The organism is Roseateles sp. UC29_93 (genome assembly GCF_042695725.1).
Classification (GTDB): domain Bacteria; phylum Pseudomonadota; class Gammaproteobacteria; order Burkholderiales; family Burkholderiaceae_C; genus Roseateles; species Roseateles noduli_A.
In genome coordinates, this window is the sequence record NZ_CP170545.1 from 4,698,192 (window position 1) to 4,807,485 (window position 109,294).

102 protein-coding genes and 11 pseudogenes (2 of these 113 only partly in view) are annotated in these 109,294 nt (G+C 70.0%); 47 read left to right on the forward strand and 66 right to left on the reverse strand.

All coding sequences use genetic code 11. From position 1 onward, the window contains the following. The 3 genes and pseudogenes from ACFJIX_RS21875 to ACFJIX_RS21885 form a co-directional block, all read right to left on the reverse strand. Positions 1 to 478, reverse strand: a pseudogene (locus ACFJIX_RS21875) (triple tyrosine motif-containing protein); its annotated part reaches 1,490 nt to the left of the window's first position; the annotation flags it as partial. A 103-nt stretch (positions 479 to 581) separates the two neighbouring features. After that, a pseudogene (locus tag ACFJIX_RS21880) lies at positions 582 to 1,610 on the reverse strand (two-component regulator propeller domain-containing protein); the annotation flags it as partial. Between the two features lie 148 nt (positions 1,611 to 1,758). Beyond that, the gene (locus ACFJIX_RS21885) at positions 1,759 to 2,109 is read right to left on the reverse strand and encodes a hypothetical protein (RefSeq protein ID WP_377154817.1); all 351 of its coding nucleotides are present in this window, start codon (positions 2,107 to 2,109) and stop codon (positions 1,759 to 1,761) included. Between the two features lie 40 nt (positions 2,110 to 2,149). Between ACFJIX_RS21885 and ACFJIX_RS21890 the strand changes: the two genes are divergently transcribed. Then, complete coding sequence (locus ACFJIX_RS21890; RefSeq protein WP_377154818.1) at positions 2,150 to 3,355, forward strand: NHL repeat-containing protein; 1,206 nt, start codon at positions 2,150 to 2,152, stop codon at positions 3,353 to 3,355. Between the two features lie 156 nt (positions 3,356 to 3,511). Here ACFJIX_RS21890 and ACFJIX_RS21895 read toward each other — a convergent pair. Together ACFJIX_RS21895 and ACFJIX_RS21900 are read right to left on the reverse strand one after the other, a co-directional pair. Continuing rightward, positions 3,512 to 4,912: pseudogene (locus ACFJIX_RS21895) on the reverse strand (FAD-binding oxidoreductase); the annotation flags it as partial. Then, positions 4,909 to 5,409 carry a DUF2069 domain-containing protein gene (locus ACFJIX_RS21900; RefSeq protein WP_377154819.1) on the reverse strand — a complete coding sequence of 167 codons (501 nt, stop codon included), beginning with the start codon at positions 5,407 to 5,409 and terminating at the stop codon, positions 4,909 to 4,911. The gene ACFJIX_RS21900 and the pseudogene ACFJIX_RS21895, both read right to left, overlap by 4 nt. A 19-nt stretch (positions 5,410 to 5,428) precedes the next feature. On the opposite strand from ACFJIX_RS21900, the gene ACFJIX_RS21905 reads away from it, so the two are divergent. Further along, positions 5,429 to 6,757 (forward strand): YihY family inner membrane protein, encoded by a 1,329-nt coding sequence (locus tag ACFJIX_RS21905; RefSeq protein WP_377154820.1) that lies wholly within the window; start codon positions 5,429 to 5,431, stop codon positions 6,755 to 6,757. Here the strand turns inward: ACFJIX_RS21905 and ACFJIX_RS21910 are convergent. Beyond that, entirely contained in the window at positions 6,741 to 7,061 is a 321-nt protein-coding gene (locus ACFJIX_RS21910; protein WP_377154821.1) for a hypothetical protein, read from the reverse strand. The two genes, ACFJIX_RS21905 and ACFJIX_RS21910, sit on opposite strands and share 17 nt — an antisense overlap. Before the next feature lie 189 nt (positions 7,062 to 7,250). Between ACFJIX_RS21910 and ACFJIX_RS21915 the strand changes: the two genes are divergently transcribed. Both ACFJIX_RS21915 and ACFJIX_RS21920 read left to right on the forward strand, forming a co-directional pair. After that, a complete protein-coding gene (locus ACFJIX_RS21915; protein WP_377154822.1) occupies positions 7,251 to 7,484 on the forward strand; it encodes a plasmid stability protein in 234 nt (77 codons plus the stop codon). Continuing rightward, positions 7,481 to 7,906 carry a type II toxin-antitoxin system VapC family toxin gene (locus tag ACFJIX_RS21920; protein ID WP_377154823.1) on the forward strand — a complete coding sequence of 142 codons (426 nt, stop codon included), beginning with the start codon at positions 7,481 to 7,483 and terminating at the stop codon, positions 7,904 to 7,906. Before ACFJIX_RS21915 ends, ACFJIX_RS21920 begins: the two co-directional genes overlap by 4 nt. A 22-nt stretch (positions 7,907 to 7,928) precedes the next feature. On the opposite strand, the gene ACFJIX_RS21925 is transcribed toward ACFJIX_RS21920, so the two are convergent. Next, complete coding sequence (locus ACFJIX_RS21925) at positions 7,929 to 8,507, reverse strand: helix-turn-helix domain-containing protein (protein ID WP_377154824.1); 579 nt, start codon at positions 8,505 to 8,507, stop codon at positions 7,929 to 7,931. A gap of 177 nt (positions 8,508 to 8,684) precedes the next feature. Between ACFJIX_RS21925 and kbl the strand changes: the two genes are divergently transcribed. The 3 genes from kbl to ACFJIX_RS21940 are packed head-to-tail and all read left to right on the forward strand — an operon-like array spanning position 8,685 to position 11,651. Then, positions 8,685 to 9,902 carry a glycine C-acetyltransferase gene (gene kbl / locus ACFJIX_RS21930; protein ID WP_377154825.1) on the forward strand — a complete coding sequence of 406 codons (1,218 nt, stop codon included), beginning with the start codon at positions 8,685 to 8,687 and terminating at the stop codon, positions 9,900 to 9,902. A 24-nt stretch (positions 9,903 to 9,926) separates the two neighbouring features. Further along, positions 9,927 to 10,895 (forward strand): NAD-dependent epimerase/dehydratase family protein, encoded by a 969-nt coding sequence (locus tag ACFJIX_RS21935; protein WP_377154826.1) that lies wholly within the window; start codon positions 9,927 to 9,929, stop codon positions 10,893 to 10,895. A 60-nt stretch (positions 10,896 to 10,955) separates the two neighbouring features. Then, a complete protein-coding gene (locus ACFJIX_RS21940; RefSeq protein WP_377154827.1) occupies positions 10,956 to 11,651 on the forward strand; it encodes a hypothetical protein in 696 nt (231 codons plus the stop codon). Between the two features lie 2 nt (positions 11,652 to 11,653). On the opposite strand, the gene ACFJIX_RS21945 is transcribed toward ACFJIX_RS21940, so the two are convergent. After that, positions 11,654 to 12,637, reverse strand: a complete 984-nt coding sequence (locus ACFJIX_RS21945; protein WP_377154828.1) for a LysR family transcriptional regulator — start codon at positions 12,635 to 12,637, stop codon at positions 11,654 to 11,656. A 106-nt stretch (positions 12,638 to 12,743) separates the two neighbouring features. Here ACFJIX_RS21945 and ACFJIX_RS21950 point away from each other — a divergent pair, with 106 nt between their 5' ends. Further along, positions 12,744 to 13,676 (forward strand): NADP-dependent oxidoreductase, encoded by a 933-nt coding sequence (locus ACFJIX_RS21950; protein WP_377154829.1) that lies wholly within the window; start codon positions 12,744 to 12,746, stop codon positions 13,674 to 13,676. A 66-nt stretch (positions 13,677 to 13,742) separates the two neighbouring features. Then, complete coding sequence (locus ACFJIX_RS21955) at positions 13,743 to 14,612, forward strand: SDR family oxidoreductase (protein WP_377154830.1); 870 nt, start codon at positions 13,743 to 13,745, stop codon at positions 14,610 to 14,612. A 33-nt stretch (positions 14,613 to 14,645) separates the two neighbouring features. Here the strand turns inward: ACFJIX_RS21955 and ACFJIX_RS21960 are convergent, their stop codons facing one another. From ACFJIX_RS21960 to ACFJIX_RS21975, 4 genes and pseudogenes are all read right to left on the reverse strand, one after another. Next, positions 14,646 to 15,728, reverse strand: coding sequence for a hypothetical protein (locus ACFJIX_RS21960; RefSeq protein ID WP_377154831.1), 1,083 nt, complete (start codon positions 15,726 to 15,728; stop codon positions 14,646 to 14,648). Between the two features lie 137 nt (positions 15,729 to 15,865). Then, positions 15,866 to 16,226, reverse strand: a pseudogene (locus ACFJIX_RS21965) (Mpo1-like protein). Between the two features lie 63 nt (positions 16,227 to 16,289). Next, positions 16,290 to 17,129: an alpha/beta fold hydrolase gene (locus ACFJIX_RS21970; RefSeq protein ID WP_377154832.1), complete on the reverse strand. Its 840-nt coding sequence runs from the start codon at positions 17,127 to 17,129 to the stop codon at positions 16,290 to 16,292. Beyond that, positions 17,126 to 18,439: an O-acetylhomoserine aminocarboxypropyltransferase gene (locus ACFJIX_RS21975; RefSeq protein WP_377154833.1), complete on the reverse strand. Its 1,314-nt coding sequence runs from the start codon at positions 18,437 to 18,439 to the stop codon at positions 17,126 to 17,128. Before ACFJIX_RS21975 ends, ACFJIX_RS21970 begins: the two co-directional genes overlap by 4 nt. Positions 18,440 to 18,528: 89 nt before the next feature. On the opposite strand from ACFJIX_RS21975, the gene ACFJIX_RS21980 reads away from it, so the two are divergent. Continuing rightward, on the forward strand, positions 18,529 to 18,984 hold the full coding sequence (locus ACFJIX_RS21980) for a CBS domain-containing protein (protein WP_377154834.1): 456 nt from the start codon (positions 18,529 to 18,531) through the stop codon (positions 18,982 to 18,984). Between the two features lie 86 nt (positions 18,985 to 19,070). Here ACFJIX_RS21980 and ACFJIX_RS21985 read toward each other — a convergent pair whose 3' ends face one another. Next, positions 19,071 to 19,412, reverse strand: a complete 342-nt coding sequence (locus ACFJIX_RS21985; RefSeq protein ID WP_067272510.1) for a PRC-barrel domain-containing protein — start codon at positions 19,410 to 19,412, stop codon at positions 19,071 to 19,073. Between the two features lie 143 nt (positions 19,413 to 19,555). On the opposite strand from ACFJIX_RS21985, the gene ACFJIX_RS21990 reads away from it, so the two are divergent. The 7 genes from ACFJIX_RS21990 (at position 19,556) to ACFJIX_RS22020 (ending at position 25,952) form a co-directional block, all read left to right on the forward strand. Next, a complete protein-coding gene (locus tag ACFJIX_RS21990) occupies positions 19,556 to 20,470 on the forward strand; it encodes a YihY/virulence factor BrkB family protein (protein ID WP_377154835.1) in 915 nt (304 codons plus the stop codon). Between the two features lie 87 nt (positions 20,471 to 20,557). Continuing rightward, entirely contained in the window at positions 20,558 to 20,872 is a 315-nt protein-coding gene (locus ACFJIX_RS21995; protein ID WP_377154836.1) for a hypothetical protein, read from the forward strand. Further along, positions 20,859 to 21,617, forward strand: coding sequence for a glycosyltransferase family 9 protein (locus ACFJIX_RS22000; RefSeq protein WP_377154837.1), 759 nt, complete (start codon positions 20,859 to 20,861; stop codon positions 21,615 to 21,617). Before ACFJIX_RS21995 ends, ACFJIX_RS22000 begins: the two co-directional genes overlap by 14 nt. Positions 21,618 to 21,706: 89 nt before the next feature. Next, on the forward strand, positions 21,707 to 22,393 hold the full coding sequence (locus ACFJIX_RS22005; protein WP_377154838.1) for a hypothetical protein: 687 nt from the start codon (positions 21,707 to 21,709) through the stop codon (positions 22,391 to 22,393). Positions 22,394 to 22,570: 177 nt separating this feature from the next. Further along, on the forward strand, positions 22,571 to 22,918 hold the full coding sequence (locus ACFJIX_RS22010) for a hypothetical protein (RefSeq protein WP_377154839.1): 348 nt from the start codon (positions 22,571 to 22,573) through the stop codon (positions 22,916 to 22,918). 280 nt (positions 22,919 to 23,198) lie between these two features. Continuing rightward, on the forward strand, positions 23,199 to 24,662 hold the full coding sequence (locus ACFJIX_RS22015) for a sigma-54-dependent transcriptional regulator (RefSeq protein ID WP_377154840.1): 1,464 nt from the start codon (positions 23,199 to 23,201) through the stop codon (positions 24,660 to 24,662). Between the two features lie 99 nt (positions 24,663 to 24,761). Further along, entirely contained in the window at positions 24,762 to 25,952 is a 1,191-nt protein-coding gene (locus tag ACFJIX_RS22020; protein WP_377154841.1) for a DNA topoisomerase IB, read from the forward strand. A gap of 61 nt (positions 25,953 to 26,013) precedes the next feature. On the opposite strand, the pseudogene ACFJIX_RS22025 reads toward ACFJIX_RS22020, so the two are convergent. Both ACFJIX_RS22025 and ACFJIX_RS22030 read right to left on the reverse strand, forming a co-directional pair. Beyond that, positions 26,014 to 26,553 (reverse strand): annotated as a pseudogene (locus ACFJIX_RS22025) (D-glycero-alpha-D-manno-heptose-1,7-bisphosphate 7-phosphatase); the annotation flags it as partial. Positions 26,554 to 26,575: 22 nt separating this feature from the next. After that, a complete protein-coding gene (locus ACFJIX_RS22030) occupies positions 26,576 to 27,109 on the reverse strand; it encodes a response regulator (protein WP_377154842.1) in 534 nt (177 codons plus the stop codon). A gap of 304 nt (positions 27,110 to 27,413) precedes the next feature. Between ACFJIX_RS22030 and ACFJIX_RS22035 the strand changes: the two genes are divergently transcribed. From ACFJIX_RS22035 to ACFJIX_RS22050, 4 genes are all read left to right on the forward strand, one after another. Next, positions 27,414 to 27,920 (forward strand): hypothetical protein, encoded by a 507-nt coding sequence (locus ACFJIX_RS22035; RefSeq protein WP_377154843.1) that lies wholly within the window; start codon positions 27,414 to 27,416, stop codon positions 27,918 to 27,920. Positions 27,921 to 28,025: 105 nt separating this feature from the next. Further along, positions 28,026 to 28,406: a YqjD family protein gene (locus tag ACFJIX_RS22040; protein WP_377154844.1), complete on the forward strand. Its 381-nt coding sequence runs from the start codon at positions 28,026 to 28,028 to the stop codon at positions 28,404 to 28,406. 13 nt (positions 28,407 to 28,419) lie between these two features. Then, positions 28,420 to 29,004: a hypothetical protein gene (locus tag ACFJIX_RS22045; protein WP_377154845.1), complete on the forward strand. Its 585-nt coding sequence runs from the start codon at positions 28,420 to 28,422 to the stop codon at positions 29,002 to 29,004. Further along, positions 28,979 to 29,533, forward strand: a complete 555-nt coding sequence (locus tag ACFJIX_RS22050) for a hypothetical protein (protein ID WP_377154846.1) — start codon at positions 28,979 to 28,981, stop codon at positions 29,531 to 29,533. Before ACFJIX_RS22045 ends, ACFJIX_RS22050 begins: the two co-directional genes overlap by 26 nt. 77 nt (positions 29,534 to 29,610) lie before the next feature. Here the strand turns inward: ACFJIX_RS22050 and ACFJIX_RS22055 are convergent, their stop codons facing one another. The 3 genes from ACFJIX_RS22055 to ACFJIX_RS22065 all read right to left on the reverse strand — a co-directional run bounded on the left by ACFJIX_RS22055 (position 29,611) and on the right by ACFJIX_RS22065 (position 33,880). Then, positions 29,611 to 30,069 (reverse strand): PA2169 family four-helix-bundle protein, encoded by a 459-nt coding sequence (locus tag ACFJIX_RS22055; RefSeq protein ID WP_377154847.1) that lies wholly within the window; start codon positions 30,067 to 30,069, stop codon positions 29,611 to 29,613. Positions 30,070 to 30,116: 47 nt separating this feature from the next. Continuing rightward, the gene (locus ACFJIX_RS22060) at positions 30,117 to 32,519 is read right to left on the reverse strand and encodes an ATP-binding protein (RefSeq protein WP_377154848.1); all 2,403 of its coding nucleotides are present in this window, start codon (positions 32,517 to 32,519) and stop codon (positions 30,117 to 30,119) included. A 107-nt stretch (positions 32,520 to 32,626) separates the two neighbouring features. Next, on the reverse strand, positions 32,627 to 33,880 hold the full coding sequence (locus ACFJIX_RS22065; protein ID WP_377154849.1) for an AI-2E family transporter: 1,254 nt from the start codon (positions 33,878 to 33,880) through the stop codon (positions 32,627 to 32,629). Positions 33,881 to 34,532: 652 nt separating this feature from the next. On the opposite strand from ACFJIX_RS22065, the gene rpoN reads away from it, so the two are divergent. Beyond that, positions 34,533 to 35,936: an RNA polymerase factor sigma-54 gene (rpoN, locus tag ACFJIX_RS22070; protein WP_377154850.1), complete on the forward strand. Its 1,404-nt coding sequence runs from the start codon at positions 34,533 to 34,535 to the stop codon at positions 35,934 to 35,936. 762 nt (positions 35,937 to 36,698) lie between these two features. On the opposite strand, the gene ACFJIX_RS22075 is transcribed toward rpoN, so the two are convergent. Next, positions 36,699 to 37,001: a hypothetical protein gene (locus ACFJIX_RS22075; protein ID WP_377154851.1), complete on the reverse strand. Its 303-nt coding sequence runs from the start codon at positions 36,999 to 37,001 to the stop codon at positions 36,699 to 36,701. Positions 37,002 to 37,178: 177 nt separating this feature from the next. Here ACFJIX_RS22075 and ACFJIX_RS22080 point away from each other — a divergent pair, with 177 nt between their 5' ends. Further along, entirely contained in the window at positions 37,179 to 38,300 is a 1,122-nt protein-coding gene (locus ACFJIX_RS22080; RefSeq protein ID WP_377154852.1) for a mechanosensitive ion channel family protein, read from the forward strand. 234 nt (positions 38,301 to 38,534) lie between these two features. Here the strand turns inward: ACFJIX_RS22080 and otsB are convergent, their stop codons facing one another. The 4 genes from otsB to ACFJIX_RS22100 form a co-directional block, all read right to left on the reverse strand. Beyond that, positions 38,535 to 39,335, reverse strand: coding sequence for a trehalose-phosphatase (gene otsB / locus ACFJIX_RS22085; protein WP_377154853.1), 801 nt, complete (start codon positions 39,333 to 39,335; stop codon positions 38,535 to 38,537). After that, on the reverse strand, positions 39,332 to 41,620 hold the full coding sequence (locus ACFJIX_RS22090) for a trehalose-6-phosphate synthase (protein WP_377154854.1): 2,289 nt from the start codon (positions 41,618 to 41,620) through the stop codon (positions 39,332 to 39,334). The genes otsB and ACFJIX_RS22090 overlap by 4 nt, the downstream gene beginning before the upstream one ends. Further along, positions 41,617 to 42,201: a hypothetical protein gene (locus ACFJIX_RS22095; RefSeq protein WP_377154855.1), complete on the reverse strand. Its 585-nt coding sequence runs from the start codon at positions 42,199 to 42,201 to the stop codon at positions 41,617 to 41,619. Before ACFJIX_RS22095 ends, ACFJIX_RS22090 begins: the two co-directional genes overlap by 4 nt. Before the next feature lie 103 nt (positions 42,202 to 42,304). Further along, positions 42,305 to 42,517: a hypothetical protein gene (locus ACFJIX_RS22100; protein ID WP_377154856.1), complete on the reverse strand. Its 213-nt coding sequence runs from the start codon at positions 42,515 to 42,517 to the stop codon at positions 42,305 to 42,307. 313 nt (positions 42,518 to 42,830) lie between these two features. Between ACFJIX_RS22100 and ACFJIX_RS22105 the strand changes: the two genes are divergently transcribed. Both ACFJIX_RS22105 and ACFJIX_RS22110 read left to right on the forward strand, forming a co-directional pair. After that, positions 42,831 to 43,076, forward strand: coding sequence for a hypothetical protein (locus ACFJIX_RS22105; protein WP_377154857.1), 246 nt, complete (start codon positions 42,831 to 42,833; stop codon positions 43,074 to 43,076). Then, the gene (locus ACFJIX_RS22110) at positions 43,073 to 43,636 is read left to right on the forward strand and encodes a hemerythrin domain-containing protein (RefSeq protein WP_377154858.1); all 564 of its coding nucleotides are present in this window, start codon (positions 43,073 to 43,075) and stop codon (positions 43,634 to 43,636) included. The genes ACFJIX_RS22105 and ACFJIX_RS22110 overlap by 4 nt, the downstream gene beginning before the upstream one ends. On the opposite strand, the gene ACFJIX_RS22115 is transcribed toward ACFJIX_RS22110, so the two are convergent. The 6 genes from ACFJIX_RS22115 to ACFJIX_RS22140 all read right to left on the reverse strand — a co-directional run bounded on the left by ACFJIX_RS22115 (position 43,593) and on the right by ACFJIX_RS22140 (position 49,450). Continuing rightward, positions 43,593 to 45,113 carry a type II toxin-antitoxin system HipA family toxin gene (locus ACFJIX_RS22115; RefSeq protein ID WP_377154859.1) on the reverse strand — a complete coding sequence of 507 codons (1,521 nt, stop codon included), beginning with the start codon at positions 45,111 to 45,113 and terminating at the stop codon, positions 43,593 to 43,595. The genes ACFJIX_RS22110 and ACFJIX_RS22115 overlap by 44 nt on opposite strands. Further along, on the reverse strand, positions 45,110 to 45,436 hold the full coding sequence (locus ACFJIX_RS22120; protein WP_377154860.1) for a helix-turn-helix domain-containing protein: 327 nt from the start codon (positions 45,434 to 45,436) through the stop codon (positions 45,110 to 45,112). The genes ACFJIX_RS22115 and ACFJIX_RS22120 overlap by 4 nt, the downstream gene beginning before the upstream one ends. 121 nt (positions 45,437 to 45,557) lie before the next feature. Next, positions 45,558 to 46,067, reverse strand: coding sequence for a hypothetical protein (locus ACFJIX_RS22125; protein WP_377154861.1), 510 nt, complete (start codon positions 46,065 to 46,067; stop codon positions 45,558 to 45,560). Positions 46,068 to 46,203: 136 nt separating this feature from the next. Then, positions 46,204 to 47,673: a PQQ-dependent sugar dehydrogenase gene (locus ACFJIX_RS22130; protein ID WP_377154862.1), complete on the reverse strand. Its 1,470-nt coding sequence runs from the start codon at positions 47,671 to 47,673 to the stop codon at positions 46,204 to 46,206. Between the two features lie 123 nt (positions 47,674 to 47,796). Further along, complete coding sequence (locus ACFJIX_RS22135; RefSeq protein ID WP_377154863.1) at positions 47,797 to 48,651, reverse strand: hypothetical protein; 855 nt, start codon at positions 48,649 to 48,651, stop codon at positions 47,797 to 47,799. A gap of 403 nt (positions 48,652 to 49,054) precedes the next feature. Then, the gene (locus tag ACFJIX_RS22140; RefSeq protein WP_377154864.1) at positions 49,055 to 49,450 is read right to left on the reverse strand and encodes a hypothetical protein; all 396 of its coding nucleotides are present in this window, start codon (positions 49,448 to 49,450) and stop codon (positions 49,055 to 49,057) included. On the opposite strand from ACFJIX_RS22140, the pseudogene ACFJIX_RS22145 reads away from it, so the two are divergent. Then, positions 49,383 to 49,637 (forward strand): annotated as a pseudogene (locus tag ACFJIX_RS22145) (TonB-dependent receptor plug domain-containing protein); the annotation flags it as partial. The gene ACFJIX_RS22140 and the pseudogene ACFJIX_RS22145 sit on opposite strands and share 68 nt — an antisense overlap. A gap of 35 nt (positions 49,638 to 49,672) precedes the next feature. On the opposite strand, the gene ACFJIX_RS22150 reads toward ACFJIX_RS22145, so the two are convergent. Then, positions 49,673 to 49,840: a hypothetical protein gene (locus tag ACFJIX_RS22150; protein ID WP_377154865.1), complete on the reverse strand. Its 168-nt coding sequence runs from the start codon at positions 49,838 to 49,840 to the stop codon at positions 49,673 to 49,675. An 86-nt stretch (positions 49,841 to 49,926) separates the two neighbouring features. On the opposite strand from ACFJIX_RS22150, the gene ACFJIX_RS22155 reads away from it, so the two are divergent. Further along, positions 49,927 to 51,354: a TonB-dependent receptor family protein gene (locus ACFJIX_RS22155; protein WP_377154866.1), complete on the forward strand. Its 1,428-nt coding sequence runs from the start codon at positions 49,927 to 49,929 to the stop codon at positions 51,352 to 51,354. Here ACFJIX_RS22155 and ACFJIX_RS22160 read toward each other — a convergent pair. The 10 genes and pseudogenes from ACFJIX_RS22160 to ACFJIX_RS22205 form a co-directional block, all read right to left on the reverse strand. Next, positions 51,300 to 52,850, reverse strand: a complete 1,551-nt coding sequence (locus ACFJIX_RS22160) for a hypothetical protein (protein ID WP_377154867.1) — start codon at positions 52,848 to 52,850, stop codon at positions 51,300 to 51,302. The two genes, ACFJIX_RS22155 and ACFJIX_RS22160, sit on opposite strands and share 55 nt — an antisense overlap. Before the next feature lie 106 nt (positions 52,851 to 52,956). Continuing rightward, a complete protein-coding gene (locus tag ACFJIX_RS22165) occupies positions 52,957 to 54,510 on the reverse strand; it encodes a hypothetical protein (protein ID WP_377154868.1) in 1,554 nt (517 codons plus the stop codon). 5 nt (positions 54,511 to 54,515) lie between these two features. Next, positions 54,516 to 54,938, reverse strand: a complete 423-nt coding sequence (locus ACFJIX_RS22170) for a hypothetical protein (protein ID WP_377154869.1) — start codon at positions 54,936 to 54,938, stop codon at positions 54,516 to 54,518. 166 nt (positions 54,939 to 55,104) lie between these two features. Next, positions 55,105 to 56,634 carry a hypothetical protein gene (locus ACFJIX_RS22175; RefSeq protein ID WP_377154870.1) on the reverse strand — a complete coding sequence of 510 codons (1,530 nt, stop codon included), beginning with the start codon at positions 56,632 to 56,634 and terminating at the stop codon, positions 55,105 to 55,107. A 180-nt stretch (positions 56,635 to 56,814) separates the two neighbouring features. Next, the gene (locus tag ACFJIX_RS22180) at positions 56,815 to 58,806 is read right to left on the reverse strand and encodes a response regulator (RefSeq protein WP_377154871.1); all 1,992 of its coding nucleotides are present in this window, start codon (positions 58,804 to 58,806) and stop codon (positions 56,815 to 56,817) included. Further along, complete coding sequence (locus ACFJIX_RS22185; RefSeq protein WP_377154872.1) at positions 58,803 to 59,747, reverse strand: sensor histidine kinase; 945 nt, start codon at positions 59,745 to 59,747, stop codon at positions 58,803 to 58,805. The genes ACFJIX_RS22180 and ACFJIX_RS22185 overlap by 4 nt, the downstream gene beginning before the upstream one ends. Beyond that, a complete protein-coding gene (locus ACFJIX_RS22190; RefSeq protein ID WP_377154873.1) occupies positions 59,744 to 60,907 on the reverse strand; it encodes an ATP-binding protein in 1,164 nt (387 codons plus the stop codon). The genes ACFJIX_RS22185 and ACFJIX_RS22190 overlap by 4 nt, the downstream gene beginning before the upstream one ends. A gap of 2 nt (positions 60,908 to 60,909) precedes the next feature. Beyond that, positions 60,910 to 61,320 (reverse strand): anti-sigma regulatory factor, encoded by a 411-nt coding sequence (locus ACFJIX_RS22195; protein ID WP_377154874.1) that lies wholly within the window; start codon positions 61,318 to 61,320, stop codon positions 60,910 to 60,912. Between the two features lie 104 nt (positions 61,321 to 61,424). Next, positions 61,425 to 61,781: pseudogene (locus tag ACFJIX_RS22200) on the reverse strand (STAS domain-containing protein); the annotation flags it as partial. Then, complete coding sequence (locus tag ACFJIX_RS22205; RefSeq protein WP_377154875.1) at positions 61,778 to 62,659, reverse strand: STAS domain-containing protein; 882 nt, start codon at positions 62,657 to 62,659, stop codon at positions 61,778 to 61,780. The gene ACFJIX_RS22205 and the pseudogene ACFJIX_RS22200, both read right to left, overlap by 4 nt. Positions 62,660 to 62,903: 244 nt before the next feature. Between ACFJIX_RS22205 and ACFJIX_RS22210 the strand changes: the two genes are divergently transcribed. The 5 genes from ACFJIX_RS22210 (at position 62,904) to ACFJIX_RS22230 (ending at position 69,971) form a co-directional block, all read left to right on the forward strand. Next, a complete protein-coding gene (locus ACFJIX_RS22210; RefSeq protein WP_377154876.1) occupies positions 62,904 to 64,001 on the forward strand; it encodes a response regulator in 1,098 nt (365 codons plus the stop codon). A 150-nt stretch (positions 64,002 to 64,151) separates the two neighbouring features. Next, entirely contained in the window at positions 64,152 to 64,961 is an 810-nt protein-coding gene (locus tag ACFJIX_RS22215) for a beta/gamma crystallin-related protein (protein ID WP_377154877.1), read from the forward strand. A 106-nt stretch (positions 64,962 to 65,067) separates the two neighbouring features. Next, a complete protein-coding gene (locus ACFJIX_RS22220) occupies positions 65,068 to 68,667 on the forward strand; it encodes a response regulator (protein ID WP_377154878.1) in 3,600 nt (1,199 codons plus the stop codon). Between the two features lie 13 nt (positions 68,668 to 68,680). Beyond that, the gene (locus ACFJIX_RS22225; protein ID WP_377154879.1) at positions 68,681 to 69,511 is read left to right on the forward strand and encodes a CheR family methyltransferase; all 831 of its coding nucleotides are present in this window, start codon (positions 68,681 to 68,683) and stop codon (positions 69,509 to 69,511) included. A gap of 64 nt (positions 69,512 to 69,575) precedes the next feature. Further along, entirely contained in the window at positions 69,576 to 69,971 is a 396-nt protein-coding gene (locus ACFJIX_RS22230; RefSeq protein WP_377154880.1) for a hypothetical protein, read from the forward strand. 105 nt (positions 69,972 to 70,076) lie between these two features. Here the strand turns inward: ACFJIX_RS22230 and ACFJIX_RS22235 are convergent, their stop codons facing one another. After that, entirely contained in the window at positions 70,077 to 70,388 is a 312-nt protein-coding gene (locus tag ACFJIX_RS22235; RefSeq protein ID WP_377154881.1) for a hypothetical protein, read from the reverse strand. 397 nt (positions 70,389 to 70,785) lie between these two features. On the opposite strand from ACFJIX_RS22235, the gene pepA reads away from it, so the two are divergent. Further along, the gene (gene pepA, locus ACFJIX_RS22240) at positions 70,786 to 71,577 is read left to right on the forward strand and encodes a flocculation-associated PEP-CTERM protein PepA (RefSeq protein WP_377154882.1); all 792 of its coding nucleotides are present in this window, start codon (positions 70,786 to 70,788) and stop codon (positions 71,575 to 71,577) included. 207 nt (positions 71,578 to 71,784) lie between these two features. Here the strand turns inward: pepA and ACFJIX_RS22245 are convergent, their stop codons facing one another. Further along, positions 71,785 to 72,576 carry a Crp/Fnr family transcriptional regulator gene (locus ACFJIX_RS22245; protein ID WP_377154883.1) on the reverse strand — a complete coding sequence of 264 codons (792 nt, stop codon included), beginning with the start codon at positions 72,574 to 72,576 and terminating at the stop codon, positions 71,785 to 71,787. Positions 72,577 to 72,884: 308 nt separating this feature from the next. Here ACFJIX_RS22245 and ACFJIX_RS22250 point away from each other — a divergent pair, with 308 nt between their 5' ends. After that, a complete protein-coding gene (locus ACFJIX_RS22250; protein ID WP_377154884.1) occupies positions 72,885 to 73,880 on the forward strand; it encodes a DUF4886 domain-containing protein in 996 nt (331 codons plus the stop codon). Here ACFJIX_RS22250 and ACFJIX_RS22255 read toward each other — a convergent pair. The 3 genes from ACFJIX_RS22255 to ACFJIX_RS22265 form a co-directional block, all read right to left on the reverse strand. After that, complete coding sequence (locus ACFJIX_RS22255) at positions 73,853 to 74,545, reverse strand: heavy metal response regulator transcription factor (protein WP_377154885.1); 693 nt, start codon at positions 74,543 to 74,545, stop codon at positions 73,853 to 73,855. The two genes, ACFJIX_RS22250 and ACFJIX_RS22255, sit on opposite strands and share 28 nt — an antisense overlap. Positions 74,546 to 74,614: 69 nt before the next feature. After that, the gene (locus ACFJIX_RS22260; protein ID WP_377154886.1) at positions 74,615 to 74,953 is read right to left on the reverse strand and encodes a hypothetical protein; all 339 of its coding nucleotides are present in this window, start codon (positions 74,951 to 74,953) and stop codon (positions 74,615 to 74,617) included. 207 nt (positions 74,954 to 75,160) lie between these two features. Next, positions 75,161 to 75,385, reverse strand: a complete 225-nt coding sequence (locus ACFJIX_RS22265; protein WP_377154887.1) for a hypothetical protein — start codon at positions 75,383 to 75,385, stop codon at positions 75,161 to 75,163. Between the two features lie 32 nt (positions 75,386 to 75,417). Here ACFJIX_RS22265 and ACFJIX_RS22270 point away from each other — a divergent pair, with 32 nt between their 5' ends. The 4 genes from ACFJIX_RS22270 to ACFJIX_RS22285 all read left to right on the forward strand — a co-directional run bounded on the left by ACFJIX_RS22270 (position 75,418) and on the right by ACFJIX_RS22285 (position 79,782). Beyond that, positions 75,418 to 76,902 (forward strand): ATP-binding protein, encoded by a 1,485-nt coding sequence (locus ACFJIX_RS22270; RefSeq protein WP_377154888.1) that lies wholly within the window; start codon positions 75,418 to 75,420, stop codon positions 76,900 to 76,902. 138 nt (positions 76,903 to 77,040) lie between these two features. Further along, positions 77,041 to 77,868 carry a hypothetical protein gene (locus tag ACFJIX_RS22275; protein WP_377154889.1) on the forward strand — a complete coding sequence of 276 codons (828 nt, stop codon included), beginning with the start codon at positions 77,041 to 77,043 and terminating at the stop codon, positions 77,866 to 77,868. A 118-nt stretch (positions 77,869 to 77,986) separates the two neighbouring features. Further along, on the forward strand, positions 77,987 to 78,877 hold the full coding sequence (locus tag ACFJIX_RS22280; RefSeq protein WP_377154890.1) for a hypothetical protein: 891 nt from the start codon (positions 77,987 to 77,989) through the stop codon (positions 78,875 to 78,877). Positions 78,878 to 78,972: 95 nt separating this feature from the next. Continuing rightward, complete coding sequence (locus ACFJIX_RS22285; RefSeq protein WP_377154891.1) at positions 78,973 to 79,782, forward strand: hypothetical protein; 810 nt, start codon at positions 78,973 to 78,975, stop codon at positions 79,780 to 79,782. Here the strand turns inward: ACFJIX_RS22285 and paoC are convergent. From paoC to ACFJIX_RS22355, 14 genes and pseudogenes are all read right to left on the reverse strand, one after another. Next, positions 79,757 to 81,971 (reverse strand): annotated as a pseudogene (gene paoC, locus ACFJIX_RS22290) (aldehyde oxidoreductase molybdenum-binding subunit PaoC). The gene ACFJIX_RS22285 and the pseudogene paoC overlap by 26 nt on opposite strands. Beyond that, positions 81,968 to 82,933 (reverse strand): FAD binding domain-containing protein, encoded by a 966-nt coding sequence (locus ACFJIX_RS22295; RefSeq protein WP_377154892.1) that lies wholly within the window; start codon positions 82,931 to 82,933, stop codon positions 81,968 to 81,970. The pseudogene paoC and the gene ACFJIX_RS22295 overlap by 4 nt, the downstream one beginning before the upstream one ends. Further along, complete coding sequence (gene paoA, locus ACFJIX_RS22300) at positions 82,930 to 83,694, reverse strand: aldehyde dehydrogenase iron-sulfur subunit PaoA (protein WP_377154893.1); 765 nt, start codon at positions 83,692 to 83,694, stop codon at positions 82,930 to 82,932. The genes ACFJIX_RS22295 and paoA overlap by 4 nt, the downstream gene beginning before the upstream one ends. 96 nt (positions 83,695 to 83,790) lie before the next feature. Next, a complete protein-coding gene (locus tag ACFJIX_RS22305; protein ID WP_377154894.1) occupies positions 83,791 to 83,973 on the reverse strand; it encodes a DUF3606 domain-containing protein in 183 nt (60 codons plus the stop codon). Between the two features lie 81 nt (positions 83,974 to 84,054). Beyond that, positions 84,055 to 86,328, reverse strand: a complete 2,274-nt coding sequence (locus tag ACFJIX_RS22310) for a diguanylate cyclase domain-containing protein (protein ID WP_377154895.1) — start codon at positions 86,326 to 86,328, stop codon at positions 84,055 to 84,057. A 52-nt stretch (positions 86,329 to 86,380) separates the two neighbouring features. Beyond that, positions 86,381 to 87,338: pseudogene (locus ACFJIX_RS22315) on the reverse strand (Gfo/Idh/MocA family oxidoreductase). Positions 87,339 to 87,349: 11 nt separating this feature from the next. Continuing rightward, positions 87,350 to 88,226: pseudogene (locus ACFJIX_RS22320) on the reverse strand (class III extradiol dioxygenase subunit beta). Further along, a complete protein-coding gene (gene ligA, locus ACFJIX_RS22325) occupies positions 88,223 to 88,621 on the reverse strand; it encodes a protocatechuate 4,5-dioxygenase subunit alpha (RefSeq protein WP_377154896.1) in 399 nt (132 codons plus the stop codon). The pseudogene ACFJIX_RS22320 and the gene ligA overlap by 4 nt, the downstream one beginning before the upstream one ends. 11 nt (positions 88,622 to 88,632) lie before the next feature. Then, entirely contained in the window at positions 88,633 to 89,568 is a 936-nt protein-coding gene (locus ACFJIX_RS22330) for an amidohydrolase family protein (protein ID WP_377154897.1), read from the reverse strand. A gap of 10 nt (positions 89,569 to 89,578) precedes the next feature. Then, complete coding sequence (locus tag ACFJIX_RS22335) at positions 89,579 to 90,523, reverse strand: DUF1932 domain-containing protein (RefSeq protein ID WP_377154898.1); 945 nt, start codon at positions 90,521 to 90,523, stop codon at positions 89,579 to 89,581. 1 nt (position 90,524) lies between these two features. Next, positions 90,525 to 91,490, reverse strand: coding sequence for a Bug family tripartite tricarboxylate transporter substrate binding protein (locus tag ACFJIX_RS22340; protein WP_377161885.1), 966 nt, complete (start codon positions 91,488 to 91,490; stop codon positions 90,525 to 90,527). A 282-nt stretch (positions 91,491 to 91,772) separates the two neighbouring features. Then, positions 91,773 to 92,456, reverse strand: a complete 684-nt coding sequence (ligK, locus tag ACFJIX_RS22345) for a 4-carboxy-4-hydroxy-2-oxoadipate aldolase/oxaloacetate decarboxylase (RefSeq protein WP_377154899.1) — start codon at positions 92,454 to 92,456, stop codon at positions 91,773 to 91,775. 99 nt (positions 92,457 to 92,555) lie between these two features. Next, positions 92,556 to 92,795, reverse strand: coding sequence for a substrate-binding domain-containing protein (locus ACFJIX_RS22350; RefSeq protein ID WP_377161887.1), 240 nt, complete (start codon positions 92,793 to 92,795; stop codon positions 92,556 to 92,558). Positions 92,796 to 92,916: 121 nt separating this feature from the next. Further along, positions 92,917 to 93,222 (reverse strand): annotated as a pseudogene (locus tag ACFJIX_RS22355) (substrate-binding domain-containing protein); the annotation flags it as partial. Positions 93,223 to 93,446: 224 nt separating this feature from the next. Between ACFJIX_RS22355 and ACFJIX_RS22360 the strand changes: the two are divergent. Continuing rightward, positions 93,447 to 94,196, forward strand: coding sequence for a LysR family transcriptional regulator (locus ACFJIX_RS22360; protein ID WP_377154900.1), 750 nt, complete (start codon positions 93,447 to 93,449; stop codon positions 94,194 to 94,196). Beyond that, a complete protein-coding gene (locus tag ACFJIX_RS22365; protein WP_377161889.1) occupies positions 94,090 to 94,344 on the forward strand; it encodes a LysR substrate-binding domain-containing protein in 255 nt (84 codons plus the stop codon). Before ACFJIX_RS22360 ends, ACFJIX_RS22365 begins: the two co-directional genes overlap by 107 nt. A 35-nt stretch (positions 94,345 to 94,379) precedes the next feature. Here ACFJIX_RS22365 and ACFJIX_RS22370 read toward each other — a convergent pair whose 3' ends face one another. From ACFJIX_RS22370 to ACFJIX_RS22385, 4 genes are all read right to left on the reverse strand, one after another. Continuing rightward, positions 94,380 to 94,769, reverse strand: coding sequence for a GNAT family N-acetyltransferase (locus ACFJIX_RS22370; RefSeq protein WP_377154901.1), 390 nt, complete (start codon positions 94,767 to 94,769; stop codon positions 94,380 to 94,382). 104 nt (positions 94,770 to 94,873) lie between these two features. After that, complete coding sequence (locus tag ACFJIX_RS22375) at positions 94,874 to 95,134, reverse strand: DUF1778 domain-containing protein (protein ID WP_377154902.1); 261 nt, start codon at positions 95,132 to 95,134, stop codon at positions 94,874 to 94,876. 254 nt (positions 95,135 to 95,388) lie between these two features. Next, entirely contained in the window at positions 95,389 to 96,972 is a 1,584-nt protein-coding gene (locus ACFJIX_RS22380) for a RecQ family ATP-dependent DNA helicase (RefSeq protein WP_377161892.1), read from the reverse strand. An 8-nt stretch (positions 96,973 to 96,980) separates the two neighbouring features. Then, positions 96,981 to 97,199 carry a DEAD/DEAH box helicase gene (locus tag ACFJIX_RS22385; RefSeq protein ID WP_377154903.1) on the reverse strand — a complete coding sequence of 73 codons (219 nt, stop codon included), beginning with the start codon at positions 97,197 to 97,199 and terminating at the stop codon, positions 96,981 to 96,983. Positions 97,200 to 97,492: 293 nt separating this feature from the next. Here ACFJIX_RS22385 and ACFJIX_RS22390 point away from each other — a divergent pair, with 293 nt between their 5' ends. Further along, positions 97,493 to 97,648: a DUF3309 family protein gene (locus ACFJIX_RS22390; protein WP_377154904.1), complete on the forward strand. Its 156-nt coding sequence runs from the start codon at positions 97,493 to 97,495 to the stop codon at positions 97,646 to 97,648. Positions 97,649 to 97,738: 90 nt separating this feature from the next. Here ACFJIX_RS22390 and ACFJIX_RS22395 read toward each other — a convergent pair whose 3' ends face one another. Both ACFJIX_RS22395 and ACFJIX_RS22400 read right to left on the reverse strand, forming a co-directional pair. Next, positions 97,739 to 99,061, reverse strand: coding sequence for a 3-oxoacyl-ACP reductase (locus tag ACFJIX_RS22395; protein WP_377154905.1), 1,323 nt, complete (start codon positions 99,059 to 99,061; stop codon positions 97,739 to 97,741). Positions 99,062 to 99,152: 91 nt separating this feature from the next. Further along, positions 99,153 to 100,034 carry a histidine kinase dimerization/phospho-acceptor domain-containing protein gene (locus ACFJIX_RS22400; protein WP_377154906.1) on the reverse strand — a complete coding sequence of 294 codons (882 nt, stop codon included), beginning with the start codon at positions 100,032 to 100,034 and terminating at the stop codon, positions 99,153 to 99,155. Between the two features lie 137 nt (positions 100,035 to 100,171). Here ACFJIX_RS22400 and ACFJIX_RS22405 point away from each other — a divergent pair, with 137 nt between their 5' ends. Then, entirely contained in the window at positions 100,172 to 100,618 is a 447-nt protein-coding gene (locus ACFJIX_RS22405) for a DUF4148 domain-containing protein (RefSeq protein WP_377154907.1), read from the forward strand. Between the two features lie 221 nt (positions 100,619 to 100,839). On the opposite strand, the gene ACFJIX_RS22410 is transcribed toward ACFJIX_RS22405, so the two are convergent. Further along, positions 100,840 to 101,967 (reverse strand): alpha/beta fold hydrolase, encoded by a 1,128-nt coding sequence (locus ACFJIX_RS22410; RefSeq protein ID WP_377154908.1) that lies wholly within the window; start codon positions 101,965 to 101,967, stop codon positions 100,840 to 100,842. Between the two features lie 243 nt (positions 101,968 to 102,210). On the opposite strand from ACFJIX_RS22410, the gene ACFJIX_RS22415 reads away from it, so the two are divergent. The 5 genes from ACFJIX_RS22415 to ACFJIX_RS22435 all read left to right on the forward strand — a co-directional run. Next, complete coding sequence (locus ACFJIX_RS22415; protein WP_377154909.1) at positions 102,211 to 103,320, forward strand: hypothetical protein; 1,110 nt, start codon at positions 102,211 to 102,213, stop codon at positions 103,318 to 103,320. A gap of 78 nt (positions 103,321 to 103,398) precedes the next feature. Beyond that, complete coding sequence (locus ACFJIX_RS22420; RefSeq protein ID WP_377154910.1) at positions 103,399 to 103,827, forward strand: hypothetical protein; 429 nt, start codon at positions 103,399 to 103,401, stop codon at positions 103,825 to 103,827. Between the two features lie 230 nt (positions 103,828 to 104,057). Then, entirely contained in the window at positions 104,058 to 105,386 is a 1,329-nt protein-coding gene (locus ACFJIX_RS22425) for a TolC family protein (RefSeq protein WP_377154911.1), read from the forward strand. 8 nt (positions 105,387 to 105,394) lie between these two features. Further along, positions 105,395 to 106,729 (forward strand): efflux RND transporter periplasmic adaptor subunit, encoded by a 1,335-nt coding sequence (locus tag ACFJIX_RS22430; protein WP_377154912.1) that lies wholly within the window; start codon positions 105,395 to 105,397, stop codon positions 106,727 to 106,729. Between the two features lie 10 nt (positions 106,730 to 106,739). Continuing rightward, positions 106,740 to 109,294 carry the 5' portion of an efflux RND transporter permease subunit gene (locus ACFJIX_RS22435; protein ID WP_377154913.1) on the forward strand. Its footprint extends 631 nt past the window's final position, so only the first 2,555 of its 3,186 coding nucleotides appear in the window; it begins with the start codon at positions 106,740 to 106,742; its stop codon lies off the right edge, out of view.

The following is a 109,294-nucleotide window of genomic DNA, read 5'->3' on the forward strand; positions in this document are numbered from 1 at the left end:
AGCCGTCGGCCGACGACAGCGCCGTCGTCTTGCCGGCCTCGTGCCGCAGCACGCTGCCGTCGTTGTAGCCGATCCAGACGCGGCCGCGATCGTCCGTGCCGATGGCGTCGGGCCCCTTGAGCGGGAACCCCTCGCTGCCGGACAGTCGCGTGACGCGCCCATCGGCGTAGCGCATCAACCCGTAGCGATGCGCGTTGAACCAGAGCGCGCCAGTCGTGTCCTCGGTGATCTCGAACACCGGGACGGTCCACGGCTGCCCGTCGGGCGTGGGCACCTGGACGAAGCCGGTCCCTTCCTGCCGCCACAGCCCGGTGCGGCCGCCGACCCAGAGCCGCTGCCGGCTGTCGACGAACACGGCGGTGAAGGTTTCCATCCGAGGGTCGGTGGGCATCTTTTCCGGCGTCGATTGTCCGGGCGCCAACTGCTGGATGGAGTTCCCGGAGGCGATCCAGACGCGCCCCTGCGCGTCCGCCGTCATCGCGATGCTGGCGCTGCGGTCGGGCAGCTCGACGCGGTCGACCGCCGCGCCGCGGGAAGCGGTCCAGCCCGCCGTTGGTGCCGACCCAGATCGCGCCGTCGCGGTCCTGGAAGACGCGGGTCACGAGTTCGCCGGACAGCCCCTTGTCGGTGCCCAGGTACTGATGCGCCGCCGGCGCGGAGGCCGCCGCGCCCTCGATCGCCAGACGATTGAGCCCGTCCTTCGCGCCGAACCAGAGCTTGCCGTTGCGGTCGAACGCGGGCACGAAGAAGCTTTTCGGCACGGCGACCGGTGGCGCGGCGGGGTCGGTCGACTCGCCGGGCAGCGGCAGAGGCCGCAGACCCCCGACAGCAGGCGACATGTCGTTGGCCCAGGCGCGGCCGCCGCCGATCACGAGCTGCGACTGGCCGAGCGCCGGCACATCGACGACGGTGAAGCGCACGGCGCCTGCCGGTTTCACGAAGATGGCGCGGTCGGTGACGACCCAGATGTTGTTGCTGCTGTCCACCGCGACGTTGAGCGTCGGCGGAGGATGGCCGCTGGCGTCGACGTAGCCGGATTCCGGTCCGACGGGGATCCAGGCGTCGCGCTGGCGCTTCAGCAGCGCGCGACCGGTGGCGACCCAGAGCGTGCCGTCGCGTTCGGCGGCGAAGGCCCGCGTCGAGTAGGAGAAATGCCCCCCGGCCGGATCGACGTGGAGGACGCGGCCCTGGCGCACCAGCGCGGCGCCGCCGTCGAGCAGGCCGACCCACAGCGCGTTGTCTTTCGTCGCGAAGAGCGACAACACCTGCCGGCTCGGCAGCGATTCACCGGCGAGGGCGTCGAAGCGCTCGAAGCGCACGCCATCGAAGCGGAACAGTCCGGTGCCGGTGCCCAGCCACAGGTAGCCGTCGGTGGTCTGCGCGATCGCCATCACCGGACCCGGCATGCCGTCCTTGAGCGTCCAGGTCGTGTGCTGCAGGTGCGCGAGGGGCTGCTCGGACGGCGTCGCGGACTGCGCGTGCGCGGCAGGCGTCAGCAGCACGGTCAGCGCATGCCCGGCGGCCAGCCCGAGCAGATGAAGACGGATCAGTCGTGAAGGGGGCGGGGGCGTCGGAAGGGGCATCGAGGACAGGCGGGCGCGGAAGCGCATGGATTGTGCCTGCGGGGTGGCGGTGCCGAAGTTCTCACACTTTTCCTGTTCAGTTTTGGCAACCAAAACATCCGTCTCGCGAACTCTCTGTGCGCCAGTGAGACTTAGGCAGCTCCTAGCAACTTTGGAGCAACGCGATGCATTCGATTCAAGTCAAGGCGCCGCGGCGAGCGGCACTGAATACCGTGAAAGCGGCGGTGTCGATCTGTCTATCGGTGAGCTTGGCGGCTTGCGGCGGCGGCGGCGAGCCTGTTGACCCGGCGTCTCCTCCCGTGGGCACCGATCCGACGACTCCGACGACTCCGACGACACCGACCACGCCGACCACGCCGACGACGCCAACGACGCCGACGACGCCAACGACGCCAACGACGCCGACGACACCGACGACACCGACGACGCCGACCACGCCGACCACGCCGACCACGCCGACGACACCGACGACGCCGACCACGCCGACGACACCGACGACACCGACCACGCCGACCACGCCGACCACGCCGGTTCCGGATCCTGCCCGCCCCATTGGCGGAAACGTGATGGGTCTGGATGCTGGCAACGACTTGATTCTGAGCAAGAACGGTAGCGAAGACCTGCGCGTGCAAGGCAACGGTGCCTTCAGCTTCGCAACGCCGGTCGCCAATGGCGCAACCTATACCGTCACTGTCAAGGCGCAACCGCTGTGGCAGAACTGCGCCGTCACCAACGGCAGCGGCAGCGCGACCTCCCCGGTGAGCAACGTGACCGTCGTGTGCACCGCAGCGCAGGCGAACGTCACGACGTTTGCGGGCTCAGGGGCGAATGGTTCCGCCAATGGCAATGGCGTCAATGCACAGTTCTCTGCGCCAGGCAGCGTGACCGTGGACCGTCTGGGAGTCCTCTATGTGCAGGATGGCCAACAGATCCGCAAGATCACAACCGCAGGCGACGTCACGACGCTGGCGGGCTCGGCGACGTCGGGTTCGGCCAATGGCAATGGTGTCAATGCAACATTCACCAATCCAGCAGGCGTGGCCGTCGACGGCAACGGGAATGTCTATGTGGCGGATTCGAACAACAACCTGATCCGCAAGATCACGCCCGCAGGCGATGTCACGACCTTGGCAGGCTCGTTGGCAAGTGGCGCGACCGATGGCAATGGCGCCGCTGCGCGCTTCAGCGCTCCGTTTGGCGTGGGCGTGGACGGTAGCGGGAACGTCTACGTGGCGGATACGAGCAACAACCTGATCCGCAAGATCACACCCGCAGGCGATGTCACGACGCTGGCAGGCTCCGGAGCGCAGGGCGCGGACAACGGCTTTGGCGTGTTGGCCAAGTTCACGCTGCCGGTGGGCGTGGGCGTGGACAGTGTCGGGAATGTCTATGTGGCGGATACGACTAACCACCTGATCCGCAAGATCACGCCCGCAGGCGATGTCACGACGCTGGCGGGTTCGGGGCAAGCGGGCGCCGCCAACGGCAATGGCCTCAGTGCCGCATTCAACTATCCAGCTGGCGTGGCCGTGGACCGGGGTGGGAACGTCTATGTGGCGGATTCGGGAAACAACCTGATCCGCAGGATCACTCCGGCGGGCGATGTCACGACGCTGGCGGGCTCCGGGGCGAGCGGATCGGTCAACGGCATTGGCGCCAATTCGTCATTCCGTCAGCCGGAAGGCGTGGCCGTGGACAGCGACGGGAACGTCTATGTGGCGGATCAGAACAACAACCTGATCCGCAAGATCAGCCCTGTTCGCACGCCGTGATCCGTCGCGACCGGCGGTGCGCCGGTGCGAGGTGCCAGGTCTTGACGTGCCCCGGGGCCGCTGACCGATCCTGACCGTCGACCCTCGCCGATCAAGGACGCCCGATGCCGTGCATCGGGCGTTTGCACTGGCGGGTCCGCTGCTCAGACCACCCGACCCCGGATTGAGCAGGCCGCGCGGATCCAGCGCCTGCTTGATCTGCCGCATCAGCTGCATCGCCACCGGGCTCTTGCGTTGCGCCAGTTCCTCGCGCTTGAGCTGCCCGATGCCGTGTTCGGCGGAGATGGAGCCGCCGTGCGCCGTCACCTGGTCGTAGACAAGCGCGTTGACCCCGGCCTCGTGCTCGCGCAGGAAGTCGGCGGGCGCGACCCCCTCCGGCGCCTGGACGTTGTAGTGCAGGTTGCCGTCGCCCAAGTGGCCGAAGTCCACCAGCCGCGAGCCTGGGAAATGCTCCGCCAGCTGCGCGTCGCAGCGCTCGACGAAGGCCGGGATGCGCGACACCGGCAGCGCGATGTCGTGCTTGATGTTCAGGCCTTCCTCGCTCTGCGCCAGCGGGATGGACTCGCGCAGGTGCCACATCGCCTGGCTCTGCGACAGGCTCTCGGCCACCGCCGCGTCGTCGATCGCGCCGCGCTCCAGGGCTTCCTCGAGCAGGCCCTCGAACTGCGTGCGGGCGTGGTCCTCGCCTTCACTGTCCGACAGCTCCAGCAGCACCGTCCACGGCCGCGGACCGAGCGGCTGCGTCAGCTGCGGGAAATGCTTGCCGACCAGCGCCAGCGACAGCGCGTTCATGACCTCGAAACCGGTCAGCGCCGCGCCGCAGCGCGATCGCGCCAGGTCCAGCAGCGTCACGGCGTCGCCCAGCGTGTCGCAGGCGGCCAGCGCCGTCATCCGCGCGCGCGGCAGCGGATGCAGCTTCAGCGTCGCCGCGGTGATCACGCCCAGCGTGCCCTCGGAGCCGATGAACAGGTCGCGCAGGTCGTAGCCGGTGTTGTCCTTGCGCAGCCCGGACAGCCCGTCCCAGACCGTGCCGTCGGCGGTCACGACCTCCAGGCCCAGGCACAGCTCGCGCGCGTTGCCGTAGCGCAGCACCTGCGTGCCCCCGGCGTTGGTCGCGAGGTTGCCGCCGATGGTGCAGCTGCCCTCGGCCGCGAGGCTCAGCGGGAACAGCCAGCCCGCGTCGCGCGCGGCCTGCTGCACGTTCTGCAGCACGCAGCCGGCCTCGACGGTCATCGTCAGGTTGGACGGATCGATCTGGCGGACACGGTTCAGACGCTGCAGGCTGAGCAGCAGTTGCGCGCCCGAGTCGTCGGGAACGCCGCCTCCGACCAGTCCGGTGTTGCCGCCTTGCGGCACCAGCGCCACGCCGTGCTCGCGGGCGAGCGTCACGACCGCGGCGACCTGCGCCGTGTCCGCCGGTCTCACCACCGCGAGCGCACGCCCCACATAGCGCTTGCGCCAGTCGCGTTCGTAGCCGGAGAGATCGTGCTCCGCGGGCAGCAGGACGTGCGCCTCGCCCAGCGCCGCGCGCAGCGCATCGATCAGTGCGGCACTCATGCGGCGTCCTTCGCGCTGCCCTTCGCGGCGGCGTCCTGTCGCGACGCGTCGACTGCCCCGGCGGCATCCGGCCGGGCTTCAGCCAGCCGCGCCTCGGCCAGCCGCTGCCGGATCTGCGCGGCGCAGGCGACGAAGATCGTCACCGACAACACGACCTCGACCCACGCGAGCGCCATGCCGACGCCGCCCTCGGACGTGCCGCGCACCAGCCCTTCGGTCACGTAGAGCCAGATCATCAGGCTGAGCCAGCGATAGGTGTACATGCGGTAGCGCCACAGGCCGGGCAGCGGCAGCAGCAGCGGCAGCGCCTTGATCGCGAGCGTGCCGCGCCCGGTCGGCGCGAGCCAGAGCTCCCACGCCAGGCACACCAGCGCCAGCGCCAGCGTGGCGAAGAACGCGAGCTGCCGGCTGCCGCGTTCGCGCGCGGTCGGGGCCGAGCGGGACGTCGGCGAGGCGGGCGCGGCGCTCATCGAAGGGGCGGCATCGAGGCTTGACATGGCTGGCATCATAGCCAGCATGATCAGTGAAGTTCAGGCGCAGACGCAGAGCTGGCGCGAGGGAATCCGGGAGCTCGGACGGGAGCTGTTGACGTGGCCGTATGCGCGCACGCTGCGCCTGTTCGTGCAGCGTTTCCGCGAGGAACGCCTGGGCCTCACGGCCGGCAGCCTGACCTTCACGACGCTGATCTCGCTGGTGCCGCTGCTGACCGTCGCGCTGGCGCTGTTCACCGCGTTCCCGATGTTCTCCAGCTTCCAGTCCGCGCTGGAGAAGTACTTCCTCAAGTCGCTGATCCCCGACAACATCGCGCGCCCGGTGCTGATGTCGCTGACGCAGTTCGCGGCGAAGGCGAACCGGCTTGGCGTCGTCGGCCTGATCGTGCTGGCGGTGACGGCGCTGTCGCTGATGCTCACGATCGACCGCACGCTCAACCAGATCTGGCGCGTGCAGCGGCCGCGGCCGATCGCGCAGCGCGTGCTCGTGTACTGGGCGGCGCTGACGCTGGGCCCGTTGCTGCTGGGCGGCAGCCTCACGGTCACCAGCCTGCTGGTCTCGGCCGGCCGCGACCTCGTCGACAACCTGCCGCGCGGGCTGGTGGTGCTGCTCAACAGCGTGGACCTGCTGGTGCTCTGGGCCGCCATCGCGGGGCTTTTCCACTATGTGCCCAACACCGACGTGCGCTGGCGCCACGCCCTGACCGGCGCGGCCTTCGTCGCCGTGGCCTTCCACCTGGCCAAGCTGGCGCTGGCCTGGTACGTGAAGCAGGTGCCGACCTATTCGACGCTCTACGGCGCGTTCGCGGCCGTGCCCATCTTCCTGATCTGGATCTATGTCGGCTGGTCGATCGTGCTGCTCGGCGCGATCCTGGCGGCCAACGCGCCGGCCCTGGCCGGCGGCGTCAGCGTGCGCGGCAACAAGCCGGGCATGCAGATGGCGCTGGCGCTGGACGTGATCGGCGAGCTCGACGCGGCGCGCGCCGGCGGGGAGTCCGGCCTGTCGATGCTCGGCCTGTCGCAGCGCATGTCGGTCGACCCGCTGCAACTGGAACCTGTGATCCAGCACCTGCAGAAGCTGGACTGGATCGGGCGCCTGGAAGAGGAGGGCGCGCAGCGCCTGGTGCTGCTCTGCGAGCCGTCCTCGACGATCGCCGAGCCCCTCATCCGGACGCTGCTGGCGGACCGGCAGCCGGGCCTGTCGGCGCTGTGGGAGCAGGCCGGCTGGGAACAGACGACCGTGGGCGTGCTGATCGGGCGCGGCTCACCCGCCGGGTCCGGCGGGGCGGCAGGGCTCGCGACGCCCTTGACGCCCGCGGCGTCCTCGACCGCGTCCGCTACCGCAGCCACGTGACGGCCGCGCCGCCGATCACCGCCAGCAGGGCCACCACGGAAAAGATCGCCCGCCGGTAGGGCGGCTTGGGTCGCGTCGCGCCCGTCGGTTTCATGCCGTACTTCGGCGTGGCGCCGAGCGGCAGCGCGGCCTTGTCGATCAAGGGCGTGGAGCGATGCTCGCGCGCTCTCTGCTCGGCGACGCGCAGACGCGCGGATCCATCCAGCAGCTGGAGCTGCTTCGCCTGGGTTTCGGTATCGATCGTGGCCGGTTGGGTCGGGGTGGGGATGTGGGGGTGCTTGTCTGAAAACGAGCGTTGCTGCATGTGGACTGCCTTGACTGCAATACGCTCCCTCGCCTCCGCGAATGCGGCCCATTGTGACGACGCTGACGCAGGGGTCAAGTAACAGGGGGTTGATTCTGCCGTTCGCAAGGCGTCCGGGAAGGGGTCTTGTGGGGGGACGAGTCTGATTGAGGCTAGACTTGATAGCAATCTCTCATCGGAGTGATATCAATGGCAGCGGTGACGATCAGGAATCTTTCGGATGTCGCCCATGAGGCGCTCAAGCGTCGTGCTGCGCGTCATGGACGAAGCACTGAGGCTGAGATTCGCCAGATCCTGGAGGATGCGGCAGCTCCCGCGGAAGGGCTGGGCACGGCGCTGGCGCGCATCGGTCAGCGGATGGGGCAACCCGGTTTGAAGCTTCCACGGCGCACGACGAAAGTGACGCCGGCTGAGTTCGAATGATCCTGCTTGACACCAATGTCGTGTCCGAACCGCTCAAGCCGCGGCCAAGCGCGGCGGTGTTGGGGTGGTTGAACGCTCAGGATCCTTGGGATCTTCATATTTCCACCATCACCGTGGCCGAGTTGTTCGCGGGCGTGGAGGTCTTGCCCAAGGGGAATCGCCGCTCAGGGCTGCAGCGTCTCATTGAGCGCGAGCTGCTTCCGCTCTTCGAGGGTCGTATCCTGCCGTTCGATGAAAGTGCCGCACGAGAGTTCGGCAAGATCGTTGGGCTTGGAAAGGCAAAAGGACGACCGGTGAAGTTTGACGATGGCGCCATTGCAGCGATTGCAAAGGCCAATCGCATGACCGTGTCGACTCGCAACATCAAACATTTCGAGACGACTGGGGTCCACGTTGTGGATCCATGGCTCTGGACGTCCTGACGACGAGCCCAGACCCGTTGCGTCAGGCGTGCAGCACGACCAGCAGCGCCGTCGCCGCTTTCTTCGACAGGTTGCGGATCGCGTGCGCGCCGTCGACCGCATAACGCGCGGTCTCGCCGGTCTTGACCATCTGGCGGCTGCCGCCGGCCGTCACCTCGAGTTCGCCACCCAGCACGCTCAGGTGCTCGCGGGAGCCCGGCTCATGCGCTGCGGACTCCAGTGCGCCGCCCGGTTGCACGGTCAGTTCGTACCACTCGAAGTTGCCGGCCAGGTCGATGGGACCGAGGATCCGCAGCCGGCACAGGCCGTCGGGGCTCGACAGCCCGGGCGTCCCGTGCGACGCGACGATCTCGATCGGCGGCGCGGCGGGTCTTTCGCCGCCCAGCAGCTCGGACAACTCCACCCGCAGCGCATTGGCCAGCCGCCACACCACGGCCACCGTGGGATCGGCCTGGTTGCGCTCGATCTGCGAGAGCATCGACTTGGACACGCCCGCTCTTCGCGAGAGTTCGTCCAGCGACAGGCCCTGCGATTGCCGCAGCGTCTGCAAGGTCGCACCGACGCGCGGTGGTTCCAGTTTCTCGGAAGGGGTGGCGGACATCGGCGGCTTGGGCAAAAGGGCGGCGAGCGTTCGGGACATTCAGGGAAACGGGGGAACTCGGGTAGCGTTCCGGGAAGCGTCGACGCCTTGACCGGCTGCGGTGCTTCCTTGATACTGCACGGCTGTTCGATATAACGAACACGTTCGATTTAACGGATTGTGCCGCAGGAGCACCGCATGACCAACATCGTCCCCCCGTCCACCGACGACTTCTATCGCCACCTGCAGAACGAGCTGCAAGGCATCCGCGACGCCGGCCTCTACAAGAGCGAGCGCATCATCACGGGCCCGCAGGGCGCGATCGTGAGGACGAACGACGGTCGCGAGGTGCTCAACCTGTGCGCCAACAACTACCTGGGCCTGTCCTCGCATCCGAAGGTCGTGGAAGCCGCGCATGAGGCGCTGCGCACGCACGGCTACGGGCTGTCGTCGGTGCGCTTCATCTGCGGGACGCAGGACATCCACAAGGAACTCGAGCAGCGCCTGGCGCGTTTCCTCGGCACCGAGGACACCATCCTGTACGCGGCCGCCTTCGACGCCAACGGCGGTCTGTTCGAGCCGCTGCTGGGCGAGCAGGACGCGATCATCAGCGACGAGCTGAACCACGCCTCCATCATCGACGGCATCCGCCTGTGCAAGGCCAAGCGCTTCCGCTACAAGCACAACGACATGGCCGACCTGGAGGCCCAGCTGACGGCCGCGCGCGCCGCCGGCGCCCGCCACGTCATGGTCTTCACCGACGGCGTGTTCTCGATGGACGGCACGATCGCGCAGCTCGACAAGATCCGCGAGATCACCAACCGCTTCGGCGCGCTGCTCGCGATCGACGAGTGCCACGCCAGCGGCTTCATGGGCAAGACCGGTCGCGGCACGCATGAACACCGCGGCGTGTTCGGCAAGGTCGACATCATCACCGGCACCCTGGGCAAGGCGCTGGGCGGCGCGTCCGGCGGTTTCACGACCGGCCGCAAGGAAGTGATCGAGCTGCTGCGCCAGCGTTCGCGTCCCTACCTGTTCTCCAACACCGTGGCGCCGAGCATCGTCGGCGCATCGATCGCCGTGCTGGACCTGCTGGAAGGCAGCACCGCGCTGCGCGACAAGCTCGAGGCCAACACGACCTACTTCCGCGAGGCGATCCAGCAGGCCGGTTTCCAGATCAAGCCGGGCACGCATCCGATCGTGCCGGTGATGCTGTTCGACGCGGTCAAGGCGCAGCAGCTGAGCGCGCGCCTGCTGGAGCTGGGCGTCTACGCGGTCGGCTTCTTCTACCCGGTGGTCCCGAAGGAGCAGGCCAGAGTGAGAGTGCAGATCTCCGCCGTGCATGAGCGCGAGCATCTGGAGCAGGCGGTGGCCGCGTTCGCGCAGGCGGGCCGCGAGCTGGGCCTGGTGAAGTAAGAAGCAGCGTTAGAAGAAGATCCCATGACGACGAAGATCCTGTTGATCGGCGCGAACGGCCAGATCGGTTCCGAACTGGCGGTGGAGCTCGCGAAACGCCACGGCAACGCCAACGTGATCACCAGCGACGTGGCGCCGCAAGGCCGCGTGCCGCAGCTGACGCACGAGATGCTGGACGTGACGGACGCGGCCGCGCTGGCGGCGGTGGTCAAGCGCCACGGCATCACGCAGGTCTACCACCTGGCGGCGGCCCTGTCGGCCACCGGCGAGAAGCACCCGATGTGGGCCTGGGACCTGAACATGAAGGGCCTGCTCAACGTGCTGGAGCTGGCGCGCACGGTGAAGCTGGAGCGCGTGTTCTGGCCGAGCTCGATCGCGGCCTTCGGCCCGCAGACGCCCAAGCGCGACACGCCGCAGACGACGGTGATGGACCCGACGACGATCTACGGCATCTCCAAGCTGGCGGGCGAGGGCTGGTGCCGCTGGTACCACGCCAACCACGGCGTGGACGTGCGCAGCCTGCGCTACCCGGGCCTGATCAGCTGGAAGACGCCCCCGGGCGGCGGCACGACCGACTACGCGGTCGAGATCTTTCACGAGGCGCTCAAGCACGGCCGCTACACCTGCTTCCTGAAGGAAGACCAGGCGCTGCCGATGATGTACATGCCCGACGCGCTGCGCGCGACGCTGGAGCTGATGGAAGCGCCGGCGGAGCGCATCACCGAATGGGGCAGCTACAACCTGGCGGGCGTGAGCTTCACGCCGGAGCAGATCGCCGCGTCCATCCGCCGGAAGATCGCGGGCTTCGAGATCGACTACGCGCCGGACTTCCGCCAGAACATCGCGGCGAGCTGGCCGCAGTCCATCGACGACTCGGTCGCGCAACGCGACTGGGGCTGGAAGCTCGGCTACGACCTGGACGCGATGGCGGATGACATGCTGGCGTCGCTGCAGGCGCAGGCGGAGCAGGCTCCGCCGTCGGCGCAAGGCTGAGCGGTCAGGCGGACAAGGACGTAGAGTTCGGGGCTGATTCCTTCAGTCCAGTTCATCCAAGTGTCCCGACTCACCGCTGAATTCCAACGTCTCTACGCCGCCGGTCCTGACGGATCGGTGCTCGCGCTCGTGCTCGACGTCGGGCGCCCCTCGGATCGGGACCTGCTCGGCGCCGTCTGGCGCGGTGTGCAGCTCGATCTCTCGCTGCCCGCGCCGGGCATCGCCATCGCGGGGGAGAACAGCTATCAGCTGTGGTTCTCGCTGCAGCAGGGCTGTTCACCGGACGAGGCGAGGGCGTTCTTCGACGGATTGACGTCGCGCTATCTCAGCGACGTCGCCGCGCCGCGCATCCGATGCCTGACGGAGCCTCCGGCGGTGCCGGCCGAGGTCAAGGAAGGCCAATGGTCCGCGTTCGTCGCGCCGGACCTGGCGCCGGTGTTCGTCGAGGCGACCTGGCTCGACATCCCGCCGGGCGTCGAAGGGCAGGCGGACCTGCTGAAGACGTTGAAGAGCATCACCCCGCAGGAGTGGGCGGTGGCGATGGGGCAGCTCGCGCCGACGCTCCCGCAAGACCTGGCACCGGCAACCGCGTCGTCGACGCCGGACGCCTCCGGCCCAGCGTCTTCTTACGCGCTCGCCACCGGCTTCAGCGATCCCCGCGCATTCCTGCTGCAGGTGATGAACGATGCGACCGTACCGATGGCGCTGAGGATCGAGGCGGCGAAGGCGTTGTTGCCTGTCATGGCGACGCCCTGACTTCAGCCGGTCAAGGTCAGCACGCCCTCCGGATACCTGGCGCACATGAAGTCCACAAACGCCTTGACCTTGGGACTCGCGAGCCGGCGCGAGGTGTGCAGCACCCACAGCTCGACCTCCTTGCCGCTCACTGCGCCCCATTGGACGAGTTCGCCGCGCGTGAGCTGGCTCCAGACGATGGATTGAGGCAGCAACGCGACGCCCGCGCCTGCGAGCGTGGCGTCTCTCACCATCAGCATCGACGACAGCCGCAGCACCGGTCTTGGTGCGAGCCTCAGCGCGCCGCCGTCGAGTTCCCAGACCTCGCCCTCCCGGGTCGCGCTGACCACCGCGGGCACCTCCACTGCGGGCACCTCCACCGCGGGCACCTCCACCACGGTTTCGCTCGAAACTGCCTCGCCCGAAGGCGCCTTGCCTGCGGCGGATCTGCGAGAGACCGTCTTGCCTGAGATGGGCCTGCTGGATGCAGGCATCGCGAACGACGGCGCCGCGACGACCACCAGCCGGTCCTTCGCGAAGCAGCGTCCCACGAGCGCGGTGTCCATGCGCGGGTTGGGCCGGATCGCCACGTCGAATCGTTCATCGACGAGGTTCACCACCCGGTCCTCACCGACGACCTCGACGGTCACGCCGGGGTGGAGCGCGCGGAACTCGGCACTCAGGCGTCCCATCGCGAGCTGCGAGAACAGCAGCGGCGCGGCGACGCGCAATTGCCCGCGCACCTGATCCGCGCCTTCGCGCGTGGACGCGAAGGCATCGGCCACCTCGTTCATCGGACCTTCCGTCCGGCTGAGCAAAGCCTGACCCGCTTCCGTCAGCTCCAGACCCTTCGCGCTGCGCTCGATGAGGCGCACGCCGAGCTGCTCCTCCAGATCCGCGACGCGACGCGACAGGGTCGCCTTCGAGCGCCGGCTGGCACGGCTCGCCCGCCCGAAGCCGCCATGCGTCGCGACCAGATTGAAGTCCGCCAGTGCGTTCAGGTCCATGTGTTCCACCAGTGAGACAGACAGTATTGATTTTGGCGTCTGTGTTTATCGAATGCAACGGCCTATCGTTCATCCATCGCAACCCACCGATGGAAGGAACTGAACCATGACCACCGTGCAAGCCCTGACCCTGAATGCCTACGGCGGCGCCGAGGCCACCACGATGTCCACGATCGCCGCCCCGGTCGCGCAGGCCGGCCAAGTGCTGGTGCGCGTTCGGGCCGCCGGCCTCAACGCCCTCGACTGGAAGGTGCGCGAGGGCTACGTCCGCGACGCCTTTCCGATCGCCTTGCCGGCGGTGCTTGGCATCGAGCTGGCCGGCGTTGTCGAGGCCGTCGGCCCCGGCGTGTCGCGCTTCCAGGTCGGCGACCGTGTGATGGGGCCGCTCGGCGCTCTGGGCGCCTACGCCGAACTGGTCGCCGTGAACGAGGCGAATCTGGCGCCGACGCCCGAAGCGCTCGATGACCTGACCGCCGCGTCGCTGCCCGTCGCCGTTCTGGCCGCCTGGCAGAGCCTGCACTTCGCCGGCCCCCTCTGGCCGTCCCAACGCGTGCTGGTGCATGGCGCGGCCGGTGGACTGGGCCGCTTCGCAGTCCAGTTCGCGAAGCGCGCCGGCGCTCATGTCATCGCGACCGCCGCCAGCGACGACATCGACGCGGTCCGCGCGCTCGGCGCTGACCAGGTCATCGACTACCGGACGGAGCGCTTCGAATCGGTGGTGCGCGACATCGACCTGGTGCTCGACTACGTCGGCGGCGACGTGCTCGACCGCACGTGGCAGGTCTTGTCCCGCAACGGTGTCGTCGTCGGCACCTCGTCGCCCGGGATCCTGGCCAGCACGCCGTCAGGCCTGCGAGGCCTGTGGTTCGTCATGAAGCCCGACGCGGCGCTGCTGGGGCACGTCGCGCAGCAGGTCGCCAGGGGCGAGCTGCAGGCCCGCGTCGGCGAGGTCGTGCCCTTCACGGCGCTGCCCGCCGCCATCGAGCGCCACCGCAATGGCGCCATCCACGGCAAGGCCGTCGTCGACTTCGGCGCCTGATCGATTCCCCGTCACCCCGTTCTCCCGTTCCCTTTCACCACCCACCATCCCCACAAGGAGTCCCCCATGAGCATCCTCGTCACCGGTGCCAGCGGCACCATCGGTTCCCTCGTCGTCCAAGGTCTCGCGCGCGAAGGCGCTTCCGTCAAGGCGCTGGTCCGCAAGTCGGGCAGGGCGCAGTTGCCGGACGGCGTCACCGAGGTCGTCGCCGACATGTCCGACATCCCGTCGATGCGCCACGCGCTGTCGGGCGTGCGCACGCTGTTCCTGCTCAACGCGGTCACGCCGGACGAAGTCACGCAAGGCCTGCAGACGCTGAGCCTGGCGCGAGAGGCCGGCATCGAGCGCATCGTCTACCTGTCCGTGATCCACGCGGACCGGTTCACCGACGTGCCGCACTTCACCGGCAAGCACACGGTGGAGCGGATGATCGAGAGCCTGGACCTGCCCGTGACGGTGCTGCGCCCGGCCTACTTCATGCAGAACGATCAGCAGGTGCAATCGGTGATCGAAGGCTACGGCGTCTATCCGATGCCCATCGGCACCGCGGGTGTGGCGATGATCGACACGCGCGATCTGGCGGATGTCGCCGTCGCGGAACTGCTGCGCCGTGATGCAGCGCCCGGACCGCTGCCGCGTGTGGTGCTCGACGTCGTCGGCCCGGAGGAACTGTCGGGCGCCTCGGCCGCCGAAGCCTGGAGCCGCGTGCTGCAGCGTGAGATCCGCTACGGCGGCGATGACCTCGCGGCCTTCGAGGCCCAACTGGCCAACGCGGCGCCGTCCTGGATGGCCTACGACATGCGGTTGATGATGGCCCGCATCCAGCAGCACGGCATGACGCCGGCCGCCGGCACCGTCCAGCGCCTGGAGACCCTGCTGGGTCGACCGTTGCGGCGCTACGAGGCACTGATCGGAGAACTCGCTGGCGCGGCGTGACGCCAGCGCGCAGGGAATCCAGGCAGGTCGTCGTCAAGACGACTCGCCGGGTTCCTGTAGCCAGCGACGGAGGCAACTCGGGGCGTTGATGCCATATCGCTTGGCGACCGCTTCCACATCTTCTCCCGCCTTGACGGCCTCCCCGGCAGGACCCTGGCAGGCCAACTCCTGCAATCGGAAGTGGTAGCTGACGCTGCTGAAGCCATGGCGGAGGAAGACATCCACCACCCTCTCGCCCGCCAGGACGGCCTGGCTGGCTGGCCCATCGAAAACCATCTGGTCCAACCTGCGGATGGCACCTTCACTGAAATAAAATTGATATCCCCTGCGCTTGTTACTGAAGAAACTGCCGGACTGATACACCTCCTGAATGGGTTGCCCCGCCAGCGCGGCGGCCCCGGCAGGTCCGTCGACGGATCGATGCGCCAGATAGTCGTAGCCCATCCTGTCCAGATCGAACGCGCTGGCGGTCTCGGAGACTGAAGCGCCAGCGCCCACGAGTGCGCTTGCCTCCTTGTGAGCGACGGTCCATGCCAATCGCTTCATCTCCCGAGGCGACGACAGTTGGAAGGCGGCGGCGACCGCCTCCTCGCTTTCTCCTGCTTCCACCGCGGACCAGGCGCTGTCATGACATGCCAGTCTCAACTTCAGGGCCAATGGGGGCTGGTCCGCGATGTGAGGCAAGGAGGCGACGACAGCGTAAAAGTCGGCGACGCGGTCGGACCGTCGCACCGCAGGCAATTCGCGGAGGCGCGTCGCCCACTGCTGCAGGGCGTCGACCTGATGCGCGGGCCGCAAACCCTGGATCGATGAGGTCAACACGGCGAGGTCGGTGGAGCGTTCGCACGCTTTTCTCACAGCGTCGAGCGTGCGCGCCTGGTTCAGCTGGTAGGCGAAGGACGCGGCGATGTGTCTGGAACCTGTGCGGGTGAGTGCGACAAGATCCTTTGCGCCGAGATGGCTGCCGATCCTTTCGAGCAACTCCGGGGGCAACTCGGCCAAAGAGCGCTCGGTACCAGAGGCCGCATCCTGCGCCGCTGTCTCCGTGGCGGCATGAACTTCAGCAAACGCACTCAATCCTTGCGCCGCGCCGTCGTGCGCGTTCGTCGTCTTCATCATTGGCCTGTCCTGGTTGACCTCGATTTGAACCTCCACTCGCGACACGGCGAATGGAAGGGTCCTTTGTCAACCAAGTCCAGCGTGGGTTCGGGTGCCTGGGACGATCCGGAACGAGGCGGTGTCCGGCCCCCCCATCAGAACCGGATCTTCCCGATCCAGATGTCCTTGTACATGACCCAATCGCCCATGAAGCTGTACAGCGGCCGCTTGAACGACGCGGGGCCGGTTCTTCTCGAACCCGAAGTGCCCGATCCACGCGAACGCGTAGCCGCACAGCAGGCCGATGAGCACGAAGCTCCACGTCTGCGTCGCCAGCGCGTAAGCCAGGCACAGCAGCCCCAGCGTCGAGCCGACGAAGTGCAGCCGCCGGCAGGTCCGGTTGCGGTGCTCGCCGAGGTAGAACGGATAGAACTCGGCGAAGCTGCGCATCTCCTTCACGCGGTCGGCGTTCGGGTCCGAATCCTGGGGCGCGTGGGGCAGGGGGCTGGTGCTCATGGTCGTCTCCTGGCGCGGCCCTCGCGGGCCGTCTGCTTGGCTGAGGTCGTCACCGTACGGCGCTCAGACCAGCGCCGCCTTCAATGCATTCAACATCCCCTCCGGCGCCTCGGTCATCAGTGAATGCCCGGCCGGCAAGGTCTGCACGCGCGCGCCGAGCATCTCGGCCAGCTGCTTTGCCGCCTTCGGCGGCGTCATCGCGTCTTTCGCGCCAAGGATCATCTCCGACCGGATGCCGGCCGCGGTCACTTGCGCGACAGCCTCCGGCGCGCGCTGGTAGCGATCGCAGACCAGGAAGTCGTGCTCGAAGAGATTGCCGTGCTCGCCGTAGCCGTCCTGCATGCGCTCCATGAGCGCCAGGTTGCCGCCGTGCATCCACGCGCCCGGTCCGGGATAAGAGGGCTTGCCCGCCGTCGTCGAGTGCGAGAACGCGTTGACCATCGCCATCGCCGCCCGCGGCCGTTCGCGCGAGGTGCTCAGCAGCGCGTCCGAGACCTTCATCGGCCACGCGGTGCCGACCATCACCAGCCGCGACACGCGCGCCGGGCGCCGTGCCGCGGCTTCGAGCGCGATCAGCGAGCCCATCGAGTGACCGACCAGCGACACCGTGCCGTTCGCGCCCGGCGCGCCGGCGCCGGCGGCGTCGAGCACCTCGTTGATCCAGTCACCGAGCGCCTCCACATCGCCCAGCGCGGGGCCTTCGCTGCGGCCGTGCCCGGGCAGGTCGACCGCCAGCACGCCGTGGCCGTGGTGGGCGAAGTGGCGCGCCAGCAGCGTCCACACGCTGTGGTCGTGCAGCGCGCCGTGGATGAACACGACACACGGCAGGGTCGCGTCGAAGCGCTTGCCGCCGGTGTACGCATAGGCCGACCGGCCTTGGACCTTGAGCTTCTTCGCACTCATTTCGACGCCACCTTCAACGCGGTTTTCAGATCGGCGATCAGGTCGTCGGGATCTTCCAGTCCGATGGATAGGCGGATCGTCCCGGCCCGGATGCCCGACGCCGCGAGCGCCGCGTCGTCCATCCGGAAATGCGTCGTCGACGCAGGATGGATGACCAGCGAGCGGGCATCGCCGACATTCGCCAGATGCGAGAACAGCCGCAGCGATTCGATGAAGCGCCGGCCCGGCTCGCGTCCGCCCTTCAAGTCGAAGCTGAAGACCGCGCCGCTCCCCTTGGGCAGCAGCTTCTGCGCCAGCGCGTGATCGCGATGCGAAACCAGTCCGGGGTAGTTCACGCGCTCGACGATGTCCTGGGTCTCGAGGAACTCCGCGATCTTCTGCGCATTGCTCACATGGCGCTGCATCCGCAGCGGCAGTGTCTCGATACCCTGCAGGATCAGCCAGGCGGTGTGCGGGCTCATGCAGGCGCCGAAGTCGCGCAGGCCCTCGCGACGCGCGCGCAGCAGGAAGGCGCCGACGGTGCTTTCCTCCGAGAACACCATGCCGTGGAAGCCGTCGTACGGCTCGCAGAGTTCGGCGAAACGGCGACGCTCGCCGCTTGCCGCATGGGCACGGTCCCAGTCGAAGCGCCCGCCGTCGACCAGCAGTCCGCCCACGACGGTCCCGTGCCCGCACAGGAACTTGGTGGCCGAGTGGTAGACGAGGTCCGCCCCCAGCGCGATCGGCTGCTGCAGATACGGCGTCGCGAAGGTCGCGTCGACCAGCAGCGGCCGGTGCGCCTCGTGCGCGATCTGCGCGATCGACGGGATGTCCAGCACGTCGAGGCCGGGATTGCCGAGGCTCTCGCCCAGCAGCAGTTTCGTCTGCGGTCGGATCGCCGCGCGCCAGGCGTCCAGGTCGCCGGGCCGCACGAAGGTCGTCTCGATGCCGAAGCGCTTCAGCGTGTAGTGCAGCAGGTTGTGGGAACCGCCGTACAGCGCGCTCGACGCCACGATGTGGTCGCCGGCCGCCGCGATCGTCGCGATCGCGAGGTGCAGGGCCGCCTGGCCGCTGGCGGTGGCCAGGCCGCCGATGCCGCCGTCGAGCGCGGCGATGCGTTCCTCCAGCACGGCCGTCGTCGGGTTCGACAGCCGCGAGTACACGTGCCCGCTGCGTTCCATGTTGAACAGGCCCGCGGCCTGCTCGGCACTCTCGAACACGAACGAGGTCGTCAGATGCAGCGGTACGGCGCGGGCGCCGGTGGTGGGGTCGGGCGCGGCCCCGGCGTGTAGCGCCAAGGTATCAAAGCCCGGGTCGGATGGACCTGACATGGGTGTCTCCTGCTTGTTATGGTGTCCAGTCGTGTCTGGCGCCGGGCATTGTGTGCTATGTTGCCAGTCAAGCTTTTTCTCCCACGTCCATGAAAGTCTCCGACATCCTGCGCGTCAAGGGCAGCACGCTCTTCACCGTCTCTCCCGACACCCCGCTGGCCCAGGCCGCGGAGACCATGGCCGAGCGCGACATCGGGTCGCTGGTGGTGATGGAGTTCGGCGATCTGGTCGGCATGCTGACCTTCCGCGAGGTCATCCAGGCGGTGGTCGGCAACGGCGGCAGCGTCGGGACCCGGCTGGTGCGCAGCGTCATGGACGACGCGCCGCTGACCTGCACGCCCGAGACCGAGATCGACGAAGTCCGCCGCATGATGCTCGGCCGTCACGCGCGCTACATGCCGGTGCTCAACGGCCGGCAGCTGATGGGTGTGATCTCGTTCTACGACGTGGCCAAGACGGTCGTCGACGCGCAGGACTTCGAGAACCGCATGCTCAAGGCCTACATCCGCGACTGGCCGGCCGAGGACGGCGCCACCGCCGCCTGATCGCCCGCTCCATTGAAAACGCCCCGGAGTTCCGGGGCGTTCTTCATTGCAGGTTGGATTTCAACGCTCGATGACGACCTTCGTCGTCACATCCATGCCACGCCGTAGTAGTCGTAGACCTTGCGGCCGTACTCGTCGGAATACTCGGGGCGGTCGGTCTGCGCGTAGCGCGGCGCCTTCTCAAGCTGGTCTTCGCGCAGCGGCACGACGTAGCCATCCAGGCTGGTGTCGTACTTCAGCATGTTCCACGGGATCGGATACCGGTCGGTGCCGATGCCCAGGAAGCCGCCGAACTCCAGCGCCGCATAACGGACCAGACCCGAGCGCTTGTCGATCACGAGGTTGTCGATCGAGCCGAGCTTGTCGCCGTTGCCGTTGTAGACCTTGGTGCCTTCGACGCGATCCGAGGCGATGGTGGTGCTTGCCATGAGGGGTCTCCTGGTGGTTGGGATAAGACCTTCGAGGCAATCGCCGTGCCGGTGCCTGCGGGAATTTCTCTTGCCTCGACAAAGAAAATCCTTCCCGCCCTCAATGCCGCCCTCAATGCCGCGCTCCGCCGCGGCCGCCCCGCATGCCCAAGCTGCCCCACGCCGTCCAGGAAGCCATCGACATCGTCAGCGAAGCCGCGCAAAGCTGGAGCGACGACAACGCGCCCAGCATGGGCGCGGCGCTCGCGTACTACACGCTGTTCTCGATCGCGCCGCTGCTGCTGATCGTCATCAGCGTGGCGGGCCTGGTGTTCGGCGAGCAGGCCGCGCGCGGCGAGGTCATGGAACAGCTTTCCGGACTGCTCGGGACCGACGGCGCCGCGGCGGTCGAGGATCTGCTCAAGCGCGTGAACCGGCCGGAGGAGGGTGGTTGGGCCGCCGCGATCGGCACGATCGTGCTGCTGGTGGGGGCGACCTCCGTCTTCGCCGAACTGCAGAACTCGCTCAACCGGATCTGGAAGGCGCCCACCGTGCGCAGCGGGCCGGTGTGGCAGGGGCTGGTCACGTTGCTGCGCAAGCGTCTGCTGTCGCTGGGCCTCATCCTCGGCCTGGGCTTCCTGTCGATGGTCTCGATGGTGGCCAGCGCCGCGCTCGCCGCGATCAGCAAATGGTGGACGCCGTGGCTGGGCACCGAGTTCGTCCTGCTCGCGCAGATCCTGAACGGGACGCTCGCCTATGCGCTGATCACGGTGATGTTCGCCGTCATCTACAAGTGGGTGCCGGACGTCCCCGTGCGCTGGCGCGACGTCTGGGTCGGCGCGCTGATCACGTCGGCGCTCTTCAGCCTCGGCAAGACGCTGATCGGGCTGTACATCGGCCGCAGCGGCGTGAGCTCGGCCTACGGCGCCGCGGCCTCGCTGGTGGTCATGATGCTGTGGGTCTACTACTCGACCCAGGTCTTCCTGATGGGCGCCGAACTGAGCTGGGCGTTCGCCAAACGCCACAGCCTGCGGGAGCAGGCCGCCGAGACGGCCACGCGCACGCTGGCGCCGGGCTGACGCGCGCCCGGCGAGAGCACGCGATCACCCGCCAACCCGCGCCGATCCTCGCTCTGCGTCCGGCACGTCGCTTGCCACGTCGACGGGATGATCGCGACGTCCCTCGAACAGCGCGCCCGCCCGCCGACCGCTCCGGAGTCGGGCGACGCGGGCGTGCTCGCGCTGGACGCGCTGCCGGTCGACGCGCACACGCAGGCCGAGGAGCGTCACCGCCGATGGTGCAACGTGCGTCGCGTGCTGCTGGTCCGCCTGGACGGCGTGGCGGGCGTGCTGGCCTCCACCGCGTCCTTCGCGGCGGTGCACGAGACGATGCCGTGGACGCAGTCGACGCTGCTTGCCGCGCCTGAGGCGCTGGCGTTCGCGGCCGGATCTGCAGGCGGTGGACGAGGTGGTCACCTTTAACGCGCCCTGGACTGCCAGCGGCACTGCCGCGCTGAACGCGGAGCCGTCGACGATGCGCGGCGACGCCGAGATGCACCTGGTGCGCAAGCTGCGCCGCAGCCACTTCGATGCGGCCGTGCTGTTCTCGCCGTCGTCGCAGAGCGCGTTGCCGGCGGCCCTGCTGTGCCGCATGGCAGGCATCCCCTTGACGCTGGCCCATGTCCGCGAGCCCGCGCATGGCCTGCTCAGCGACGAACTGCTGGACGACACGGCCGCCGACGACGACACCCGCCGTCAGCTCGCCCTGGTGGCGCACGTCGGCATGCGCACCGCCGACGAGCGTCCCCGCCTGCGGCTGCTGCCCAAGGACACCCACCAGATGCGGAACGCCTTGCAGCAAGCGGGATTGCGCTTCGGTCAGCGCTACGTCCTGGTGTGCCCGGGCGGGGGCGGCGCGCGCCACTGCCAGCCCGCGGCATTCGCGGCGGCGGCCGACGTGCTGCTCGACGCCTGGGCGGACGACACGGCGGTCGTGCTGTGCGCGTTGCCCGGCGAAGAAGCGGCCCTCGCCGAACTGCGCGCGACGATGCCGCAGCGGGGCCACGTCTTGCTGCCGACCGTGTCGATCGGGGAACTGGCCGCGCTGGCGGCCGGCGCCCGCGTGGTCGTGGCCACGGACGACCTGCCGCTGACGGTGGCCGCCGCGGCGCGGGTGCCCGCCGTGCTGCCCGGTGAGGCCTTGCGACGCGAGATGAACTTTTCCTGAACCGCTGAGGGTTCGGCAGCGACACATCGCGATCGAGCCCTGATCGAGCCCCGATCGAGGGGCGGCGCCACTTCAGCGAAAGGAATTCCATGTACAACCATTTCGGATCGACTTCGGCATCGTCGCGGGCGTTCCCCGGCGGCGCAGATGAGTCGATGTTTCCCTCCTCGATCCAGATCACCGAGCTGCCCGATGACGCCGAGGTGGACGACGGCAAGGACGCGGTCGACAAGGACAGCCCTGACGTGAAAGCCTTCCTCAGCGAACTGAAGGCGAAGCAGCACAAGGAGCAGGCTCGCCTGTTGGCCGGATTCCGCCGGCAGATTGCCGGACAGCAGGAGCCCTCCACGCAGCCCACTCTGCAGCCGACTCTGCAGAACGAGGCCCGGCACGAGTTGCTGCAGGCCCAGAAGCAACTGCGAGCGGCCCAGCAACAGCTGAAGCAGGCCTACCGGCAGGTGCATCAATTGCAGCGATCGTTGTCGCCCTGGTCTGTGCCGGACCCGTTTGCCGCGTCCGGTCCATGGGCCATGCCGAATCAGTGGGCCATGCCGAACCGATGGACGCGCTTCGATCCTTACGGCTGCAGCTCATTCGGTCCCAGGTTCCACCCCCCGTACGCCCCGCCGTTTGCGTCGATCTGCTCGCCTTATGGCATGAGCTTCGCGGACCGCTGCGCGTTTTCGCCCTTCGATGCATGCGGTGCCTTCGGATCGACGCTCCAGGCCGGACTGGCCGGCCTGATCGGTTTCGAATTGGGTGCGGCGCTGTTCTGACCGCCTGACCTCCCGTGGGACCGCCCGCATGCCGCATGTCGCGGCAACGAAATCGTCACAGGACGTTCGTGCGGGCACGGTGCTTGCCTCTCCTGCGAGCCGCGCGTGGACGCTCGGCGACCGCGCGGACCGGACGGATGCCCGACTGCGCTCCCGTTTCCATCACAGGAGGTTTTCATGCACCTGCACAAGCTTGCTCGGGCGATTCCGCTGACGTTGGCCGCGACCGTGGCCCACGCGGAGAGCTCCGGCAGTTTCCTGGAGGGTGCCAGGCTCGCGGCGCTGGTCCGTCCGGAGGCCGCGGCCCCGGCGAACGGCCCGTCCCGCCACGCTCCCGCCGGTGTCCGTCCCGCCCCGCAGGGTCAGACGCCGTCGCCGAGCACCTCTGCGTCTCCGAGCCCGTCCTCCGTCATCGACGCCGACAGCGAGTCTTCCGGCGCGTCGTTCGAGATCCGCAACTTCCTCACCCTGGTCGTCGCCTTGGCCTTGGTGGGATGGGTCCAGCGCCGCCGTCGGGATGCCTGAGTTCCCCGTCGATTTCAGCGGTCCCGCAGACCGCTTGCCGGCACCGGCGTGGTTCTCGGACCGCGGCCGGTGTCGTTTTGTGGGGCGTGTTGTTCGTATGCCGTTTGCGTGCGGACGCTCATCGACCAGCGCTCACCGGAATATTTTTCAAATCGAATCGCCAAGGGGCTGGCAAGCGGGCCGCTTGCTGCAAGAATGAGTTAGATGAGTTCGGTTGACCTAGTTCACGAAAGTCCCGCCTCAAAAGAAGTGACCACCCCCCATAACGAAGGATGTACCGGTGACCCATGCGTTGATCGTGGATGACGATATCGATTCCGTCGCCACCCTGCAGGAACTGATCGCGAGCGAGAAATTCACCGTGTCGGTGGCCCATACCTTGCGCGATGCCCGGCGGCACATTGCGCTGCAGCAGCCCGACGTGGTGCTGCTGGATCTGCAACTCCCCGACGGCAACGGCATGGAGCTGTTCCAGGATCCTCAGTTGGTGGCCAACTCCGAGGTGGTGCTGATCACCGGTCACGCCAGCCTGGACACCTCGATCCAGGCGCTGCGCCTGGGCGCGGCCGACTACCTGGTCAAGCCGATCAACATCAAGCAGCTGCAGGGCGTGCTGTCGCGGGTGATGAAGCCCGCCGCGCTGCAGGCCGAGGTCTCCGAGCTGAACGCCAACCTGGCCAACACCGGTCACTTCGGGCTGCTGTGGGGCCGCACCCAGCCGATGCAGCGGATCTACGAACAGATCTCGCGCGTGGCGGGGACCAGCGTGTCGGTCTTCATCAACGGCGAGAGCGGCACCGGCAAGGAGCTGGTCGCGCAGACGGTCCATGACCTGAGCCGCCGCCGCAAGAAGCCGTTCCTGGCCGTCAACTGCGGCGCCATCTCGCCCAACCTGATCGAGAGCGAGATCTTCGGCCACGAGAAGGGCGCCTTCACCGGCGCGGACAAGCAGCACGAGGGCTTCTTCGAACGCGCCAGCGGCGGCACGCTGTTCCTCGACGAGCTGACCGAGATGCCGATGGAGCTGCAGGTCAAGCTGCTGCGCGTGCTCGAGACCGGGCGCTTCATGCGCGTGGGCTCGACGACGACGCTCGATGCCGACGTGCGGGTCATCGCCGCGTCCAACCGCCCGCTGCTGCAGGCGGTGCAGGCGGGCAAGCTGCGCGAGGACCTGCTGTATCGCCTCAACGTGTTCCCGATCGAGATGCCGCCGCTGCGCGACCGCCTCGATGACGTGCCGCTGCTGGCCGACCATTTCCTGCGCCAGATCGCGGCGAAGGAAGGCAAGAACAAGCGCTTCACGGCGAAGGCGCTGGCGCAGCTCCAGACCTACCACTGGCCCGGCAACGTGCGCGAGCTGCGCAACGCGGTCCAGCGCGCGTATGTGATGGCGGTGGCCGATGTCGTCGACGAGCAGTGGCTGCCCAAGGGCGAAGGCGCCGATCCGCAGTCCACGGCTGCGTCGGCCGCGGCGGTCACCAGCCTCGGCGGGGGCGTCCCGGCAGCCGCGCCGGCGCCGGCCTTCGTGACGGCGGCGGAAACCTCCGGTCCGTCGATCACGATGCCGCTCGGCAGCTCGATGGCGCAGGTGGAGAAGGCCTTCATCCTGGCCACGCTCCAGCACTACAAGCACCACAAGGAACAGACCGCGGCCGTGCTGGGCATCAGCCTCAAGACGCTCTACAACCGCTTGAAGGAATACGCTGCCGAAGACGCTGCGGCGGCGGACAAGGCCGAGCAGTAAGCCTTTCCTCGGATCCCCTCTCCCGCTTGCGGGAGAGGGCCGGGTGAGGGCCAGCGGTGCTGGCATGCGGCCTGCCTTGGGAAAGGCAGGAGGACTCGTATGTCGTTGCGTTGGGTATCCGATTGCGAACCCGGTCTGCGCCGCAAGCGCGCGGCCAAGGGCTTCCGTTATGTCGATGCCGCCGGGCGGCCGGTGCGCGACGCATCGACCCTGAAGCGCATCCGCGCATTGGCGATTCCGCCCGCCTACGAGGACGTGTGGATCTGCACTCGCGACGACGGCCATATCCAGGCCACGGCGCGCGACGCGCGCGGTCGCAAGCAGTACCGCTATCACGCCGACTGGATGGCCCTGCGCGGCGAGAACAAGTTCAGCCTGCTGCTGGACTTCGGCCAGCGCCTGCCCCGCCTGCGCAGGCAGGTGCAGCGTCGGCTGCGCCCGGACGGTGTCGATCGCAGCCTCGACCGCGAACGGGTCATCGCGGCGCTGGTGCGGCTGCTCGATCGCACCTGGATGCGCATCGGCCATCGCGAGTACGCGCGCAGCAACGGCTCCTACGGCCTCAGTACCTTGTTGTGCCGGCATGTGAAGGTGAAGGGCGACGCGCTGCTGTTGAGCTTCCCCGGCAAGAGCGGCGTGCGTCACCAGCTTGCCGTGCGCGACGACCGCGTCGCGGCCCTCGTGCGCCGTTGCCGCGATCTGCCCGGGCAGGAGCTGTTCGGCTACGAGGACGAGGCGGGTGAGCCCCATCGCATCGATGCCTCCGACGTCAACGACTGGCTCGCCACCGCCGGCGGTCCGACCTGCAGCGCCAAGGTCTTCCGCACCTGGCACGCGAGCGTGCTGGCGCTGGACCTGTTGTCGGACCACGCCCGCGCCGGCACCGCGCCGGTCGACGCACTGAAGCAGACGGTGAAGGAGGTGGCCGCACGGCTGGGCAACACCGTGGCGGTCTGCCGCAAGTCCTACATCCACCCGGCGGTGCTGGCATGGGGGCAGTCCGACCGTCTGGCGACCTTGCCGTCGCAGCGCTGGATCGGCAATCCGCCGGCGGTGACCGGCCTGAGCGTCGCGGAGCGGCGGCTCATGGGGCTGCTCCGGACGCAGCCTCGCGTGGAGGTCGCTACGCCTGCGCCTGCGCCTGAACCTGTGAAGCCTTCGGCGAGGAAGTCGACGCCCCGTTCGCCGGGCTCAGCGGGGCGTCGAGCGCCTCGTCCGTCAGCGCCGTCGACGTCGCGGCCGACGCCGCCTCGCGCAGCAGGTGCTCGGCCAGCGACGGCCAGTCGCTGAAGACGCCCGCCGGCTCGCGCAGCGGGGAGCGCCGCCAGACGGTCTCGCCGCCGGTGTCCAGCAGCAGCCCGGTGGCACCGGCGCGATGACCCGCCTCGACGTCGTCGAGCAGGTCACCCACCATCCACGAGCGACCCAGATCGAGGCCGTGCGCCCGCGCCGCGCGCGTCAGCATGCCGGGCGCGGGCTTGCGGCACAGGCAGGCCGGACGGCCCTGCGCATCGGGCGCGTGCGGGCAGACCGCAACGTCGTCGAGCGCCACGCCGAATTCGTCTTTCAGTCGGCGCAGCAGGGCGCCCTGCAGATGCGCGAACTGGACACGGGTGAACGCGCCGCGCGCGATGCCGCTTTCGTTGGTGACCAGCACCAGCGCCAGCCCCGCGGCGCTCAGCCGCGCGAGCGCCTCGCCCGCGCCGGGCATCAGCCGCAGACGCGAAGGATCGTGGATGGCTGCGTCGTCGGGTTCGACCAGCGTGCCGTCCTTGTCGAGAAAGACCGCCGGGCGCAGCGATCCCGGCAAAGGGCCATCGGGCCGCTGGCGGGAGAAATCCAGGTCGTGGAGGGAGAGGGTGGCGAGGGGAGCGTCGAGCCAGGCGGTCACAGGGGCAGCCTCCGCGACGCGCTCAGCGCACCCAACCGTAGTCGGTCTGGCGCGGCGCCAGCGACTGTTTGTGCCGGGCCATCAGGCCCGGCTCCCGTCTGGCACTGTCGGCGGCCGGATCGATCATGACGCCGGTCTGCAGTCCATCGGCGGGCGCGGCAATCGCATCGGCGGGTCGCAAGCCGCGTGGCGGCGGCAGCAGTTCGGCCAGGCGGGCCAGCGTCCTGCGCACATCCAGCGGCTTGGCCCACAGCTCGAGGAAGCCGCAGCCGAGGGCGTCGAAATCGGAATCGGCCGTCACCGCGATCGCCGGCACCTGCGCCCAACCGCGCCGCATGCGCAGCAGCTTCAGCAGGTCCGACCCGTGGCAGTCGGGCAGGTGGAGATCGACCAGCAGCAGCGACGGCTGCAGCTGCGCGCTCAGGCGCCAGGCGGGCATGCCGGCCTCGGCGACGTGCAGGCGCAGGTCGCGGCGCTGCTCGAACATCGCCTCCATCACGATGACATTGAGAGGGCTGTCTTCGACGTACAGCACCGACGTAAGGCCGTCGTTCATCGTTTCGCTCCTTCCCTGTTCGAATACGGTTGGTCGCGAGAGAGGGCAATCGCCGTGCCTGAATGTCTCCCCAACCCTGGGGATTCCATGCGGGGGCACCGGGCCTGCACCGGGTGGATATCGACGCTTCCCGGAGGCAGTAGGCTCGTCCGGTGTAACCGGTCGATGATCCATCCGTCAATCTCGGTGACACGTTGAGTAGGCCTTCTTTTTTCTCCGGTTCGCCTGCGGGAAAGGCGCTGCTTGCAATGGGTATGAGGCTTGCCTTGCCGGGAAGACTCACGCCTCACTTCAAGGAGCTTCCATGGCCACCAGCCTCCGACCCGGCGCCGCCGACAAGCCCGATGACGACGAGCGCCCCACCAGTTTCGGCGTGTACAAGCCGGTGGATCACCTGGTGATCAGCTTTCCCGGCGCGGCCGATGCCGGCCAGGCGCGCGCGGCGCTGAGTGCGCACGGCATCGCCGACGCCGACCTGCATGCGATCACCGACCGCGAGATGATCGAGCTGGTCGAACGCGACCTGAAACGCGCCAGTCCGCTGGCCGCGATCGGGCAGGAGATCAACCTGCTGCGCAGCCAGGGCGAACTGGCCGAGCGGGGCTACCACTTCCTCGTCGTCAAGGCCAGGGACGATGCGCAGGCGCGCGAGATCGCCGAGATCGCGCGCCGCAACCACGCCGAGCGCGCGCAGTACTACGGCCACTTCATCATCGAGGAGATGCTGGAACCCGAGGGCGGCCGACCGCAGGTGTCCGAGTCGCCGCACCGCGGGCTGGACACGCATCCCAAGCCGCCGCTGCCGCGCTGAGCCGGTCTTTCCCCCGGTCGCGCCGTCGAGGCACGCCGCTTGCCATCTCGCTCTCCACCGATCCATGCCCTTGCTGCCACTGCGCACCACGAAAGGAAACTTCCCATGAGCACCACGCCCAACAACGAGAAGAGCGACAAGACCGTGCCGTTCACGACGGCCGAAGATGCCGCCAAGCTGGCCAACGGCACGGGATCGTCGAGCGCCACGCCGTCGAGCACCGCAGCCGCCGATCTGGTGAGCCGCGTCGCCGACAAGGCGCACGCGACGATCGACCGCCTCGCGACCACCGCCGCGCCGAAGGCGCAGCAATTGCAGAAAAGCCTGGAGGACACGAACGAACTGCTGCACGAGCGCGCCGAGCGCCTGCGCACGACCGGCAACGAGTGGTGCGACAGCCTGCGCTCGAACGTGCGCGAACATCCGCTGATGGCCGTCGGCACCGCGCTGGCGGTCGGCCTGCTGATCGCGCGTCTGACGCGCTGATCGCGGCGCGCTCATGAGCGACGTGCCGCACGCCTCGCCGTCCTTCCCGCCCCCGTTCCCGCCGCCACCACCACCACCACCGCCGCTGTCCGAGGGGCCCCGAGGGGCCTCCGGCACGGCGGGTGCTGCGGGCGCACCGGGTGCATCAGGCCCGACGGGCGGGCCTTCGCCTTCGGGCGGGGTCCCGCCCACCGGTGCCGGCTGGTTCGGCGATCTGCAGGGCATGGCCCGCGCGGCGCGCGGCATGTTGTCCGGGCGACTGCTGCTGCTGGCGCTGGAGCTGCGGCGCGCCAGGCACGGTCTGGTCAGTCTGGCAATTCTCGGCGTCGTTGCCGCGATCGCCGGCGCCACGGCCTGGCTGGCGCTGTGGGCCTTGCTCGTCGCGTTGGCCGTGCACTTCGGGCTGAGTTGGCCGTGGGCCTTCGCCGGCGTGCTGGTCATCAACCTGCTGCTGCTGGTGTGGGTCGTCGCCGCGATGAAGGCGCTGACGCCGATGCTGGCGCTGCCGGCGTCCCGCCGCCAGTTCCACTGGCTGTTCAACGATCCGATGGATCCCGAGGAACCGAGCCCCGATGCCAGCCACCCCAGACCGTCCTGACCCCCGTCGCATCCCGGACGTCCCCGATCACGGGGGCGAACCGGCGTCGATAGAGGAACTCACGCTGCGCATCGAGATGGCGGAACTCCGCGTCGTGCGTCGCGACCTGGAGTTCCGGCTGCACTGGGATTCATTGCAGCATCGCGGCAAGGCCGTGATGACGCCGGGCCGCTGGCTGCTGCCGGCGCTGGGCACCGGCGCGAGCTGGATCTTCTGGCGCCTGGTGCGCGGCAAGCGGCGTCGGCACGACCGGCAGCGCGCCGACGATCCGCGCGCCCACGCCTTCCAGGCGCCGCGCGAAGCCCGGGGCGCTCACGCCGAGTCGGGCGCCGAACGCCCGGAACTCGGCACGCTGCAGTTGCTCACCGTGCTCTGGGGACTGGTGCCGACGCGCCTGCGCGGCCAGGTCGGTCCCGAAGTCGCGCAGCTGCTGATGGGTGTGCTGGCGGGCTTCCTGCAGGGCCGCAAGAAGCAGCGCGAAGAGACTCGAGAACAGACCCGCGCGGAGACACGAGAAGCCGCGCGTTAGAACGTTAGAACGAAGCCCGATGAAACGGAAAAGCGCGCCCGAGGGCGCGCTTTGCGTTGGTGGGAATCGAGACCGCCTTACACCTTCTCGGCATTGCGCGCCTGGTCGCGCAGCAGCTTGATCTGATCGTGGTTGCGCAGCGTCCCGGCCAGTTGGCGCTGGACGACTTCCAGCACGCCGGCGGGCAGGTCCTTCTGCGCCGCCTTGCGGTAACGCGCGACGGCCGCGTCCTCGCCGCGCTCGCATTCCTCGAGCATGGCCTTGTCGCTGTAGCCGGTCAGCGTGCCCTTGACGGCGACCCAGCCGCGGTGGAGCGATCCGGCGGCGCTGCCGTCGTCCTCGGGCGTGCCGCCGTGCTGGCGCACGAGCTGCTGCAGTTCAGAGGCGGCCTGGCGGCAGTCGGCCGCGCGCTGCGCGAAGACCTCGCGCAGGCTGGCGCTCTTGACGTGTTCGGCGGAGCTCAGGAATCCGTACTCGCCGTCCTTGCAGGTCTCGATCAGCGTGTTCAGTTCGTCGATGACGTCCTTGTTGTCCATGGCAGTCCTTTCCGATCGGGGGAGTGGTGATGCCATGAATCAGCAAGTCACGTACCCGTCGGCAACCCCATCGCGCGCCGCAGCGCCTCCAGGATCTGCGACGGCGACGCGGGCTTGCGCAGCACGATGAACGAGGACTCGGCCGTCAGCGCCTCGCTGTAGCCGCTGATCAGCACGACGGGCAGTCCCGGGCGGCGCGTGCGCAGCTCGCGGGCCAGCGCCTGGCCGTCCATCGAGCCCGGCATCACCACGTCCGACAGGACGATGTCCACGGCCGCGCCGCTGCCGAACAGCTGCAGCGCCTCGTCTGCATCCTTGGCGCTGAGCACCTGGCAGGAGAAGCTGCGCAGCAGGCCGGCGGTGACGCGGTTGAGTTCCTCGTTGTCCTCGACCAGCAGCACCCGCATGCCGGCCAGGCTGTTGGTACGCCCGTCGTCGCGCGTGCGCTCGGTCCCGTCGACGCGCGTCGCGTCGGGCACGAGACGCGCGCTCGTCTGCGCCGGCAGCAGCAGCGTCACCGTCGTGCCGGCGCCGAGCTGGCTCGCCACCCGCGCCGTGCCGCCGGCCTGGACGCAGAAGCCCAGCACCTGGCTCAGGCCCAGGCCGGTGCCCTTGCCGACGGGCTTGGTGGTGAAGAAGGGCTCGAAGACGCGCGCCAGCAGGTCGTCGGGGATGCCCGGACCGCGGTCGGTGACGCTGATCGCGACGTACTCGCCGGGCGCGAGGTCCTGCACGTCGCCCGGCGACGCACGGCCGGCCTCGACGGTGATCTCGCCCATGCCGTTGGTCGCGTCGCGCGCGTTCAGCGCGATGTTGATCAGCGCGAGCTCCAGCTCCGACGGGTCGACGCGCACGCTCGGCAGGTCCGGCGCCATCGTCATGGCCAGCTGCATGCGCTTGCCCAGCACCGTGACCAGCAGTTCCTTCATCTCGCCCAGCGTCGAGCGCAGGTCCACCACCTGCGGGTGGACCGGCTGGCGGCCCGCGACGCGCAGCAGATGCTGGGTCAGGCGGCTGCCGACGTCGACGGACCGCATGATCGCGCCCAGCGGCATCGCCAGCGATTCGGCATGCGGGCTGCGCTGGATCAGGTGGGCGCTGTTGCTGATGACGCCCAGCAGGTTGTTGAAGTCATGCGCGACGCCGCCGGTGAGCCGGCCCAGCGCGGCCGTGCGCTGGGAACGGGAGCTCAGTTGCTCGGCCTCGCGCGTGCGGTCGATGGCCTCGTTGACGCGCTCCTCGAGCTCGTAACGCCCCTGGTGGATCGCGGCGCTCGCATCCTCGAGCGCGAGCGCGACCTCGTCGCACTCGACCATGCCGGTCTTGCGCGCGCGCACCGGCTCGCCGGCGCGCAGCTCGTTGGCGATCTCGTTGAGCGCGTGGATCGGCCCGGAGATGCGCCGGCTGATCCACAAGGCGCCGAACATGCCGACCAGCACCAGCAGCAGCGCGCCGATCGCGATCGGCTGCAGCGCCGCGCGGGCGCCGAAGCCGCCCGGGCCGCCGTCGCGCGGCACCGCGGTGACCACCGTCCAGCCCTGCGGCGACTTGCTGAAGTAGCCCAGCACGGGCTTGCCGTCGAGGTTGACCGACTCGAACTGCGCCTCGTCGCGCGTGGCCATCAGGCGCTTGAGGTCGTCGGTGCCCGGACGTCCGGCGTAGCTGATGCCGCCCGGATGGCGTGCCACGACGGTGCCGCGGCCGTCCATGATCGTCGCGGTCCAGTCGGGCGGAAGCCGTTGCCCATCGATGATCTGCTGCAGCTCCTGCGGCAGCACGGCGATGCTCATGTTCAGCCAGACATGGCCGCCGCGCTCGATCGGCTGGATGATCTGCGCACGCAGCTGGCCGGTGGCCGGATCGGGACCGAGGTCGCCCATGACGGCCTGCTCCACCAGCGGCACGCCTTCGCGAACGAGCACCGGGCGTGAGGCGGCGGCGGTCGGCAGGTCCGGCGGCAAGGCCGCTGCTGCGGCGGTGCCGGCGGTGCCCGCGATCGTGCCGGGGGCCGCGCCGACGGTCGGGGACGCGGCCGGCGGCGCCGAGGCCGCGGTCATCGCGGACGGCACCGTCGAGGTCTCGGGCAGGCGGCCCGGCGCCAGGCGCGTGCTGAACAGCGTCCGGTCGGGCGCGTTCAGTTCCACCCAGCCCGACAGGCCTTGCATCGCGCGACGCGACTGCAGTTCCAGCATGGCCAGGTCATCGGGCGGGATCTGCGGCGACGCGTCCAGGATCTGCGACAGCGACAGCACCCGCGCGATGCCGGCGCGGCGGGCCAGCTCCTTGTCGACCACCATGGACAAGGCCCGCGTGCTGTCGCGCATGTGGCGCACGGTGGCATCCTGCTCGTCGCTCCAGGTCTGCCAGCTGACCCACAGCGCCGCGATGATGCCGGGCAGCATCACGGACAGGACGAGCACGAGCAGGCGGGAGCGGATCGGCAGGGGCATGGGCGGTCGGGCGGAGAAACGGTCGGGCCGCCACGGCCAGAGGCCGGCGGCGAGGACGAGCCAGCGAGGGCGGGCGCGTCGAGGCGGCAGATTATGGGCGGTGCTGTTCAAGGGCGTTCGGATGGACGACCGGGGCGCCATCGGCAAGGGGCGGGGGGACCTGCGGCGAGATCTGCGGCGACATCTGAGGCGACATCTGCGGCGAAGCGAGGGACGCGGCGTGCTGCGGCCGCGGCGGCCCGCAGCAGCGTGCTCAGCGGCGTGCAGGGGCGGTCGCTGCCGCGCAGGTAGACGGCGACCGGACGCATCTGGCGGTTGCGCTGGCTGATGCTGCGCAGGCAGATCAGCAGCGGCACGGCCAGCACCGCGCCGGCGACGCCCCAGAGCCAGCCCCAGAACATCACCGACAGCAGCACCGACAGCGGATTCATCGACAGGCGCTTGCCGATGACCATCGGGGTCACGAAGTTCGATTCGATCGCGTGGATGCAGAGGTAGGACAGCACCGGCGCGGCCAGCGCCGCGAAGCCCGCGTCGCCGAGCGAGGCGGCCAGCGACGCCGCCAGCAGCAACCCGCACATGATCAGTGGCCCGAGGTAGGGGATGAAGTTGAACATCGCCGCCAGCGCGCCCCAGAAGCCGGGGTTGGGCAGGTCCACGAACCACATGGTGCCCGACACGACCAGACCGACGCCGATGTTGATCGCGCTGACCGAAGCCACGTAGCGCGAGATGTCGCGCTGCGCCGCGCGCAGGCCGCCCAGCACCATGGCCCGCAGACGCGGACGATGCGGCAGCAGCTCGATGCAGCGTGACAGCACCCAGTGCTCGGACGCGAGCAGGAAGTAGAGCAGGATCGTGGTCGCGGCCGTGGACACCAGGAACTTCAGGCCGATGCCCAGCGCCTGCGCCGTCAGCGCCACGCCCTCGCTGGCGATGCGCTCGCGCACCGGGTCCGTGGGCGGCGTGGGCGCCGCCGCCCGGCCCGAAGTCCGACGCTCGACCGGCGGACCGAATCCCGGAATCGCCGCGCGCCACCGGTCCACCTGGTTCAAGGCCTTGGAAACCGCCACCGGCGCACGCTGCCACCACTGGGCCACCGGCTCGGCCAGCAGCGCCACGCTCAGCACCGTGCAGCCCACCACCGTGGTCACCAGCATGGCGGCGCTCACCGATTCCGGAATGCCGTGGTGACGCATCGTCCGCACCGCCGGCGCGAGCACGAAGGTCAGGATCAGCGCCACCAGCACCGGCAGCACGATCGCGCTCGCTTCCTTCAACAGGAAGACCAGCGCAATCAAGAGCAGGCCTCGCGTCGCCCAGCGGCGCATCGTGGTCGGGGGCAGGGCGGAGGGGCGCAAGATGGTAAGGATGACGGGAGAGGGGTCCGGGCAGGCTCTCGAAGCAAGGGCTGGGCCAGCGGGGGAGCGGTACCACCGGGTTTCGGGGGAGGTACAGGGCGGTTACGGCGGTGGTGGTGGGGCTGGGGAGGTTCCTGGACCCCGGTCGGCCAAGCGCGGGCGCTCCACGAGGCAGGGGGCATCGCCTCCGCGAACCCCCAGCCTCATTCCGGCCCCATCGCCGCTCTGGGACTTCCGGAGAGTCGTCGTGCGTAGATCGGCGCGGTCGACGGGGCGAGCAGAGTCCGGCCGTCGGTAAAAGGTGCCGAAAGCCTTGCGGGGCAAAGACGGTTGGGACGGGCGGGTGGACGGTCGGCGAACCTGAGTGGCCGGTGGGTGAGGCAGTCGGGTTCGCTGCGCGTCGGTGCGCCCGATCCCCGGCAGGCCCCATGCCTGCTGCGTTTGCGGCATTCGGGCGGGCACGCCGAATGACGGACGCTCCGCCATATGAAACATCCGCGGCGAGGTGGCATGGTCCTTGCGCTGATGGCTCCATCAGGCCGGTTCGCCGGCACTGCCTACAACCCGTTCCCGTCCTCGTCGGCGGGACCCTCCGGAACCGGTTGCAGGCAGTTTCACCCTCTACCGGACAGGAGTGTCACAAGTGGGAGCAATGGAACTCAGGCACGAGCACAGGCAGACACAGACGCTGTCGCCTCGCCTCCAGCACGCCGTGCGGCTGCTGCAGATGTCCTCGCTGGACTTCACCACCATGGTCACCGACATGCTGGGGCGCAACCCCTTCCTCGAAGTGACCGAAGGCTCGGACGATGCCTCGCCGCTCGACGCCGACGTGCCGGTCGCGTCGTCGCCGGTGATGTCGGACACGCCGGAACCGTTCCCGGACGACCGCGAGATCTGGCGCGCGGAGAGCTCCGGCTCGATGCGCCGCGCCGAGGACGGCGAACTCAGCGCGCTGGAGATGACCGCCGCGCAGACCTGCCTGCGCGAACACCTGCGCAGCCAGCTCAATGTGCTGCGGCTGTCGCCGCGCGATCTGGTGCTGGCGACGATCGTGGCCGAGTCGGTCGACGACGACGGCTACCTGCGCTCCTCGCTGGAGGAACTGGCGGCGGTGGCCCAGATGCAGCCGCCGGTGGCGATCGAGGAAATGCAGATCGCGCTCAAGCGCGTGCAGGCGCTGGACCCGCTGGGCGTGGGCGCGCGCAGCGTCGCCGAATGCCTGCTGCTGCAGCTGCCCAAGATCGAGGACGCGCGCAGCCGCATGCTGGCTGAACGCATCATCTCGCAGCACTTGAACCTGCTGGCGTCGCGCGACATTCCTTCGCTGGCGCAACTGCTGGACGTGAGCGTCGCGGAGGCCGAGACGGTGTGCCTCAAGCTGCGCCGCTTCGACCCGCGGCCGGGCTGGCGCTACGAGACCACGCAGGCCGCCTACATCGTGCCGGACGTGCTGACCACCAAGGTCCGCGGCCAGTGGCGCGTGCAGCTGAATCCGGCGGTGATCCCGAAGGTGCGGATGAACCAGGTCTACGCCGAGCTGTTCCAGCGGCACCGCCAGCAGGGCCATGCGGAGATGGCGACCCATCTGCAGGAGGCGCGCTGGACGATGCGCAACATCGAGCAGCGCTTCTCGACCATCCTGGATGTGGCCGACGCGATCGTGCGCCGCCAGCGCCACTTCCTGGAGTTCGGCGCGATGGCGATGAAGCCGCTGGGCCTCAAGGAGATTGCCGACGAGGTCGGCATCCACGAGTCGACGGTCTCGCGCGTGACCAACAACAAGTACCTCGCGACGCCGAGCGGCGTGTACGAGCTGAAGTACTTCTTCTCGCGCGCGATCGTGAGCAGCAACGGCAGCGCATGCTCGGGCACCGCGATCCGCGGCCTGATCAAGGACATCATCGAGGCCGAGCGCGCGGACAACCCGCTGTCCGACGCCGAGATCACCCGTCAGCTCGCCCGCCAGGGCCTGGTGGTGGCACGCCGCACGGTGACCAAGTACCGCCAGATGCTGCGCATCGACGCGGTCGAACGCCGCAGACAACACAGCTGACGAACCGATTTTCCCGAGGCGCGATGGAGACAAGGACGGAGCCCGACGAGGCTCCGTTTTCATTGGCGTCGCGGGAACCGGGCGTGGCCGGTCACAACTCATGCCGCCTGATGTCGCCCCGATCGCGGACGGCCAGAGAAGCGGGAGTGCCCAGGCCATGTGGAATGACAGTTTCGTTGCGCGGTTCGCCGGCCCGTACCGTGCGCAGACCATGCAGGACGATCTCGACGAATGCAGGGTCGGAGACCCTTCGTCACGCCATTGTCTCGACGTGGGATGTCACGATCGCGTGGACTACGCGCGCGCTGCCGGAGGTCGACCGGCTGTGTCGGTCCACGGCCCGCTATCGGGACCAGTCGAGCGGTCGGTCGAGCGGTCGGTCGAGCGACCCTTCCAGTGGCGACTGGCAGCGGCAATGGAACCAGTGCGCCTTCGTGTGGGATCAATGGGCCACCTTGATCCGGAGCGATCTGGAGGCCTTCCCGCGAAAGATAGGCGGAGCGACGAGCGCCACGGGCATCACCGCGGGCAATCTCGGTCACGACTACCGGGCCTTCCTGGCACTCGAATCCCGGTGGTTGCGATCGTCGCGCCGTCCCCCCTTGCCGGAATCCTGGCTGGTTGACGCGGAACGTCCTTCGACACCGAGGCCCCCGATGTCATTGACCGGCAGCCCGCTCCCGTCGCGCCTGGTGCCGTCGGCGCCGCCGCTGTCGATGCCCTGGATGGACGATCTCGGGGTGGCCTGGCCGCCGTCGTCCGTCAGCGGGCAGGACCCTTCGCCGGCGCCGTCTTCCTGGCGTCGTTGACCATCTGGTCGCGTCGTTCGGCGTCGAGGCCCGGCGTCGAACGCAGATCGGTGTCCACCTGACCCTGCTTCAGGTCGTCGTGAGCCTGGCCGATGACGGTGCGCTGGTTGTCGCCAGCGGCGCCGCTGCCCATGCCGCCGGTCGAGTCGCCGCCGGTACTCTGGTCGCGCTCATGCGGCAGCTGCGCGTCGTCGTTGTGCGTCGGGGCCGCGTCGGGCTCGACCTGTCCGGGCGAGACCGGGGCCTTGTCCAGCATGCGGGCGCGGTGCCTGGCCCTCGGTGGGGCGGTCGGTCTTGTTGTCGGTGGTGCTGGCCATGGCGAGCTCCTGGTTCATTGCGATGCCTGTCCGAGGCAATCGGCCCACCCGCGCCGGAGCGTCCGACAACACGCTGGTCCAGGCTGCGCCGGAACGGCTCTTGCCCGCCCGCCGGCATGCAAGCCTGGAAGACCCGTTTCACGATCCTCGACGCCGACCTCATGCTCTGGGGTCAGCTGTTGCTCGGCGCCCTGGTGATCGTCGCCGGCGCGCTGCTGCTGCACGCGATCCTGCGGCCGATCGCGGTGCGCCTCACGCGCTTCTCGCCGCTGCTGAGCTCGGTCGTGCGGCGTTGCGACAACCCGGCCCGATGGGCGCTGCCCGTCATCGGCCTGCTGATCGCCGCGCAGGGCGTGCCGGACACGATGCCCGGCATCAATGGCGTGCAGCATCTGCTGGGCGTCCTGTGCATCGTCGCGATCGCGGCAGTGGCGGCCGGGGCGATCACCGGCGTCGCCAACGGCGTGGCGCTGATGAACCCCGCGGACGTCGAGGACAACCTCGCCGCGCGCCGCATCCAGACGCAGACCAAGGTGCTGGCGCGCGTCGCCAAGGGCGCGGTGATGCTGACCGCGCTGGCCTTCATCCTGATGACCTTCCCGCGTGCGAAGCAGGTCGGCGCCAGCCTGCTGGCCTCCGCGGGCATCGCCGGCCTGGTCTTCGGCCTGGCGGCGAAGTCGGTGTTCGGCAACCTGCTGGCCGGTCTTCAGATCGCGATGGCGCAGCCGATCCGGCTCGACGACGTGCTCATCATCCAGGGCGAGTGGGGCAGGGTAGAGGAGATCACCTCGACCTATGTCGTGCTGAAGATCTGGGACGAGCGCCGGCTGGTCATCCCGCTGCAGTGGTTCATCGAGAACCCGTTCCAGAACTGGACACGCACCAGCTCGAGCATCCTCGGCACGGTCATGCTATGGGTCGACTTCACGCTGCCGGTGAACGAGCTGCGCGAGAAGGCCACGATCATGTGCAAGGGCTCGGCGCATTGGGACGGCCGGGTCTGCGGCGTCCAGGTCGTCGAGACGACGGAACGCACGATGCAGATCCGCGTGCTCGTCAGCGCCAAGGACTCCGGCAAGGCCTTCGACCTGCGCTGCGAGTTGCGGGAAGGTCTGATCGCCTGGCTGCAGAAGACCCACCCGCAATCGCTGCCGCGCGTGCGGGCGTTGGTGGAAGACATCCCCGCACCGTCGGCACCCGTGCTCAAACCATCGCTGCCGCCGTCGCCGGCACCTTGATCGGTATTGCTCCCTCTCCCGCTTGCGGGAGAGCCACCGTGTCAAGCGCTTCTTGCTCCCTCTCCCGCTTGCGGGAGAGGGCAGGGGTGAGGGCCAGCGGCCGTGGACGTGCCGACGCCGTTTGGCATCCTCGCCAGCCCTCGACTGCCAGGGCCGTGCACGGTTCGGGGCGACCGGGTCCCCTTTTCTCCATCTCCCTCCTTTGTCGGCCGCCCCGGCCGACAAATTCCCTCCCTAAGTTCCGAAAAGGGGACCCGGTCGCCCCTCTCCCGAATCACCGAGGTGCTCCAGCATCAGGCGGAGCACGACGTCGATCTCCGCTTGCTCGTTGAGGTAGTACCTCGCGTGGCTGTGGTCGAGTCTCGGGCCCACGCGCACGGTGACCCAATCGGCCTCGGCACGCTGGAAGGCCGGCTCGTCGTTGGTGTCGTCGCCAACGTAGAAGCCCGCGTCAGCGCCGTAGCGCGCCGTCAGCCGAGCCATCGCGTCTCCCTTGTCGGGGGCACCCTCGACCAGCACGTTGACAACACGCTTGCCAGGCTCGGTGGCAATGCCCGGCGGCAGATCCGCGATCAGCTCGGCAATCGCCTCGCGCGCGGCAGCAGGATTCGGCGCCATCCGGTAATGGATCGCGATCGACGCACCCTTGTCTTCGATCGTCGCGCCAGCCTCGTTGAGCCCCGGCTCCATGCGCAGCATGCGTTCCCGGAAGGTGCCGAGCGTCGTCACCACGTGCGGATCGGGGCCGTCGAACTCGTCCTCCGCGCCGTGGTTGCCGACGATGTGCGTGGGCTTGAAACCCAACCGGTGCCGCACGTCCAGCACCTGCCGACCGCTGACCACCGCGACCGGCACGCGCGCGACCAGTCGTTCCAGCAGCTTCGCGGTGGGCTCGGGCAGCCGCGCCTCGTCCGGATGCATGACGATGGGCGCGAGCGTGCCGTCGAAGTCGAAGCCCAGCAAGGGACGTCGCGTCATGAGGCGGGCGACCGCGGCGCGGCCCTCCGCGTCGAGCAGATATCGCACCGGCATCATGGCGTCAGGGCCTCCTCTCCCGCCTCTCTCGATCGCCGCTGCACGCGACGCGTGATGCGCTCGCGCAGCCGCCATTGACCGGCGTCGGTCAGCATGCGGCCGGCCCAGCGGTAGACGTTGAACTCGCGCACCGTCATGCGCAGGCTGGCCATGCGTTCGCGTTGCTCCTGCGGCGGCATGAGCGCCGCGCGGTGCAGGGCATCGGTGGTCTCCTCGACGTGGTACGGATTGATCACCAGCGCCTCGGGCAGCTCGCGCGCCGCGCCAGCGAAGCGGCTCAGGATCAGCACGCCCTGGTCGTCGTCGCGCGCGGCGATGAACTCCTTGCAGACGAGGTTCATGCCGTCGTGCAGGCTGGTCACGACGCACATGTGCGCCGCGCGGTACAGCGTCATCAACGCCGCATGGTCGTGGTGCTCGGCCAGCAGCAGCACCGGCTTGTAGCCGGGGCCGCCGAAGCGCAGGTTGATGCGCTCGGTGACGCGGTGGATGCGGTCCTGGAACTCGCGGTACTCCTCCAGCGCGCTGCGCGTGGGCGCGGCGACCTGCACGAGGACGAATCGACCCTGCCACTCGGGATGCTTCTCCAGCAGGCGCTCGACGGCGTGCAGCCGCTCGAGGATGCCCTTGGTGTAGTCGAAGCGGTCCACGCCGACGGCCAGCACCGTGTCGGGCGCCAGGTGCAGCCGCTCGAAGATCGCCGCGCGCGCCTCGGCCGGCGAGTCCCAGGCGGCACGCTCCTCGTCGGTCGGCCAGGCGATCGAGATCGGGTAGCTCTGCACCAGCGTCGGCTCGCCTTGGTAGCTGATGGTCGAGTGCTCGTGCTCGATGCGCGCCTCCAGGTAGCGGTCCACGGTCTCGGTGAAGTTCTTGCAGTGGAAACGCGTGTGGAAGCCCAGGATGGTGCTGCCCAGGATGCCCTGCAGCAGTTCGCGTCGCCACGGGCAGATGCCGAAGGACTCGGGGTTGGGCCAGGGGATGTGCCAGAAGGTGATGATGGTGGCCTTGGGCAGCTTCTCGCGGACCATGGCCGGCAGCAGCGCGAAGTGGTAGTCCTGCACCAGCACCACCGGATCGTCGCCGCGCGCCTCGGCGACGACGGCATCGGCGAAGCGCTGGTTCACCGCGCGGTACTGCGCCCAGTCCGACTCGCGGAAGACCGGTCGCACGTGCGCCACGTGACACAGCGGCCAGAGGCCTTCGTTGGCGAAGCCCTGGTAGTAGCCGCGCTCTTCTTCCTCGCTCAGCCAGACGCGGCGCAGCAGGTAGTCCTGCGTGTCCGGCGGCACGGCGACGCGGTCGTGCGCATCGACGACGTCGCGGTCGGCGCTGCCGCTGCCGTGCGCGATCCAGGTGCCGGAGCAGGCGCGCATCACCGGTTCGACCGCGGTGACCAGGCCGCTGGCGGGACGGCTCACGGTGATGCCGTCGGGACCGCGCTGGTGGATGTAGGGCTCGCGGTTGGAGACCACGATCACCTGGTCGCCGCGCAGCTGCGTGCGCAGCAGGCCGCGCAGCCGCTCGGGATCCCAGGGCGTCAGCGGGCCGTGCTCGCGGTAGAGGTTGTCCTCGAGCTCGCGGATGTGCTGGCGGATCTCGACCTCCAGCGGTTGCAGCTCGGGCGGCGGCGTCTCCGGTCCGCCGCGGAAGCCGGAGGTGTTGAGCAGCGGCCGCACCAGGCCCTCGCCGCGCAGGATGGCGCGCATGCCGGAGACCCAGCCGCGCCAGCTGAGCTGCGCCACGATCATCGTGATGCCGGCGATCGCCAGGCCCAGCACCGTGATGAAGATGATCATGTAGCGCCGCGTGTCCAGGCTGCGGCGGTCGGGCAGGCTGAGGTCGTGCAGCAGCACCAGCCGCTCGGCGTCGGGCTGCTGCGGATTGACCGGGAAGACGCCGATGTGGACGGCGCCGCTGGCCAGTTCCAGGCGCGGGTCCTTCTGGGCGGCGCTGACCTCGGCTTCCTTGCAGCTGAGCGAGCCCGGGAAGCCCTTGGTGCTCATGACCTGCGTGCCGTCGGGCGCGCACAGCGCGATGCCGACGAGACGCTCGTCCAGCACGCCGCGCTCGAGCAGGTTGCGCAGGCGTTCGCGCTGGGCGCTCGGGTCGATGTCGCTGATCGCGACGGACAGGGTCTTGGCGACCATCGCGCCGCGCAGGCTCAGGTCGCGCGAGAACCAGCGCAGCGTCATGCGGTCCAGCAGCGGCAGCGCCAGCAGCGCCGCGAGGGTCAGGGTGATCAGCAGCGGGACGAGGAAGCGGATCTGGAGATGCAGCGACTTCATGCCCGACCCCCGGCGCGACGCGGCGCAGGGTCTGCAAGGAAGAGGTCCCCGTAACCGTCGTCGTCGTCGTCGTCCGCATCGTCGCCGTCATCGGCGTCGATCTCCTGGTCGACAGCGGCCGGATGGCGCTTGAGCGCATGCATGCCGCCAAGCGCCAGCCCGGCCGCGAAGGCACCGTAGACCAGCAGCAGGCTGGCCACCGACGGCGGTCGCGTGCCGGAGGCCGTGGCGCGCTTGTCGGCGCCGGGCGTGAGCACGCTCGGCGTGACGACGCGGTCGACGCCGACGGCCACCGCCGTGAGCAGCAGCGCATCGGTGACCGCGTTGCCGCGGGTGGGCCGGCGGCGCGTCGCGCGCAGCCGGTCGTAGAGCGCGCCCCACACCAGGCCGGTGGCGGCGTGCAACGCGATGTCGGCGGCGGAGGTCTTCAGCGGCGGGCGGCCGACACGGTATTCGGAGCGACCGACCAGATGGGCATGATCGGACCGGCTGCCGCGCAACAGCGCCAGTCCTGAGAACAGGCTGGCCAACACGCCATCGGCGCATGCCCGGCGCAGCGCCGGGAGCAGCAATGCATTCAAAGGCGACTCCTGTGACAGAGGGAAACAACCCCCCATGGACGGCAATCGCCGTGCCGCCCACGCCAGGGGTGGGCCGGCATGCGCCCCCGCTTCCCCCGGCGCCTCAGTTCACGGCCGTCGGCGGCGGCATGTAGGGCGGTTCGCGCACGGGCACGGGGTTCTCGCCGGGGATGGGCGGATCGATCACGCCGGGCGGGTCGTCGCCGGGTTCCGGCGTGGGGCCGTGCGGCGGCGGCGGAACGAAGGGGGCCTCGTTCGGATGCGGCGGGTTCGGCGGAACCGTGTGAGCCTCGAAGGGCAGGGGCAGCTGGTGCATGGCGTTCCTTTTGTCTGCGCAGGCCCTTGCAAGCGGCGCGCCCGATGCCATCGCGGTTTCCGCGCCCCGATGGCGCGCTTCCTCGCCGCGCGGGCGCAGGACCGGGAGTTCTGTCGGCAAGCACTGCAGAAGGCCGTGCGGATCGGCCGGCCAGGTGAGGACCCGTGGAGGCGCCCCGATATGCCCGCATGTGCCCGGTCCGGCTGCTCCTTGGAGCCGGGGCGGCACCGCATTTGCCAGAACTCGACGGAACTCAAGTGAACCCGGTCATCGGTCCAACCCACTGCACCTTACTGCCGAGGAGGCTCGCTCCATGAACGACAAGGCATTCGAGACGCCCTGGCAACTGCTCTGGACGGCGATGACGGCCTCGCCCAAGCCCGATCAGCCGCGACGCCCGGACGAGGGGCGTCCCGCCCAGCCGCCCGCGCCCGGGCCCGACCAGGCGCCGCATGAGCATCCCGACGACCCCGGCGTGCATCCGGATGGTCCGAAGCGCTACCACGACGACCACGCGGCGCCCGCGCGCCAGCAGCTCGAGCAAGGGGAACCCGCATGAGATCGCACGTCCTGCCGCAGGCCGATTTCCGCGCGGACCTGATGGCGCGCGACGAGGTCGTGGCGCTGCTGGTCGACGACCACCAGCGCGCGCAGCACGCCTTCCACCAGTTCGACCGGCTGTGGGCGCTGGGGGACCACGAATCCTGCGAAGCGCTGGTGCGCCGCACCTGCGCGCTGCTGACGGTGCATGCGACGCTGGAGGAAGAGCTGTTCTACCCCGCGGTCCGCAGGTGCCCGGAGATCGGCGCCGTCGAGCGGCGCCTGATCAACGAGGCCGAGATCGAGCACCTGGTCGTGCGCATCCTGATGTCGCAGCTGCGGCGCATGCGCGCGGAGGACACGCAATTCGCGCCCCTGGTGGGCGTGCTGGGCCGCTACGTCAGCCATCACGCGCAGGACGTGGAGCAGGGCATCCTGCCGCGCCTGACGCATGCATCGTCGGTGGACTGGCGCGCGCTGTCCACCGCGCTGCGCCGTCGCCGCGACGAGCTCGACCGCCAGTGGCGCGACGAACTCAGCCAGGAGAGCGCGGAGTACGAGCGCCAGCAGGACGCGTGAGCGTCGGCGGGCGCGAGCTCAGGCGACTGCCGGGTCCGACGGGGGCGCTGTCGCCGCCGCTGCCGCCGCTGCCGAGCGTGCGGCCGCGCGCTCGGCACGGCGCGCGAGCGACATCACCAGCGGATGTGCCATGAAGTGCGCCAGCAGCCGCGCCTTTTGCTGGGCGGTCAATGTCGACGACTCGATCATCGAGGGCCAGGCGGCGAATGCCGCCTTCACGCAGCGCGCGATGGCCGTGTCGGCGGGCTTGACGGGAATCCTCAGCCGATCGCAGAAGATCCGGAGCAGCGCGGGCGACATCGACTGCCGCGGGAGCGGCGCCTGCGCGACCTCCGGCGTGGCGGCGCGGCGGGGAAGCAGCGTCGGCGGCAGGATGTGCAGGGCATGCCCACGGATGCGCTGGAAGGCCGCATACGCCACCAGGTCGTAGGCGGGCGACAGCGTCGGGGGTGATGCCGTCGAGGTAGCGCACGCCGAGGTTCTTCAGGTGCATGTCGGCGTTGCCGATCATCTCGTTGACGACGATGCGCCGCAGCAGTTCGTGCACCGCCGGCTCGCCCATCGACGGCTCGGTCATGAGTACCGCGGCGATATCGAGGTAGCTGATCCGCAAGCCGTCCGGCCCGCGGCCGTACTTGTCCTCGGGCGCGCGGCCGAGGACTTGCGCGAAGTCCTCGACATGGATCCGTCCCGCGGGTGAGCGGTCGAAGCGGGTCACCGCGAGGAATCGGGTCTGCGCCGTCGCGTCGCCGAGGTCGTAGCCATGCTGCAGACCCAGGCGCTCCAGTGGCTCCAGGGTGGCCTCGCAGGTGTCCACGCCGGCGGCGCGCGCCAGCCGCAAGCTCAGCGCCTCGACCTCGGGCAGCAACGGCTGGCCCACCACCGGCAGCTTCGCGATGATGTGGGTGTCGTGGTCCTTGGTCCTGCCGACATAACGCTCGCCGTCGCGGATGACGCCGAGCTTGGGCTGCACGCCCGACAGCGATACGCCTTCCTCGAGCGGGTCCGCGGTGACCGACATCTCCAGCGCATCCTGACCCTGCGTGACGTAGCGCGCGAGTTCCTCGCGGGTCAGCTCGATCGGGAGTGCGCGGACGTTGCCGGGCAGGTCCTTGCCGCAGGCGGCGAGCATCTCGAAGTGGTCGTCGGGCGCGCAGTCGCGAAGTTCCGCGACGTGATGGCGGAACACGCCTTCGGGCAGCAGGTTCTGGAAGAAGCTCGGCAGCATCCAGCCGGCCGACGAGGAACGACGGCCGTTGAAACTGACCGAGCGGATGTCGCGCCACAGGGCGGCCTGCGCCTCGGGCGTCGTCGCCCGCATGGACAGCGACAGCGTCGGCGCGTCGGCGCCGGCCCGCGTCATGAGGTCTTCGTCGGCAACGAACCGGTTGATGACTGAGTCGTCGTTCAGGACGTACTGGAACAGCACCCCCAGACGCAGCGCGCCCAGATGGATGGCCAGGACCTTGACGTTCATGGGCGGCCCTTGGCGGCCTGGCGGGCGTCGCGCTGCGCGTGCAGCGCTTCCAGGGCTTCCGTGACCACGGAACGCACCGGCGGGCCGACCGCATCTCCCGCCGCGACCGCCCTCGCGGCGCCCTTGGGGACCAGCACCAGCTCCAGCCCCAGCTGATGGGCCACGGCCACCAAGGTGGATACGCGGAAGTCCTCCTGACCGCTGAGCACATGCGTCAAGGTGCGGGCGGAGATGCCCGCCGTGTCGGCCAGGCGCGCCTGCGTCAGTCCGTTGCGGCGGGCCGTGTCACGGAGGATGCCGGCGATGTCAGGGAGGGTAAGCATGGCAATAAAGTTCCAATTCCTTCTGAAAAGGTACTTTATTACCAGACTGCGGTCAAGCGAATTGGAAATAAAGTGCCATATCCACAAGATATAGAACTATATTGCCATATCACTTCCTCGTTCAGAGGCGGCGCGATCTGTCGGCATGACGGTGCCCTGCACGGCGCCGCCTGATCGGCAGACAGCACAGGAGTTGCGCGAGCTGCGCGAGCAGCGACGGCGCCGGACGAGCGCGCGGACGGAAGACGCGCCGGCCGTTCAGCCGATCCAGGAGGGCCTGCGCCAGTTCGCGGTTGGTCTGGAGCTTGGCCGTGGGCGGCAGGGTGGCCGTCGTCTCGAGGTAGGCCCGTGTCCGGTCACGCAGCCGGTCCGCGCGGTCCTTGCCGCCATGGCGCATCCAATCGGCGCGCAGGCGCTCGACCTCCTTGAAGTGAACCGGCTTGCCCTTGATCCGGGCGACCCACGGCCATCGGGGGCCGGCGGCAGGTGGCATGGCCGGCGTCCGTCCGCGATCCAGGACGCCCTCGACAAAGCGGCGCTGGGCATGGTCGAAGGGCGAGGGCGCGGCGTCGTCATTCGCCGCGCGCGAGGCGGGAGAAGTACGGAACAGGCGGCCGAGGGTGTTGAACATGACGCAGGGACTCCTCGCGCCTGCCGCCGACCCGATCGGGTTGTCGCGGGGCGCGAGGGCTGTGTCGAGTCCCCGGCGGACCGGGTTCCCGTGAACCGGACGCCCGTGGACCGGACGCCCGTGGACCGGACGCCCGTCAGCGCGAGGCGGGCGCGCTGGCCGCGCCGGCCGCCGGCGGGAACGCCGACTGCGGACCCGAGCCACCGGCCGCGGTGACGCGCCAGATCACGTTGCCGACGTCGTCCGCCACCAGCAGGGCGCCCTGCCGGTCGAGCGCGACGCCGACGGGGCGACCCATGGCCTGCCCCTGGGCATCGAGGAACCCGGTCACCACGTCGACCGGCAGGCCGCTGGGCTTGGCGCCGACGAAGGGCACGAACACCACCTTGTAGCCCGCCGGCACCTTGCGATTCCACGAGCCGTGCTGGCCGATGAACATGCCGTGCGCGAAGTCCTGCGTCAGCTTGTTGCCGTCCGCCGAGGCCAGCCCCAGCGAGGCCGTGTGCGCGCCCACCGCGAAGTCGGGCACGAGCGCCTTCTCCACGAGTTCGGGCCGCTGCGGCTTGACGCGTTCGTCGACGTGGTTGCCGTACCAGCTGTACGGCCAGCCGTAGAAGCCGCCGTCCTGCACGGAGGTGATGTAGTCGGGCACCAGGTCGTCGCCGAGCTCGTCGCGCTCGTTCACGGCGACCCACAGCGCCTTGCTCGTGGGCTCCCACGCGAGGCCGACGGGGTTGCGCAGCCCGGAGGCGAACACGCGCGTCGACCCGCTCTGCAGGTCGATCTCCAGGATGGCGGCGCGGCGCTGTTCGTTCTCGATGCCGTTCTCGGCGACGTTGCTGTTGGAGCCGATGCCCGCATAGAGCTTGGTGCCCTCGGCGTTGGCGATCAGGCTCTTGGTCCAGTGGTGGTTGATCGTGCCGCCGGGCAGGTCCGCGACCTTCGTCGGCTGGCCGGCGAGCCGGGTCTGGCCGGTCGCGTAGGGGAAGCGCACCACCGCGTCGGTGTTGGCGACGTAGAAGGTGTTGCCCACCAGCGCCATGCCGAACGGCGAGTTCAATCCTTCCGCGAACGCGAAGCGCTGGTCCGCGACCCCGTCGCCGTCGGTGTCGCGCAGCAGGGTGATGCGGTTGGCGCTCTTGGGCGTGGCGCCGGCCTTCTTCTGGAACTGCTTGGTGATCCAGGCCTTCGGGCCCTTGCCGTCGTCCGGGCGCACGGGGGCGTTGGTCTCGGCGATCAGCACGTCGCCGTTGGGCAGCACGTAGACCCAGCGCGGGTGGTCGAGCTTGTCGGCGAAGCGCGTGACCGTCAGCCCGGCCGCGGCCTGCGGTTTCGCACCCGCGGGCCAGCCGACGGCCTTGGCGACGTTGATCGTCGGCACCAGGGACTTCTGCGGCTCGGGCAGCACGGGTTTGGGGCCGTAGCCGGGCGGGGTCGCGGGTTGCGCTTCGAGCGCCAGCACCCCGCGCGCGCCACCCGCCAGGCCGGCCAGCGCGGCGACGACAGCGACGGCGTGGGTGATCCGACCGGCGCGGGGCGACACGAGGCGTGACACGCGGGGCGCCAGGGACGAGGGCAGGGAGGACGCGGGCATCTTCTTGTTCATCGGCTTCTCCGTCGAGGAGCCGCCCCGGACGGGGCGGCGGCAGCGGACGGACCAGCAAGCGGGATGCCCGGCGCCCCAGCGCTGCGGCGGCCCGCCCCCTCAACGCCGCAACGCCTCAGCGCTTCAGCGCCGGAACTCCAGCGCTTCAATGTCCTCCAGGCAATTGGCGGCATCGCGCATCAGCATCTCGAGCGGCAGCCGCGGATCGGCTGCTTCCACCGCGCGTTTCAGCGCACGAAGCGGCGCCAGCAGCTGGGGAACCAGCTTCAGGGAGAGCAGCATGTCGTCGGGAAGGTGGCCCTCCAGTTCCCGCTTGCCGTGAACGAGCGCCTTTTGCACGTCGAGCTCCTGGAGGCGAAGGATCGCGTCGCGCAGGTGCCCCTCCAGCGGTTGGCCGGCGAGGGGGCTCACATGCCGTCCGTCGGGGGTGCGGAAGAGCTTCGACACACCGCTGTCCGCCGCCCTGCAGATGTCGCGCAACGACCCTTCCGGCGTGGTGAACTCGCGAGCCACGATCCCGCCGTCCGGACCGCGTTCGAAATCGCTCCAGTCCGGTGTCGGACGCCCGAGGATCCATTGACCGAGCAGCGCCCGCTGCAGTTCCTGCCTGTCCGGTGGATCCTCCTCGTAGGAAGCGGCCAGCGGCGCGCCGACGACCGCGTCGACGATCACCACGGGCGACTCACGCGGGGACTTCCTCGAGCCGTCGATCGTGGCCCGGGGCAGACAGAAGTCGATGCCCGTCGATTGTTGCGCCGCCTGATGCAGCGTCGACGCCATCGCGGCCCTGATCGCGCGCGCGGTCGTGTCCCTGGCGCTTTCCACCCCGGTGATCGGCAGGAGTCGATACACCGGCGCGTCCTCGCCAGCGTTGACCAGCGCCTCGCTGCAGCCCACCGGCGGATGCAGATCGGGGTCCGCGGCCCGGAGCCTGCGCACATGCGCGGCGCGCGCGAGCGGCGAGTGTTCCTGTTCCATGCGAACCAAGGGGTTTCGGGGCCACGGTCGCGCGAGGCGCGGACACGGACACGGACGCGGGGGCGGACGCGGGCGACGGTGTGGTCCGCGGGTCCGCAGCCTGCTTGCCCGCCGGTCGATGCGGGATCAGGGCTCGGACCTCCTTGGCCACCTTGTGGGCGGCGCCCTTCAATCGGGTCTTTGGCGCCTTCAGTGTCTTCTTGAAGGCGCGCAAGGGCCGGCCCAGCAGGCGCTTGGTGAAGCTCGTCTGGCCCGAGGTCAGCGGTGTGGACGGATCCGAGGGCGCCATGGGCGTCTCCTGGACGTGGAAGATCGATTTGAAGACGGTCGGCATGCGATGGAACTCCTGGCCGCCCGGCCGCCATCCCGGTGGGATCGATGCTGCGGGCATGACCATATGTCTTCATCCGACAACCGGTGGTTCCGCGAACCGTCTTGCCACGAACAACACCTGGCACCCCGCTTGCTCTGGCAGCTGCCTGTTCGAAATGCGGTACACAGGCATTCCTGGGAGGATGATGAAGACGATTCGATACACCGCCTGCGCGAGCGCGGCCCTGGGACTGCTGGGCGGACCGGCCTTCGCCCAGCAGGCGCCAGCGCCGGCACCGAACGCGCAGGCATCGAACGCGCGGGCACCGAACGCGCAGGCATCGAACGCGCAGGCGCTGCCGACCGTGGTCGTGTCCGGCAGCGTGGCCGAGCGCCGGCTCGACGAGGCGCCGTATGCGGTGTCCGTCATCGACGCCGACACGCTGCGCGGCGCCGGGCCGATGATCAACCTGTCCGAGGCGCTCAACCGTGTCCCCGGCCTCACCGCCAACAACCGGCAGAACTACGCGCAGGACCTGCAGCTGTCCTCGCGCGGCTTCGGCGCCCGGGCGCCGTTCGGGGTGCGCGGACTGCGGCTCTACACGGACGGCATCCCGGCCACGATGCCGGACGGGCAGGGCCAGGTCACGCACTTCGACCTCGCCTCCGCCGCGCGCATCGAGGTGCTGCGCGGGCCGTTCTCGGCGCTCTACGGCAACAGCTCGGGCGGCGTCATCGCGCTGGTGAGCGCCCCGGTGCGCGAGCGCTTCGCCGAACTGGATCTCGACGCCGGCAGCGCCGGCTTGCGCCAGGCGCGCGTCACCGCCGGCACGCCCTTCGGCGACGGCTGGGAAGCGCAAGGGGGCGTGTCGCACATGGAGACCGACGGCTTGCGCCCGCACAGCGCCGCGCGACGCACCCTGGCCGAACGGGCGCCTGGCCTGGACTGGCGCGCGCGACCAGGTGCTGCTGCTCATCAGCGACATCGACCAGCGCGCGCAGGATCCGCTCGGACTGACCGCCGCGCAGTTCGCGGCGGATCCGGACCAGACGGCTTCGCAGGCGGAGCAGTTCAACACCCGCAAGAACGCGAGCCAGACGCAGCTCGGCGCGCGTTGGCGGCATCGTTTCGACGAGGCGGGCGCCTTGTCCGAGAGTGTCCTGACCGCCTACGGCGGGCGGCGTTCGGTGACGCAGTGGCAGTCCATCGCCGTGGGCGCGCAGACACCCGCCGGCAGCGGCGGCGGGGTCGTGGACTTCAGCCGCCGCTACGACGGTGTCGACGCCCGCCTGCTGTGGCGGCTCGGACCGGCGACGCTGGTCACCGGCGTGAACGTGGAGCGCCAGACGGACGATCGCCAGGGCTACGAGAACTTCGTCGGCACCGGCGCGTCGCAGCAGCTGGGCGTGACCGGCGCGCTGCGCCGCAACGAGGAGAACGAGGCCGTCACGCGCGAGGCCTACGCGCAGTTGGAACTGCCGCTGACGACGACGCTCACCGCCAGCGCCGGCGTGCGCGCGGGACGCGTGTCGCTGTCCGCCCGCGACCGCTTCCTGGCCAACGGCGACGACTCCGGATCGCTGCGCTACGACTACGCGAATCCGGCGGTGGGCCTCGGGTGGAAGCTCGCGCCGTCGCTGCTGCTGCACGCCGCGCTGGGACGCGGCTTCGAATCGCCGACGCTCAACGAACTGGCCTACCGCGCCGACGGGTCGGGCGGCTTCAACACCGCGCTGCGGCCGCAGAAGAGCCTGCAGCAGGAGATCGGGGCGAAGTGGCGCGGGGGTGATGTCGAGCTCGACGCCACCGCGTTCCACGTCGCCACGCGCGACGAGATCGGTGTGCTGTCCAACAGCGGCGGGCGCTCAAGTTTCCAGAACGTCGGACGCACGCGGCGCAGCGGCGTGGAACTGTCCGGCGCCTGGGACCTCGCGCCGCGCTGGCGCGCGCAGATGGCGCTCGGCACGCTGAAGGCGCGCTACCGCGACGGCTTCCTGACCTGCACCGGCACGCCGTGTCCGACGGCCAACGTGCCGGTTGCCGCGGGCAATCGCATCGCGGGCACCAACGGCGGCAGCGCCTACGCCGAACTGGCGTGGCGGCCGTTCGAGGCCGCACGCGACGGGGAGCTCGCGCTCGAATGGCGCGGTGTCAAGCGCACCGCCGCCAACGACATCAACAGCGAGGCCGCGGCCGGGTACGGCCTGCTCAACCTGCGCGCCCGCCACGGATGGACCTTCGGCGCGATGCGTGCGGAACTGACCGCGCGCATCGACAACGCCGCCGACCGCCGCTACGTCGGCAGCGTCATCGTCAACGACGGCAACGGCCGGTTCTACGAGCCGGCGCCGGGGCGCTCGTTCTGGGTGGGACTGTCGTTGCGGCTGTAGCGCGACTCGGCGGCGATGATCATTTCCGTCAGCATGTTCAGCCGGTCGCGCACGACCTGGATGCGGACCGTATCGTGTTCGTCGAGATCGTCCACGGACTGGGCGGTCTCCGCCATCCAGCGGCGAAGTTCCTCGATCCGGCGATCCCGCCCGGGCACGGCCCAGGCGGGCATCGTCACCGACGGACCGGGTGTCAGCGTGGCCCAGGGTGCCAACGGGGTGAGCGGGACGGCCGCGTGCGGCCAGAGCCGCCGGTCGAAGGCGCGGAGCTCGGCGAGCGGGTCCGCTCGACCTGCCGGTCGGCGATCGTCTGCCCGAGGGCGAGCCGTGGCGCGGGCCGCCGGCGTGGTCAGTTCGCTCAGCCGTTGTCGATAACGGTCGACGAGGATGCGCAGCGACAGCGTCGGATCCTCCTCGACCAGCTGCTGCACGAGGCGCAGGCTGCGCACGCCCAGGCGGACGGCGTCGCGGCTCAGGAGTTCATCGGGGAAGGCGCGCGGATTGGCGGCGCACAGGTGAAGCTCGTGGCAGTCCCGCACCTGCCGGCGCACGCTGAACAGCCGCGCCTCCAGCTCGTCCGCGTTGATCGACCGCAGGCGAGCGACCAGGCCGGCATCCAGCGGCGCATCGGCGGCGGCGAGCGATGTCTCTCGCAGCGGATGCCTGAGCAGGCCGTTGATGCGGACGGGGCGGTGATGGACGGCGGCCATGCCCATCGGTTCGAGAAACGCCAGACCGAAGTCGATGGCATGACAGCGACCGTCGTCCTCGACGCAGAGGTTCTCCCACTGCAGGTCGAGGTCGCCCAGCATGAGCTTGGCCAGCACGGCGCGCTGGAGTTCCGGCGCGGGGATCCGCGAGGCCGTCTCGCCGTCCGCGTCGATCCAGCGGCGGTACTGGACCGCGTCGATGGCCCCGCGCTCGGCCGCGGCGGTGGCGGCAGTGCCCAGGGTCCGCCCGGGCAGACCAGTCTGGATCAGCGCCGGGGCGTCATCGAAGCGGGCGATGCAGGCGCGGTTCTCCGCGAAGCGAAAGCCCGTCTGCCGGGTGATCTCCGCGTGCGCCGCCGCGGCCATCACTTCGCGGAACGCCGCCGCCCCCGCGGGCAGGCCGCTCTGGTCGGATTCAGCCGCCAGCGGCTTGACGACGTGGGCGACACCGCCGGCGGCGTTGTGGATCAGCAGGACCTGGCTCGATCCGGTGTCCGCCGCCGTGGCGCCGAATCGCCTGCGCATCGCGCCGGCATGTGCCGCCGTCTGCCGCGATGCCACCTCGGTCCGGGACAACGACGCGGCCCGGGCCAACGACGCGTCCGGGATGGCGGTGGCGGGCCACGCGGCGTCGTGGCGCAGCGGGAACTCCCGGTCGATCCGTCGCTGCTGCGCGCGTCGACGGGCCGGGCCGACGCCGAGCCGGCTCAGCAGTGCCTCGACGAATCGGCCTTGCGGCTTGTCCAGCGCACGGTGTCGCCGCGGGTCGGTCTCGCCGGGGCCCATGGCGGATGCGGTTGCGGTTGCGGACGGGTCGAGGTCGCGCGGGCGCGCAAGGAACGGGAGGCGCATGTCGTCGATGTTCCGTGGTGTGTGCCGTCAGTCGTCCCGGTCAGTCGTCCCGGTCATTCGTCCCGCTCAGTCGGCGCGAGGCGGTCGGCCTCGACCTGAACCAATCCAGCACCTCGGGATAACGCGCCAGCAATTGACGCAGCGAGAGGGAGGGTTCCTCCGCGATCAGCGTCTGCACGGCGTCGATGGCGTCAATGGGACGGAACAGCGCGTTGCTGATCGCCGCCGCGCGCGGTGCGCCTTCATGATCGGCTTCCGGGGCCACCGATCCGGTGGCCGGCCAGGGCCGCAGGGCGGTCATGCAGAGACACCACGTGAGGTCGTCCGTGTCGATGTCACGCACCTTGGCGACCAGCGCGGCGTCCAGCGGCGCATCCCATGCCGTCGACGACCGATCGACCGGCGGGGGGCTGAACAGCGCCGCGCGGGCGCCGCCGGCCTGAATCTCGTCCAGAAGCCAGACGATGCCGTCGTCCTCGGGGAAGGTCTCGGCGCCGTCCAGATGCCAGCACCGGCCGTCGACGTCGACCAGCAGGCCGTCCCAGCCCGCCTGCCAGTTGTCGGTGAACAAGCGCGTCAGCGCGATCTGCTGCAGCGCGGCCGGTGCCAGTCCGTCCATCGCTTCACGAGCCGCCTGCTGGAGCTGTGCCGCGCCGCCGGCGCCTGGGCGGTGGAGGGCCTCGTACGCGATCCGCAGGGCGGGCGGGAGGGGGCCCGGGGCGGCGGTGAGCACGCCGGGGCCGCGGCCGGCCAGCTCATGCGCGACAGGACGCGGAAGACCCAGCGAGAGACCGACGCTCGACCGCAGCAGGTCGTCCAGCGTGGCCGCCATCCGTTCCCGCAGCACCGACGCATCGTCTTCGGTCGGACGGAAGGCGATGCCGGGCTGCCCGTCGGCATCGCAGAGCAGCAGCACATGGGACCGTCCGGGAGCCGGAACCACCGCGGACGTGCGACTCCAGTCATCGGCGAGCGCCCGCAGGCGCTCGTCGAAATCGGGGGCGCCAGCGTCCGGGAGGGCCGGGCGGGGCGACGTGGGACCGAGCGTCTTCGCCAGACATCCCTCGAGGAGTTTCACCTCGTTGAGCCGGCGCAGGTCGCTGTGGAAGCGATCCGAGGCCATCCGGCCATCGGCGGTGGCCGCCATCACCGTCGCGGCGCGCTCGTTGAGATAGTCCCGGCAGCGTTGGCGTACCTCGGCGATCGACATCGGCGTGCCTTTCCGATGCGCGCCCTTCCGATGCGCGCCGTCTCCTGGCGTGGCGGATTGGACGGCCTGCTTCGCCGCCTGGAGGACCGCGACGTAGGCGGCATCCTTGGGTCGCCTGAGGATCCGGCTGACCGGGCTGCGGGCCATCAGCGCGTCGAGCCGCGGCGGCGGGAACACCTCGCGGAGGTTCTCTTCGGCCGTCAGGTCGGGGCCCGGCGGGAGGGCGTCGTCAGGCGGAGCCGATCGCTGCAGCAGGCGCTCGCAGAAGTGGCTCCCGTCCCATTCGAGGCCGTTTCCGTCGTCGGGGAGCGCGGTCCCCGGTGCGGTCCCGCCGCACGGCGTGCCGATGCGGGACGGTGAATCGATGGAGGAATGACGAGGCATGGGGGTCAGGTCTTGAAGGGCGAGAAATGCGCGTTGGGCGAGGGCGTGGACAAGGACGCGGACGCGGACGTCGGAGAGCGCGGTGGCGTGCTCCCCAGCTGGCGCGAGATCTCGACGAGCGCCGCGTCCAGTCCCGATCGCAGGCCCAGTTCGATGAAGCCGTTGGTGTCCATCAGTTCGACCAGGTCGTCGGTGGCGAAGCGGGTGCGGCCGTCGGCGACATGGGCGCCGACGCGGCGCAGCACGTCGTCGCGGACCTCGCGATCGGAGGTGGTCTCGACGGCCTCGAGCAGTTCGATCAACGGCCCGTCGAAGCCGTCGATCAGCGTCTCCAGGTCCGCGACCGCGTCGTCGAGCGCCACGGTGAGGCGCGTGCGATCGGGATGCGACTCGCAGCGTTCGATCACCGCGCGCCGCAAGTCGTCCACCGCGAACCGCAACCGGCGTCGCGTCTGGAGCCAGGTCTGGCGGGGCGGAGGAGAGGGCGCCTCGGGGCGCCCGGGGCGCGACTTCAGCGGGGGAGCATCAGGGAGCGCAGCGCGCGCGGGGTGCAGAGGCGTCATTCCCGTTTGTCGCGCGGCAATGCACTGCGGTTCACGCGTCTGCGCGATCTCCCGGGCGGCTGCCCACATCGTCACGGGCGACTCTCGACAGGAGCCAGCGGATCGACGACTGCTGGGACAGCGCGTCGCTCAGGTCCTCGACCTCCGTCGCGTCCTCGGTGGCCAGCAACTCGTCGTTGCTGCGATCGCAGGAGGCCGCCCAATGCTGCACGACCTCCAGGCGATCCTTCAGGTGCGCCACGGCGGCCGGGTCGGGCCACAGGCGATCCGTCGCGGCGATGTCGGCCTTGCTGGTCTTGCCGAGCGCCTCTCCCAGCAGCCGTCGCTCACGATCGGTGGCCTGCCAGGTGGCGGCGAGACGCCGGGTCAGCTGGGGCACGTCGAGTTGACCGAGGGCGTGAAGCCGACCCGGGCGCATCGGCAGGTCGGCCGGGATGCGCCCCTCCGTGGGTGAAGCGCGACCCTGGCCGGTTCCGACGGCCGTCGAGTCGAGGCCCGCGTGGCGATCGGCAAGCAGGTGTTCGTGATCGAGCACCCAGGCGCGCCCGCGTTCGTCGACCAGCACCCCGTCCAGACGCAAGCCCTGCCCCCCGGCGCACAGCGCGGACAGGGCCAGATGGTCGAAGGCAAGGTCGTTCAAGGGGCGGGCCAGCGCGTCGGCCAGGCGCTGGCGGCCGACGTCCCTGCCTTCGCCCGGGGAGTCCAGGCAGAGTTCGAAGCCTGGCGGCGGCATCATGAGCAGACCGAGCGCTTCGTCGACATCGTCGACATCGCCGGTGGGAGGAGCAGGACGTGCCGGCATCGACACGATCATCGCCGTCGACGAGGGCGTCGCGTCCTTCCGATAGCCCAAGGCCGGGAACATGGCGGCATGAAGTCTGGACATGCAGACCGACTGCACCGCCGCCGATGCCGCCATCGGCTTGAAGGCATAGGCGACCTTGCCGTGGGCGTCGAGGATGAAGTCGACGCCCGGCACGTCCGGCGTTCGATGCACGCCGAGGAACTCGGCCATCAGCCGCGCGCGTTCGCGCGTCACGAGGACGAAGGCGTCGGACCGCGCGGTGATCGCGGTCGCTTCGCCCCGCTGCTGCGGTTCCCGTTGGATGCGTTCCTGCATCGTCTCCCGGGCGCGGAGCCGGACCTCGAGACCGAACTTCCTCAGCCGCGGGTCGCGCGCCTCCGACGAGTCCAGGAAGACCTCCGCCGCGTCCGCCGTGCGTCGCGCAGCCAGTGCGACCGCGCCGTCATCGGCGTCGCGGTTCACACGCAGCAGGTCGATGCCGCGCATGCACATGGCCCTGAACGCGGGATCCTTCGACAGGAGGTGCCGTTCGATCAGACGGCGCGGCTCGAAATGCGCGGAGAACGCCGTCTTCGTCGTCTTGGCCCGCTCGTCGATGCGCTCGACGAGGCGATCGACGAACTTGAGCTGGTGCTCGTCCAGTTCGCATCCGTCATTCAGACCGACGGTGACTTCATACCCCTCCACCTCCATCGAGGTGTGGTCATAGGGGTCGATCTGCCCGGTGCCTGGCGAGGGCTTCTGAAAGGATGGCATGGCGGAAACGCAGCCGGCTCCGCGGTCGCGGCCGGCAACGCCTGGAAGTTGCACATGCCGCATTTGTCATGCGCCACCCTCGAACAGGTTTGCCCAGCGAATTGACATTCGTCATCGGCTGCTCCTGCATGCAGGAAATTTCTGCCGAACCGGTGCTCCCGTTCCAGCAACGGCAGCGGCTCAATGCGCCGCGAGCTGCTCCACCAGCCGCATCAGCAGTTGCGGCTTGAGCGGCTTGGCCAGATGCGCGTCGAAGCCGGCCTGCAGCGCCTGCTTCCGATCCAGATCGCGCGAGAAGGCCGTCAACGCGATCGCCGGCAGGCGTTCACCGGGCGTTTCCAGGGCGCGGATGTCGCGGATCAGCTCGTAGCCGTCGCGGCCCGGCAGGCCGATGTCGCTGATCAGCAGTTCGAACGCGTTGCCGGCGAGCGCCAGCAGCGCCTCGTCCGCGCCGTGGACCACGGTCACCCGCGCCTCCCGGTCCTCGAGGATCAGCTTCAGCATCGCGCCCGCGTCCACGTCGTCCTCGACCACCAGCACGCGCAGCCCGGTCAGGGGGACCGCCGTCTCGTCCGCCGTGCCCGCCTCGCCGAGCGCGCCGAAGGCGCTCAGCCCGCCGGAGGCGGTGTCGGCTTCCAGCGTCGTCGGCGCCGTCTCCTCGCCGGGCAGCCAGAACCGGATCGCCGCGCCGCGCCCGCGCCCCTCGCTGCGCACGTCGACCCAGCCGCCGTGCGCCTCGATCAGGCTCTTGACGATGGCCAGGCCCAGCCCGAGCCCGCCGTGCTGGCGGCTGCTCGCGGCGTCGCTCTGTGTGAAGCGGTCGAAGACATGCGGGAGGAACTCGGGCGCGATGCCCTGGCCCTCGTCGCGCACCTCGACCAGCACGCCCGCGTCCCGCGCCCGCAGCGACAGCGTGATCGCGCTGCCGCGCGGCGAGAACTTGGCCGCGTTGCCCATCAGGTTCCAGATCACCTGCTGCAGCCGGCCGCTGTCGGCCAGCAGGACGGTGGACTCGTCGTGCAGGTCGAGTTCGATCCGATGCCCGCTGGCATCGAGGTTGTGCTGGATCACCGCCACCGCCGCGCGCAGCACCTCGCCGGCCTCGACGCGCTCGCGCGCCAACGGCAGCTTGCCGATGTTCAGGCGCGACATGTCGAGGATGTCCGTGATCATCCGCGCCTGGATGGACACGTTGCGGTCGATCGCCGCCAGGCCTTTCGCCAGCAGGTCCGGCGGGCTGTGCCGCTGCAGCACGTGCGTCCAGCCCATGATCGCGTTCAGCGGCGTGCGCAGCTCGTGCGACAGCACCGCGATCAGGTCGTCCTTCATCCGCGACAGCGCCTCGGCCTCGCCGCGCGCGCTGCGCTCGCGGTCGAGCAGTTCCTGGCGCTGGAGCGCGAGCAGCTGCTGCTGCGAGATGTCCGCGGCCATCGCCATGCACACCCCGGGTTCGATCGGGGGCGAGGCGGTCCATTCGACCGGCACGCCCGCGCCGTCGCCCGATTGCAGGGAGAACTCGGCCTGCAGGCCGTCGTTGCCCAGCGCGGCGACGAAGTCGCGCGCGGCGGGCAGGTCGGCGGCGTCGACGAAGTCCGTCAGCGGCCGTCCGATGACGGACTCACCCTCGTCCGGACCCAGGCCGAGCAGCGCGAGCATCGCCGGATTGGCGTCCAGCACCGTGCCGTCGCCGGCCTTGAGCAGGCAGATGCCGCCGGGCGCCTGGGCGTAGACGGCGCGGAACTTGGTCTCGCTGCGCCGCATCGCGTCCTCGGCCGCGCGCGTGCGCACCAGCGCCTGGATCGTCGAGACCAGCACCGCCGGCTCCACCGGGTGCGTGAGGTAGGCGTCGGCGCCGGCATCCAGGCCGCGCACCTTGTCCTCGTCGGTGAGGTAGGCCGCGGTCAGGTGGATCACCGGCAGCCGGAAGGTGCTGGCCTGCGCGCGCAGCCGGCGGCACAGCTCGAAGCCGTCGATGTCGGGCAGGTGGATGTCGAGCACCACGGCCGACAGGCCCTGGTCCGCGACGCGCAGGGCGTCCGCGCCGGTGCCCGCTTCCAGCGTCGGGAAGCCGGCCGCGTTGAGCAGGCGCACCGTCGTGTAGCGGCCGATGGGGTCGTCGTTGACGACCAGCAGCCGGTGCCGGGAGCGGTCGATGACGCGCGGCTCGCTCATGCGTCGGGCACCTCCGTGGCGACTCCCGGTGCGGCGGCTCTGGCCGCGTCATGGCCGGCGTCCGGCGCGCCGGGAAGCCGCAGCGGCAGCGTCACCGAGAACACCGATCCCACGCCCGGCTCGCTGCGCAGCCCGACGCGGCCGCCGAGCAGCTCCGCCAGCCGCTTGCTCAGCGACAGGCCCAGGCCCGTGCCGCGCAGCCGCTTCTGGATCGGCGAGCCGATCTGGGTGAAGTCCTGGAAGATCGCGTCATGGAACTCCGGCGCGATGCCGATGCCGGTGTCCGCCACGGCGAAGGTGATCTCGTCCTCGCCGCCGTCCGCGCCCGGGGCGGTCACGGCGCTCACGCGCACCTCGCCCTGCGCGGTGAACTTCAATGCGTTGGAGATGTAGTTGCGCAGGATCTGCGAGAGCTTGGCGTCGTCGGTGAAGAGCTGCGAGATGCCGTGCGGCTCCTCGAAGACCAGCTGCACGTCCGGATTGACCAGCACCGGCTTGAACATGCCGCGCAGCGCCGCGAAGAGGTCGACCAGCTCGAACCAGGCCGGCGAGATGTCGATGCGGCCCGCCTCGACCTTGGCCAGGTCGAGCAGGTCGTTGACCATGTCGGCAAATTCTTCCGAGGTGGTGCGGATGAAGTTGATCTGCTTTTCCTGCTCGTCGGTCAGCGGACCGTCGACGCGGTCCAGCAGCAGCCGCGTCAGGCTGCGGATCGAGGAGATCGGCGTGCGGAACTCGTGGCTCATGTAGGCCAGGAAGCGGCTCTTGAGCTCGGTGGCCTGGCGCAGTTGCTGCGCCTGCGTGTCGAGTTCCGCGTACAGCGCCAGCACGCCACGGTTGGTCTCGTCGAGCTCCGCCTGCAGCGCCTCGACCTGCGCCTGCGAGGTGGCCAGCGCGTCGATCAGGGCGGCGGGGTCGTCGGTGGGCATCGTGTCCTTCATGGGCGTCTCATGCGCGTTCGACCGGCGCCGCGGGGCTCCGATCGTCGCCGCCTTGGTGGCGCGGGTCCCGGCGGCGGACCACCACCACGGTCGCGTCGTCCTTGCCGCGCAGGTGGTCCCGCAGGATCCAGCCGGCGATCACCGCCGGGTCGGCCTGGAGCAGGCCCGGCGTGTCCTCCAGCGACCAGCGGCTGACGATCCCGTCCGAGTGCAGCACCAGCACCGCATGCGGCGGCCAATCGTAGACGACATCCTGCAGCCGGCGGATCTGCAGACCCAGCGTGCCGTGCTGGGACAGCAGCGTCCGGTCGGACACGCCCGAGATCAGGCGGCCCGAGATGTTGCCCGCGCCGGCGAACAGCAGCGGGCCGTCCGGCGTGAGCGACAGCGCCGCCGACGCCGCACCCCCGCGTGCTGCGCAGGCTGTCGTGGGAGCGCTCCAGGAACGCCGCCGGCGAGACGAGGTGACCGGGCTCGGCGCGCGCGAGCAGCGTCATCAGTTTGTCCGCCGCCGCCGCCGCGTCGACGCCGTGACCGAGCCCGTCGGCCACGGCGAGCGACCAGCGGTCGTGATCCTGGTCGCGATCGCGGCGCAGCGCCCAGGCGTCGCCGCTGACGGTCTCGCCCGGGGCGGCCAGCGACAGTCCGCCGACGTCGAAGGCGGTGTCGGCGGCAGCGGGGAAGCCGGGTGAAAAGGCGGAGGGGAAGCTGGCCGGCGCGCCGATGCGGCTCCGGTCGGTGCGTGGCCCGAAACGCGCCGCCAGGACCGTGCCCCGCTGCGGCGCGGAGAAGCCGCCGAAGCGGTCGGCGCTGCGCCGGATCGCGCCGAGCCCGGTGCCGGACGTGCCGCCGGTGCTGTAGCCGTCCTGCAGGCAGCGAGACAGGTCCATGCCGTTGCCCCGGTCCAGCGACAGCACCTGCACGGCGGCGCCGGCGGTGTCGTCAAGGGGGCCGGACTCGTCCACGCCGATCAGCAGCGCGGCCTGGCGGCCGGGCCCGACATGGCGGAACAGGTTGGTGCCGAGCTCGGTCACCGCCAGCGCAAGCCGGCCGGCGGCCTCCTCGTCGAAGGCCAGCTCCGACGCCAGCGCCTGGGCGGCACGCCGGGCCTCGCCCACCTGACTCGCGTCGTCGATGGGGAAGCGTCGATACGCGCGCATGGCTACTTCCAGCGCGTGATCGTCACGCGCGTCCCGCGTCCTGGTGCGGACTCCAGCTCGAAATCGTTCACCAGCCGCTTGCTGCCGGACAGGCCCATGCCCATGCCGTTGCCCGAGGTCCATCCATCCTTCATCGCCAACTCCAGATCCGGAATGCCCGGTCCCTGGTCGACAAAGGCAAGTCGCAGTCCCGTGCGCACGCCCGACTGGACGAAGGCCCATTCCATCGCGCCGCCGCCGCCGTAGATCAGCGTGTTGCGCGACAGCTCGCTGGCGGCCGTGATCATCTTGGTCTGGTCGACCAGCGAGAACTTCAGTTCCTGCGTGAGCTTGCGCACCAGCTGGCGCGACAGGACGATGTCGGGTTCGCTGCGGATGGGCAGCGAGCCCGAGGCGGTGTCGGACGCCGTCACCGGCCAGGCCCCCGGTCGAAGCCGTGACCGGCATCACCGACGTCGCCGAGGTCGCTCGGGTCGCCATCGCCGGCCGCCAGGTTGCTCTCGAGGTCGGCGTCGGCCTCGTCGGCCTGGCGCAGCAGCGCCATGCCGCGTTCGACGTTGAGCGCGGTGCGCACGCCGTGCAGCGACAGGCCCAGCTCCACCAGCGTGATCGCGACCGCCGGCTGCATGCCGACGACGACCGAATTGGCCCCCAGCACCTTGGCGATGCTGGAGATGCCGGCCAGCATGCGGCCGATGAAGGAGTCCACGATCTCCAGCGCGGAGATGTCGATGAGGACGCCGGTCGCGCCCGTGTCCTGGATCCTGTTGGCGAGATCGTCCTGCAGCGCGAGCGCGGTCTGGTCCTGCAGGTCGACCTGGATGGTGACCAGCAGGGTCCTGCCCATGCGCAGGATCGGGATGCGTGTCGTCATGCCGCGCCCACGAAGCCAGTGCCGCCGGCGGGCCTGCCCTTGGTCACCACGAACCCGGCGCGCTTCATCGCCAGCGACAGCGCGTCCGCCAGCGTCGCCTTGGTGGTGATGCCTTCGAGGTCGATGCCCAGGTGCACGATGGTCTGGGCGATCTGCGGCCGGATGCCGCTGATGATCGCGTCGGCGCCCATCAGCCGGATCGCGGTGACGGTCTTGAGCAGATGCTGCGCGACCAGCGTGTCCACGGTCGGCACGCCGGTGATGTCGATGATGGCCAGCGCGGAGCCGGTCTCGACGATGCGCTGCAGCAGCGCCTCCATCACCAGCTGCGTGCGGCCGCTGTCCAGCGTGCCGATCATGGGCACGGCCAGCACGCCGTCCCACAGCTTGACCACCGGGGTCGACAGCTCCAGCAGCTCCTGCTGCTGGCGGCCGATGATCTCCTCGCGGCTGCGCTGGTAGGTCGTGACGGTGTACTGCGCCATGTGGTCCAGCAGCGTCGAGATCGCCCAGGTCGCGTCGCCCAGCGCCGCCGCGTCGCCGGCGAACTTGCGCTGCACGCCGCTGAAGAGCGGCTTCTTCAGCGCGAGCACGAAGCGGCTGGTGTCCGCGGCCGTGGAGCCCTGCGCGGCGCGCGAGGCCGACAGCTGGGCCAGCACGGCGCGCACGTTGGACCAGGCCGCATCGTCGAAGTTCTCCGTGCCGCCGCTGGCGCGCACGCCGCCGAGGATGGCGTTCAGCAGTTCGCCGGTCTCGCGACCTTCGCTGGACAGGGTGCGGCCGCCGCTGCCGGAGGCCAACTCCGCCTGCCATTCGGCCAGGACCTGGTCGCGGTGGACGGACAGGAGTTCTTCGACGGCGGCGCTGTTCTGTTTCATCGGGTCCTCTCGGGGCGCGGGTGGGCGCATGTGATGCGGGAAGGCGGAACGGGAATCGGGAAGGGGGAGGCAATCGGGGCCGGCGCGGGGGGACCGCGCGGCGGGCGCGATCGTACTCTTGGCGGCATCCGCCCACGCCCCTCCTCGGGCGAGGATTGGGGGCGGGTATCTCCCAAGTCGGCGTGGGCATGCCGGTTGCCCAATGGCGCTGTCAGACATTCAAGACCAAGATTGGGAGAACGACGTGGCGGATCAGATGAGCGTGCTGGTGGTGGACGACAAGCCGCAAAACCTGCTCGCGATGAAAGCCTTGCTGGCCGATTCCGGCCTGGGGGTGTTGACGGCGGATTCCGGGCCCGCCGCGCTGGAACTGCTGCTCACGCACGATGTGATGCTGGCCCTGCTCGACATCCAGATGCCGGGCATGGACGGCTTCACGCTCGCCGAGCTGATGCGGGGCACGGAGCGTACCCGGCATGTGCCGATCATCTTCCTGACCGCCGGCTCGCAGGAGGCGCAGCGCAGCTTCAAGGGCTACGAGGCCGGCGCGGTGGACTTCATCTACAAGCCGGTCGACGCGCACGTGCTGCGCAGCAAGGTCGCCGTCTTCGCCGACCTGCATCGCCAGCGCCAGCTGCTGGCCGAGCGCATCGTCGAGCAGGAGCGGCTGGCGCGCGTCAACGCGCTGATGCTGAGCGCGCTGAGCCACGACATCCGCAGCCCGCTGTCGGTCATGATGCTCAACGCCGAGCTGCTGATCCGTCAGACCGAATCCCCGTCGCTGCAGAAGGCCGGCCAGCGGGTCAAGGCCGCCGCGACGCTGCTGGGCCGCCAGGTGGACCACCTGGGCAGCCTGGCGCGCCGGCCCTGCGAACTGCTGCAGGTCCAGCCCGAGCGCAGCGATCTGGCGACGCTGGCCGCGCAGCGGCTGGACATCGAGAGCAACCAGGCCGTGATGTGGGCGCCGCCCGCCTTCGACCGCATCGGGGACACGAGCGGCGACTTCGACGTCGAGCTGATGGCGCAGACCCTGGACCAGCTGCTGATGCAGGCGGCGACGCACGCCGGCGACAGCACGATCCGCATCCAGGTCGACGGCAGCGCGCAGCGCTCGCTGATGCTGCGCATCAGCTTCGACACGGTGCTCGCGCCGGAGGCCTCCATCCACCTCTTCGGCGGCAACGAGCCGGTGTCGGGCATGTCCTCGGCGCAGGTCGGCCCCGGCCTGCAGGAACCCGAGCGCGTCGCGCGCGCGCACGGCGGATCGCTGATCGGCGTGTCGCGGGCGCGGCAGGGCACGATGTTCGAGCTGCTGCTGCCGCGGCTCCAATCGGAACGCTGAGCGGGACCATCGATGCCGCAGTGCAGCAGGCATGCAGGCCGAAACGCGCGTGGCGCGGCGTCCTACACGCGACCCCAGCGCGGCCCGACAGACCCGGCGCTCGCGCCGGCCCACAGTGGTGACATCACAGCAACCACGATGGGGACTGCCATGAACCGCTCCTCCACACCCGGGAACTCCAGGAAGACGCTGGCGCTCAAGGCCGCCGTCGCGGCCGCCGCCTACGCGCTGGCGGGCCACGCGATGGCCGACATCACGTTCTACGAGAACGAGAACTTCCGCGGCCGCAACGCGGGCGCCGACGCGCAGATCAACTTCCTCAAGGACATCGGCTTCGACGACCGCGCATCGTCCATCGAGGTCCGCGGCGAGCGCTGGGAGGTCTGCGAGGACCCGGGCTACACCGGCCGCTGCCGCGTGCTGCAGCCGGGCAGTTATCCGTCGCTGCGCTCGATGGGCCTGGACAACCGGATCAGCTCGGCGCGCCGCGTCGGCGAGGACGTCAGCCGCGACCGCTACGGCCCCGATCCGCAACCGACCTACCTCCGCCGCGGCGATGAAGGCCTGTACCAGGCGCAGGTCGTCTCGGTGCGCGCCGTGATGGGCGACGAGCAGCAGCGCTGCTGGATCGAGCAGAAGGAAGTGCGCGACCGGCCCAACGTCGGCGGCGCGGTGATCGGCGGCGTGCTCGGCGGCATCCTGGGCCACCAGTTCGGCGGCGGCTCGGGACAGGCCGTGACGACCGCGGCCGGCGCCGTCGGCGGCGCGGTGGTCGGCAGCAACGTCAACCGCGACAAGGACGTGCGCAACGTGCAGCGCTGCGGGGCCTCGCCCAACAGCGGCAACCCCCAGTACTGGGACGTGACCTATCGCTTCAAGGGACAGGACCATTACATGCAGACCCGGCAACCGCCGGGAGCGACCGTGACCGTCAACGCGCGCGGCGAGCCGCGCGAGTAGGCGGGACACGGTCATCGATCGATCGACCCAGTGAGGACTCCTGGGGCCGGCCGGGGTGGCGCGCGCTAGCATGCGGCGCCACCCCGGCCGCCCCGTTTTCGCTTCCATGACTATCACGACGTCCACCGCCGCCTCCAAAGCCTACTCGGGCAACGACCTCCACCTGGCCCACGGCGTGCGCCGCCACGACTGGCTGCCGCTGCCGACGATGCTCGGCTTCGCGGTGGCGGTGGTCACCATCCTGATCACCGCCTGGTTCTCGTGGCGCTCGCAGCAGGCGCAGTCCGACTCGGCCGACGCGATGGCGCGCACGCTGGTCGTGCAGGAGCAGATCCAGACGCTGGGCTCGGCGATGAAGGATGCCGAGACCGGTCAGCGCGGCTACCTGCTCACCGGCATCGACACTTACCTCGTGCCCTTCAACACGGCGCAGGTGACGATTCCCGCCGCCGCGGAGCGGCTGCGGGCGAGCTTCCAGAACTACCGCCCGCAGCTCGCGCGGCTGGAGGCGGCGGAGCAGCTCTTCAAGGCCAAGCTGGCCGAGATGGAAGAGACCATCGCGGCCCGCCGCAATGGCGACAACGTGGCCGCCGTGGCGACCGTGAAGGGCGACCGGGGCCGCATCCTGATGGAGCGCATCCGCACGCTGCTCGGCGAGATGGAACGCGAGGAACGCGACCGCGCCGCCGAACGCCGCGCGCTGTGGGACGGCGCGGTGCAGCAGACGGTCGGCGTGATGTGGGGCGGCTCGGCCTTGCTGCTGTTGCTCACGGCCGTCGCGGCGGTGCTGAGTTCGCAAGGCTACCGGGCCGCCAAGACCGAGGCATGGCTGAAGGCCGGCCAGGCCGGACTGGGCGTCGAACTGCAGGGCGATCCGCACGTCGAGCGGCTCGCCGACATCGCCACCAGCTTCCTCGCACGCTGGACCGATGCGCGCGTCGGGGCGTTCTACGTGGCGCACGAGGACGGCAGCTTCCTGCGCGTCGGCGGTTATGCGCTGCCGGTGGCGACGGGCACGGACGCGGCGCCGCCGGTCGTGCGCGGCGGCGACACGCTGCTGGGCCAGGCGGCGCGCGACCGCCGACCGGTGCATGTGACCCAGTTGCCGGCGGACTATCTGCCGGTCACGTCGTCGCTGGGTCGCGCGGATGCGACCGAGCTGCTGATCGCGCCGGCCGGCCTGGACAAGCGCGTGCAGTGCGTGATCGAGCTGGGCTTCCTCCATCACGTCGGCGAGGCCGAACGCGAACTGCTGGCGCGCGTCGCCGAGCCGATCGCGATGGCGCTGCGCGCCGCCAAGGACCGCAGCCGGCTGGAGGCCCTGCTCGAAGAGAGCCGCCGCCAGGCCGAGGAACTGCAGATGCAGCAGGAAGAGCTGCGCGCCAGCAACGAGGAACTCGAGGAACAGGGCAACGCGCTGCGCGACTCGCAGCTGCGGCTGGAGAAGCAGCAGACCGACCTCGAGGAGAGCAACACCCAGCTCGAGGAACAGGCGCGGCAGCTGGAGCTGCAGCGGTCCGAACTGACGCAGGCGCAGGCGCTGCTGACGGAGCGCGCCGAGGCGCTGGAGCGCTCCAACCAGTACAAGAGCGAGTTCCTGGCCAACATGAGCCACGAGCTGCGCACGCCGCTGAACTCGACACTGATCCTGGCCAAGCTGCTGTCCGACAACAAGGAAGGCAACCTGAGCGACGAGCAGGTCCGCTTCGCTCAGACCATCAGCTCCGCCGGCAACGACCTGCTGATGCTGATCAACGACATCCTGGACCTGTCCAAGATCGAGGCCGGCAAGGTCGACATGCAGATCGAGCGCGTCTCGGTGCCGCGCCTGCTGCAGCAGCTGACGCAGGTCTTCGCGCCGGTCGCGGCGCAGCGCAACCTGGCCTTCGGCCTGCAGCTCGCGCCGGGCGCGCCGGAATGGATCGAGACCGACGAGGCGCGGATCGGCCAGGTGCTCAAGAACCTGCTGTCCAACGCGCTGAAGTTCACCGAGCGCGGCTCGGTGCGCATGGAGGTCGGCGCCACCACCGACGGCCGGCTGGCCTTCACGGTGAAGGACACCGGCATCGGCATCCCCCAGCACCAGCAGGCGCTGATCTTCGACGCCTTCCGTCAGGCCGACGGCAGCACCCACCGCAAGTACGGCGGCACGGGGCTGGGCCTGTCGATCTCGCGCGACCTGGCGCGGCTGCTGGGCGGCGACATCCACCTGCAGAGCACGCCGGGGCAGGGCTCGGTCTTCAGCCTGGTGCTGCCGCTGGCGCACGAGGCGCCGGTCGACGACGAGCGTCCGCGTCCGTTGTCGCCGGCGCAGGCGCCGCAGCATGGGCCGTTGAGGGCGCCGCCGGCGGTGCCCGCCTTCGATGCGGTGCTGCCCGCGATGCAACCGGCCCGGAGCGCGGCGGAGGAGGCGACGGCCACGACCGAGTCCCTGCTGCGCGAGCCCGCGCCGGCCGCGCCGGAACCGCGGCTGCCGCAACTCGACGACGACCGCCTGTCCTGGGTACCGGGCGACCGCGCGATCCTCATCATCGAGGACGACCAGCGCTTCGCCCTGATCCTGCGCGACCTGATCCGCGAGATGGGCTTCGTCTGCCTGATGGCGCACACGGCCGAGAACGGCCTGTCGATCGCGCAGCGCTACGCGCCCAGCGCGATCCTGCTCGACATGAACCTGCCCGACCACTCCGGCCTGGGCGTGCTGGACCAGCTCAAGCGCGAGCCCCTGACGCGTCACATCCCCGTGCACGTGATCTCGGTGGCCGACTACACGCACGAGGCGATGGAGCGCGGCGCGATCGGCTACGCCTTCAAGCCGGTCAAGCGCGAGGAACTCGAGGTCGCGCTGCACAAGCTCGAAGCCAAGTTCTCGCAGCGCCTGCGCACGGTGCTGGTGGTCGAGGACGACGCGCGCCAGCTCGACAGCATCCGCCACCTGCTGGCCGCCGACGAGGTCCGCATCGAGGGCGTCGCCACCGCCGCGGAGGCGCTCGAGGCGCTGCGCCGCTCGACCTTCGACTGCATGGTGATGGACCTGAACCTGCCCGACATGAGCGGCTACGACCTGCTCGACCAGATGGCGGCGCAGGACGACGTGTCCTTCCCGCCGGTGATCGTCTACACCGGCCACACGCTGACGCCGCAGCAGGAGCAGCAGCTGCGGCGCTACTCGCGCTCGATCATCATCAAGGGCGCGCGCTCGCCCGAGCGGCTGCTCGACGAGGTCACGCTGTTCCTCCACCAGGTCGAAGCGCAGTTGCCGCCCGAGCGCCAGCGCATGCTCAAGGAGGTCCGGGCGCGCGACAACATGCTCGAGGGACGGCGCGTGCTGGTCGTCGAGGACGACGTGCGCAACATCTTCGCGCTGTCGGCGGTGCTGGAGCCCAAGGGCGTGAAGGTAGACATCGCGCGCAACGGGCGCGAGGCGCTGGAGCGGCTCTCCGCGCCGCTGCAGGGACCGGGCGCGATGCCGCCGGTGGACCTGGTGCTGATGGACATCATGATGCCGGAGATGGACGGCTACACCGCGATGCGCGAGATCCGCGCGCGCGCCGACCTGCGCCGGCTGCCCATCATCGCGCTCACCGCCAAGGCGATGAAGGACGACCAGGAGAAGTGCATGGCCGCGGGCGCCAACGACTACATCGCCAAGCCGCTGGACATCGAGAAGCTGCTCTCGCTGGTGCGGGTGTGGATGCCGCGCTGAGGAGCGGCGGACGATGACGCACGGCCCGCATGAGTCGGACCTCGAGGTCCGGCTGATCCTGGAAGCGATCTACGAGCGCTACCACTACGACTTCCGCGACTACGCGGGCAGTTCGCTGCGGCGCCGGCTGAAGGCCGCGCAGCAGCGTTTCGGCTGCGCGAATCTCTCGCAGCTGCAGGGCCGCGTGCTGCATGAGCCCGAAGTCTTCCGCTCGGTGCTGGGCGACCTCACCGTGCAGGTCAGCGAGATGTTCCGCGACCCCGAATACTTCCGCGCGCTGCGCGAGCAGGTCGTGCCGGTGCTGCGGACCTTCCCGTCGCTGCGGATCTGGGTGGCGGGCTGCAGCGGCGGCGAGGAGGCGTACTCGATGGCCATCCTCATGAAGGAGGAAGGCCTGCTGGACCGCACGCTGATCTACGCGACCGACATCAGCCAGGAGGCGCTCGCGCAGGCGCAGGCGGGGGTCTACCGCGTGGACCAGGTGCCCCTGTACTCCGAGAACCACCGGGCGTCGGGCGGGCGGGGCTCGCTGTCGGAGTACTACACCGCCGCCTACGACCATGTGCTGATGGACAAGTCGCTGAAGGAGCGCATCGTCTTCAGCGACCACAGCCTGTCCACGGACAGCGTGTTCGCCGAGGTGCAGCTGGTGTCCTGCCGCAACGTGCTGATCTACTTCAACCGTGCGCTGCAGGACCGCGCGCTGGGCCTGTTCACCGAGGCCCTGTGCCGCAACGGCTTCCTCGGCCTGGGCGCGCGCGAGACGCTGCGCTTTTCCACGCACGCCGGCGAGTTCGTCGAGATCGCGGCCAAGGAACGCATCTACCAGAAGCGCTCGGCCTGAACGTCGGGCTCGGGGCTTGCCGAACTCCTGCATCGACCCGTTCGGGTCTCACAGGAGAAGCACCATGGCCACCAGCAGCATCCTCGGCGGAACGCAGGCGCCCGCGCAGGCGAAGGGGCGGGGCACGGACTCGCTCGGTCCGAGCGACAGTTCCGACAGCGGCAGCGACGTCTCGGGCGAGCGTCAGATGAGCACCGGCGCGGACGATCCGGACGAGCTGGGCGCGACGCCGTCCAACCCCTCCAGCGACACCGATCGCTTCGGCACCGGGGAGCGCGCGTCGGCGACGCCGGGCAGGGATCACGAAGCCGCCGACATCCTGCCCGACCGCGTCAGCCGCTCGCCGACGCCGGACGACATCGACGCGAGCATCGATGTGGAGGACCTGGCCAGCGGCGACGATCCGTCGGCCGGTCCCGATCCGGAGCATGCGGATGAAGAGGAAGACGTCGACGAATGATGTCGACGAGTGACATCGACTGGTGCCGTCGACGAAAGGCGGCGCAGGCTCGAGGCACCGTCGACGGGTGAGCTCAGCGACGCCGGGAGGCGTCGCTGCACGGGCTCAGAACGAGCCTGCGACGACCATGGACGCGAACACGCCCAGCGCGAGCGCGCCGACCCACAGACGCAGCGGCGCGGGTTCGCTCCTGGGGCGACGTTGCTGATGGCGATGCGCGAGGAAGCAGGCCACGGACGCGCCGCCGGCCAGCAGGAACACGAGCGCGTAGCCCAGGCCCTCGACGGAGCGGCCGTGATGCAGCGCCAGCGCCAGGACGATCTGCCCGAGCATCAGCCCCGCCACGCCCGAGACGGCGGTCGAGGAGAGGGCAGCGGAGGCGGCGGTGCGGCTGGACGGGCGGTCGGGGTGGGACATGGTGCGGGGCTCGTGGAAGTCGTCGGGAGGCGATGCCGGATTGTCCCGTCGGCCCCGTGCCGCAAGCCCCCCGAAAAGCGCCGCGCGAGCGCAGTAATTCGCGTCCGCGCGCTTCGTGCCGCGTCGAGGCGCTCCGCGGGCCTCTCCGACCACGCGGATGCGCGCGCATCGAAGCCCTTTTTCCCCAGATGCCATCGAGGATGTCGTGTTTTTGCTGCACCGCAGCACCCCCTGGATGCGGGGTGTTTTCAGGCACGACCGGGGCTGTTCGTAGCACCTTCCGGGTACATGCGGAAGAGGGCCAGTTTTTATGTGGGTGGACGAACAGACTCCCTCTGTGGCGGGTGGTGAACTGCGGTGTCCGCAATTCGCGGATTTCCCTTTCGGAGCAACCACCATGACCCTGCCTTTGCTCGCCCGGAAGCCCATCGCGTTCCAGCGTACCCTGCTGGCTCTCGCCTTGGCCGCCGTCAGCGCCAGCGCATCCGCGCTACCGCAATTCACCTGGGACCCGGGTACCGCCGGACTGAACGGATCGGCCTTCACGGCCGACAACCTGCTGGTGTCGAACTATTCGACCATCACCTTCGGGGCCGGCAACTCCTTCACCGAAGCGGGCTACCTGTCGATCAGCGCGGCCCAGCTGGGCGGCCTGACGCTGCCGTCCAACGGTCTGAATTCGGACTATGGCTTCTACATCCAGTTCAGCGGTACCGGTACGCTGACGACGCCAGGCAACCCGGGCACCACCCCGACCCTGGGCGCGCTGAATTCGCTGACGTACACGCTGTACGGCTACAACGGCACCTCGTCGTTCGGCTTCGCCGGCAACACGCCGACCGAAACCGCGACCGGCGAAGTGGCCCTGGCCACCGGTTCCCTGGTGCTGGGCACGGTGGCCACCACGCCGCTGGGCGACGGTACCTTCAATCCGTCGGCCAACGCCAAGCTGACGATCGACTGGCTGGTGCCGGGCTTCCAGAGCTCGTCCCCGGCCTACACGATCGCGCTGACCTCGTTCTCCAACACGACGTCGCAGGTCGAGCCCTTCGCGGGCGGCTTCCGCATCCGTCAGGGCGGCGGATCGATCAACTTCGCGGCCGTGCCGGAACCGTCGACCTACGCGATGCTGCTGGCCGGCCTCGGCGCGGTCGGCTTCATCGCGCGTCGCCGCCGTTCGGAGAAGTGATCGGACGGCCGGTCCTTCGGGACCGGTCGCGGTTCCGGAACGCGAGGGCATGCGGGTGCCCGGACGAGCCGGAACGTCAGGTCGGACAGGGATGTCGGCGCAAGCCGGCTTCTCGCCGTGCCTCACGGAGCGCCCAGCAGGCGCTCCACGGGCGCCCGTTCACGACGGGACGCCCGCTGCGATGCTCGAATCAGCGATGCAGCGCCCTCAGGCCTGCACGGCGACGGATGCGAAGGTGGCAGAGGTGGCCGCGTTCTCGTCGTCCAGGTCCTGAGGCAGCAGACGCTGGAAGTCCTGCTTGAGCAGGGCGTAGCACTCGCAGGCCCGGGCTTCCAGCCCCGGCCGGTCCAGCACCGCGATATGTCCGCGGGAGTAACGGATCAGGCCGGCGGCCTGGAGGCGCTGGGCGCTCTCGGTGACGCCTTCCCGGCGCACGCCCAGCAGGCTGGAGATCGACTCCTGCGTCACCGACAGCTCGCAATGCCCATGCTGACGATCCAGGCACAGCAGCAGCCAGCGGCACAGCTGCCGTTCCAGCGAGTGGTGCCGGTTGCAGACCGCCGTGTGCGCGATCTGCGCGATCAGCGACTGCACATAACGCAGCATCAGCGGCATGGACGCGCCGGCGCGCAGCAGCTCCTCCCGAACCAGCGGCACCCGCATGCGGAAGGCCAGGCCGGCCCGCTGCACCACCGCGCGGCAGGCAGGGGATTCGCCGCCCATCGCCGCCGCCAGACCCGCGGCGCCTTCGGAGCCGATCATCGCGACCTGCGTCGAGTCGCCCGAATGGGTCGTGTGGATCAGCGAGACGATCGCGGTGATCGGGAAATACACGTGGGTGGCGGGCGTGCCGGCCTCGAAGAGCACGCGGCCCTTCAGCAGCTCGACAGTCTCGAGCTGCGCGGACCAGCGCGCCTGATCCTCGGCGGGCAGCTGCACGAGCAGCAGGTTCGCGCGAGGGTGCGTGGCGGCAGGGTTTGCGGCAAGGGACAAGGACATCGATAGGCTCCGGGAACTGCACATCCGTTCCAGCGGACCACTATGGCAATCACCGTGCCCGTCGAGGTATCGGAGCGTGTCTTTGGTGCCATTGCGTAGGCGTTCCCGCAGGGGGGGCGGGAAGGTCCCGATGTCTCGGGACTGTCCCCGCCTGGGTGCGCCAACGCACCGGGTTGTCGATGCTGGCCGCACAGCGTTCTAGGGGGGCCGCCGTCGCGGGCCTATCGGACGGTGTCCCGCTCCCTATAACGGAGAAGCGCGTGGGCATCGGACCCGCGCGCATTCACGACTCCAACCGAGGAAGACACATGAATCGATCCACCACCCGGTTCCCAGGGACTCTGCGCACGCTCCGCCCGCTGGCGGGCATGGTCCTCGCGCTGTCGATCGGCGCGGCGCAGGCCGAGAGCATCCTGTTCGTCGGCAACAGCTTCACCTACGCGCAGGGCTCGTCGGTGATGCAGTTCAACCCCGGCTCCGTGACCGACCTCAACGGCACCGGCATCGGCGGCATCCCGGCGCTGTTCAAGGCCTTCACCGCGCAGGCCGGGCTCAGTTACGACGTCAGCCTGGAGACGGTCGGCGGCAGCGGCCTGGACCTGCACTACAACACCAAGATGGACCTGATCAACAAGCCGTGGGATCGGGTCGTGCTGCAGAGCTACAGCACGCTGGACGCGTCCCAGCCCGGCAATCCGGCCAAGCTGATCCAGTACTCGGGCCTGCTGGCCGACGCGCTGCACGCGCAGAACGCGGGTGTGAAGATCAACCTGATGGCGACCTGGTCGCGCGCGGACCAGACCTATCCGCCCAGCGGCGCCTGGTACGGCCAGTCGATCTACAAGATGGCCGAGGACGTCTACACCGGCTACCTGCAGGCGGACCAGGCGTCCGACAAGATCGACGGCGTGATCCCGGTCGGTCTGGCCTGGAACCGCGCGATGTCCCAGGGCTTCGCGGACACCAACCCTTACGACGGTATCGACGCCGGCAAGGTCAAGCTGTGGGCCAGCGACAACTACCACGCCAGCATGTACGGCAGCTACCTGGAGGCGCTGACGATCTTCGGCAAGATCACCGGCCTGGATCCGCGCAGCCTGGGCGTGGGCGAGACCTCGGCGGCGCAGTTGGGCATCTCCGAGGCACAGGTGCGGGTGATGCAGCAGCTGGCCTTCGAGCAGCTCGCCGCGCCGGTGCCGGAACCTTCGACCTGGGCGATGCTGATGGCCGGCGTCGGCCTGCTGGCGCTCTGGCGCCGCAGGAGCGCGGTCGCCGCTCACCCGTCGCGTCTCTCCAGCACGTAACCCATGCCGCGCACGGTGTGCAGCAGCTCGACGTCGAAGGGCTTGTCGAGCTTGCCGCGCAGCCGTCGCACGGCGACTTCGACGACATTGGTCTCGCTGTCGAAGTTCATGTCCCAGACCTGCTCCGCGAGCTCGGTCCGGGACATGACCTGACCCTGGCGCCGCAGCAGCAGCGTCAGCAGGCTGAATTCCTTGGGCGTGAGGTCCAGCCGCTGACCCGCGCGGTGGACCTTGCGGCGCAGCAGGTCGACCTCCAGGTCGGCGAGCTTCAGCACGGTGGCCTCGGCCGGCGCGGCGCCGGCCGCGCGGCGCAGCAGCGCCTGGATCCGGGCCACCAGCTCGGAGAACGCGAAGGGTTTGCACAGGTAGTCGTCGGCGCCGGCCTGCAGGCCGCGGACGCGGTCCTCGACCTCGGCGCGCGCCGTCATCATCAGCACCGGCAACGCGCGCGTGTGGTCCTGCTGGCGCAGCGCCGCCAGCACGGCCAGGCCGTCGATGCCCGGCAGCACGCCGTCCAGCAGCACCAGGTCGTACTGGCCCTCGCTGGCCTGATGCAGGCCGTCGACGCCGTCGCGCACCAGGTCGACGACGAATCCCTCCTGCGTCAGGCCGCCGCGCAGGTAGTCGCCCAGCTTCTCTTCATCTTCGATCACCAGCAGTTTCATCGTGCGTGCTCCCTGCGGCGTGCGGGCAAGCGGCGCACCGGGCCGGCGGACGGCGGCGGACCGCGCCCTCTAGAATCCGACCACCATGCCCCTCCGGACCCCGTCTCTCTCCGCATCGCGCGCCGGGTCCGTCAGCCGCAGGCTGCGCGCCATGGTGTGGCTGATCGTGCTGCCCACGCTGCTGCTGTCGGTGATCGCCGGCATGGCGGTCTTCCATACCGAACGTCGCGCGGCCGTGGCCGCCGCCACCGAGACCGCCGAGGCGCTGAGCCTGGTCGCCGACCGCGAGATGGCCGTGCGCACCGCGCTGCTGCAGGCGCTGAGCGTCTCGCCCAGCCTGGCGGAGGGCCGGCTCGAGCAGTTCCACGGCGAAGCCGCCCGGCTGGTCACCGGTTCGCCCAACACCATCGTGCTGACGACGGCCGAGGGCCGTCAGCTGATCAACACCCGCATTGCCTGGGGTCAGCCCTTGCCTGCGGCGAACGGCTTCAAGGACGGCATCGACACCACGCGCCGGCTGCTCGTCTCCAATCTCTACGTCGGCCCGGTGGACCGCAAGCCCAGCTTCGCCGTGCGCGTGCCGGTGACGGTGCTGGGCCAGCCGATGTACCTGGGCTATGGCAGCCCCGTCAGCGAGATGCAGCAGATCTTCCGCCAGCAGCCGCTGCCCGAAGGCTGGCTGGGGGTCGTGCTGGACCGCAACGGCGTCGTCATCGCGCGCACCCGCGACCCGGAGAAACGCGTCGGCCAGCGGGCCAGTCCGAACATGCTCGCCGCGCTGAGCCGCGGGGACCAGGGCGTCGTCGACGCGCGCACGCTCGACGGCGAGCCGGTCTTCACCGTCTTCAGCCCGCGCGCCCGACTCGGGCTGGGTGGTGTTGATCGGCCTGAGCCAGGCGGAACTCGCCAAGGGTGCCTGGACCGCGTTCGCGATGATGCTGTCGCTGTCGCTGGCCTTCATCGTGCTGGCGCTGGTGCTGGCGCGGCGCGTGAGCCGCGAGATCGCCGATCCGCTGCGGCGCCTGCGCAAGGACGCCATCCGTATGGGCGGCGGTGCGACGATCGCCGAGGTCGCCGGCGGCATCGACGAGATCGACGTCGTCCAGCACGCGCTGGCCACGGCCAGCCGCGAACGCGCGGGCAACGAGCAGCGCCTGCGCGAGGAGATCGACGCCGCGGTCGAGCAGACGCGCCGTGCGCAGCAGGCGGCGCTGCGCAGCCAGAAGCTGGAGGCGCTGGGCCGGCTGACCGGCGGCATCGCGCACGACTTCAACAACCTGCTGCAGACGATGACGACGGGGCTGCAGCTGGCGCGCCGGCTCAGCACGGACCCGCGCGCCGACACGGCGCTGGAGGCCTGCCAGCGCGCGACCGGCCGGGCGGCGCAACTGACCCGGCAGTTGCTGGCCTTCGGACGGCCGCAGGTGGGGCATGAGACGGTCATCGACCTGCGCCGCCAGTTGCCCGAGCTGATGGCGCTGGCCGGCGGCGCGGTGGGCAGCGCCGTCGAGGTCGAGCTGCACATCGACGAGGACCTGTGGCCCGTGCGCACGGACCCGGTCCAGCTGGAGCTGGCGGTGCTGAACCTCGCGCTGAACGCGCGCGACGCGATGCACGGGCGGGGACGCCTCACCGTCTCGGCGCGCAAGCGCGTGCTGGCGGAGGGCGATCCGGTGGGACTCGCGCCCGAGTTGCGGCCCGGGGACTACGTCGCGATCGCGGTGCGCGACACCGGCGACGGCATGACGCAGGAGCAGATGGAGCGCGCGTTCGAACCCTTCTTCACCACCAAGGCGGTGGGGCAGGGCACGGGCCTGGGGCTGGCGCAGGTCTATGCGCTGGCGCACTCGGCGGGCGGCACGGCCGGCATCGTCAGCAAGATCGGCCTGGGCACGGAGGTCACGCTGTGGCTGCCGCGTTCGCACGGCAGGACGGAGGCGGAGGAGGGTCAGGTCGTGCGCGCGGCCTCGCCCGGCACGGAACGGCGCTTCGCAGGGACCGTGCTGCTGGTGGAGGACGAGCCGTCGGTGCGCGAGCTGACCGCGCAGGCGCTGGAGGAACGCGGCTTCACCGTGAAGACGGCGCCGACCGCGGATCACGCGCTGGACCAGTTGCGCGGGGGGCTCGCCGCGGACGTGGTGCTGACCGACATCGTGATGCCGGGCGCGCGCAGCGGCGTGGACCTGGTGCGGACCTTGAAGGTCCTCAAGCCGACGCTGCCGGTGGTGCTGGCCAGCGGCCACCCGGTGCGCATCGAGGAGGCGCCGAACGTCCCGCTGGTGCCCAAGCCCTATGACGTGGACGTGCTGGCGGCCGTGCTTGCCGAGGCCATGAATCCGACGCGCGAAGCCGTCTGACGCGCTACCTGTGCGCGAACCGTGCGAACCGTGCGAACCGTGCGCCTGCAGGGCTGATCGAATCGACGCTCGAACCCCGGAACTGCGATCAGTCAGGCGCGACTGAAGCGCCCTTGCAACTTGATTCCGGAGCGTTTCATGTGGGAAGTAGCGGTAGGCGACGACATCTGGGTGGGGGAAGGCTGGCACCGGGAGTTCGACACCGGACGACTGGTGGTGACCGACGAGGACGCCTACCGGCGTTACCTGGAGGAATACCGGCCCACCCGCGAAGAGGCGGGTCTCATCATCCCTCGCCACTTTTTCGCTGACCACGAGGTCGCCGAAGGCATGACCGCTTCGCGCGAGGTCGCGGAGGCATTGGACACCTTGGCGTCGATCGCGAAGCTGCCGCCCGAGGACGTCGACCTGGACCGGCTGCTGTCCGGTTTCAGCACGGCAGCGGCGGTGCTGGGTCCCGACGGCAACACGACCGACATGCTGCGGAAGGCATCCGACGACGACCATCGGGAGTTCGTGAGGCGGCGGCAGGGCCATGCCGCCGCGTGGGGATTACGGCTCCTCGAAGAACTCGATGCCGATTCGTCCCAGTCCGAGCTCCCCGGGTCGACGCAGGACCGGGAACAGCGCGCGCGGACGCTTCAGCAAAGGCTGTCCGATTCGCCGGTGTTGCTCAAGGAGGCCCTGCCGATGGCGTTCTTCGGCAGCATGCTGGCGTTTGGCATCGACCATGAATCGCCGGGCGGACGGCGACTGCTCACGCTGTGCAAGGCGTTGAAGGACGATGATCTTCCGTCGATCGCCGCCGCCCTGGACCACTATGAAGGACGTCGGAAAGACGGTTTCCTGCCGCGCGCACTGGCGGATGCCGTCGTCTCGTGGCGACGCCTCAATGCCGGTCGCATGCAAGGCCTGACCCATCAGATGTACGACGCGCTTGAACTGAAAGTGCTTGCGTCGCGATAGGCAACGACGTTCACGCCACCTTGGGCAAGTCCTTCAGTCGCTTGTCGAGCGTGTTCGCCTGCATGAACCGGTGGATCTCGGGGACGACTGAAGCGCCATCTTCCACGGAGTCAACCGAATGTTCGGAATCACGCCCAGCGGCGCGGCGCCAGGTGCCGCAGACATCGTCCCTTCCTCCTCCTCCAGGACGTCGACCCAGCGCGCCGACATCGAGGGCGCCGACGCGTCTCCCAGGCGTTCGACATGGCAAGCCCATTCGGACGACCTGAAGGCGCTGTTCAACGACGACGGGGCCAAGCCCGAGTCGACACGCCTGCTGAAATCCTGCGCGCTCGGCGAGCTGTTGAAGGCCGCGTTGATGGACAGGCAGCGCGGCGGTCAGGCCGCGGCCGATCTGGCGGGGCTGGAGCCCGGCTGCCGCGCGGACTGGATCGCCGCGCTGGTCCTGGACGGGTACGGGGTCAGTCACGAGAGCCGCGATGACGTGAAGGACCGACCCACCGTCGCGGCCTGCAAGGCCGCTGCGTCGCTGGCCCCGGAGGTGAAGCAGCGTCTGAGCCGGCTGCTCGGCGCCTCGGAGGTCCATCGCATGGAGGCGCAGCCCTACAGGCTGACGCACGCGACGCGCGTCATGCTGGAGGGCCTGGGGATCTGCCCGGAGCCAGGCCAGCCGTTGCCGGAATATCGGCCAATGAAGTCCCCGAGGCAGCACCGGCTGGAGCAGTTGGAAGCACAGCTGCGCGCGCAGGTCCCCGATTACGCAGAGCTGGCGCAGCACTTCATTCAAGGGCGGATGCCGCCGCGCCCCATGCCGGCCTGGATTACCGAACAGGCACCGGTGGAATCACCCGCCGGACCGGGGTGGCCGGCGCGGTTGCAGCAGGCGGCGCGGGACATCGTCGGACCGCTCGGATGGGGCATGCAGATGCGCCTGGGAGACCGCCTCTGCCAGAACCTCGGGAATCTGTTCGGTGCAGGAGGCGGATTTCCGCGTACGCCGTTCATGTAGACCCCTGGGGGCGTGTCCGCTGGATGGCATCGGCGAACCGACCGGTGAACTGCGGCACTGATGCCCCCTTCTGCAACGCAAGAAGGACGACATCCATGTACTGGCAATCAGGCGAGATCCAATTCGACGTCGAGGTCGTTTACTACGACGATTCCGACGAGGAACTGGATCGTGATCGGCCGTCTCCGGCGGCTTCGGCCCCGCTTTGCCCCAAGACACGCGACGCCATCGATCTGGTGGACGAGCGTTCGGCGCTGCCTGCGGACGGCATCGCCGGCAAGGCGCTCTGCAAGGCCTTCCTGCTCCCTGCCGTCGCGCTCGATCTTCGAGATCCGCCGACGCACAACGACGTCTACAGCTCGACTTTGGTGCCAGCGGCGATGGCGTCTCCCGGCGGTGCCATGCCGACTTTCGAACTGGTCCGCCGTCGCATCGACGACTGGGGCTGTCGGCTTCTTCAAGTGCTCAATGCCGACGATCCCGGAAGCGAGTGCAACGGTTCCCTGGCGGCACGCACGGCCTCTGCCGAGGCGCTGTATTCAGAATTCCTCGAAAGCCCCATGCTGTTGGAACGGGCGCTGCCGATGCTGTTTCGGGCGAGCATGATCGACAGCGATGTTGATCACCACAGCGCTGGCGGCAGGCGCGTATTGCACTTGTGTGGGGCCCTGCCCAAGGAGAAGCGTACGGTCCTGATCGGATTGCTCAATGGCTATGAAGGCGTGGATACGATGGGCCGACCGATTCACCGTGATATCGAGCACCGCCAAGACACTTCCTGGCTCACGCTCAACGCGAAGCGAATGCCCGATCTGACGCGGGAAATGTTCGAGGCCCTGGGGCTTGAGCAACTGCGCCAAGCCACAGGGATCTCCTACGTCAAGCCACCTTCGGCAAGTCCTTGAGCAGCTTGTCGAGCGTGACCGGATAGTCCCGCACGCGCACGCCAGTGGCGTTGTAGATCGCATTCGCCACCGCGGCGGCGACGCCGCAGATGCCCAGCTCCCCGACGCCCTTGGCCTTGAGGGGCGACGACAGCGGATCGGTCTCGTCGAGGAACACGACCTCCTGGTGCGGGATGTCGGCGTGCGCCGGCACCTCGTAACCCGCGAGGTCGTGGTTGACGTAGAAGCCGCGCCGCTCGTCGACATGCAGCGCCTCCATCAAGGCCGCGCCGACGCCCATGGTCATCGCGCCGATGACCTGGCTGCGCGCCGACTTCGGGTTGAGGATGCGTCCCGCCGCGCACACGGCCAGCATGCGCCGCACGCGGACCTCGCCGGTGAAGGCGTCGACCGCAACCTCGACGAAGTGGCCGCCGAAGGTCGACTGCTGGTACTTCTTGTCGAGGTCGCCGAACTCGATCTTGTCCTCGGCGGCGAGGCCCTCGTTGCCGGCGACTTCGCCCAGCGACACGCTGCGTCCGCCGCCACGCACCTGGCCGTCGGCGAAGACGGCGTCCTTCGCATCGACGCCGGCCTTCTTCGCGACCAACTCGCGCAACGCGACGCAGGCCGCGTACACGCCCGACGCCGAACTGTTGGCGCCCCATTGCCCGCCCGAGCCCGCCGACACCGGCAGCGCCGAATCGCCCAGCCGCACCACCACCTGGTCGAGCCCGACCCCCATCATCTCCGCCGCCGTCTGCGCCAGCACGGTGTAGGTGCCGGTGCCGATGTCGGTCATGTCGGTCTCGACGGTGACGATGCCGCGGCGGTCCAGCCGCACCCGCGCGGCCGACTTCATCACGATGTTGTTGCGGAACGCCGCCGCGACGCCGAGGCCGATCAGCCAGCGTCCGCCGGGACCTTCCCGCCGCTGTCCCGGAGCGGCGCGTCGGCTCCAGCCGAAGCGCTCCGCGCCCGTGCGCAGGCACTCGGTCAGGCGGCGCTGCGAGAACGGCCGTTCCGGCTTCTCCGGATCGACCTGCGTGTCGTTGATGACGCGGAACTGGATCGGGTCCATGCCGAGCTTCTCGGCGAGCTCGTCCATCGCGATCTCCAGCGCCATCAGCCCCGGCGCCTCGCCCGGGGCGCGCATCGCGTTGCCTTCGGGCAGGTTCAGCTCCGCGAGCTTCATCGCGGTCATCCGGTTCGCGCCCGCATAGAGCAGCCGCGTCTGCGCGACGGCGGTCTCCGGCCCGCCGCCGGGCAGGTCGCCGGACCAGCTCTCGTGCCCGATCGCCGTGATCTTCCCGTCCCGCCCCGCGGCGATCCGCAGGCGCTGGATGGTCGCGGGCCGATGCGTCGTGTTGTTCATCATCAAGGGCCGCTGCAGCGCCACCTTCACCGGCCGGCCGCTGGCCTTCGCGCCCAGCGCGGCCATCAGCACGTCCGCGCGCAGGAACAACTTGCCGCCGAAACCGCCGCCGATGAAAGGCGAGATCAATCGCACCTTGTCGCGCGGCAGCCCCAGCGTCTTGGCCAGATCGCCGCGGCCCCAGTCGATCATCTGGTTGGCCGTCCAGACCGTGAGCTTGTCGCCCTCCCAGACGGCCAGCGTCGCATGCGGCTCCATCATCGCGTGCGACTGGTCCGGCGTCGTGTAGGTCTGGTCGATCTTCACCGCCGCCTGCGCGAAGGCGGTGTCGAAGTCGCCGACCTTCGTCGAGGGCGGCGTGTCGTTGGCCTCCTTCGGCGGCTTCGGCCTGGTCCTTGGCCTTGGCGAGACTGAAGGCGCCGGTCTCGCGCGCATACTCGACGCGGATCAGCGCCGCGCCCGCGCGCGCCTGCTCGAAGCTCTCGGCGACGACCACGGCGATCGCCTGGTGGTAGTGCTCGATCTCCGGCCCGCCGAGCAGCCTGGCGGTGTTCATGCTGCCCTTGCCGAGCTTGCCGGCGTTGTACGCGGTGACGATGGCCAGCACGCCCGGCGCGGCCTCCGCCGCCTGGACATCCATCGTCGAGATGCGGCCCTTGGCGATGCCGGCGCCGACGACGACGCCATAGGCGACGTTCTTCGCGACGTCGTGACGCTCATACGCGTAGGGCGCGGTCCCGGTCGTCTTGCGCGGTCCGTCGATGCGGTCGGTCGGCTTGCCGACGATGCGCAGCTGGTCGATCGGGTTCGTGGTGGCGGCGGTGTCGAATTTCATGCGGTCCTCCAGGTGACCTTCGCTTGCGCGAGCACCGCGGCGAGCGTGCGCTCCACCAGCGGCAACTTGAAGGCGTTCTCGGCAGTGGGCGTCGCGCCGGCCAGCAGCGCCCCCGCGGCGGCGGTCGCGCCTTGGCGCAGGGCGCGTTCCGCGGCTTCGGCCCGCCAGGGCTTGGGCGCGATGCCGCCGACGGCGAAACGTCCGCTGCCGTCGCGCTGGACGATCGCGCCCACCGAGACCAGCGCGAAGGCGTACGACGCCCGGTCGCGGACCTTGTGATACAGGTGCGTGCCGCCGACCGGCTTGGGCAGCGTCACCGCGGTGATCAGCTCGCCGGCCTCGAGCGTGGTCTCGATGTGCGGCGTGTTGCCGGGCAGCCGATGGAAGTCCGCGATCGGGATGCGGCGCGCCTGGCCGTCGGGCCGCAGGGTCTCGACGGTCGCATCCAGCACCCGCATCGCGACGGCCATGTCGCTGGGATGCGAGGCGATGCAGGCCTCGCTGACGCCGATCACGGCCAGCGGCCGGCTCATGCCGCCGATGGCCGAGCAGCCGCTGCCCGGCTTGCGCTTGTTGCAGGGCTGATCGGTGTCGTAGAAGTAGGGGCAGCGCGTGCGTTGCAACAGGTTGCCCGCGGTCGTCGCGCGATTGCGCAACTGGCCCGACGCGCCGGCGAGCAGCGCCCGCGACAGCACGCCGTAGTCGCGCCGCACGCGGGCGTCCGCGGCGAGGTCGCTGTTGCGCACCAGCGCGCCGATGCGCAGACCGCCGTCGGCGCTCGCCTCGATGCGGTCCAGGCCCAGACCGTTCACATCGATCAGGTGCGTGGGGGTCTCGACCTGCAGCTTCATCAGGTCGAGCAGGTTGGTTCCGCCGGCGATGAAACGCGCGCCGGGCTGCTTCGCGGCGGCGGCCACGGCGGCGACCGGCGAGGCCGCGCGCTCGAAGGTGAACGGCTTCATGCGGACCTCCGCTCGCCGGTGCCCGGCACAGGGACGCCGGCCACCTCGGCCATTGCGTCGATGATGTTGGAGTAGGCCCCGCAGCGACAGAGGTTGCCGCTCATGCGCTCGCGCAGCTCGTCGATGGACAGCAGCGGACGGACGTTGAGGTCGGGCGTGACGTGACTGGGAGCGCCCGCCTTGATCTCGTCGAGGACGGCGACCGCCGAGCAGATCTGCCCCGGCGTGCAATAGCCGCACTGGTAACCGTCGTGCTTCACGAAGGCGGTCTGCATCGGATGCATCTTCTCGGGCGTGCCGAGTCCCTCGATCGTCACGACCTGGGCGCCCTCGTGCATCACCGCCAGCGTCAGGCAGGCGTTGACGCGTCGGCCGTCGAGGTGGATGGTGCAGGCGCCGCATTGGCCGTGGTCGCAGCCCTTCTTGGTGCCGGTGAGCTGCAGGTGCTCGCGCAGCAGGTCGAGCAGCGAGGTACGGTTGTCGACGACCAGCGTCTGCGGCTGGCCGTTGACGTTGAGCGTCACGCGGGAGGTGGCCACGAGGTTCTCCTGGGGCTTGGGTCCGGCGGATGAGGTGGGCGAGGGTGCTTGCGCGGCGGCCTCCAGCGGCGCGCCGGCGGCCACCGCGGCGGACGCGCCCGCGCCGGCGATCAGCAGGCCGCGGCGCGAGATCGCGCAGCGCTCAGCGTCGCACGGGGGACTGCCGGGTGGGGGCAGGGAAGACGCGGTGTCCGCGTCCGATCGATCCGTGTCGAGATCCATGCTGGGGGCTCCTGGCTGGCCGGGATCGGCAAGCTGGCGAGTCGGCAATCCCTGTTCCCAGCGGACACCCCCGCATCGGGATTCGCACGGTGGCGATCAGCGATGCGCCTGCAGCCACTCCTCGACGGACTTGGCACTGGTGCCCACGGCATCGACCGCATGGCGCAACAGCTCGGGCGACACGCCGAAGCGTTCGCCCCAGTAGCGCAGCTCGTAGTCGTCCTGCACGTTGACGCGATGGCGTTCGCTGTTGTGGGGACTGGAAGTTTCCTCGGACATGACGATCTCCCTGAACCGGGCCCCGAGGCCCGGAATCTGATGAGTGCAGGCTGCATCGACCGACGCGCAGGCCGGTGCCCCTCAGAGCGAATGCCGAGCGTGAGGAGGCGATTGAGCGGCGAGGGGCACCGGCCTGCGCGTCGGTCCGCCCGGTCGCCGCACGAGACGACTCACCCCGGCTTGCGCGAGGGCGGCACCCGGCTGCTGTCTTCCCCGTCGAGCGTGGCCCCGGGATCTTCCTCCCCGGCGACCGATTCGTCGAATGAATGATCCGGCACGGTCGGCGGACCGGGGTCGTGCGGGACGCGGTGTGCCTGGCGTCGCGCCCGGGCCCGCCTTGTCGCTGGCCTCCTTGCCCCGGGCCCCTTCGGTCCCCGGTTCCGGGGCGGGTCCCGACGGCGTGTCGATCGCGTCCACCGGCGTGGGGGCGTCGGGGCCGACGGAGGTGGACGGCGAATTCGGTGCGTTCATGGCAATTCCCGGCAGGCTGCTGGCCGACACGAAGCGGCGTTTGCCCGCGCGCTTGGCCGTCGTCATCGCCGTTTCGGCGAGCCGCATCAGCGACTCCGCCTGGCGGCCATGGTGAGGGGCAAACGCGATGCCGATGCTGGCGGTGACCGACGCATGGTCGCCGTCGGGCAGCCGGATCGGCTCGGCCACCGACTCCAGCATGCGCCGCAGCGCCGGCCCGGCCTCGTGCTCGGCGCGCAGCGCGGTGAGCAGGATGGCGAACTCGTCGCCGCCCATGCGCGCGACCAGGTCGTGCGTGCGCACGCCCGCCAGCAGCCGCTGCGCCACCACGCGCAGCACCACGTCGCCGGCCTCGTGGCCGAACTGGTCGTTGAGGTCCTTGAAGCCGTCCAGGTCCACCCAGCACACCGCCACCAGGCCCACGCGCTCGCCCAGCAGCGTCATCGCGCCCGCCAGCCGCTCGGTGAAACGCACGCGGTTGGGCAGCCCGGTCAGCGCGTCATGCACGGCCAGGTGCTGCGCGGTGGCTTCGCTTTCCTTGAACGCGGAGATGTCGATCATCATCCAGAGCGATTCCCGCTCGGACACCGACGCGCCGCTGAGGTCGATCCACACCGGCGTGCCGTCCTTGCGCCGCATCCGCAGCTGCTGGCGGAAGCGCCGGCCCGCGGCGATCGCGGGGTAGGCGGCGTCGCCGACCTCGCGGAAGCTCTCGTCGTCGAGGTAGAGCGGCCGCGTGGTCTGACCGTTCAGCTCCCCGGGCGCGTACCCGAACAGCGAGGCCAGCGCGCGGTTCTTCCAGACCACGGTGCGGTCGCGCAGGCGCATCATGCCGACCATGTCGTTGTCCAGCATCAGCGCCTGTTCCAGCGCCAGCTGCTGCAGCCCGATCGCGGCGCGACGGTCGCGGCGCTGCTGGAGGAAGATCAGCACCGAACATCCCAGCACCGTCAGGATGACCACGCCGGCCAGCGCGCTCTGCTGCAGGACCTCGCCGCGCCAGGCGGCCAGGAATTCCGCCGTGCTCGAGCCGGTGAAGATCGTCAGCGGATAACCGCGCACCTGGCGGTAGCAGGTGATGCGCTCGATGTTGTCGAGCCGGGTCCGCGTCATGTACCAGCCCTGCTGCGGGTTGGCGGCGATCTTGCGCATGAGGTCCTCGGACACGATCACGTCGCCGACGCCGCGGATCGAGTGCGGCTCCGTGGCCGAGTAGCGCGCGATCAGGCGCTGGCTGCGCGTGCGCAGCGAGATCGCGCCTTCCGCGCCGATCGTCAGGCCCTTGAAGCTCTCGATGAAATGTTCCGTCGACAGCGTCGTGTAGACCACGCCGGCGAAGCTGCCGTCCTCGCGCTCCAGCCGGCGCAGACGGCGATGCCCCACTTGTGCAGGACGCGGCCGAACAGCGGTTCGGAGATGACGATCGGCGTCGCCGCCGTCCTTGGCGTCCCTGGCGCGCTGGAAGTAGTCGCGGTCCCCGACGTTGAGCGCGCCTTCCTCGCCGGCCAGTCCGTAGACGACCTGGCCGCGGGCGTCGGTGATCCGGATCGCGTCGACCTGCGGCAGCAGGCTGCGCTGGTCGGCCAGCGCGCGCTCCACCGAGCGCCGGACCTGCTCCGGGTCGCCGGTGGTCCGCCGGAACTGCAACGCGAGCGTGGACAGCGCGTTGTCGACCTGCTTGAGCTCGGCGCCGATCTCGATGCTGAGGCTGGCGGCCAGGTTCTCGGTGGTTTCCCGGGCGCGGGTGAGGTCGGAGTCGCGTCCGGCCTGCAAGGCCAGCCAGGTGGCCGTCACGACCGCCGCGGCGATGACGAGGTTGCCCGCCGCGAGCCACAGGGCCAGTCGCGTCAGGGAGCGGGGGGCGTAGAGAGGCGGTCGGTCCATCGGAGGCACGCGGGCGAGGCGGTCATCCTAACCGCGACGGACGCCCCGCGACTCATCCGCGAAGCTGGCGCTCCAGCCCGTCCAGCACCTGGTAGCAGGGCAACACCTGGGCCACGCTGGCATTCGGCTCGCGGCCTTCCCGGATCGCGGCGACGAATTCCCGGTCCTGCAGCTCGATGCCGTTCATCGACACGGCCACGTGGCTGACGTCGACGGTCTCGTCGCGGCCGGTGACGAGGTCGTCGTAGCGGGCGAGGTAGGTGCCGGTGTCGCCGATGTAGCGGAAGAAGGTGCCCAGCGGCCCCTCGTTGTTGAAGGACAGCGACAGCGTGCAGATCGCCCCGTTGGCGGCCTGCAGCTGGAGGCTCATGTCCATCGCGATGCCGAGCGTGGGATGGAGGGGCCCCTGCAGCGCGTTCGCCCGCACGACGGGGCTGCCGCATTGCCAGGCGAAGAGGTCCACCGTGTGCGCGGCGTGGTGCCACAGCAGATGGTCGGTCCAGCTCCGCGCCTGGCCCAGCGCGTTCGTGTTGGTGCGGCGGAAGAAATAGGTCTGCACATCCATCTGCTGGATGTTGAACTCGCCGGCCTCGATGCGGCGGCGGATCCACTGGTGGCTCGGATTGAAACGGCGCGTGTGGGCCGCACATGGCGACCAGGCCGGTCTCGCGCTGGCGGCGCACGACGGCCTCGCCGTCGGCCAGCACGTCGCACAGCGGGATCTCGACCTGCACGTGCTTGCCCGCGTCCAGGCAGGCCAGCGCCTGCCGCGCATGCAGCTGCGTGGGCGTGCAGAGGATCACCGCGTCGACGTCGTCGCGCGCGAGCGCCTCGTCGAGCTCGGTCGTCGCGTGGGCGATGCCGTACTTCGCGGCGGTCTCGCGGGTCTTGTCGAGATCGCGGCTGATCAGCGACACGACCTCGACGCCGTCGATCGCCTTCAGCGCGTCGAGGTGCTTCTGGCCGAAGGCGCCGGCGCCGGCCAGGGCAATGCGGATCGGTGCGGACATGGGGGCTCCATTCAAGGGTTCTCAAGGATCAGGTGACCCACGGCGGTGTTGGACGCGGGCACGTGATAGAAGCGGTGCGCGACGCGCGGCGCGCCGCCGCCATCGAGGTCGGCCATCGCGCCGCGGGCGATCAGCCACATCACGAGTTCGATGCCCTCGGACCCGGCCTCGCGGACGTAGTCCAGGTGGGGCATCTCCGACAGGCCGCGCGGGTCGGCGATCAGGCGGTCCATCCAGGCGTTGTCCCACTCGCGGTTGATCAGGCCGGCGCGCGGCCCCTGCAACTGATGGCTCATGCCGCCGGTGCCCCAGACCTGCACGTTCAGCGGCGCGTCGAAGCTCTCCACGGCGCGGCGGATCGCCTGGCCGAGCTGCAGGCAGCGCCGGCCCGAAGGCACCGGGTACTGCACGACGTTCACCGCCAGCGGGATCACCGGCACCGGCCAGCCGGGCGCGCCGGCCGGCTGCTCGCCGAACATCAGCGACAGCGGCACCGTCAGGCCGTGGTCGACCGTCATGCGGTTGATCAGCGTCAGGTCGAAGTCCTGCTGGATCACGCTCTGTGCGAGGTGCGCCGCGAGCTCGCCGTGGCCGTGGACCGTCGGCACCGCGCGCGGTCCCCAGCCTTCGTCGGCGGGTTCGTAGCGGTCCGCGGTGCCGAGCGCGAAAGTCGGGATGATGTCCAGGCTGAAGGCGTTCGCGTGGTCGTTGTAGACCAGCACGATCGCGTCGGGCCGGTTCCGCGTCCATCCAGCGGCGCGAGAGCTCGTAGCCGGCGAACAGCGGCTGCCAGTACGGGTCCCGCGTGCGGCCCTGGTCCATCGCGACGCCGATCGCCGGCACGTGCGAGGTGTAGACGGACGCGGTGATCCGCGCATGCGTGCTCATTGGTCGTCGTCCTTCTTGCCGCCGCGCGGCGTGCCGTCGGGCCGGCGCCCGCCGGCCAGCATCATGTCGCGGTAGTCGCCCTCGCTCATGCCGGTCATGCCGGCGGCCATCTGCTGGTAGCTGCGACCGTCGGTCGCGCCGATCTTGGCCAGGAAGTAGATGTTGCCGCCCAGCCGGATGCACTGGTTCAGGTCGCGCGCCAGCACCGCGTCCTTCTGCGCCGGCGTCATCGGCCAGTCGGCCAGGTAGGCGCGCTCGTCGGCCTTGAATCGCTCGCGGTTCTCGGCCTTCATCAGCGACATGCAGAACTGGTTGAGCCAGTAGCCCTTGCGGGCCTGGTCGGCGTCGAAGATGGTGGTGCCCGGGATGTCCTGGTAGGGCTTGTCGATCGGCATGACGGTCTCCATCAGCGGATGGCCTCGGGCCAGTAGAGCCGCATCGGGTTGTCGACCAGCAGGCGCTGGCGCAGCTCGGCGGTGGGAGCGATGCGCGGGATCACGTCGACCAGCAGGCCGTCGTCGGGCATGTGGTCCTTGAGGTTGGGGTGGGGCCAGTCCGTGCCCCAGAGCACGCGGTCCGGGAACTCCTCCACCACGCGCCGCGCGAACGGGATCACGTCGCGGTAGGGCTCGGGCTCGCCGTTCAGGGCCGGCGGGCCGGCGACGGACAGACGCTCCGGGCAGGTGACCTTGCTCCAGACGAAGGGATGCTCGCGCAGGAAGCGCAGGAACAGCGCGAACTCGGGCCCGTCCACCGGCTTCGTCACGTCGGGCCGGCCCATGTGGTCGACGACGACCGTGGTCGGCAGCGCGCTGAAGAAGTCCCACAACTCGGGCAGGTCCGGGGCCTCGAAGTAGATGACGACATGCCAGCCCAGCGCCTTCACGCGCTGCGCGATCTCCATCAGCTCGTCGCGCGGCGTGAAGTCGACCAGCCGCTTGACGAAGTTGAAGCGCACGCCGCGCACCCCGGCGTCGTGGAGCTCTTGCAGCTGCTCGTCGGTGATGCCGCGACGCACCGTCGCGACGCCGCGCGCGCGGCCGCCGGACGCGCGGCAGGCATCGACCATGGCGCGGTTGTCGTCGCCGTGGCAGGTCGCCTGCACGATCACGTTGCGGCTGAAGCCGAGCCGGTCGCGCAACGCGAAGAGCTGCGCCTTGCTCGCGTCGCAGGGCGTGTACTTGCGCTCGGGCGCGTAGGGGAACTCGCCGCCCGGGCCGAAGACATGGCAGTGCGCATCGACGGCGCCCTCGGGCAGCTGGAATCGCGGCGTCGACGGGTCGGCGTACCAGTCGAGCCAGCCGGGGGTCTTGTCGAAGCCACCGGAGGTGGGGAGCGTCATCGCGGGTCCTTCAGGAAAGCTTGGGTTTGGCGAGCTGCGCGAGCAGCCGGTCGGCCTCGGTCCGCCAGTCCGGGCTGCGGCCGAAGTCGGCGTCGCCACGCTGGCCGAAGACGCCGTCCTCGGCCAGGTCGGCCATCCAGGCCTGGCGCTCGGCCGTGCCTTCCGCGCTCCAGGGCGTGAGACCGGCATCGCGGACCGTCTCGGCGACCTCGCGCACTTCCTCGCTGCGGCGGCGCCCGTGCTGGATCACGCGCTGGAAGAAGTAGGCGGCCTGCTTCTCCCAATCGATGCCGGGGAAGGTCTCCTTCAGCGAGGCGAGCACCGCGTCCTCCACGCCGTAGTGGCGGGCGGCGGTGAGGCTCTCGATGACCATGGCCTCCAGGCCCTTGATCATGACGCTGCGGCACATCTTGGTCGCGCTGACGATGCCGAACCCGGCGCTGCCCACCGTGGGCGTGAAGCCCAATTGCTTCAGCAGCGGCTCGGCCGCCTGCGCATGCGGGCCGCCGAGCAGCAGCGGCACGCGGATGCGGTAGGGCGGGACGCTCGTCATGACGGCGCCTTCGACATAGCGACCGCCGTGGGCATGCACCGCGTCCGCCGCCTCGCGCTTGGCCTTGGGCGACGCGGAGTTGATGTCGAGCACGAAGGTGCCGGGCTTGAGCCCGGCGGCGGTCGAACGCGCGGCGTCCAGCGTCTGGCTCGCGGTGACGGCGATGACGACGAGGTCCGCCGGCGTCGCGACCATCGTGGCCGAGCTCGTCAGCTCGACGCCGAATTCGACCGCGTGCTCGCGCATCGTGTCGGCGTCGGTCGATGGCGACTCCAGCTTCAGGTCGTAGGCGCTGACCGTGGCGCCGGTCGCGCGCAGGTCCTCGGCCAGGATCCGGCCGACCTCGCCATAGCCGACGAGGCCGATCCGGAGCGACTGCGACTGCGGTACTGCGGTGCTCATGTCAGTCCAGCGAGATGTTGAGCCGCTTGATCAGGTCGGCGTACTTGGCGGACTCGCTCGCGATGAAGGCCTGGTACTGCTCCTTCGTGGTCGGGAAGACGTCGTAGCCGAAGGTGGCGTAGCGCTCGCGGATGTCGGGCTCGGCCAGGGCGGCCTCGATGTCGCGCTGGATCTTTTCCTGCACGGCCTTGGGCAGGCCGCGCGGCGCGGCGATCGTGGTCCAGCCGGTCACCTCGTAGCCGGCGGGGCCGCCGGACTCGCTGACGGTGGGCAGGTCGGGGAAGGCCGGATGCCGCTTCGGGCCGGTGACCGCGATGAAGCGGATCTTGCCGGCCCGCTGCAGCGGCCCAGCCGTCGCCATCGAGCCGAGCGCGAAGTTCAGCTCTCCGTTGGCCACGGCGGTGTAGAGCATCGTCGTCTCCTTGTAGACCACGTGCGTCATCTGCGTCTTCGTCATCGCCTCCAGCTGCGCCGCGCCCAGGTGCACCGGGTTGCCGACGGACCAGGAGCCGTAGTTCAGCGCGTTGGGATGGGCCTTGGCGTCGGCCACGATGTCGCCGACGGTCTTGTACTTGCTGTTGGCCGGGACGCCGACGAAGAAGTAGGTCTTGAACAGCGGCGCGATCGGATCGAAGTCCTTGACCGGGTCGTAGGGCAGCTTCTTGAAGAGGTGCGGGTAGACCACGAGGTGGACGTTGTCCAGCTGGATCAGGTCATGGCCGTCGGTCGCGCCGCGCTTGAAGGCGTCGATCGCGATGAAGCCGTTGGCGCCGGGCTTGTTCTCGACGATCACCGGCTTGCCCCACTTCTTCGAGAGCTTCTCGGCGACGACGCGGGCCACCGTCTCCGGACCGGCGCCGGCCGGGAAGGGCGTGATGATGCGCACGGGCTTGGTCGGCCAGTCCGTGGCCGGCGCTCCCGGCGCGCTGGCCTGGGCGGCGGCCAGGCGCGGCAGCACGGCAGTCATGAGCAGGGCCGCGAGGGTCAGGCCTTGCCCGGTGCGGACGAGGGCGGAGGCGAGGGCAGTGCGGCGGGTCTTGCCCCCTCTCCCGCTTGCGGGAGAGGGCAGGGGTGAGGGCCAGCGGCGGTGGCAGTACGGAACTCCGGTGCTGGGATCCAGCGAGAGGGTGGGGGCAGTCATCGTCGTTGTCTCCGTCGATCTCTTGTCATCGGCGCCCTCTGCAAGGCGGGGCGCTCGGGTGGATGGGAACTGCTGCTCGGGTACTTCGGGTGTTGCGGAAATTGGTGCTCAGTCGATGTATCGCAACCCGGCCTTGGCCAGCGGCTCGCGCATCCTGTACATGTCCAGGCCGAGCACGCCGGCGGCGAATTGCTCGCGCTTGGCGCCCTCGTTGGCCTCCCGGGCGGCGGCGGCGTCCAACGTCTTCGGCGCCAGCGCGGCCGGCACGCAGACGATGCCGTCGTCGTCCGCGACGATGACGTCGCCCGGGTGGACCAGCGCGCCGGCGCAGACCACGGGGATGTTCACCGAACCCAGCGTCGCCTTGATCGTGCCCTTGGCGGAGATGCACTTGCTCCAGACCGGGAAGCTCATCTCGTTGAGCGTGCGGACGTCGCGCACGCCGCCGTCGATGATCAGCGCGCGGGCGCCGCGGGCCTTGAACGAGGTCGCGAGCAGGTCGCCGAAGTAGCCGTCCGTGCACTCGGCGGTGACGCCGGCGACGACGACGTCGCCCTCGCGGATCTGCTCGGCGGCGACGTGCAGCATCCAGTTGTCGCCCGGCTGCAGCAGCACCGTGACGGCGGTGCCGGAGACGGCGACGCCGGACTGGATCGGCCGCATGTAGGGCTTGAGCAGGCCGACGCGGCCCAGCGCCTCGTGGACCGTCGCCGCGCCGAAGTGCCCGAGCGCGTCCGCGGCGATGCGGTCGGCGCGGGTGATGTTGCGATAGACGACGCCGAGTTCGTACATGGTGGGGTCCTTCTTCTGGGGAAACGGGGGATCTGGGGGATCGGAGGGCGGGATGGGGACGTCGGCGGGAGCGCGTGGCGGGCGGCGCGTTTCGGGCGCTCAGACGCCCGGCGAGGCGAGACCCAGCCGGCGACGCAGCGCATCGTGGCGGGGGGCGGCGAAATCGTCGACGACGCGCTGCGCGGTGGCGGGTTCGGCGGACGTTGCGGCGACGGCGGCGGTGAAGCGGGTGACGATCTCGAGTCCGGGCGGCATCGGACCGAGGATCGTCAGGCCGCCGTGGCCCAGGAGCTCGCTCAACTGCTGGAAGCCGAGGTCGACATCGCCCTGGGCGACCATCTTCGCCACGGGCACCCCGGCGGGGGACTGGTGCAGGCGGTCGGCGAGGGCGTTGCGCAGGTCCCCAGCGCTCCAGCAGCTTCAGCAGCGCCTGGCCGCTGGGCCCGGTGGAGTAGCCGATGGCCCGCGCGCCGAGCAGGGCCAGGCGCAGCGTCTCGGCGGTATCGACGGCCGGCCGGGCATGGCCTTCGGGCGACGCGATGAACATCGGCGAGTCGGCGATCGGACGCAGCGAGCCGGCGCGCAGGCGTCCGGCGTCCAGCAGCCGCGCCATCGCATCGTCGGCGAGCACCACGAGGTCCAGCGATTCGCCCGACTCGACCCGCTGGGCGGCATCCACGCCGCCGATCGATTCGATGCGGATCTCCAGGCCGTGTGCCGCGGTGTACGCGGCCGACAGCTCCGCCAGCAGGGCGCGGGTGGCCATGGAGGAGATGCCGGCGAGGGGTGCGATCACGGGTGGGTCCGGAGGAGGGAAGGGCCGAAACAGGGCTGAGAAGGGCCGCGGGAACGGGTGGAGGATCTTCGCGGGTTGCGGCGGATTCTGGTCCCGGGGGCCCTGCCGATCCAGTTCTAGCTTCCACTAGCTGATATTCCGATCCGGCATGCCACGGATGCAGGGCCATGCCGGTTCGTGAGAGCATGCACCGCATGAACCTGACGCAACTGGAGACTTTCGTCCATGTGGCCGAGCACGGCAGTTTCAGCAAGGCCGCGATGGTGCTGGGCGTGGCGCAGCCGGCGCTGAGCCGGCAGGTGCGGGCGCTGGAAACGGAGCTGCACGAGACGCTGCTGCTGCGCAACGGCCGCGGCGTGGAACTGACCGAGGCGGGGCGGCGCCTGCTGCAGCACGGGCAGGACATCCTCAACCTGGTCAGCCATGCCAAGGACGACCTGCGCGCCCGGCGCAGCGAGCCGGTGGGGCAGATCACGATCGCGATGCCGCCGACGCTGGCGCGGCTGCACACCCTGGCGCTGATCCGGGCCTTCCAGGCGGAGATGCCGCAGGCACGGTTGACGATCATGGAGGGGTTTTCGGTGCACCTGACCGAATGGCTGCTGACCGGGCGCACGGACCTGGCGCTGGTCTACAACCCCGAGCCGGTGCCGGCGCTGGAGATCCTGCCGCTGCGGCGCGAGCGGCTGTGCCTGGTCAGCCCCAAGGACCAGGCGCCGGCGCGGCCGCCGACCTTGTCGCAGCTGTCGCGGTATCCGCTGGTGATGCCGCAGCGGGGGGCACATCTTCCGCGCGCTGATGGAGCAGGCGGCGGCCATGGCGGGCGTGCAGCTCGACGTGCGATGGGAGGTGGCGAGCGTACCGGCGATCCTGGACTGCGTCGCCGCCGGCATCGGTCATGCGGCGCTGGGCGAGGATGCGCTGCAGATCTACGAGCGGCCTGAGCGTCTGGTCACGACGCCGTTCGCGAAGGCGGACATCCAGAGCACCTTGTGCCTGGTCACGCCGACCAGCAAACGGGCGACGCCGTTGATGCAGAAGACGGCGGGGGTGCTCATGAGGATGGTGGGGAGGCGCGCTGATCGGGTCTGATGCGGCGGGGGCCTTCCGCGCAGTCTTCACGGGCGTCACACCCTTGTCATCACCAGAAGAGGATCAACTGGCGACGCCACGAATCCCCGCTTCAAGTAGAAGCTCTTTGCCGCCTGATCGATCGCATGCACCAGCACGGCCTTGCCGCCTGCGATCCGGCCCGCCTGCTGGACTCGTGCCAGAGCGTCACTGACGAGGGCGGCGCCGAGCCCCCTTCCATTCCAGGAGAAGTCCACGGCAAGCCGCCCAAGCAGGTAGGTCGGAATCGGAGACGGGGCATTGCGCCGAATGGGTCGGGCCGCCAGTGGGACATCCAGGGCAGTCGGCGCGAGCGAGTAGTACCCGATCACCTCATCATGCGCGGTAGTGACGACGTATGTCCTGGAGGATCCGGTCGCCTGATTGGGCAACGCTCGTTGCTGCAACCAACGATCCAGGATCACACGCCCACAGCTGAACTGGTCGCACAAATGGCTCGCGGTGAGCAGCTGCGGCGTTCCAGTCGGGGAAGAGGGGAGGCCCTCCACGGCTATGCCCTCGCCAGCAGCTTCTGGAATGCGAGGTCCTCGATCGGCGGATGAGGGACGGGCTGCTCGCAGTCGCTCACGGGTTCATCGCCCATGCAAAACGTGGCGGCATCGAGGATCGTGGCTTCAGTGGCATCAAGCACCGCATCCAGCATGAATTCAGAACGGTTCTTCCGCGTCAAGGTCGCTGCGCGGTCGATCAGGTTGCAGAAGTCTTCTGGCACTTGAAGATGGACGAAGGTGAAGGTGTTCAGTGCGCTCATGGTCCGTACGAATGCTTTGACGATCAGAGGGTCGACATGCTGCTGCCCATGCAGCCCCGAAGCAAGCCAGCCGGCGGGTGTCGCGACAGAAATCCGGCGTTCCGTTGACGTGCCTCAAAGAATCTCTGCGCGACGACGTCATGCTCCATGAAGCCGCCTGCACGCGCATCGCCCCGAGTGGGGCGATGAAGAGGGCCGACCCATGGGGGAAATGCGGGGGGCTTTGGGGGGACGGAGAGAGACCGCAGCGACGCTCAGGCCGCCTTCGCCGCCGGCGGCTTCGCACGCTTCACGTACTGCGGCAGGAAGCTGCGCTTCTCCTGACCGAACGCGACGGTGACGCTGTCCGCGCTGGCCTCGACCACCACGCCGCCGCCGTAGCGCTTGACGCGCACCGCGTCGCCCGGCTGGAACACCGCCGCGATCACGGGCGGCCCATCGCGCGGTGCGTCGGGCGGTGCATCCGGCGTTGATTCGGCGCCGTGCGTCGAAGACGCCCGCTCGTGCGCATCGATGCGCTCGCAGTTGTCGCAGCCGTGGCAGCGGTCGAAGCCCGCCGCCTCATCGAACGCCTCCAGCATCACGCGCCACCGGCACAGGCCGCTTTGCGCGTAGAACACCATCTGCTCGAGCCGGCGGCGGTCCTGCCGGGCCTTGGCTTCATAGCGGGCCAGGGCCTCCATCAGTGCCGCGATATCGCCAGGCGCGGGATCGGCGAGCTGGAAAGCGTCGCCGTCTTCCGTCAGCCATCCCTCGCGGACCAGCAGCCCCGTGAGCACTTCGAGCTTGTTGCGCGGCCGACTGAGCCGGTCCCTCAGCGCATCGAGCGTCCAGCCGGCCTCGTCCGGCGCAGGCGTTCGCAGCGCCTCCGTCACCGCCTGCGCGTCGGCCGGCACCGGATACCGGCCGTTCAGAAAGAACTGCTGCACGGCGCGGTCGCCGGCGACGAACAGCAGCGTGCAGTCGGCGCGCTCGCCATCGCGACCCGCGCGGCCTGACTCCTGGTAGTAGACGTCGAGCCCCGCCGGCACCTGGTAATGGACGATGCGACGGATATCCGGTTTGTCGATGCCCAGCCCGAACGCGTTCGTCGCCACCATCACGCGCACGTCGCCGCGCATGAACCGGTCCTGCGCTTCATGGCGCTGCGCGGCGCGCAGACGACCGTGGTACAGCGCAGAGGAGACGCCCGCACCGACCAACGCGTCGTGCACCGACTCCGCCGCCTTCACGGTGGCCGTATAGACGATGGTGGCGGGCAGCTGGAACGCCGCCTCTGCCTCTGCCTCTGCGTCGGCGCCGATGGCCGTGTCGGCGTCCACCGGGGACTCGTCCGATCCATCGGGGCCGCTTGAGGGCTTCGCCGTCACGAGCGCCAGCAAGCGCCGGAGCTTGTCCTCGTCGTCCGCCAGCGGCTCGACGCGATAGTGCAGGTTCGAGCGGTAGGTGCCGCCGATGAGGCAGCCGGCGGCGGGGATGTCGAGCTGCCGCGCGATGTCCTCGACGACTTCCGCCGACGCCGTCGCCGTGAGCGCGAGCACGGCGGGCCGACCCAGGCGCTCGCGAGCGTCGCCGACGCGCAGGAAGGCCGGGCGGAAGTCATGGCCCCATTCGGAGATGCAATGCGCCTCGTCGACGACGAGCAGGTCTGTCGGACGCTGCGCGAGGCGCTCGACCCAGTCGGCGTCGTCCAACCGTTCCGGCGTCAGCAGGACGACCCGCGCGCTGCCGTCGAGCGCTGCCGCTTCCTGCGCTGCGAGCGCCGCCGCGTCGAGGCCGCTGTGCACTTGCGCGCATCGGATGCCGAGCGCGCCGAGCCGCTCGCACTGGTCTTTCATCAGCGCGATCAGCGGGGACACGACGACCGTTCGCCCCGACAGCAGCGCTGCGGCAGCTGATAGCACAGCGACTTGCCGGCGCCGGTTGGCATCACTGCGAGCGTGTTCAGTCCGCGCAGCACGCGATCGATGACGTCTTTTTGACCGGGCCGCCAGACGCGCAGCCCGAAGCGGCGCAGTTGCTGAAGGAGGAGTCGTTCTGAAGGCGCTTGTCGACGCGTGGTCATGGTGGTGTCTAGGCGTGCGGGTCGGGATTTCCGCGATGGCGTGAGCAAGCCGCGCGCCCAAGCGGTATTTCCTGCCACGGCCGCGGTTCCGCTGTGGGTGTCCCGCTAGGCGCAAACCGGAGCCATAGCAGCGCTATGGCGAGGATTTGCAACGACGCGGGGCGCCCACAGCGGAACCGCGGTGCGTTCGTAGGGCGGGCACAGGGGTTGCCTAGAGCCTTCATGCCGCTCGCGTTCGGCCTCTTTCGCCGCTCGCCGGGCCCGACCCACGTCACAACATTCCGGAGATCGTCATGATCAGCACCATCCTGCTCGTCATCCTCATCCTGCTCCTGATCGGCGCGCTGCCGTCCTGGCCGCACAGCCGAAGCTGGGGTTACGGCCCCAGCGGCGGCCTGGGCCTGGTCGTACTGATCCTGATCGTCCTGCTGCTGATGGGCTACATCTGATCGCGTCCCGCCTGTGCTCGCGGACGAGCGCCCCTCGCGGGCGTTCTCCGCGTGCCTGGCGGGCGACGGAACGCCGGGCGTTCCCGACGCTCACGCGCCCAGCAGCGACTGCCCGCAGACCCGCAAGACCTGACCCGTGAGCGGGTGCGCGCCCGGCGACGCCAGGAAGGCGATCGCCTCCGCCACGTCCGCCGGCGTGCCCCCTTGCTTGAGCGAATTCAGGCGGCGGCCGGCCTCGCGCACCATCAGCGGCATGCGGCGCGTCATCGCGGTCTCGATGAAGCCCGGGGCGACGGCGTTGATCGTGCCGCCACGCTCGTCGAGCGTCGCCGCCCGCGCGCCCACATAGCCGATCAGCGCGGCCTTCGAGGCGCTGTAGTTGGTCTGCCCGGCATTGCCGGCGATGCCGCTGATCGACGACAGGCAGATCTCGCGCGCGCCGGCGTTCAGCAGTCCGGTGTCATCCAGCCGCGCGTCGATCGCGAGGATCGCCGCCAGGTTCACCGCCATCACCGAATCCCACTCCGCCGGCGACATCCGCGCCAGCGTCCGGTCGCGCGTGATCCCCGCGTTGTGCACCAACACGTCCACGCCGTGCAGGCGCCGCACGGCATCGAGCAATTCATCGACAGCCCCCGGCGCCGTGAGGTCCGCCGCGAGCAGCGAGCCGCCGATCTCGCGCGCCAGCGCCTCGAGCGGCTGCCGCGCCGCGGGCACGTCGACGCACAGCACGCGCATCCCGTCGAGCGCCAGCCGCCGGGCCGTGGCCGCACCGATGCCGCCCGCCGCGCCCGTGACCAGCGCCACCGGTGCGCGCTCGTCGTCGATCCGCGGCTCGACGTCCTTGCGCCAGGACAGGACCTGCCCCGACACATAGGCGGAGCGATCCGTGCCGAAGAATCGCAAGGCACCCGCCAAGGATTCCATCGACGCCGCGCCTTCCTGCAGCACAAGGGCGTTGGCCGTCGCGCCGCGCCGACCGGCTTCCTTGGCCAGCGCGCGGACGAAGCCCTGCACCGCGTGCAGGCAGGCCGCTTCCGCCGCGCTCATGACGCCGGCCGAGGTCAGCGCCAGGGCGCGACCGCCCGGGGCGAGCCGGCCCAGCGCCAGCTGGGCCTGCTCGAACAGCGCGCGCAGACCCGCGAGGTCGCGGCAACCGGTCGCATCGATCACCAGCGTCCGCACCGGACCGTCGCCGCTCGGCGTGCCGCCTTGCGCGACGATCGCGGCCAGCAGGGACGGCAACGGCGCCGCGCTGCCCGGCGCGATCGCAAGCACGGACCGACCCGCGAGTTCCTCGTCGACCCAGGCGTTCTGGCGCCGCGGCAACGGCACCGGTTGCGGCAGGTTGAACAGGCGTGCGATTCGACGGCCGAACGGGTGCTGGACGAAGTGGAGCAGGCGATCGGTCATGGCGGCGAGGTCGGCGACGTCGGCAAGGTCGCGGGGGAGGGCTGGGAACGGCGCGCAGTGTAGGCGCGCCCGGACGTGCCGCCGCTCAACGTCAACCCGATGCGCGTCTCCCGTTCGTCCGATCGCGCGAAGGGGGCGCCGCCGTGCATGCGCGCGATCGCGTCGACGATCGACAGGCCCAGACCGAGGTGATCGTCGCCCGTCGCCGCGCCGCTGGCCATGGACCGGTCGGCACCGTTCGCGCCGTTCGCGCCGTTCGCGCCGCTCGCGCCGTTCGCTCCGTTCGCTCCGCTTGACACGTTCGAAGCGTCCGCAGCGTTTGTGGCTTGCGCATCGCCTGCGCGATAGAACCGGTCGAACAGTCGCGGCAGCCGCTTCGCGGGAATGACCGGCCCAGGTTCGCGACCCACAGGCGGACCTGACCCGACCGCGCGCCCTCGATGCCGACGCGCAACACGCTGCCGACGGTGGCGTAGCGCGTCGCGTTGGCGATCAGGTTGGACAGCGCGCGCTTGAGCAGCGCGGCGTCGAAGTCGCCGGCCGCCTCGCCCTCGACGCGCAGCGACAAGCCCGCCTCCTCGATGGCGGCGTCGTGGTACTCCGCGACCTCCGCGGCCAGGGCCGCGAGGCTATCGACGCGCTGCCGGCGCGCGCGGTGTCCCCCATAGGCCCGTGACAGGAACAGCATGTCGCCCACGATGCCCTGCATGCGGCGCAATTCCTCGAGGTGGGTGCCGAGGCGATCCCTGGCCTCGGGCGGCAGGCTGGCGTCGCGCATCGTGAACTCGGTGCCGGTGATCAGCGTGGCGAGCGGGGTCCGCAACTCGTGCGCGACGTTGGCGCTGAACGCTTCCACCTGGGCCTGCGTGCGACGTTGGCGCTCCAGCATCGCGGTCAACTGGTCGACGCGCTGGCGCAGCGCGCGCAGCAGCCCGCCGGCGCTGCGCAACGATGACAAAACGGTCATCCGCATGTCCGCCTCATGTCGGTGTCGCGGACATAGAGTGGGATCCAAGGCGTTTGAAACGCGCGCCGACGCAGCGGGATCCGACCGTCTTCCGACACACCGATGCCGCGTGCAGGACCACTTTCAATCCAAGGAGTTTGACCATGAACCACTTCAAGAAGCTCTCCCTTCCGATCGGCGCCGTCGCCCTGGCGGCTGCCCTGACCGCGCCGGCCTTCGCACAGGTCGAGGAAGAGGTCGTGTCCGGCCCCAAGTCCCGCGACCAGGTCATCGCTGAACTCGAGGCCGCGCGCCTGGACGGCAGCCTCGACAAGTTGCAGGGCGAACACAGCTACGCGCCGGACTTCGACGAAGCGAAGGGCATGGACGTGCAGTACTCGAATCACCAGGCCGATGCCGACGTCACGGTGGGGATGTCCGCCGACACGAGCACGCAGGTGCAGTTCGCCGCACCTGCTGCGGGCGGCAAGACGCGTGCCCAGGTGATGGACGAGTTGGAACAGGCGCGCGCCGACGGGTCGCTGGACCGCGCCTGGAGTGAGCAGGGATATGCGCCGGAGCTCGAGGCGGCGCATTCGTACCGTCGCTGAACGCTCCCGATGCCCGGCACGGGCCGCGACGATCCACGGCGATCCGCCGTGGGTTCCGAGCGGGACAGCGCCGACCTGACGGACCGATCGACGGACGCGGGATGACCTGACCGAGCAGGGACGGTCATCCGGCTTCGAGCAACGGGGTTCCCATGTGGGAACCCCGCTTTCGTTGCGGGCCCCGGCGGAGCCCTCACGTGACGTTCACAGACGCGTGAAGGTCACAGACGCGCGACGTCCAGGATCGCCTGCGCGAAGGCCTGCGGCGCTTCCTGCGGCAGGTTGTGGCCGATGCCGCCGCTCAGGTCGCGGTGCTCGTACTTGCCGGCGAACTTGCGGCGATAGGCGGCCGGCGCGGGATGCGGCGCGCCGTTGGCGTCCCCCTCCAGCGTGATCGCGGGGATCGTGATCTGGGGCGCCGCGCCGATGCGGGCCTCCACCGCGTCGAAGCGCGATTCGCCATCCGCCAGTCCCAGGCGCCAGCGGTAGTTGTGCACCACGATCGCGACGTGGTCCGGGTTGTCGAAGGCGGCGGCGCTGCGCGCGAAGGTCGCGTCGTCGAAGCGCCATTGCGGCGAGGCCAGTTGCCAGATCAGCTTCGAGAACTCGGCGCGGTACTTCTCGTAGCCCAGCCGGCCGCGTTCAGTCGCGAAGTAGAACTGGTACCACCATTGCAGCTCGGCGGCCGGTGGCAGCGGCTGCTCGTTGACCTTGCGGTCGACCAGCAGGTAGCCGCTGACGGACACCAGTGCCTGGCAGCGCTCCGGCCAGAGCGCGGCGAGGATGCCCGCCGTGCGCGCGCCCCAGTCGCAGCCGCCGACGATCGCCTTCGGGATGCGCAGCGCGTCCAGCAGCGCGATCGCGTCGCGCGCCAGCGCGCCTTGCTGGCCGTTGCGCGCCGTGGCGGCGGACAGGAAACGCGTCGTGCCGTAGCCGCGCGCGTAGGGCACGATCACGCGATAACCGGCCGCCGCGAGCAGCGGCGCGACGCCCTCGTAGGTGTGGACGTCGTAGGGCCAGCCGTGCAGCAGCAGCACCGGCGGGCCGTCGGCCGGGCCGGCCTCGACGTAACCGACGCGGAGATCGCCGGCGTCGATGTGCTTGAGGGTGCCGAAGGACGGCGCGATCGCGATGGCCGCGCCGTCGGCCGCCGCTGTCGGTGCCGCCGCCGGTGTCGCCGCCAACGCGGCCGACGGCAGCAGGCCCGACAGCGGCAGCGCGGCGGCGGCCGTGGCGGCGCCCAGCGAGGCGCCCAGGCGCAGGAACTGACGGCGGGGCAGGGCGCCCCCGGCGATGCCGAGGCCGTCGGTCAGGTCGTCGTGCCCGTCGGGGCGGGTGCGGTCGGTCATGGGGATCTCCGTGTGTGGTGGGACCTCCGCAGTGGACGCTGGCGATGTATCTCCGCCTTGTCGATCCAGGCGTGGGATTGCATGCCGGTGTCGCCGCCCGAAGCGCAGATACAGGGGCATACAAAGCCGATCTCTGACATCGATCAAACCAACCCCTGGCTTTCCGGCCGCGTCCTTCCTAGCCTGCCGGGACCGGGCGCGCGGGGCGTCCGGATTCGGGCCGCGGGCCCGCAGGAGGTATCGATGAATGGGGTCGTGCTGGACGAGGTCGTCTACTTTCCGTCACTGCAGACGTTGCCGGCCGAGATGCGCGGGCTGCGCGAGCTCGACCGCCTGCGCAAGCGCCGGACCCTGCCGCTGATCACGCTGTCGACGCAGCAGCGGGTGCCCGATGTCGTGGACTTCCGCCGCGCGGCGCAGCAGGCGGGCGAGGCCATGCAGGAGCTGCCGCATTTCATCGACCTGGGCCGCGTTCCGCTGGACCACGCGCTGGCGTGGCGCCGGCTGGCCGACCCGACGCAGGGGTTCCGGACCTGGCGCGAGTTCGCCCAGGCGCACAGGAACGCGGTGCCCGTGGTGCTGATGCCCGACGGCGCCAGCGAGCGCAGCATCGTGCTGCAGGCGGTCATGATCGAGCGCGAGTTCGGCCGGGTGCTGTTCCGGCTGCGCGGCGCGGCGCCGTTGACGGCGCCCGCGACGGCGCTCGTGGAGCGGGCACTCGACGGGCTCGAGGACCGGCGCCGCGCGCTGGTCGTGCTGGACTTCGGCACCGAGCGGGAGTGGCTGCTGGGGTGTTCCGGCGTCGGCCGGGACCTGCTGGCGCGCTGGCGGACGCGGTGGCCGGGGGTGCGTGTCGTGATGATGGGCAACAGCTTCCCCGCCACGGCGCAATGGATCGGCGCCGCGGTGTCGGAAGACAACCCGAGGTCGGGCCGTCTCGCGATCCTCGAGCGCGAGCTGCATCGCCGGCTCGGCGGCCCGGCGCTCGTCGGCTACGGCGACCATGGCGCCATCCATGCGCCGAGCGAGCCCGGCGTGGAGCTGCCGACGGGTCATGTGCGCTTCGACTATCCATGGCAGGGCGTGCGGCGCTTCGAGCGCCGCCGCCGCGCGAATCCGGACGAGGCCCACCGCGAAGCCGCCGCGGCCCTCATCGAGACGGCGCCGTCGTTCGGCACCCGCGGCCTGTGGGGGGAACATGAGATCCAGGAAGCCGCCAACGGCCGGATGTTCGCGCGGGGTCGCGAGGCCCTGACGGCCCTCCGCGTCAACCTGCATCTGGCGACGCAGGTCGACGAGATGCTGATCGAACATCGGAGCATCCGGACCGTGCTGCCCGCCTCGACTTCGTGAAAACCACGGGCCGGCGACAGGGCGCGGCGAAGCCGGTCGGCGGGGAAGGGCATGCGGGCCTGCCTATACTCGCGCCCCATGCGCCGCTGGCTGACCGTCTTCCTGCTGATCCTGCTGCCGCTCCAGCTGAGCTGGGCGGTGGCGGCGACCTATTGCGCGCATGAAGCCGATCCGGCGGTGAACCACATCGGTCACCACCAGCACCAGCACGACGGGGCGGAAGGGGCGCCGGACGCGTCCGGCGCGCCTGAGAAGACGGCTGACAAGGCGCCGGAGAAAACTTCGGAGAGAGCTTCGGAGAAGGCGACGGAGAAGGCGACCGACAAGGCGCTGACCTGCGTCGATGACGACTGCGGCTTCTGCCATCTGGGCCACAGTCAGCCGGTGGCGAGCACGCCGATCGTGCTGCCGGCGGTGGCCGGTCCGGTCGTCGAGGGCTCCGTGCCCGATGCGTGGTCCTCGCGCGGCCCCGATCGCCGCGAACGACCCAACTGGCAGCCCGCCTGATCGGCGGCCGCCCCCGCGGCGCCGAGTTGGGCGCCCCGCGTCGTTGCAAATCCTCGCCATAGCGCTGCTATGGCTCCGGTTTGCGCCTGGCGGTGCATCCCAACTCGACGCCGCGTCCATCGAAGGCAGTCAGGGATGACTGGCCTCGCATCGAGCGCTCGCCGATTCCTCGTTGAACCTCTTCCTGTCCGGCCGCCTCTGCGGCGGCGGGCACAACGCCGGAGTCTCCGATGCCCAAGTTCCTGGTGCCGCTATGCAGCGCGGCACTCCTTTCCCTCGTGCCGATGACCGCGCGTGCCGCGCCTGAGGCGCCACCTGCTTCCTCGACGTCATCCTCGTCATCGACTTCATCGTCGACCTCGCCATCGGCCCCGCCATCGGCCGCGTCCTTGCCGTCGCCCTTGCCGCTGCTGACGCTGAACGCCGCCGTCGACCGCGCGTTGGCCACCCATCCAAGGATGCGCGCCGCGGCCTTCGACGTCGAAGCCGCCGACGGCGCGGTCCAGCAGGCCGCGCTGCCGCCCAACCCGTCGCTCGGACTCGAGCAGGAAGACACCCGCCGCGAGACGCGCACGGTCACCGTGCTGCTGAGCCAGCCGCTGGAGATCGGCGGGCAGCGCGCGGCACGGACGGCGCTGGCCCAGCGCGGTCTCGACATCTCGCAGGCCGAGCTCGACGCGATGCGCGCCGAGGTGCGAGCCGACGTGGTGCAGGCCTTCTTCGCCGCGCTGGTCGCGCAGGAACGGGTCGGCGCCGCCGAAGAGTCGCTCCGCATCGCCGGCGGCGGCGCTGACGCGACCGCGCGTCGCGTGGCCGCGGGCAAGCTCTCGCCGAACGACGAGACCCGGGCGCGTGTCGCCGAAGCCACCGCGCGCATCGAACTGCGCCAGGCGCAGGCGGACCGGCTCGCCGCGCGGCATGCGTTGGCGGCGGCGGTCGGGATGGACGAAGCGACGATCGGGGCGCTCGATGGCAGCGCCGCGTCGCTGCCGGCCTTGCCCGCCGAAGCCGAGATCGCCCGCCGTCTGGCCGATGCGCCCGCGCTGCGACGCGCCCGGCTCGAGGTCGAGCGCGCCCAGGCCGCCTACGACCTCGAACGCGCGCGCCGCATCCCCGATCTCACGGTGACCCTCGGCGCGAAGCGCGCGCAGGAGATCGGCCGCAACCAGGCGGTGATCGGCGTGTCCATGCCGCTGCCGCTGTTCGATCGCAACCAGGGCGCGCAGCGTGAGGCCCTCAAGCGCCGCCAGGCGGCCGAGCAGCTCGCGGAGGCCGAGTCCCTGCGGTTGCGCGCCGAGGTGCTGAGCGCGGCTGATGAGCTGAGCGCCCGCGCCGACGAGGTCGACGCCCTGCAGCGCACCGTGCTGCCCGGCGCGCGCGACGCCTACACCGCCGCCACGCGCGGCTTCGAACTCGGCAAGTTCGGCTTCCTGGACGTGCTCGACGCGCAGCGCACCTGGCTGCAGGCGCGGATGCAGTGGCTCGATGCGCTCGCACGGGCGCATCGCGCCAACGCCGACCTCGAGCGCCGCCTCGGCGCGCCCGCCCAGCAACCGTGAGAACGACGATGAACTTCAACAAGCAAGACGACAAGACGTCCTCCGGACGCGGACTGCCCAAGCGGCAACTGATCGCCATCGCGGTGCTGGTGGCCATCGGCCTCGGCGGCGGCGCGGCCATCCTGGCCTCCGGCCCCAAGGCATCGTCCGAGGGCGGCCATGGCGAGCATGGCGAGCACGCCGCAGGCGGCCATGACGATCACGGCCCCTCCGCCGGGAAGGAGTCGGGCGAACCCAAGGACGAACCCAAGGGCGGGCACAAGGACGAGCACAAGGACGAGCACAAGGACGAACCCGAAGCCATCGCGATGACCGAGGCGCAGATCAAGTCGGCCGCGATCGCCCTGGAGACCGCCGGCCCGGCGACGATCCGGACGACGACGCGTCTGCCCGGTGAGATCGGTTTCAACGAGGACCGCACCGCGCACGTCGTGCCGCGCGTGGCCGGCGTCGTGGAGGCGGTGCCCGCGACGCTCGGGCAGGCCGTGCGCAAGGGCGATCTGCTGGCGGTGATCGCGAGCGCGCAGGTGTCGGACCAGCGCAGCGAGCTGCTCGCCGCGCACAAGCGCGAGCAGCTGGCGCGCACGACCTACGACCGCGAGCGCAAGCTGTGGGAGGAGAAGATCTCGCCCCGCCAGGATGTGGACGTGGCCGAGCAGGCCCTGCGCGAGGCCGAGATCGGCGTCGCGAACGCGCGGCAGAAACTGCTCGCCATCGGTGCCACGACCGGTGCCACCACCGGTGCCACGACCGGCGGCGCGCTCACCCGCTTCGAGCTGCGCGCGCCCTTCGACGGCGTCGTCGTCGAGAAGCACCTGACGCTGGGCGAGCAGGTGAAGGAGGACGCGAGCGTCTTCGTCCTGTCGGACCTGCGCACCGTGTGGGCGCGCATCGACGTGCCGGCCGGGGATCTGGCCAAGGTGCGCGTGGGCGAGCGCGCCGTCGTGCGCTCCGCCGCCTTCGAGCAGTCGGCCGACGGCAAGGTCGCCTACGTCGGCGCGCTGATCGGCGGGCAGAGCCGCACCGCGCAGGCGCGCATCTCGCTGGCGAATCCGGACGGCGCGTGGCGGCCCGGGCTGTTCGTCAACGTCGACGTCGTGACCGGCGAGGCGCCCGCGCCGATCACCGTGGCCGCCGACGCGGTCCAGGTCTTCGAGGACCGGCAGGTCGTCTTCGTGCGCACCGCCGACGGCTTCGCCGCCATGCCGGTCAAGACCGGTCGCGGCGACGGCCGTCGCATCGAGATCGTCGACGGCCTGAAGGCCGGCGCGAGGGTCGCGGCGGTCAACGCCTTCGTCATCAAGTCCGAGGCCGGCAAGGGCTCGGCCACCCATTCGCACTGACGGAGGACGCATGTTCGAACGCATCATCCGATTCGCCATCGAGCACCGATGGCTGGTGCTGGTGGCCGTGCTGGGCATGGCGGCGCTGGGTGTCTTCAGCTACCAGAAGCTGCCCATCGACGCCGTGCCCGACATCACCAATGTGCAGGTGCAGATCAACACCGGCGCGCCGGGCTACTCGCCGCTGGAGGCGGAGCAGCGCGTGACCTTCCCGATCGAGACTGCGATGGCCGGTCTGCCGGGGCTGAAGCAGACGCGCTCGCTGTCGCGCTACGGGCTGTCGCAGGTGACGGTGATCTTCCGCGACGGCACCGACATCCACTTCGCGCGGCAGTTGGTCAACGAGCGGCTGCAGGCCGCGCGCGAGCACCTGCCCGACGGTCTGACGCCGGCGATGGGGCCGGTGTCGACGGGCCTGGGCGAGATCTACCAATGGACGATCGAGGCCGAGGAGGGCGCGCGCAAGCCCGACGGCTCGCCCTACACGCCGATCGACCTGCGCGAGATCCAGGACTGGGTCGTCAAGCCGCAGCTGCGCAACGTGCCGGGCGTGACCGAGGTCAACACGATCGGCGGCTTCGCCAAGGAGTTCGAGGTGGCGCCCGACCCCGGGCGGTTGTCGTCGCACGGGTTGACGCTGGCGGAGGTCGTCGAGGCGCTGGAGCGCAACAACGCCAACGTCGGCGCCGGCTACATCGAGCGCCGCGGCGAGCAGTACCTGATCCGCGCGCCGGGACAGTTGCGCGACCTGGCCGACATCGGCAACGTCGTGCTGCGCACCGACGGCGGCGTGCCGGTGCGGGTGCGCGACGTGGCGCAGGTCGGCATCGGCAAGGAGCTGCGCAGCGGCGCGGCCACCGACAACGGCCGCGAGGTCGTGCTGGGCACCGTCTTCATGCTGATCGGCGAGAACAGCCGCAGCGTCGCGCTGGCCGTCGATCGCAAGATGAAGGAGGTCGCGACGACGCTGCCGAAAGGCGTGCACGTCGTCACCGTCTACGACCGCACCGTGCTCGTCGACAAGGCGATCGCGACGGTCAAGCGCAACCTGATCGAAGGCGCCGTGCTGGTGATCGCCGTGCTCTTCCTGTTCCTGGGCAACCTGCGCGCGGCGGTGCTGACGGCGCTGGTGATCCCGCTGTCGATGCTGTTCACCTTCACCGGCATGGTCGGCCAGAAGGTCAGCGCCAACCTGATGAGCCTGGGAGCGCTGGACTTCGGGATCATCGTGGACGGCGCGGTCGTCATCGTCGAGAACTGCGTGCGGCGCCTGGCGCATGCGCAGTCGCGCCTGGGGCGGCCGCTGACGCGCGGCGAGCGCTTCCACGAGGTCTTCGCGGCGGCGCAGGAGGCGCGCCGGCCGCTGCTGTTCGGGCAGCTGATCATCATGGTGGTCTACCTGCCGATCTTCGCGCTGACCGGCGTGGAAGGGCGGATGTTCCATCCGATGGCGGTGACCGTGGTGATGGCGCTGCTGGGCGCGATGATCCTGTCCATCACCTTCGTGCCGGCGGCGGTGGCGCTGTTCATCGGCGACAAGGTCCAGGAGAAGGAGAGCCGCCTGATGGCATGGGCGCACCGCGCCTACGAGCCGCTGCTGGTCAAGGCGATGGCCGCGCGCCCGGTGGTGATCACCGGCGCGGCCGTGGCGGTGGTGCTGTCGACTTTGCTCGCGACGCGCCTGGGCAGCGAGTTCGTGCCCAGCCTCAACGAAGGCGACTTCGCGGTGCAGGCGTTGCGGCTGCCGGGCACCAGCCTGTCGCAGTCGGTGGCGATGCAGCAGCAGCTGGAGGCGCGCCTGAAGCAGAAGTTCCCCGAGATCGAACGCGTGTTCTCGCGCACGGGCACGGCCGAGATCGCGGCGGACCCGATGCCGCCGAACATCTCCGACGCCTACGTGATGCTCCTGCCGCAGGACCGGTGGCCCGAGCCGCGACGCACCCGCGACGAGTTGATCGCCGCGGTGCAGGAGGAACTCGCGACGCTGCCGGGGCAGAACTACGAGTTCTCGCAGCCGATCCAGCTGCGCTTCAACGAGTTGATCTCGGGCGTGCGCTCGGACGTGGCGGTGAAGGTCTTCGGCGACGACATGGACCAGCTGAACGCGGCGGCGGCGAAGATCGCCGCGGTGCTGGGCGGGCTCGATGGCGCGGCGGAGGTCAACGTCGAACAGACGACCGGGCTGCCGATGCTCACCGTCGACATCGATCGCGAGAAGGCGGGGCGTCACGGGCTGAACCTGCAGGACGTGCAGCAGCTGGTGGCGACGGCGACCGGCGGGGCGCATGCGGGCACGCTGTTCGAGGGCGACCGGCGCTTCTCGATCGTCGTGCGCCTGCCCGAGGCGCTGCGGACGGACCTGGCGGCGATCGAACGGCTGCCGGTGCCGCTGCCGAAGGGGGCCGACGGCGCCGCGCGTTTCCTGCCCCTGTCGGAGGTCGCGACGCTGTCGCTGGCGCCGGGGCCCAACCAGGTCAGTCGCGAGGACGGCAAGCGGCGCGTCGTCGTCAGCGCGAACGTGCGCGGCCGCGACCTCGGATCGTTCGTCGCCGAGGCGCAGCAGGC

Coding starts and splice junctions, on each gene's coding strand:
- ACFJIX_RS21890 (WP_377154818.1), top strand. CDS start 2,150: ATGGGTCTGGATGCTGGCAACGACTTGATTCTGAGCAAGAACGGTAGC.
- ACFJIX_RS21900 (WP_377154819.1), bottom strand. CDS start 5,409: ATGTCAAGCCTCGATGCCGCCCCTTCGATGAGCGCCGCGCCCGCCTCG.
- ACFJIX_RS21905 (WP_377154820.1), top strand. CDS start 5,429: ATGATCAGTGAAGTTCAGGCGCAGACGCAGAGCTGGCGCGAGGGAATC.
- ACFJIX_RS21910 (WP_377154821.1), bottom strand. CDS start 7,061: ATGCAGCAACGCTCGTTTTCAGACAAGCACCCCCACATCCCCACCCCG.
- ACFJIX_RS21915 (WP_377154822.1), top strand. CDS start 7,251: ATGGCAGCGGTGACGATCAGGAATCTTTCGGATGTCGCCCATGAGGCG.
- ACFJIX_RS21920 (WP_377154823.1), top strand. CDS start 7,481: ATGATCCTGCTTGACACCAATGTCGTGTCCGAACCGCTCAAGCCGCGG.
- ACFJIX_RS21925 (WP_377154824.1), bottom strand. CDS start 8,507: ATGTCCGCCACCCCTTCCGAGAAACTGGAACCACCGCGCGTCGGTGCG.
- kbl (WP_377154825.1), top strand. CDS start 8,685: ATGACCAACATCGTCCCCCCGTCCACCGACGACTTCTATCGCCACCTG.
- ACFJIX_RS21935 (WP_377154826.1), top strand. CDS start 9,927: ATGACGACGAAGATCCTGTTGATCGGCGCGAACGGCCAGATCGGTTCC.
- ACFJIX_RS21945 (WP_377154828.1), bottom strand. CDS start 12,637: ATGGACCTGAACGCACTGGCGGACTTCAATCTGGTCGCGACGCATGGC.
- ACFJIX_RS21950 (WP_377154829.1), top strand. CDS start 12,744: ATGACCACCGTGCAAGCCCTGACCCTGAATGCCTACGGCGGCGCCGAG.
- ACFJIX_RS21955 (WP_377154830.1), top strand. CDS start 13,743: ATGAGCATCCTCGTCACCGGTGCCAGCGGCACCATCGGTTCCCTCGTC.
- ACFJIX_RS21960 (WP_377154831.1), bottom strand. CDS start 15,728: ATGAAGACGACGAACGCGCACGACGGCGCGGCGCAAGGATTGAGTGCG.
- ACFJIX_RS21970 (WP_377154832.1), bottom strand. CDS start 17,129: ATGAGTGCGAAGAAGCTCAAGGTCCAAGGCCGGTCGGCCTATGCGTAC.
- ACFJIX_RS21975 (WP_377154833.1), bottom strand. CDS start 18,439: ATGTCAGGTCCATCCGACCCGGGCTTTGATACCTTGGCGCTACACGCC.
- ACFJIX_RS21980 (WP_377154834.1), top strand. CDS start 18,529: ATGAAAGTCTCCGACATCCTGCGCGTCAAGGGCAGCACGCTCTTCACC.
- ACFJIX_RS21985 (WP_067272510.1), bottom strand. CDS start 19,412: ATGGCAAGCACCACCATCGCCTCGGATCGCGTCGAAGGCACCAAGGTC.
- ACFJIX_RS21990 (WP_377154835.1), top strand. CDS start 19,556: ATGCCCAAGCTGCCCCACGCCGTCCAGGAAGCCATCGACATCGTCAGC.
- ACFJIX_RS21995 (WP_377154836.1), top strand. CDS start 20,558: ATGATCGCGACGTCCCTCGAACAGCGCGCCCGCCCGCCGACCGCTCCG.
- ACFJIX_RS22005 (WP_377154838.1), top strand. CDS start 21,707: ATGTACAACCATTTCGGATCGACTTCGGCATCGTCGCGGGCGTTCCCC.
- ACFJIX_RS22010 (WP_377154839.1), top strand. CDS start 22,571: ATGCACCTGCACAAGCTTGCTCGGGCGATTCCGCTGACGTTGGCCGCG.
- ACFJIX_RS22020 (WP_377154841.1), top strand. CDS start 24,762: ATGTCGTTGCGTTGGGTATCCGATTGCGAACCCGGTCTGCGCCGCAAG.
- ACFJIX_RS22030 (WP_377154842.1), bottom strand. CDS start 27,109: ATGAACGACGGCCTTACGTCGGTGCTGTACGTCGAAGACAGCCCTCTC.
- ACFJIX_RS22035 (WP_377154843.1), top strand. CDS start 27,414: ATGGCCACCAGCCTCCGACCCGGCGCCGCCGACAAGCCCGATGACGAC.
- ACFJIX_RS22040 (WP_377154844.1), top strand. CDS start 28,026: ATGAGCACCACGCCCAACAACGAGAAGAGCGACAAGACCGTGCCGTTC.
- ACFJIX_RS22045 (WP_377154845.1), top strand. CDS start 28,420: ATGAGCGACGTGCCGCACGCCTCGCCGTCCTTCCCGCCCCCGTTCCCG.
- ACFJIX_RS22050 (WP_377154846.1), top strand. CDS start 28,979: ATGCCAGCCACCCCAGACCGTCCTGACCCCCGTCGCATCCCGGACGTC.
- ACFJIX_RS22055 (WP_377154847.1), bottom strand. CDS start 30,069: ATGGACAACAAGGACGTCATCGACGAACTGAACACGCTGATCGAGACC.
- ACFJIX_RS22060 (WP_377154848.1), bottom strand. CDS start 32,519: ATGCCCCTGCCGATCCGCTCCCGCCTGCTCGTGCTCGTCCTGTCCGTG.
- rpoN (WP_377154850.1), top strand. CDS start 34,533: ATGGAACTCAGGCACGAGCACAGGCAGACACAGACGCTGTCGCCTCGC.
- ACFJIX_RS22075 (WP_377154851.1), bottom strand. CDS start 37,001: ATGCTGGACAAGGCCCCGGTCTCGCCCGGACAGGTCGAGCCCGACGCG.
- ACFJIX_RS22080 (WP_377154852.1), top strand. CDS start 37,179: ATGCAAGCCTGGAAGACCCGTTTCACGATCCTCGACGCCGACCTCATG.
- otsB (WP_377154853.1), bottom strand. CDS start 39,335: ATGATGCCGGTGCGATATCTGCTCGACGCGGAGGGCCGCGCCGCGGTC.
- ACFJIX_RS22090 (WP_377154854.1), bottom strand. CDS start 41,620: ATGAAGTCGCTGCATCTCCAGATCCGCTTCCTCGTCCCGCTGCTGATC.
- ACFJIX_RS22100 (WP_377154856.1), bottom strand. CDS start 42,517: ATGCACCAGCTGCCCCTGCCCTTCGAGGCTCACACGGTTCCGCCGAAC.
- ACFJIX_RS22105 (WP_377154857.1), top strand. CDS start 42,831: ATGAACGACAAGGCATTCGAGACGCCCTGGCAACTGCTCTGGACGGCG.
- ACFJIX_RS22110 (WP_377154858.1), top strand. CDS start 43,073: ATGAGATCGCACGTCCTGCCGCAGGCCGATTTCCGCGCGGACCTGATG.
- ACFJIX_RS22115 (WP_377154859.1), bottom strand. CDS start 45,113: ATGAACGTCAAGGTCCTGGCCATCCATCTGGGCGCGCTGCGTCTGGGG.
- ACFJIX_RS22120 (WP_377154860.1), bottom strand. CDS start 45,436: ATGCTTACCCTCCCTGACATCGCCGGCATCCTCCGTGACACGGCCCGC.
- ACFJIX_RS22125 (WP_377154861.1), bottom strand. CDS start 46,067: ATGTTCAACACCCTCGGCCGCCTGTTCCGTACTTCTCCCGCCTCGCGC.
- ACFJIX_RS22130 (WP_377154862.1), bottom strand. CDS start 47,673: ATGAACAAGAAGATGCCCGCGTCCTCCCTGCCCTCGTCCCTGGCGCCC.
- ACFJIX_RS22135 (WP_377154863.1), bottom strand. CDS start 48,651: ATGGAACAGGAACACTCGCCGCTCGCGCGCGCCGCGCATGTGCGCAGG.
- ACFJIX_RS22150 (WP_377154865.1), bottom strand. CDS start 49,840: ATGTGCGACACGCCCCCTTGCGCTTCCCAGCCGTCGCCGAAGGGCGTG.
- ACFJIX_RS22160 (WP_377154867.1), bottom strand. CDS start 52,850: ATGGGCCCCGGCGAGACCGACCCGCGGCGACACCGTGCGCTGGACAAG.
- ACFJIX_RS22165 (WP_377154868.1), bottom strand. CDS start 54,510: ATGCCTCGTCATTCCTCCATCGATTCACCGTCCCGCATCGGCACGCCG.
- ACFJIX_RS22175 (WP_377154870.1), bottom strand. CDS start 56,634: ATGCCATCCTTTCAGAAGCCCTCGCCAGGCACCGGGCAGATCGACCCC.
- ACFJIX_RS22180 (WP_377154871.1), bottom strand. CDS start 58,806: ATGAGCGAGCCGCGCGTCATCGACCGCTCCCGGCACCGGCTGCTGGTC.
- ACFJIX_RS22185 (WP_377154872.1), bottom strand. CDS start 59,747: ATGAAGGACACGATGCCCACCGACGACCCCGCCGCCCTGATCGACGCG.
- ACFJIX_RS22190 (WP_377154873.1), bottom strand. CDS start 60,907: ATGCGCGCGTATCGACGCTTCCCCATCGACGACGCGAGTCAGGTGGGC.
- ACFJIX_RS22205 (WP_377154875.1), bottom strand. CDS start 62,659: ATGAAACAGAACAGCGCCGCCGTCGAAGAACTCCTGTCCGTCCACCGC.
- ACFJIX_RS22215 (WP_377154877.1), top strand. CDS start 64,152: ATGAACCGCTCCTCCACACCCGGGAACTCCAGGAAGACGCTGGCGCTC.
- ACFJIX_RS22220 (WP_377154878.1), top strand. CDS start 65,068: ATGACTATCACGACGTCCACCGCCGCCTCCAAAGCCTACTCGGGCAAC.
- ACFJIX_RS22225 (WP_377154879.1), top strand. CDS start 68,681: ATGACGCACGGCCCGCATGAGTCGGACCTCGAGGTCCGGCTGATCCTG.
- ACFJIX_RS22230 (WP_377154880.1), top strand. CDS start 69,576: ATGGCCACCAGCAGCATCCTCGGCGGAACGCAGGCGCCCGCGCAGGCG.
- ACFJIX_RS22235 (WP_377154881.1), bottom strand. CDS start 70,388: ATGTCCCACCCCGACCGCCCGTCCAGCCGCACCGCCGCCTCCGCTGCC.
- pepA (WP_377154882.1), top strand. CDS start 70,786: ATGACCCTGCCTTTGCTCGCCCGGAAGCCCATCGCGTTCCAGCGTACC.
- ACFJIX_RS22245 (WP_377154883.1), bottom strand. CDS start 72,576: ATGTCCTTGTCCCTTGCCGCAAACCCTGCCGCCACGCACCCTCGCGCG.
- ACFJIX_RS22250 (WP_377154884.1), top strand. CDS start 72,885: ATGAATCGATCCACCACCCGGTTCCCAGGGACTCTGCGCACGCTCCGC.
- ACFJIX_RS22255 (WP_377154885.1), bottom strand. CDS start 74,545: ATGAAACTGCTGGTGATCGAAGATGAAGAGAAGCTGGGCGACTACCTG.
- ACFJIX_RS22260 (WP_377154886.1), bottom strand. CDS start 74,953: ATGGTGTTGGGCGAACCGGTGACCAGCCGGGCGGCTTCGCCGTGGAAC.
- ACFJIX_RS22275 (WP_377154889.1), top strand. CDS start 77,041: ATGTGGGAAGTAGCGGTAGGCGACGACATCTGGGTGGGGGAAGGCTGG.
- ACFJIX_RS22280 (WP_377154890.1), top strand. CDS start 77,987: ATGTTCGGAATCACGCCCAGCGGCGCGGCGCCAGGTGCCGCAGACATC.
- ACFJIX_RS22285 (WP_377154891.1), top strand. CDS start 78,973: ATGTACTGGCAATCAGGCGAGATCCAATTCGACGTCGAGGTCGTTTAC.
- ACFJIX_RS22295 (WP_377154892.1), bottom strand. CDS start 82,933: ATGAAGCCGTTCACCTTCGAGCGCGCGGCCTCGCCGGTCGCCGCCGTG.
- paoA (WP_377154893.1), bottom strand. CDS start 83,694: ATGGATCTCGACACGGATCGATCGGACGCGGACACCGCGTCTTCCCTG.
- ACFJIX_RS22305 (WP_377154894.1), bottom strand. CDS start 83,973: ATGTCCGAGGAAACTTCCAGTCCCCACAACAGCGAACGCCATCGCGTC.
- ACFJIX_RS22310 (WP_377154895.1), bottom strand. CDS start 86,328: ATGGACCGACCGCCTCTCTACGCCCCCCGCTCCCTGACGCGACTGGCC.
- ligA (WP_377154896.1), bottom strand. CDS start 88,621: ATGCCGATCGACAAGCCCTACCAGGACATCCCGGGCACCACCATCTTC.
- ACFJIX_RS22330 (WP_377154897.1), bottom strand. CDS start 89,568: ATGACGCTCCCCACCTCCGGTGGCTTCGACAAGACCCCCGGCTGGCTC.
- ACFJIX_RS22335 (WP_377154898.1), bottom strand. CDS start 90,523: ATGAGCACCGCAGTACCGCAGTCGCAGTCGCTCCGGATCGGCCTCGTC.
- ACFJIX_RS22340 (WP_377161885.1), bottom strand. CDS start 91,490: ATGACTGCCGTGCTGCCGCGCCTGGCCGCCGCCCAGGCCAGCGCGCCG.
- ligK (WP_377154899.1), bottom strand. CDS start 92,456: ATGTACGAACTCGGCGTCGTCTATCGCAACATCACCCGCGCCGACCGC.
- ACFJIX_RS22350 (WP_377161887.1), bottom strand. CDS start 92,795: ATGGTCGCCCAGGGCGATGTCGACCTCGGCTTCCAGCAGTTGAGCGAG.
- ACFJIX_RS22360 (WP_377154900.1), top strand. CDS start 93,447: ATGAACCTGACGCAACTGGAGACTTTCGTCCATGTGGCCGAGCACGGC.
- ACFJIX_RS22375 (WP_377154902.1), bottom strand. CDS start 95,134: ATGAGCGCACTGAACACCTTCACCTTCGTCCATCTTCAAGTGCCAGAA.
- ACFJIX_RS22380 (WP_377161892.1), bottom strand. CDS start 96,972: ATGAAAGACCAGTGCGAGCGGCTCGGCGCGCTCGGCATCCGATGCGCG.
- ACFJIX_RS22385 (WP_377154903.1), bottom strand. CDS start 97,199: ATGACCACGCGTCGACAAGCGCCTTCAGAACGACTCCTCCTTCAGCAA.
- ACFJIX_RS22390 (WP_377154904.1), top strand. CDS start 97,493: ATGATCAGCACCATCCTGCTCGTCATCCTCATCCTGCTCCTGATCGGC.
- ACFJIX_RS22395 (WP_377154905.1), bottom strand. CDS start 99,061: ATGACCGATCGCCTGCTCCACTTCGTCCAGCACCCGTTCGGCCGTCGA.
- ACFJIX_RS22400 (WP_377154906.1), bottom strand. CDS start 100,034: ATGCGGATGACCGTTTTGTCATCGTTGCGCAGCGCCGGCGGGCTGCTG.
- ACFJIX_RS22405 (WP_377154907.1), top strand. CDS start 100,172: ATGAACCACTTCAAGAAGCTCTCCCTTCCGATCGGCGCCGTCGCCCTG.
- ACFJIX_RS22410 (WP_377154908.1), bottom strand. CDS start 101,967: ATGACCGACCGCACCCGCCCCGACGGGCACGACGACCTGACCGACGGC.
- ACFJIX_RS22415 (WP_377154909.1), top strand. CDS start 102,211: ATGAATGGGGTCGTGCTGGACGAGGTCGTCTACTTTCCGTCACTGCAG.
- ACFJIX_RS22420 (WP_377154910.1), top strand. CDS start 103,399: ATGCGCCGCTGGCTGACCGTCTTCCTGCTGATCCTGCTGCCGCTCCAG.
- ACFJIX_RS22425 (WP_377154911.1), top strand. CDS start 104,058: ATGCCCAAGTTCCTGGTGCCGCTATGCAGCGCGGCACTCCTTTCCCTC.
- ACFJIX_RS22430 (WP_377154912.1), top strand. CDS start 105,395: ATGAACTTCAACAAGCAAGACGACAAGACGTCCTCCGGACGCGGACTG.